The sequence below is a fragment of the Mariniphaga anaerophila genome, from assembly GCF_900129025.1.
GTDB lineage: Bacteria > Bacteroidota > Bacteroidia > Bacteroidales > Prolixibacteraceae > Mariniphaga > Mariniphaga anaerophila.
In genome coordinates this window covers 1-115,343 of sequence record NZ_FQUM01000001.1, presented here as the reverse complement: position 1 = coordinate 115,343, position 115,343 = coordinate 1, and the positions used below count along the sequence as shown (strand labels likewise).

72 protein-coding genes, 1 tRNA gene, 1 other RNA gene and 1 riboswitch (1 of these 75 running past the window's edge) are annotated in these 115,343 nt (G+C 41.4%); of the genes, 33 read left to right on the top strand and 41 right to left on the bottom strand.

The window, feature by feature from the left end; translation table 11 throughout:
* The 3 genes in view from BUB08_RS00380 to BUB08_RS00370 are tightly spaced (each overlapping or abutting the next) and all read right to left on the bottom strand, a layout consistent with a single transcriptional unit that may run on beyond the window.
* Positions 1-814, bottom strand: partial view of a DUF5074 domain-containing protein gene (locus tag BUB08_RS00380; protein WP_083570480.1) — the 5' portion only. Its footprint begins 227 nt before the window's first position; 814 of the gene's 1,041 nt are visible here — the first part of the coding sequence; it begins with the start codon at positions 812-814; its stop codon lies beyond the left edge, outside the window.
* The gene (locus tag BUB08_RS00375; protein WP_083570478.1) at positions 811-2,775 is read right to left on the bottom strand and encodes a TonB-dependent receptor plug domain-containing protein; all 1,965 of its coding nucleotides are present in this window, start codon (positions 2,773-2,775) and stop codon (positions 811-813) included. Before BUB08_RS00375 ends, BUB08_RS00380 begins: the two co-directional genes overlap by 4 nt.
* The gene (locus tag BUB08_RS00370; protein ID WP_072997917.1) at positions 2,772-5,114 is read right to left on the bottom strand and encodes a T9SS type A sorting domain-containing protein; all 2,343 of its coding nucleotides are present in this window, start codon (positions 5,112-5,114) and stop codon (positions 2,772-2,774) included. Before BUB08_RS00370 ends, BUB08_RS00375 begins: the two co-directional genes overlap by 4 nt.
* A 72-nt stretch (positions 5,115-5,186) precedes the next feature.
* Positions 5,187-5,365: riboswitch (cobalamin riboswitch) on the bottom strand.
* Between the two features lie 85 nt (positions 5,366-5,450).
* On the opposite strand from BUB08_RS00370, the gene BUB08_RS00365 reads away from it, so the two are divergent.
* Positions 5,451-7,778, top strand: coding sequence for a TonB-dependent receptor (locus BUB08_RS00365; protein ID WP_083570548.1), 2,328 nt, complete (start codon positions 5,451-5,453; stop codon positions 7,776-7,778).
* A 92-nt stretch (positions 7,779-7,870) separates the two neighbouring features.
* Here the strand turns inward: BUB08_RS00365 and lgt are convergent, their stop codons facing one another.
* Together lgt and secA are read right to left on the bottom strand one after the other, a co-directional pair.
* Positions 7,871-8,686 carry a prolipoprotein diacylglyceryl transferase gene (gene lgt, locus BUB08_RS00360; protein WP_175549893.1) on the bottom strand — a complete coding sequence of 272 codons (816 nt, stop codon included), beginning with the start codon at positions 8,684-8,686 and terminating at the stop codon, positions 7,871-7,873.
* A 70-nt stretch (positions 8,687-8,756) separates the two neighbouring features.
* Positions 8,757-12,074, bottom strand: a complete 3,318-nt coding sequence (gene secA / locus BUB08_RS00355) for a preprotein translocase subunit SecA (RefSeq protein WP_072997913.1) — start codon at positions 12,072-12,074, stop codon at positions 8,757-8,759.
* 533 nt (positions 12,075-12,607) lie between these two features.
* On the opposite strand from secA, the gene BUB08_RS00350 reads away from it, so the two are divergent.
* From BUB08_RS00350 to BUB08_RS00340, 3 genes are all read left to right on the top strand, one after another.
* Entirely contained in the window at positions 12,608-16,492 is a 3,885-nt protein-coding gene (locus BUB08_RS00350; RefSeq protein WP_072997911.1) for a T9SS type A sorting domain-containing protein, read from the top strand.
* A gap of 66 nt (positions 16,493-16,558) precedes the next feature.
* A complete protein-coding gene (locus tag BUB08_RS00345) occupies positions 16,559-18,547 on the top strand; it encodes a cellulase family glycosylhydrolase (protein ID WP_072997909.1) in 1,989 nt (662 codons plus the stop codon).
* Between the two features lie 10 nt (positions 18,548-18,557).
* Entirely contained in the window at positions 18,558-19,523 is a 966-nt protein-coding gene (locus tag BUB08_RS00340; RefSeq protein ID WP_072997907.1) for a glycoside hydrolase family 5 protein, read from the top strand.
* 328 nt (positions 19,524-19,851) lie between these two features.
* Here the strand turns inward: BUB08_RS00340 and BUB08_RS00335 are convergent, their stop codons facing one another.
* The 10 genes from BUB08_RS00335 to BUB08_RS00290 all read right to left on the bottom strand — a co-directional run bounded on the left by BUB08_RS00335 (position 19,852) and on the right by BUB08_RS00290 (position 39,991).
* Positions 19,852-20,991 (bottom strand): DUF4972 domain-containing protein, encoded by a 1,140-nt coding sequence (locus tag BUB08_RS00335; protein WP_072997904.1) that lies wholly within the window; start codon positions 20,989-20,991, stop codon positions 19,852-19,854.
* A 207-nt stretch (positions 20,992-21,198) separates the two neighbouring features.
* A complete protein-coding gene (locus BUB08_RS00330; protein WP_072997901.1) occupies positions 21,199-24,075 on the bottom strand; it encodes a glycoside hydrolase family 2 protein in 2,877 nt (958 codons plus the stop codon).
* 9 nt (positions 24,076-24,084) lie between these two features.
* Positions 24,085-26,364, bottom strand: a complete 2,280-nt coding sequence (locus BUB08_RS00325) for a GH92 family glycosyl hydrolase (protein ID WP_072997899.1) — start codon at positions 26,362-26,364, stop codon at positions 24,085-24,087.
* A 4-nt stretch (positions 26,365-26,368) separates the two neighbouring features.
* On the bottom strand, positions 26,369-27,727 hold the full coding sequence (locus tag BUB08_RS00320; RefSeq protein ID WP_139249560.1) for a hypothetical protein: 1,359 nt from the start codon (positions 27,725-27,727) through the stop codon (positions 26,369-26,371).
* Positions 27,728-27,762: 35 nt separating this feature from the next.
* On the bottom strand, positions 27,763-28,956 hold the full coding sequence (locus tag BUB08_RS00315) for a glycoside hydrolase family 99 protein (RefSeq protein ID WP_072997895.1): 1,194 nt from the start codon (positions 28,954-28,956) through the stop codon (positions 27,763-27,765).
* Positions 28,957-28,983: 27 nt separating this feature from the next.
* The gene (locus tag BUB08_RS00310) at positions 28,984-31,257 is read right to left on the bottom strand and encodes a GH92 family glycosyl hydrolase (RefSeq protein ID WP_072997893.1); all 2,274 of its coding nucleotides are present in this window, start codon (positions 31,255-31,257) and stop codon (positions 28,984-28,986) included.
* Positions 31,258-31,322: 65 nt separating this feature from the next.
* The gene (locus BUB08_RS00305) at positions 31,323-32,039 is read right to left on the bottom strand and encodes a DUF3823 domain-containing protein (protein ID WP_217651520.1); all 717 of its coding nucleotides are present in this window, start codon (positions 32,037-32,039) and stop codon (positions 31,323-31,325) included.
* A gap of 103 nt (positions 32,040-32,142) precedes the next feature.
* Positions 32,143-34,077: a RagB/SusD family nutrient uptake outer membrane protein gene (locus BUB08_RS00300; RefSeq protein WP_072997892.1), complete on the bottom strand. Its 1,935-nt coding sequence runs from the start codon at positions 34,075-34,077 to the stop codon at positions 32,143-32,145.
* A 13-nt stretch (positions 34,078-34,090) separates the two neighbouring features.
* Complete coding sequence (locus BUB08_RS00295; RefSeq protein WP_175549891.1) at positions 34,091-37,264, bottom strand: SusC/RagA family TonB-linked outer membrane protein; 3,174 nt, start codon at positions 37,262-37,264, stop codon at positions 34,091-34,093.
* A 189-nt stretch (positions 37,265-37,453) separates the two neighbouring features.
* Positions 37,454-39,991, bottom strand: a complete 2,538-nt coding sequence (locus BUB08_RS00290; protein WP_072997890.1) for a Kelch repeat-containing protein — start codon at positions 39,989-39,991, stop codon at positions 37,454-37,456.
* An 828-nt stretch (positions 39,992-40,819) separates the two neighbouring features.
* Here BUB08_RS00290 and BUB08_RS00280 point away from each other — a divergent pair.
* Positions 40,820-42,436 (top strand): glycosyl hydrolase, encoded by a 1,617-nt coding sequence (locus tag BUB08_RS00280; RefSeq protein ID WP_072997887.1) that lies wholly within the window; start codon positions 40,820-40,822, stop codon positions 42,434-42,436.
* A gap of 40 nt (positions 42,437-42,476) precedes the next feature.
* Here BUB08_RS00280 and rnpB read toward each other — a convergent pair.
* An RNA gene (gene rnpB, locus BUB08_RS00275) (RNase P RNA component class A) lies at positions 42,477-42,877 on the bottom strand.
* Positions 42,878-42,971: 94 nt separating this feature from the next.
* The gene (locus BUB08_RS00270; protein ID WP_072997883.1) at positions 42,972-44,012 is read right to left on the bottom strand and encodes a Smr/MutS family protein; all 1,041 of its coding nucleotides are present in this window, start codon (positions 44,010-44,012) and stop codon (positions 42,972-42,974) included.
* Positions 44,013-44,095: 83 nt separating this feature from the next.
* Between BUB08_RS00270 and BUB08_RS00265 the strand changes: the two genes are divergently transcribed.
* Positions 44,096-45,304, top strand: a complete 1,209-nt coding sequence (locus BUB08_RS00265; RefSeq protein ID WP_217651519.1) for an S-adenosylmethionine:tRNA ribosyltransferase-isomerase — start codon at positions 44,096-44,098, stop codon at positions 45,302-45,304.
* A gap of 11 nt (positions 45,305-45,315) precedes the next feature.
* Here BUB08_RS00265 and BUB08_RS00260 read toward each other — a convergent pair whose 3' ends face one another.
* Positions 45,316-47,193: a LytS/YhcK type 5TM receptor domain-containing protein gene (locus tag BUB08_RS00260; RefSeq protein WP_072997878.1), complete on the bottom strand. Its 1,878-nt coding sequence runs from the start codon at positions 47,191-47,193 to the stop codon at positions 45,316-45,318.
* A gap of 176 nt (positions 47,194-47,369) precedes the next feature.
* On the opposite strand from BUB08_RS00260, the gene BUB08_RS00255 reads away from it, so the two are divergent.
* Positions 47,370-48,824, top strand: coding sequence for an aminoacyl-histidine dipeptidase (locus BUB08_RS00255; protein WP_072997875.1), 1,455 nt, complete (start codon positions 47,370-47,372; stop codon positions 48,822-48,824).
* A 117-nt stretch (positions 48,825-48,941) separates the two neighbouring features.
* Complete coding sequence (locus BUB08_RS00250; protein WP_072997873.1) at positions 48,942-50,984, top strand: alpha/beta hydrolase family protein; 2,043 nt, start codon at positions 48,942-48,944, stop codon at positions 50,982-50,984.
* Position 50,985: 1 nt separating this feature from the next.
* Here the strand turns inward: BUB08_RS00250 and BUB08_RS00245 are convergent, their stop codons facing one another.
* The gene (locus BUB08_RS00245; RefSeq protein ID WP_072997871.1) at positions 50,986-51,738 is read right to left on the bottom strand and encodes a patatin-like phospholipase family protein; all 753 of its coding nucleotides are present in this window, start codon (positions 51,736-51,738) and stop codon (positions 50,986-50,988) included.
* Between the two features lie 310 nt (positions 51,739-52,048).
* On the opposite strand from BUB08_RS00245, the gene BUB08_RS00240 reads away from it, so the two are divergent.
* Both BUB08_RS00240 and pbpC read left to right on the top strand, forming a co-directional pair.
* The gene (locus tag BUB08_RS00240; protein WP_083570477.1) at positions 52,049-57,589 is read left to right on the top strand and encodes an alpha-2-macroglobulin family protein; all 5,541 of its coding nucleotides are present in this window, start codon (positions 52,049-52,051) and stop codon (positions 57,587-57,589) included.
* 96 nt (positions 57,590-57,685) lie between these two features.
* Positions 57,686-60,010 carry a penicillin-binding protein 1C gene (pbpC, locus tag BUB08_RS00235; protein WP_072998818.1) on the top strand — a complete coding sequence of 775 codons (2,325 nt, stop codon included), beginning with the start codon at positions 57,686-57,688 and terminating at the stop codon, positions 60,008-60,010.
* 28 nt (positions 60,011-60,038) lie between these two features.
* On the opposite strand, the gene BUB08_RS00230 is transcribed toward pbpC, so the two are convergent.
* On the bottom strand, positions 60,039-61,511 hold the full coding sequence (locus BUB08_RS00230) for an aminotransferase class V-fold PLP-dependent enzyme (RefSeq protein WP_072997867.1): 1,473 nt from the start codon (positions 61,509-61,511) through the stop codon (positions 60,039-60,041).
* A 220-nt stretch (positions 61,512-61,731) separates the two neighbouring features.
* Here BUB08_RS00230 and htpG point away from each other — a divergent pair, with 220 nt between their 5' ends.
* Positions 61,732-63,786: a molecular chaperone HtpG gene (htpG, locus tag BUB08_RS00225; RefSeq protein ID WP_072998817.1), complete on the top strand. Its 2,055-nt coding sequence runs from the start codon at positions 61,732-61,734 to the stop codon at positions 63,784-63,786.
* An 86-nt stretch (positions 63,787-63,872) separates the two neighbouring features.
* On the opposite strand, the gene BUB08_RS00220 is transcribed toward htpG, so the two are convergent.
* The 5 genes from BUB08_RS00220 to rfbA form a co-directional block, all read right to left on the bottom strand.
* Positions 63,873-64,631, bottom strand: coding sequence for a 3-keto-disaccharide hydrolase (locus BUB08_RS00220; protein ID WP_072997865.1), 759 nt, complete (start codon positions 64,629-64,631; stop codon positions 63,873-63,875).
* Positions 64,632-64,719: 88 nt separating this feature from the next.
* Entirely contained in the window at positions 64,720-66,465 is a 1,746-nt protein-coding gene (locus tag BUB08_RS00215) for a phospho-sugar mutase (RefSeq protein ID WP_072997863.1), read from the bottom strand.
* Positions 66,466-66,478: 13 nt separating this feature from the next.
* Positions 66,479-67,342, bottom strand: coding sequence for a dTDP-4-dehydrorhamnose reductase (gene rfbD / locus BUB08_RS00210; RefSeq protein ID WP_072997861.1), 864 nt, complete (start codon positions 67,340-67,342; stop codon positions 66,479-66,481).
* Positions 67,342-67,902 carry a dTDP-4-dehydrorhamnose 3,5-epimerase gene (gene rfbC, locus BUB08_RS00205; RefSeq protein WP_072997859.1) on the bottom strand — a complete coding sequence of 187 codons (561 nt, stop codon included), beginning with the start codon at positions 67,900-67,902 and terminating at the stop codon, positions 67,342-67,344. Before rfbC ends, rfbD begins: the two co-directional genes overlap by 1 nt.
* A gap of 6 nt (positions 67,903-67,908) precedes the next feature.
* Positions 67,909-68,790 carry a glucose-1-phosphate thymidylyltransferase RfbA gene (gene rfbA / locus BUB08_RS00200; RefSeq protein WP_072997857.1) on the bottom strand — a complete coding sequence of 294 codons (882 nt, stop codon included), beginning with the start codon at positions 68,788-68,790 and terminating at the stop codon, positions 67,909-67,911.
* A gap of 235 nt (positions 68,791-69,025) precedes the next feature.
* Between rfbA and rpsA the strand changes: the two genes are divergently transcribed.
* The 3 genes from rpsA to BUB08_RS00185 are packed head-to-tail and all read left to right on the top strand — an operon-like array spanning position 69,026 to position 72,322.
* Complete coding sequence (gene rpsA / locus BUB08_RS00195) at positions 69,026-70,993, top strand: 30S ribosomal protein S1 (RefSeq protein ID WP_072997855.1); 1,968 nt, start codon at positions 69,026-69,028, stop codon at positions 70,991-70,993.
* A gap of 45 nt (positions 70,994-71,038) precedes the next feature.
* Entirely contained in the window at positions 71,039-71,392 is a 354-nt protein-coding gene (locus BUB08_RS00190) for an STAS domain-containing protein (RefSeq protein WP_072997853.1), read from the top strand.
* A 6-nt stretch (positions 71,393-71,398) separates the two neighbouring features.
* Positions 71,399-72,322, top strand: a complete 924-nt coding sequence (locus BUB08_RS00185; protein WP_072997852.1) for a ribonuclease Z — start codon at positions 71,399-71,401, stop codon at positions 72,320-72,322.
* Here BUB08_RS00185 and BUB08_RS00180 read toward each other — a convergent pair whose 3' ends face one another.
* Positions 72,323-73,777, bottom strand: a complete 1,455-nt coding sequence (locus tag BUB08_RS00180; RefSeq protein WP_245820149.1) for an ATP-dependent DNA helicase — start codon at positions 73,775-73,777, stop codon at positions 72,323-72,325. It abuts the gene before it with no gap.
* A 68-nt stretch (positions 73,778-73,845) separates the two neighbouring features.
* Between BUB08_RS00180 and BUB08_RS00175 the strand changes: the two genes are divergently transcribed.
* From BUB08_RS00175 to rsmD, 3 genes are read left to right on the top strand one after another with little or no spacing between them, the layout of a single operon-like run.
* Positions 73,846-74,478 carry a hypothetical protein gene (locus BUB08_RS00175; RefSeq protein WP_072997848.1) on the top strand — a complete coding sequence of 211 codons (633 nt, stop codon included), beginning with the start codon at positions 73,846-73,848 and terminating at the stop codon, positions 74,476-74,478.
* Between the two features lie 5 nt (positions 74,479-74,483).
* Positions 74,484-75,308: a DUF3822 family protein gene (locus BUB08_RS00170; RefSeq protein ID WP_072997846.1), complete on the top strand. Its 825-nt coding sequence runs from the start codon at positions 74,484-74,486 to the stop codon at positions 75,306-75,308.
* 2 nt (positions 75,309-75,310) lie between these two features.
* Positions 75,311-75,844: a 16S rRNA (guanine(966)-N(2))-methyltransferase RsmD gene (gene rsmD / locus BUB08_RS00165; RefSeq protein ID WP_072997844.1), complete on the top strand. Its 534-nt coding sequence runs from the start codon at positions 75,311-75,313 to the stop codon at positions 75,842-75,844.
* A gap of 52 nt (positions 75,845-75,896) precedes the next feature.
* Here the strand turns inward: rsmD and BUB08_RS00160 are convergent, their stop codons facing one another.
* Complete coding sequence (locus tag BUB08_RS00160; RefSeq protein WP_072998815.1) at positions 75,897-76,499, bottom strand: redoxin domain-containing protein; 603 nt, start codon at positions 76,497-76,499, stop codon at positions 75,897-75,899.
* A gap of 124 nt (positions 76,500-76,623) precedes the next feature.
* Between BUB08_RS00160 and pdxH the strand changes: the two genes are divergently transcribed.
* Positions 76,624-77,262: a pyridoxamine 5'-phosphate oxidase gene (pdxH, locus tag BUB08_RS00155; protein WP_072997842.1), complete on the top strand. Its 639-nt coding sequence runs from the start codon at positions 76,624-76,626 to the stop codon at positions 77,260-77,262.
* A gap of 12 nt (positions 77,263-77,274) precedes the next feature.
* Here pdxH and BUB08_RS19960 read toward each other — a convergent pair whose 3' ends face one another.
* Both BUB08_RS19960 and BUB08_RS19955 read right to left on the bottom strand, forming a co-directional pair.
* On the bottom strand, positions 77,275-77,643 hold the full coding sequence (locus BUB08_RS19960; protein WP_083570473.1) for a hypothetical protein: 369 nt from the start codon (positions 77,641-77,643) through the stop codon (positions 77,275-77,277).
* Between the two features lie 236 nt (positions 77,644-77,879).
* Positions 77,880-78,983: a DNA polymerase III subunit gamma/tau gene (locus tag BUB08_RS19955; protein WP_083570471.1), complete on the bottom strand. Its 1,104-nt coding sequence runs from the start codon at positions 78,981-78,983 to the stop codon at positions 77,880-77,882.
* Positions 78,984-79,125: 142 nt separating this feature from the next.
* Between BUB08_RS19955 and BUB08_RS00145 the strand changes: the two genes are divergently transcribed.
* Positions 79,126-79,680: a glutathione peroxidase gene (locus BUB08_RS00145; RefSeq protein ID WP_139249559.1), complete on the top strand. Its 555-nt coding sequence runs from the start codon at positions 79,126-79,128 to the stop codon at positions 79,678-79,680.
* Positions 79,681-79,700: 20 nt separating this feature from the next.
* Here BUB08_RS00145 and BUB08_RS00140 read toward each other — a convergent pair whose 3' ends face one another.
* Positions 79,701-81,002 (bottom strand): cryptochrome/photolyase family protein, encoded by a 1,302-nt coding sequence (locus tag BUB08_RS00140; RefSeq protein ID WP_072997839.1) that lies wholly within the window; start codon positions 81,000-81,002, stop codon positions 79,701-79,703.
* A 144-nt stretch (positions 81,003-81,146) separates the two neighbouring features.
* On the opposite strand from BUB08_RS00140, the gene BUB08_RS00135 reads away from it, so the two are divergent.
* From BUB08_RS00135 to yajC, 5 genes are all read left to right on the top strand, one after another.
* Positions 81,147-82,172: a threonine aldolase family protein gene (locus tag BUB08_RS00135; RefSeq protein ID WP_072997837.1), complete on the top strand. Its 1,026-nt coding sequence runs from the start codon at positions 81,147-81,149 to the stop codon at positions 82,170-82,172.
* A gap of 67 nt (positions 82,173-82,239) precedes the next feature.
* On the top strand, positions 82,240-82,875 hold the full coding sequence (locus BUB08_RS20550; RefSeq protein ID WP_072997835.1) for a CatB-related O-acetyltransferase: 636 nt from the start codon (positions 82,240-82,242) through the stop codon (positions 82,873-82,875).
* Positions 82,872-83,612 carry a rhomboid family intramembrane serine protease gene (locus tag BUB08_RS00125; RefSeq protein WP_175549889.1) on the top strand — a complete coding sequence of 247 codons (741 nt, stop codon included), beginning with the start codon at positions 82,872-82,874 and terminating at the stop codon, positions 83,610-83,612. The genes BUB08_RS20550 and BUB08_RS00125 overlap by 4 nt, the downstream gene beginning before the upstream one ends.
* A 102-nt stretch (positions 83,613-83,714) precedes the next feature.
* Positions 83,715-84,665 carry a transcription antitermination factor NusB gene (nusB, locus tag BUB08_RS00120; RefSeq protein WP_072997834.1) on the top strand — a complete coding sequence of 317 codons (951 nt, stop codon included), beginning with the start codon at positions 83,715-83,717 and terminating at the stop codon, positions 84,663-84,665.
* A 95-nt stretch (positions 84,666-84,760) separates the two neighbouring features.
* Entirely contained in the window at positions 84,761-85,078 is a 318-nt protein-coding gene (gene yajC, locus BUB08_RS00115; protein WP_072997832.1) for a preprotein translocase subunit YajC, read from the top strand.
* Positions 85,079-85,183: 105 nt separating this feature from the next.
* Here yajC and ychF read toward each other — a convergent pair whose 3' ends face one another.
* Positions 85,184-86,284 carry a redox-regulated ATPase YchF gene (gene ychF, locus BUB08_RS00110; protein ID WP_072997830.1) on the bottom strand — a complete coding sequence of 367 codons (1,101 nt, stop codon included), beginning with the start codon at positions 86,282-86,284 and terminating at the stop codon, positions 85,184-85,186.
* A 171-nt stretch (positions 86,285-86,455) separates the two neighbouring features.
* Between ychF and BUB08_RS00105 the strand changes: the two genes are divergently transcribed.
* From BUB08_RS00105 to BUB08_RS00090, 4 genes are read left to right on the top strand one after another with little or no spacing between them, the layout of a single operon-like run.
* Complete coding sequence (locus BUB08_RS00105) at positions 86,456-87,202, top strand: NUDIX hydrolase (RefSeq protein ID WP_072997828.1); 747 nt, start codon at positions 86,456-86,458, stop codon at positions 87,200-87,202.
* A gap of 49 nt (positions 87,203-87,251) precedes the next feature.
* Entirely contained in the window at positions 87,252-87,800 is a 549-nt protein-coding gene (locus tag BUB08_RS00100; protein WP_072997826.1) for an RNA polymerase sigma factor, read from the top strand.
* A 38-nt stretch (positions 87,801-87,838) separates the two neighbouring features.
* Positions 87,839-88,330, top strand: coding sequence for a hypothetical protein (locus tag BUB08_RS00095; protein ID WP_072997825.1), 492 nt, complete (start codon positions 87,839-87,841; stop codon positions 88,328-88,330).
* A gap of 6 nt (positions 88,331-88,336) precedes the next feature.
* Positions 88,337-88,807 carry a hypothetical protein gene (locus tag BUB08_RS00090; RefSeq protein ID WP_072997823.1) on the top strand — a complete coding sequence of 157 codons (471 nt, stop codon included), beginning with the start codon at positions 88,337-88,339 and terminating at the stop codon, positions 88,805-88,807.
* Positions 88,808-88,869: 62 nt separating this feature from the next.
* Here BUB08_RS00090 and BUB08_RS00085 read toward each other — a convergent pair whose 3' ends face one another.
* The 6 genes from BUB08_RS00085 to BUB08_RS00060 all read right to left on the bottom strand — a co-directional run bounded on the left by BUB08_RS00085 (position 88,870) and on the right by BUB08_RS00060 (position 95,127).
* A complete protein-coding gene (locus BUB08_RS00085; protein WP_072997821.1) occupies positions 88,870-89,160 on the bottom strand; it encodes a magnetosome magnetite crystal formation protein family in 291 nt (96 codons plus the stop codon).
* A gap of 222 nt (positions 89,161-89,382) precedes the next feature.
* On the bottom strand, positions 89,383-90,609 hold the full coding sequence (locus tag BUB08_RS00080; RefSeq protein WP_072997819.1) for a bifunctional 3,4-dihydroxy-2-butanone-4-phosphate synthase/GTP cyclohydrolase II: 1,227 nt from the start codon (positions 90,607-90,609) through the stop codon (positions 89,383-89,385).
* A 144-nt stretch (positions 90,610-90,753) separates the two neighbouring features.
* A complete protein-coding gene (locus tag BUB08_RS00075; protein ID WP_072997817.1) occupies positions 90,754-91,941 on the bottom strand; it encodes a glycosyltransferase family 2 protein in 1,188 nt (395 codons plus the stop codon).
* Positions 91,938-93,140 carry a glycosyltransferase family 4 protein gene (locus tag BUB08_RS00070; protein ID WP_072997815.1) on the bottom strand — a complete coding sequence of 401 codons (1,203 nt, stop codon included), beginning with the start codon at positions 93,138-93,140 and terminating at the stop codon, positions 91,938-91,940. The genes BUB08_RS00075 and BUB08_RS00070 overlap by 4 nt, the downstream gene beginning before the upstream one ends.
* Positions 93,137-94,618, bottom strand: a complete 1,482-nt coding sequence (locus BUB08_RS00065; protein WP_072997813.1) for an LptF/LptG family permease — start codon at positions 94,616-94,618, stop codon at positions 93,137-93,139. The genes BUB08_RS00070 and BUB08_RS00065 overlap by 4 nt, the downstream gene beginning before the upstream one ends.
* Positions 94,619-94,758: 140 nt before the next feature.
* The gene (locus BUB08_RS00060; protein WP_072997811.1) at positions 94,759-95,127 is read right to left on the bottom strand and encodes an START-like domain-containing protein; all 369 of its coding nucleotides are present in this window, start codon (positions 95,125-95,127) and stop codon (positions 94,759-94,761) included.
* 213 nt (positions 95,128-95,340) lie between these two features.
* On the opposite strand from BUB08_RS00060, the gene BUB08_RS00055 reads away from it, so the two are divergent.
* A tRNA-Met gene (locus BUB08_RS00055) sits at positions 95,341-95,414 on the top strand.
* Positions 95,415-95,701: 287 nt separating this feature from the next.
* On the opposite strand, the gene BUB08_RS00050 is transcribed toward BUB08_RS00055, so the two are convergent.
* Genes BUB08_RS00050 through BUB08_RS00040 form a run of 3 tightly spaced genes read right to left on the bottom strand, consistent with a single transcriptional unit; the run spans position 95,702 to position 101,412 of the window.
* On the bottom strand, positions 95,702-98,557 hold the full coding sequence (locus tag BUB08_RS00050) for a glycoside hydrolase family 3 C-terminal domain-containing protein (RefSeq protein ID WP_217651518.1): 2,856 nt from the start codon (positions 98,555-98,557) through the stop codon (positions 95,702-95,704).
* Positions 98,558-98,599: 42 nt separating this feature from the next.
* Entirely contained in the window at positions 98,600-100,198 is a 1,599-nt protein-coding gene (locus tag BUB08_RS00045; RefSeq protein WP_072997807.1) for a beta-N-acetylhexosaminidase, read from the bottom strand.
* On the bottom strand, positions 100,198-101,412 hold the full coding sequence (locus BUB08_RS00040; RefSeq protein ID WP_072997805.1) for a glycoside hydrolase family 88 protein: 1,215 nt from the start codon (positions 101,410-101,412) through the stop codon (positions 100,198-100,200). The genes BUB08_RS00045 and BUB08_RS00040 overlap by 1 nt, the downstream gene beginning before the upstream one ends.
* A 590-nt stretch (positions 101,413-102,002) precedes the next feature.
* Here BUB08_RS00040 and BUB08_RS00030 point away from each other — a divergent pair.
* The 4 genes from BUB08_RS00030 (at position 102,003) to BUB08_RS00015 (ending at position 111,524) form a co-directional block, all read left to right on the top strand.
* Positions 102,003-105,146, top strand: a complete 3,144-nt coding sequence (locus BUB08_RS00030) for a SusC/RagA family TonB-linked outer membrane protein (protein WP_072997801.1) — start codon at positions 102,003-102,005, stop codon at positions 105,144-105,146.
* A 30-nt stretch (positions 105,147-105,176) separates the two neighbouring features.
* A complete protein-coding gene (locus BUB08_RS00025) occupies positions 105,177-106,802 on the top strand; it encodes a RagB/SusD family nutrient uptake outer membrane protein (RefSeq protein ID WP_072997798.1) in 1,626 nt (541 codons plus the stop codon).
* 175 nt (positions 106,803-106,977) lie between these two features.
* A complete protein-coding gene (locus BUB08_RS00020; RefSeq protein ID WP_072997795.1) occupies positions 106,978-109,902 on the top strand; it encodes a chondroitinase family polysaccharide lyase in 2,925 nt (974 codons plus the stop codon).
* A gap of 83 nt (positions 109,903-109,985) precedes the next feature.
* Entirely contained in the window at positions 109,986-111,524 is a 1,539-nt protein-coding gene (locus tag BUB08_RS00015) for a sulfatase family protein (protein ID WP_072997793.1), read from the top strand.
* A 73-nt stretch (positions 111,525-111,597) separates the two neighbouring features.
* Here the strand turns inward: BUB08_RS00015 and BUB08_RS00010 are convergent, their stop codons facing one another.
* A complete protein-coding gene (locus tag BUB08_RS00010) occupies positions 111,598-114,513 on the bottom strand; it encodes a two-component regulator propeller domain-containing protein (RefSeq protein WP_072997790.1) in 2,916 nt (971 codons plus the stop codon).
* Positions 114,514-115,343 lie beyond the last annotated feature (830 nt).

Genomic DNA, 115,343 nt, shown 5'->3' with positions numbered 1-115,343 from the left:
CTCCGTTGTTTAAGAAGAACACCGTGTCGCGGGCAGCATTCATTTCCAGGATCGAAGAAAAAATTCCTTCGCTGAAGCGATAAATTTGTTCCATTGTTCGTGTTTCCGGGTCAATTCGAACAAGTGCAGACGGCTGCTCATCTACAATTGAATTCTCGTAATTTCCGCCACACAGTGCCCATATTTTCCCGTTTTTATCCACTTTCAAATCTTTGGGTTGAGCCGGAACTTTTATTGCATCCGCCAGTTCATCTCGCTCTGTGTCAATTACCAGAATGTGCTCCCCGTTTACCCAATGAGATACGTACACAAACTTTCCGACCTGAACCATTTGCTCCGAGGTGTGTCCGTTCAATTCTACACGACCTGTTATCTCAAAGGTTTTGGGATTGAAAATGGTTATATGGTCAGCATACAAGTCAGAAATATATGCTTTCTCGTCAGAAACAAAATGGATGTAACGTGGCGAGGTGAGACCGGTGATAATTCCCTTAAACTCCACAGTTTTTGCATCAACCACCACCACTTTCCCCGAATTATTTACAACAATAAACAACAAATTTCCACGGCGCACAACAGACTGCACAACATCGCCCAGTGGTGCATTGTTTCGGGCGTAAAACAACTGGTTGGTCACCTTTTTTGTGCCGGGATGATAAAACGAAAGTGAGCCGTTTCCATACATAAAATTTCCTTCGCAGGCAATAAAAATCCCATTTTCGGCATCAAGATCGAAATAAACTGTTTCCACCGGTTCGTCTGAGCACGACCAGGCGAAAAGGAGTAAAAATGCTATTTTCAGCAAATGCTTCATGGCTTTCTGTATTTTAATGCAACCGAAAAAGTATAAAAACGCCCCGGCATTGGCCGCCACAAAATGCTTTGGTACGTTTGGTCAAACAGGTTATCCACAGTAAATTTCAGGTTGGCAGAAAAATCGTCCAACTCCAGTTGCTTATTCAGCGAAAGCTTACTGAGCCAATACGGATTTAATACCTGCTCAAAATCAGACTCCTGATTGTTTGATTTTGTATAACGTTTTCCAATACCATTTAAATCGTATTTAACAGTAATTTTCTGCCAGGTAGCACTGGCGTAAAATCCTCCTTTGTGTTTGGGAATATAAATAAGCTGTTTTCCCCGCGATTGGTCTGCCGACCTTGCGGCATCAATATTTGAGGTTGCTGTAAACGAATAATTTCCTCCCGAATTAAACTGAATTTTGTTCCAGTTAAGCGAAGCCGTAAATTGGTATTCAACTCCCCGCGACAAAACATCTTTTACATTGTTTGCTTCCCAATAATAGGCTCCGTTGGCTGCAGGCTGCCAGGTAATCCAGTTTTCTATTTTTGATACAAAACCGGTTAACTCGTTTTTCAAACTCCAAATACCCACGAGAAAATCACCTGCTAAAGAAACATCTCCCGTGTAGCCGTCTTCGGGCAAAAGATCGGGGTTTCCGCCGGGTAGCCAATACAAATCGTTGAGCGTGGGTTTGTGATAATTGCGGGCCACATTGGAACGCATAACAACCGGAAAACGCCTGAAAAGTTGCCATTCAATCCCCAAAGAAGGGATTAACGGAACAACCTTTTTATCGTAATTTTCCGAGCGGACTAACACAAAGCCTGCTACCCTGTCCGATGGTTTAAAATGCATATTCAGCATTAAACTGGTCTCCAGACGATCCTTTTTATATCCGTTTCCCGTTTTCTTATCCACGGCCTCCACCTGGTGATAGTTGGCATCAATAGTAAACGTAGCGTAATTCTTTTCATCAAACTTTCGAAACACGCGCAGATGGTTCATAAAACTGAACTCTTTACTTCGGGAGTCTTCGTTCACAAACTGAAAAGCGGGAGTTGCCCGGTAGTAATCCAGCCAGGTGGCATTCACCCCCGAAAAGAAATGGTAGTTTAATCCATCGGAATATTTCTTCCAGTCGTACTGTGCCCTGAACTGCTCGTCCTTTTGGTCTTCATCCCGTTCGCTTCCCTGGTAAGACATGAGCTGGGGAAGGTTGCGGTCGCTTTTTTGAAACCACAACCGAACACTGGAAAACTGATTATCGAGATGTCGCAGATAAAATTCCTGAAGAATGCCGGCTTTCCAATACCCTGCATTTTTTAACGTGTCTGATTTATGCGGAAGAATGCCGGAATTGTAAAACGGGTAGTTGTTTTCGGAGCCATCGTAGAAAATTCGGGTGGACGATTGTAGCCGGAATCCGCCCAGTTGCAATCGAAAAAAGCCTTTGCGCGACTGAAACGAACCGGTTTCCATCAATCCTTCAAGCCCAAAATCGGAACTCCAGTCAGGCGTATTTTCCAGGTGAACACTGCCCCCCAACGCACCGCTTCCTTTGGTCATGGAACTGCCTCCGTGCAACAGGTAAATTTCATCAGTAAAAAATACCGGAAGCAACGACAAATCAGCAAACCCGCGCATGGGCGAATTCAGATTCATTCCGTTCCACAAAACCTGGGTGTGAGTAGCCGCTGTGCCACGAAAACTTGCCGTGGCTGCCGAGCCTCGTCCGTACGATTTAATAAACACAGGCGAGTATTCGGAAATCAATTCGGAAAGGTCGATGGTTAACGAAGAAACGCGCTGCAGCGAGTCGGGGCGTGTAATTTTCAGCCCGGCCTCTTCAACTTTCCTTTTGGCTAACACCTGCACTTCTTTTATTCGAACCGTATCTGAAATACTCTGCCCATTTGAAGAAACAAAAAGCATTACAAAAGCGAAAAGGACAAATAGTTTTAACCGATTCATCGCTTAATGATTTTGTGCGTTTCTGTTTTGTTCTCATGAACGATAACCAAAAGATATATTCCCTGCGGCAGCAACGATGTGTCGAACCAAACCGGGCCGGAATGAGCAGACTTCTCAGCGACGAGCTGTCCACTTGGCGAAAAAAGTTTCAATTTTCCATCCCCGGAAAAACCTTCAATTACCAGCTCTTTTTTAACCGGATTGGGATACACCCGATATTTTCGGTTTGCTATAAAATTACTTTCAGTGGTTATCTTTTTCGAAATCAGAACAGCATTATTATCTGAATAAACAACTAACGGAGGTTCTGCCTCCAATACAAAAGCAGCTTCACCCTGTTCGTTGGTGTAAAGCGTTTTTTCTGCTGTTATCTCGGCATTTGCAACCGGAGCAAATTCAGATGCTGTTATTTCTCCGTTTACGTATTGGCACGCTGCCTGCTCCAGCAAAACGGTGATCACGTCGCCAATTTTCGCCGAATCGTTATTGCTTGTTAAACAGGAATAAATCCACGAATTAGAAATATCCGAAACGTGGTACAAGTCCACCGTGTCGCCATCAGAGATTTCATGTTGGTGAAAATTGTTCAGATATTGCTTGCCGTTTAAGCGAGCCACCCACGCGCGTGCGTAAGCCGACGGCTCCAGTTTTCCACCCCATCCGTTGGAAAACAGTCCGTCATTTTCTAACGAAAACAGATAAAGCTTACCATCCGCTGCGTCATCGTCTTTAAAAACAAAAGGTACATTTGCCTTTTGCAAACCAGCAATTATGGCATTAAAAAGTACGGGGCGCTCAATTCCCGAATAATCTGACTGCCGGTTTTCAATCATGCTATTCAAGTCTGCAGCCCCAACCTCTATCCACTGACGAGGCAACACATTTTCAGTTTCCGTTTTCAGTGTAAAATAAACCCGCATTTTATCTTCCGGAGAGTGCACTTTTACCGTAAGATCTTCTTTCACGGAAAAACCTTCAACCGAGCACGAAACAATGGTTTCTCCCGGGGACGATGCCGCAAAATAAGCCTTCCCGTTTTTGGTAAAAATATTTCCAACAGTATTATCCGAAAGAACAAAATTGACCGGAACATCTAGTTTTCCCTGTTCATTATCGATAACCCGGGCATTCAGAATTAACGTATCGCCGGGATAAACTGACGAAAAATCAGTCAACAACTGAATTGCTTCCGGCCTGACGACTTTCAAAGTTAAAGTATCCGTTTCGTCGTTTGCAGCAACAACAATTTCAGTATTCCCCAAACTTTCTGCGATGATTCGGCCATCAGCAGTTGCCTGTATAATTTCTTCGTTTTGCGACTGAAAAGAAAACGCAGCATCAGTTTTCCTTCCTTTTTCAAAATAAGCAGTTTCCAGTTTAAAAGAGTTGTTCAACAGCATTTTTGCAGGATGCGGAAAAACGACAAGCAGATTTTCCTTTCCCGAAACTCCCGGCTGCGGCAAAACAGCTTCCACCCACGACACGTCGGTTGAAACTTCGCCCAAACGCCCGGCGTTGGCCAAGTTTGCCGAAACAATTTTCACAAAATGAATAGCATCCAGATGAACGTAATTCCCCTGTTTGTCAACTGCCCACGAAATATCCACCGGGTCTCCCCCCGCTCCTTCTATTTCTTTGGTGTACGGATTATCGGGCACAAATAACTCTGCCCCTTGTTTTTGCGGCCGGTTGTCAGCGTAACCAAAAGCCGGCGCCAACACTTTTATCTCCTGCACGTTAGATGAATCTATTTCGGTTGCAAGTAACGTTCCGCCAAAAACCACTTCTGCCTGCGGATATTCCGGAAAAATGTCAGTTGTCGGATAGTAATCCTGTGTGTTGTAACTAATGGCCAAAATCCGCCCCGTATTATCCAGATTGTCTTTCCACAAAATGTCCCGGCCATCTGTTCTGGAATAAGTAACTTCGTAATTGTTGATTGTCTGAGAATGAAAATAGCTGCTGCCTGCTATTTCGTACCAGGTATCATCTGGCAATCCGTTTTTATTTGTGTCGTGCATCACCCATACAACACCGGGCTCAGAGGAGCCGGGAAATGCATTTCCGAAAACCGTAAAATCAATTCCGTAAGGATTGTCAGAATGATTGAGGCACGGTTCTTCGAAAGCCAAAATAACATAGCCGCCAAAACTGCCAAGCGACACCAGACTTTTAAAATTTTCAGCCATTTTTTGCGCTGCTGCCGGCGTTCCCACATATTGCTGATTAATGTGCTGCCCGGGCGCAGGTTTATACTCCAACAGGCTGAATCCGGATTGTTGCGAAAACACTATATTTGCCGCAAATACGAAAACATATAATATGAAAATTCTCTTCATTCCCCTTAGTTTAAAATTTATACACGGGGAAATAAAATACCAGGTACTTAAACCATCGCTTTTATTCCCGAAAGCATTTCATTGAAAACGGCAGGTTTTCTGGCTTGCCCGATTGGCGACGGCCTTCCCGCTCCCCTATTTCCGGGAGCAGTGACTTCAGTTGTCGCTTACATAAAGGCTCACAGCTGCGGGTACAGCTCCGGTTTTTCACCGGATTCCCATTTTGTTAAACCATTTTCGCTACAAAAGTAATAATCACAAAACAATTTCCTATTTAGAACGTTTCTAAATAATCTTTAAAACTCAATACTGTTAAATATTTTAATGATGAAAAAAATGAGACTTAGTATAATTACTACAATTATTCTTTCCTTTTTAAGTGCGCTGGTTGTGCACGCCCAAAATACAGATGCTGTAATTATCGGGCACGTAGTTTCGAGGGGAGAACATCTGCCATTTGTAAATGTTTACCTCGAAGGCACAAAACACGGGACTACAACCGATGTTACCGGCCACTACATGATGGTTGACCTGCCCGAGGGAGAATACACGTTAGTGGCAAAAATGATTGGCTACAAAACAGAAAAGCGACCGGTTGTGCTGGAAGCCGGCGAAACCATGGAAGTAAAATTTGAACTGGAAGAAGAAGTACTTCGCGTTGGCGAAGTTGTGGTTACCGGCACCAAAACATTTAAACGACAAACAGAGAGTGCTGTAATTGTTAATGTTCTGGATGCAAAAACCATAAAAAACGTGGCTGCACAAACTGTATCACAAACGCTGAATTTTCAGCCGGGTTTGCGAATGGAAGTAGATTGCCAGACCTGCAACTATTCACAGCTCAGAATGAACGGGCTGGGTGGAGCCTACAGTCAGATACTTATAAACAGCCGGGCGGTTTTTAGTCCGCTAACCGGCCTTTACGGACTGGAGCAGCTGCCGTCGGAAATGGTAGAGCGCATTGAAGTTGTTCGGGGTGGAGCTTCAGCATTGTATGGCTCCAGCGCCATCGGCGGAACGGTAAATATCATTACAAAAATGCCCGGACGAAATTCCTACGAAATAACGTCGAATAACTCAGTGCTTGGAAACGGTGCTGCCGATTACAACGTGAACGGTACGCTTACCGCCCTCTCGCAAAAAAGGAATGCAGGGGTGGCACTTTACACATCGTACAGACAGCGTGATTCATACGACCACAACGGCGACAATTACTCTGAATTGCCAACGCTGAACAATAATTCGTTCGGGATGAATTCGTTTTTCAAACTGGACGAAAAACAGCAGTTGCAGGTAAATTTCTCGAGCATGCACGAATACCGTTACGGCGGAGAAATTCAGGATGGACCGGCTTACATGGCCCAACAATCGGAAGAGCGAACTCACAATGTATTGATGGGTGGCGTTGATTACGAACTTACAAGCGACAACAACAGAACATCGCTGGTTTTGTATACCGCGGGGCAGCACACAAAAAGAAAACACTACACCGGTTTAACTCCGGATACAGAATCGGATTTGCAGAAACATAATGCCAATCCACCTTACGGAAATTCAAAAAATTACACCATCCAGTTTGGCGCTCAATTAAATCATGTGGTTCCTGAATTTATAAAAGGAAGAAATACACTGACATTTGGAACCGAATATGTTATCGACGACGTATTTGACGAAATTGAAGCATACCAATATATGCTTGACCAGAACTCAAAAAACTTTGGCGCATTTTTTCAAAGTGACTGGGAAATAACCAGAAAAACAAATTTACTGGCCGGAGTAAGAGCCGACAAACACAATTTTGTTGACGATCTGATACTCAACCCCCGGGTTTCTCTACTTTTCAAACCCGACATAAATACGCAATTGAGGCTTTCCTGGTCAACCGGATTCAGAGCACCTCAGGCTTTTGATGCTGATATGCACATTGCTTTTGCCGGCGGAGGAATTCAGACAATCAGTCTTGCCGACGATTTAAAAGAGGAACGGTCACAAAGCATGAGCGCTTCCATAAACTGGGACAAACCCACGGAAAAACATATTTTCGGATTTACGCTGGAAGGTTTTTACACCCGTTTAAAAGACGCTTTTATTCTGGAAGAAATAGGAACGGATGATTCGGGAAACTCATTAATGGAAAAGCGGAACGGTGGAATGAGCAACGTTTACGGGACAACACTGGAGGCACGCGCTAACTACAACAGAACGTTTCAGATAGAAGGCGGCTTTACGTTACAGAAGAGCCTCTACGATCAGCCAGTGGCCTGGTCAGACCAAATTGAAGGAACAAAAAAATACCTTCGGACACCGCAAGCATACGGCTATTACACGTTAACTTTTACTCCTATGGACCGGTTAAGTGCATCGCTGTCCGGAATTTACACCGGTTCAATGCTAATTCCCCATTACGGAGTTCCTGAGGATGCAGGCACACCGGAGCAGGATCTGCTGTTCGAATCGCCAGATTTCATGGAAATGAATCTCAAACTGGGATACACGTTCAAAGTAAACCGCCTCGATTCTTCCATTGAATTGTACGGAGGAGTGAGCAATTTATTGGACAGTTATCAGAATGATTTTGACTCGGGCAAGAACCGCGACAGCAACTACATTTATGGCCCGGCGCAACCGCGGTCTTATTTTTTCGGAATAAGAATTTTCAATTAACAGAATACAAAAAATGCGCTAACCGATTGAACTCGCTTAGCGCATCTTTTTGAAGCGACTGCATTGCGGTCGCTTATTTTTTTGAAGATTTTCTACTTATTCTTATAAACCTTTTCGGGCAATTTTACAGCTCTGACAATTAGAAAAATTCCAGCCAGAACAAAAGGAATACTCAGCCACTGCCCCATGTTTAAACTCATTGTGGCCTCAAATGCTTCCTGGTCTTCTTTTATAAATTCGATGAAAAACCGAGCTGTAAAAATGAACACGAAAAACATTCCGGTTAACAAACCTTCTTTGTTTTTTGCACGGGTACGCCAGTACATTAACATCAAAACTCCAAAAGAAATCAGATAAGCCAGCGACTCATAAATTTGAGTAGGGTGTTTAGGAACGGTTTCGCCGTTGCGTTCAAAAATAACTCCCCACGGAAGACTCGTTTCAACACCGTAGATTTCAGAGTTCATCAGGTTACCCAGACGTATAAACGCGGCAACAAGAGCTGTTGGAACAACAATGCGGTCGATAGTCCACAAAACACTTCTTTTGGTAATCAGTTTCGAATGAATCAGAAGTGCTATTATAATTCCGAGCGCACCGCCATGACTTGCCAAACCACCATGCCACACCTTTAATATTTCTCCGGGGTGTTGCGAATAGTATTCCCATCCGTAAAAGAAAACGTGCCCCAAACGGGCGCCAATAATTGTGGCGATTATAATGTAAAAGAAAAGAGAATCGATCCATTTTTGAGATACATTTTCGGATTTCAACATTTTCTCGCCAATATAGTAACCGATTAAAAAACCGGAGGCAAAAAGCAAACCATACCAGCGCACCGAAAACGGGCCTAAATTAAACAACTCAGGGTTGGCATTCCAATGGATAAAATTCAGCAAATGTATCATATTCTAATTCTTCAGTTTTGTTTTTAATGGCCGGAAATACAACTAAATATAACCGGTTAACAAAGTTGTTTTATGCTCCTTTTCCGTGGCACTGTTTATATTTTTTACCACTTCCGCACGGACAGGGATCATTTCTGCCCACCCGTTTTTCAACCCGCACAGGTTGCGGTTTAGAACGTTCTCCGGTTTGTGAATTGGCTCCTTCCATAGGATTATCCACACCCGGCATATCCGATTTTTGTGTTTTGTAACGGCTCATATCAGTACGTTTCCGTTCTTCTGCCTGACGCACCTGGTCGGGGCTCTGAATCGGAATGTGACCTTTCATCAAGGTACTCACAACATCTTTATTCACTTTGCTCACCATTATTTTGAACAGGTTGAATGATTCAAATTTATAGATAAGCAGTGGGTCTTTTTGTTCGTAAGTAGCATTCTGAACCGACTGTTTCAAATCGTCCATTTCGCGCAGTTGCTCTTTCCATGATTCGTCGATGGTATTCAGCACCACTTGCTTCTGATACGATTTTACAAGTTCCTTCCCCTTGTTATTATAAGCTTTTTCCAGGTTACAAACTATCTGGAATACCCGTTTCCCATCGGAAATCGGAACCACAATATTTTTATAAACCTGCGATTTGGTTTCGTATACATTTTTAATAACCGGGAATGCCTGTTTTGAAATAGATTCTACCTTCCGGTTATATCCTTCTATCATTTTTTGATAGATACGTTCAGTAATATCGTTTACGTTTAACTGCTTAAATTCGTCTTGTGACACAGGCGATTCAATAGAAAGCAAACGAAGGAGTTCCATGTTAAAGTCTTCGAACTGATCAGACCCGTAATATTCGTTTGCCAATTCTTCAACCGAATCGTACATCATATTCAGCAAGTCCACATCAAGTCGCTCGCCAAACAGAGCGTGTTTACGTTTTTTGTAAATCACTTCCCTTTGAGAGTTCATCACATCATCGTATTCCAGCAATCGTTTACGAATACCGAAGTTGTTTTCCTCCACTTTTCGTTGCGCTCTTTCAATGGATTTGGAAATCATGGAGTGCTGAATAACTTCGCCCTCTTTCAGTCCAAGTCGGTCCATAACACCAGAAATACGGTCGGAACCAAATAAACGCATCAAATCGTCTTCGAGTGAAACATAGAACTGCGAAGACCCCGGGTCTCCCTGACGACCGGCACGGCCTCGCAACTGGCGGTCAACGCGTCGGGAGTCATGTCGTTCTGTACCGATAATTGCCAATCCTCCTGCCTTTTTCACTTCAGGAGAAAGCTTAATATCGGTTCCACGACCGGCCATGTTTGTAGCAATTGTTACTGCGCCTGACCGACCGGCTTCTGCAACAATTTCAGCCTCGCGGGCATGCATTTTTGCATTAAGTACGTTATGTTTTATCCCCCTTATTTTAAGCATCCGGCTTAGCAGTTCCGAAATTTCAACAGAAGTGGTACCCACCAGCACCGGTCGTCCGGCATTGTGTAATACAACAATTTCGTCGATAACCGAATTGTATTTTTCTCTTTTTGTTTTATAAACAAGGTCTTCCCTATCGTCGCGGATAATTGGGCGATTGGTAGGAATAACCACTACTTCCAATTTATAAATATCCCAGAATTCTCCTGCTTCTGTTTCGGCAGTACCTGTCATCCCCGCCAGCTTGTGGTACATTCTGAAATAATTCTGAAGGGTAATTGTTGCAAATGTTTGTGTTGCGGCTTCTACTTTCACCCTTTCTTTTGCTTCAATGGCCTGGTGCAGCCCGTCGGAATACCGCCGCCCTTCCATAATACGGCCGGTTTGCTCATCCACAATTTTCACCTTGTTGTCGATTACAACATATTCCACATCTTTTTCAAACATGGTATATGCTTTCAACAACTGGTTAATGGTGTGAACGCGTTCAGATTTCACGGCATAATCCTGAAGCAATTTGTCTTTCTTCTCCTGAATCGCATCTGGTTGCAGAGTGGAATTTTCCAATTCTGCCATTTCCGCACCCATATCGGGCATTACAAAAAAGCTTTCGTCTGAAATATCTGCAGAAATTAAATCGATTCCTTTATCTGTCAGCTCAACCGAATTGAGTTTTTCTTCGATGATAAAATAAAGAGGATCGGTAACAATATGCATATTCTTATTGTTATCCTGCATATAATAGTTCTCTGTTTTTGTAAGAAGGGCTTTCATCCCTTCTTCACTCAGGAACTTAATTATCGATTTATTTTTAGGAAGCCCCTTGTGTGCACGCAGCAACAACAAACCGCCTTCCTTCTTTTCTTCGTCTGTGGCGTTTTCTTTAGTGAGCAGCCTTTTGGCGTCAATAAAAATGCGGTTTACGAGATCGCGCTGGGCTTTGTAGAGTTTTTCCACGTAGCCTTTCAACTGTTCAAATTGCTGGTTTTCACCTTTTGGCACCGGCCCTGAAATGATCAACGGAGTACGTGCGTCATCAATCAACACCGAGTCCACTTCGTCCACAATTGCATAATGATGTTTCCGCTGAACCAGGTCTTCCGGATTTATCGACATGTTGTCGCGCAAATAATCAAAGCCAAACTCGTTGTTGGTTCCGTAGGTAATATCAGCGTTATATGCTTTACGGCGGGCTTCGGAGTTAGGCTGGTGTTTATCGATACAATCTACGGTCAATCCGTGAAACTCAAAAATAGGCCCCATCCATTCGGCATCACGTTTCGACAGGTAGTCGTTAACTGTTACCACGTGAACACCGCGTCCGGCAAGGGCATTCAGAAATACCGGCAAGGTAGCAACAAGTGTTTTTCCTTCACCGGTAGCCATTTCAGCAATTTTCCCCTGGTGCAAAACCACGCCGCCAATTAGCTGCACATCGTAGTGTACCATGTCCCAGGTTATTTCACTTCCACCGGCAATCCACTTGTTTTTCCAAAGCGCCTTTTCGTCCTGGATAGTTATGCTGGAGCGGGTTGATGCCAGATCTTTGTCATAATCGCGGGCAGTAACATCAACTATTTCATTTTCGAAAAATCTCCGTGCTGTTTCTTTCACAATGGAAAAAGCAGCAGGAAGAATTTCATTCAGCACCACCTCTATTTTTTCATCGATTACCTCTTCCAGCTTATCGATTTGCTTATAAATATTCTCGCTTTCCTGAATTTCAGCGTCCTCAGCTTTTTCTTTTAGCTCGCTAATTTGGCGCTCTTCTTCTTTTATTCTATCGTGAATAATCTGTCGCAACTTATCTGTTTCTTCGCGAAGTCCATCGTTAGAAACCGATACTATCCGGCTATATTCCTTTTTTATCTCATCTACAATCGGAGATATTTCTTTTATATCCCGATCCGATTTATTTCCGAGTATTTTCCCGAGTATTTTAGTTACAAAAGCCATTTTTCTTCAATTATTTTAAAATCTGTGCAAATTTAGTCAATTGCTTAGGGTAAAAAAACGATTGTAAACATTTCAATAATATTTATCTATAAAAAATTGTTGCAAGCAAATCAGAGTACAAATTGCTTGTCCGGTCAAATTCATTCTATTTTAAACATTTGATTGATACAAGCGGGATTTTTTAATAACATATTTTCGACAAAAACAATACAAGTAATAAAATACAAATTCATATTGTACTTAAAACAGAGTTAATTAAGATCAAAAATATTTAATCCAGCTAAATTACTCTTCAAAAATAATACGAATCAGTATTATAAACAAAAAGCCTTTAAATACTACATCTCTATTTGTAAACAAAAAAGGCAATAATTAACGGGTTATGGTATAAATTACATTTACGTAAGATTTATTACAAGCATGCAAGATTTATTGCATTATTATCAACTGACAATTAATCAGTTATAGTAAATAAATTTTGATATTTGTTTATAAGACAAGTAACAGAAATTTAACATTTAAATTTAAGTACTATGAAACTAAAACTTCTACTTCTCTCTTTTCTATTAACCGGTATTCTGAATGCACAGGAAGACACCATCCGTACATTAATTATTACGGAAACCCGTGTGGACAGGAACGACCAGTCTTATGTCGAAATTACCAACGTTGGTACCGAAGACATAAATATGAGCCAATTTGAATTTGGCCGTATTGGAGCCTGGACACAACCCTACGAAGCTGAATCAGGATCATTCTTGAGGTTGCCTGACCGTGTTCTGGCTCCGGGTGAGACTTTTTTAATTGCATCAGTAAAAGAATTTACTGAAGAAATGTATCCTCTGCAACCTGATTTTTTCAGAAGAAGAGATACCAAAAAAGAATGGTGGACTCTCGCAGATATCCAGATGCATATGCCCGAAGAGAGAACATCATTGGCTCCTGCAGGAATCACAGACAGCGTTTCTACAAATTACGCAGTTATGGAAACCTGGGGCAGCCGCGAAGCCTGGTACATTGAGCAGCATTTTGCAAATGGTGATTCAGCAATTGTAGATCAGGTTGGTGGATTGTTTGCAGCAGATGACGGAACTCAGGAAGACAGCCCGACAATAGACGTTGCCGGAGTTACCAACGCCTGGGGAACCCATATTCTGGTTCGTAAAGCAAGTGTAAAACAAGGAACTACAGACTTTAATTCGGCACGCGGTATCGACATTGAAGACTCAGAGTGGATTCCTCTTCCCATACAATCTGTAGGTACCGATAGTTTTGATCCCTGGAGAGCTCTTTTCTGGACTGTCGGATTTCATGGCGATGTCACTTTGGATGAAAGCACCCTGGTGTCTGATGCGCTTACTGTTGACTGGGCGAATAAAACAATTACCGCTGCATGGGGAACACGAAATAACGACGACTTTATGTTTGAGTTTGAAAAAGTTCCCGGGCTGGCATGGAAATACGATCTAGCAGAAGCCGCTGAAGACTCCGCGTATAACTCAGCCAGAACTGGTGACAAGCTTACCATTTATGCATGCGGAAACACATTGCAAACAACTGTTTTCGACATAATAGTAGAAGCTCCTACAACCAGTGCAAACATTGTCATTCCTAAGTTCTCACGCGACTGGGACACCGAAGGAAATTTTTATACGAATGCTATTAACTCCGGCATTGATGAAGTTTTTGAAGTAACGGTTGATGTTCCGGAAATGGATACAATCACCAACGGATTATTTGGAATTCAATTTGCTACCCGGACAGACACGCTGTTTAAATATTTGGAAAAAGCACCAAATGCCCAATGGGAAATTATTTGGGTTGACGGAATTGAACGGCCGGATGTTAAAAATGGCGATATTCTGAAAGTAACTGCAGAAAACGGTGCGATTAAAGAATATTTCATTAAAACAGACATATACCGTGCAGACCACAACGCAAACCTTGCAGCCATCACCTGGCCCGATATTCCGGAATGGATGAAAGGGTTGTTTGGATGGACGGGAGATACTATTCCGGGATTTGATCCTAACGTATTAAATTACACGGTTGAGGTTCCTGCAGAAACAAGTGGAATTCCATCTCTGATAGCAAAAGCACAAGAGCTCAACACAACCGTCGAAGTTCAGGGAGCAAGTAGTCTTTCCGGTTCCGATGCACAAAAGACAGTAAAATACACTGTTACTGCAGAAGATGATACAACCGTTAACGTATACAACGTTAAGCTTGAAAAAGAGATTTCGCCTGACGATATTCAGCCTTTTGAAACAGAACCTTTCTTTTCGGAAGTAATTTTCAATGAACAGTGGAGCAATGGATTTATTGAAATTTGCAACCCCGGAAATCAGGTTCTCGACCTGAGTGATTACATGATGGTTGGCACCTATTCTGATCAGGCTGGAGCAATTACGCAATATTCAGGAGAAGACGACTGGGCAGTAAGATACCGTAAATACATTCCGGGATACAAATGGGTTGATGAATCTACCTGGGCTGCTAAACCGGGAACTTTAGTAGAAGACTTTAACGTAAGCCCGAGGGTTGAAGCAGGCGATGTGTTTGTAATGGGACACATTAACGGAACCGGACAAAGCGGTTATCCGTGGAATGCCAGCAGACAGTGTGACATTATTTTCAACACCGCATACAACCCGTGGGGTGAAGCTTTCGATGAATGGGCCAGTGCAGCAAACGAATGGAATGCAGCAAACTACTACATTTTTAAAATCTTGAACGATTCTATCAAACGAGGATTAAAACCGGCCGACGATCCCAATGATTTTGAACTGATTGATGTATTTGGACAAGGCGACGAAACACAATGGGTAGTTGGTGGCGTTTCTGTTGAGCAAATTACAAGCTATGTAAGAAAGCCCGAGTACTGGCAAGGAAAAACAGGATTTGGAGAGTCGTTTGGCACGAACGAAGACGATGCTGAGTGGACATGGACAAACCGGGCATACTGGGGAGCAAGAGGCTATGGCTGGCCAGATGATATTTTGATGGTTACCAGCGACCTCGGGAAACACTTCTTCTATCCGGTTACCACCTTCCAATCTACCATTTCATCAGTAGTTTACAAAGTTAGCGATGGCTACAAAACAGAATCGCTGAGAGGCGTAGTTGCAGGTACCACTGTTGCAGAATTCCTCGGCAACATCATTAAAAAGAATGAAGAACAAAACTTAACAGTTAAGGCAACTGCCGATGGCTCTCAGTTAGCCGACGGAGATATGCTTAGTTTAAGCGACACACTTGTTGTTGTTTCAGCCGATGGCACAAATACGACTAAATACGTTTTAAATGTTTCAGAAGAAGGCCTGAGTTCTGATGCATTACTTACGTCGACATTATACACTGTTATGGTTGAAACTCAGCCTGCCATCGACGGTTCTGAGGGTGGCGAAGGATATGTAACAGGTTTTGATTACGGAACCCAGTTGCGTACTATTCTTAATAATGTTACAGTACCCGATGGCGCGTTATTAAGCGTTGTTGATGGCGATGGCGCCTATGTTTCATTAAAACGTTTGAATTATGACACATCTTATGTAAACGTAACGGTAAATACCAATACTTATCTGAATGTGGTTGCCGAAAACGGGATTACTGAAATTGTATACCAGTTGCGCCCGACATCTTCCGAAAACGATGCATTCATACTTTCAGACATTTACATGGTATCTCAATCAGAAAATCTGGTGCGGTACGTGCCTCGCGAAACAAATGTTTACACATTATTATCGAACGTTGTTCCTTCCCTTAACGCCACTATAAAAGTTATAGACAAACTGGGGAACGAAAGAATGGAAGGAGCTGTTTACGAAGACGATAAGATTGTTGTTACTTCACCGAGCGGAACAACAACCAGGGTTTACCACCTTGCCATGCTACGCACAGAATTGGTGCCTGCGCCGGTGTACCTGGCATATGTACTGTCAAATGTGTACAGCGTTAACCAGATTAGTTACGCCATTTCCGGAATACCGGGAGGAGTTGCGTTAAGCGAATTCTATTCGCGCATCACTCCCAGCTGGGGTGCTACTGCGGTTGTTGTGGATGCAAATGGAGACGAAAAGACATCCGGAAACCTGAACGCCGGAGACATGCTTAAAGTTACATCTGCCGACGGAAAAATTGAAGTGATTTACCAACTGGGAATGACTTCGGCCTTCGATGTAGCCGCAAAGCAAATCGAAATTTATCCGAACCCAACAGCCGGCAAACTGAATGTAAGCGGCGTTGATAAAGGAGACCGAATTCAGGTTTACAGCAGCACCGGAGCAATTGTTGAGGACATAAAAGTCAGCAGGAATCTCGAAGTTTTGTCTCTCGACAGGCAACCTGCGGGCATGTACGTAATAGTTATTAGTAGCGAAAAAGAATTAATTGGCCGTTTCAAAGCCATTAAAAAATAGATACTACTGATGAAATTAAATAGGAGCCTGTTAAAGCAGGCTCTTATTTTTTAAACTGATTGGAATATGTATTCAAAGCCTCTCTTTGCGCTCGTTTTTCTTTTTTTCCTTGTTGGGATGAATCATGTAATGAATGCACAAATTACTCCTGACGAAGCCATTGGGCAAATGAAAAAAGGAATTAACCTCGGCAACACGCACGAACCGCCAACTGAAGCCGGATGGAACAATCCCATGGCGCAGGAATACTATTTCGATTTATACAAAAACGCCGGTTTTCAATGCGTAAGAATTCCGGTTCGGTGGGACAACTACACTGCTAAAACGCCTCCTTATAAAATTGACGATTACTGGCTAAACCGGATTGAACAAGTTGCAACCTGGGGATTAGCGAGGGATTTATTTATTGTTATTAATGCACACCACGAACAGTGGATTAAAGAGAATTACAGCGAAGAAAACAAAGCAAGGTTCGACAGCATCTGGTCTCAAATTGCCACGCGTTTTAAAAATAAACCAGATAAATTAATATTCGAAATTATTAATGAACCGCATGGTTTAACCAAAGCACAAAATGATGATTTGCATGCGCGCGTTCTGGCTGTCATTCGTAAAACAAACCCAACACGCCTGGTCATTTTTCAGGGGCACAGTTGGGGCGGTTCTGACGAGTTGATTGCCGCTGCCATTCCCGACGACGATTACCTTATCGGCTCATTTCATTCATATGATCCGTATTTGTTCGGGCTCGAAGGCGAAGGAACATGGGGTTCCGCTGCCGATTACAATGAATTGGACAAAAAATTCGAAGCCGTTGCCGATTGGTCTGACGCAAACAACGTCCCGGTTTTTCTGGGAGAATTTGGCGCCATAAAAAGCGGAGACCACAACTCCAGAATGCGCCATTACCGCGCTTACGTGGAGTTGTCGCAGAAATACGGTTTTACGCCCGTGGCCTGGGACGATGGTGGCGATTTCAGAATAATGGAAAGGGAACAGAGAGACTGGAACGAAATAAAAGACATTTTGATATCCACATCTGCCAAATCGCCCAAGCCGTTTGCCACGGTTTATCGGGATTCCATCATTCAGGTAAGCTGGAGCACCAACACGTCTGACCACGACAGCGTTATTGTGCAGCAAAAAAGAGGTACCGACAGGCATTTCTCTGTCATCGCCACGCTGCCGCCCAATGCCAGGTCTTTTAATGTAGTAAAACCACCTATCAACAAATATTACGATTTTCGCATTATTGCTGATTATACTGACACTGCCGGGCTCTATTCTCAGCCCGTAAGGGTGTTTTTTCCGGAGTGGACAAAACCGGAGAGAACACCGTTTAACAATACATTGAGCATAATTCCGGGAATTATTGAAGCCGAAGATTTTGACAAAGGAGGAGAAGGATTCACATATCATGATACTAACGAAATTAACCTTGCCGGCGCATATCGGCCCGATGAAGGCGTGGACATTTACGACCGACAGGGCAATGGATTTCATGTTGGAAACGCTTTGCCGGGAGAATGGCTTGAATACTCGGTAAATGTTTTGGCAGAGGGTTGGTACAATGTTACTGCACACATTTCCACCTATTACGGAGGAGGTCAGTTTCAAATTGAAGTGGACACGGTATCTTCCGGGCCTGTTCGTGTAAAAGCCAGCAACAGTCCGCTGAATACGTTACCCAACAGCACCAAAATGTATTTATATCCGGGAAATCAAATCATGCGTTTTACCGTGCTCGAAAGTCCGCTTTTTAACATCGATAAGTTTGAGTTCGAACTGCTGACAAACACCTCAAATTTGCAAAACAATCGGGATTATGGGTTTGTTGTTTTTCAAAACTCGGCAAGAGAGCTGGTAATCAAACAAACTTCATCAGTAAAATCAGAACAATTAGAAATTTTTAATCAATGCGGTTCACTAACGCACAAAATACCAAATCCTGAATCAATGGAAAACATACCCCGCCCCCAACTATCTCCCGGATTACACATTGTCCGGGGTTTTTCGGAAAGAGGATATTGCGTTCATAAAATAGTAATCAGATAAATTTTTAGCCATGAAAAAAATCTTATTAGCACTTCTATTGATCACCCTCACCTCAGCGGCAACAAGCCTAAAAGCACAACCTGTAAAGGAGAACGGACATCTCGCTGTTGACGGGAAACACCTGGTTAACACCCGGGGCGAACCGTTGATGTTGGCCGGGGTTAGTTACGGATGGCACAACTGGTGGCCGCGTTTTTACAATGAACAGACTGTTGAATGGCTGGCAAAAGACTGGGGATGCAATGTGGTTCGTGCAGCAATGGGAATTGGTCCGCACAGAAGCTATCTGGATCAACCGGAATGGTCTAAAGAAAAAATTGAAGCCGTAATAAAAGGCGCAATTAAAAACGATATTTATGTAATTATTGACTGGCACGCCCACGGGATTTTTCAGGAAGCTGCGGAGACATTTTTTGCCGAAATGGCGCAGAAATACGGCAAATACCCGCATATTATTTACGAAATTTTTAACGAGCCGGTACACGATTCCTGGGAAAAAGTAAAGGACTATTCCATTGCAGTAATCAGAGCAATTCGCGAACACGACCCCGACAATGTCATTCTTGTTGGCAACCCACACTGGGACCAGGATATCCACTTGGTGGCCGATTCGCCAATTGAAGGATTTGAAAACCTGATGTACACGGTACACTTTTATGCCGATACCCACAAACAGGATTTACGCGACCGCTGCCAATATGCCATCGCCAAAAACATTCCTGTTTTCATTTCCGAGTCGGCCGGGATGTCGGCAAACGGAGACGGCCCAATTAATTACGAGGAGTGGCACAAATGGATTGATTTTATGAAAGAAAATAAAATAAGCTGGGTGAGCTGGTCCATTGCCGACAAAGACGAATCCTGCTCCATGTTGAAACCATCGGCCAGCGATTTTGGCAAGTGGAAAGCAGACGACATGAAAGAGTCGGGTATAAAAACTAGAGAACTGCTCCGAAAATTTGCCGGGCTGGATTAAATTTTTCAACTCCGAATGGAAACTTAACCAGGACAAGCCAGAACAAAAAATCCACCGTCAAACCTAAAAATATCGCCATTCTTCCGGCGTCAAAAACTTGATCCATATATCACGGCCAAATTTGTAACAATAATTACAATATACGCATTGAAGGAAGCCACATAAAACAGACAATGGGCAAAAAAAATGGACGATGTCCAATCCTGAATTGGGGCATCATTACCGAAAGACTCAATGTATTTTTAATCGAACTTAGATCATTAAACAAAAAAATACCGGGGAAGCCCCCCGGTATTTTTCATTTACATAATTTATGAGATAGTGCTTGTTATTTTTTTATCACTTCCCAAGTATGGGTCCCGATAATTGTGGCTTCATGACGCCCTGTAATATCCTCAATTGTTGTTTCCTCTCCGGCTGGTTTTGTGGTAAAATCCCATCCACATACCAAATCATCTTCTGTTCCTAAAACTTCGGCTTCTTCTTTAGCAAGACTCAATATTTCTTCTTGAGTTTTTATCCCTTTCCAAATATGAAAATGCTTAATGTAACCATTCGTTCTTCTACCTGTTTCTACGTGTCCATCGGCTTTAGTTTGAGCAAATGCAACCATTGGTGCCACATCTCCAGAATATGGTTTGTAAGGGTTTGGACCTTCGTATGGCAATGTAACCGAAGCTGCAAGTATTCCATTTTTGTATAATTTCGCAACAACTAATTTGTTATCAATCTTTTCATTGTCGAAACCTTTATCATTATATACTGCAGCATAATGAATCCATTTATCTAGGCTACCATCATTAAATTCGAATCCGCCTTCCGATAATCCATAATAATAATCAGTACAGTAAGTCATTCGCATTTTTTCGCCATAAGTATTTACAGACCACCCGGTTCTTTGCAAGTTTGCTTCATCTTCGATAAATGTAGATATTACAGGCCCAAAATCAGTATAATCATTGAGTTTAAGAAATAACTCTACGGTAAAAGCCTGATCTCCTATTTCACCAAAATTTGTATAATCAGAACTGCTTCCAAAATCGATATAACCGCCATCGGAGAGTCCTCCTACATATAATTCATAACTTTTTTCGGACTCTTCCAGATTTACGGTTTCCTTAAATTGTACCACGATATTATCTGCCTCGGCAAGCAGTTGATCCACTTTTCTTTGTGATGGCTTTGTTTCCACACCATCTTCTATTCTTCGAGCAGCATCATCGAGCATGGTTATTGCTTCGTTAAGCAGTTCTTTACTCTCCTCGGGATACATCCCAATCTCATCTCCATATTCGGCATCATTTCGCAGAGAGATCAACTCTTCAGCTTTATCTTTTAATTGACTAATATAGCCTAATATTTCAGCTCCGCTATCATCATCCTTTGAGCATGAAAACAACAAAGACCCTAAAAATAAACCCAGCATAATGCTGATACTCAACCTAGAGAATGTAATCGTTTTATTCATAATTAATATATTTAAGTAAATATTTATGTTTCTATTCTCGATAAACTTTAAATGAAATAGGAATCATTTCCATCGATGCATCGATTTTTTTCCCCCAACTCCATTTACAATAAAAGTCTAATAATTAATTTCGTTCATTCACTATAATTTCCCCTAAGGCAATTAGTGTCCGTAAATGATAAAAAAACTTTTAAAATCACCCAATTTCTATTCTACACCAAACAACTTCCTATCAACGTTATACCCCTCTACACTTAAATCTAGGGCACCCATTACATTCGTTTTATCTACTTCAAATGTTACTTCTTTTTTCTCGTCAGGCATCATGAAAAAATATCCATCGTTAAAATAAACAGGCAACACACGTTTTCCACTATTTCTGTCTCGTAAGTCTAAACTTATTGAAGCAGCTATACTTTTACTAGCGTTATGCAACAGAACGGTTCCGCGCAGTTTTCCGTTTTCTTCTACTATGTTTTTAACAAAAGTTTTTATTGTTACTTTTGGTAATTGACTCAATCCTTTCAAATTGAAATTTTTATCGGTTAGCCAATAAGTATTATCATCTACTACTTTATTTCTCCTATCTTTCAATGTCAGCTTCACAAAGTGAAGGCCTGTCTTCTCATTGCTTTTCGTCAGTTCGGTAATGGGAGTCAAATTGTTTGGAGCAATATCCTTTATCTTAATATCTTCGTCACTCAACTTTGTCCCATCCAAATTGTATATCGAAACATTAAGTATTAGATTCTTATAGGAATGCAGACTTGTATTTATCACATCTATTTGATGTTTGTCTAAACTCATCTGTACATGCAAAAATGTGCAAGCTTTTTGTGCTCCGTAATATGCCCCTGATGTTTCTCCATTAGAGCTATAGGTTTGCCAAACCATACTCGGCCATGCAGGATGGCTCATCCAAAGCAAAATACCAGAAGCATCGTTCCACATTTTACTGTTCCATGCCTCGAATATAGCACGATGACTTTCATAGTTTATGATTTGAGCTTTCTTCGTGAACTCTTGCAGATTATCGGAATCTCCCATTTTTTTGTCAATTCCTTCTTTATACAGAATGGCAAATTTGCTATCACCTACAGGTGTCATATGCCAATCGTGATAATACCACACATCACCAATAGGCCATGTATCTTCTATCGCCATAAACTCTTTCACTGTTTCGGCAGTTGGCAAAGATGGAGTTCCTACTTCTGATCTGAAGCCACCTGCCAGGGAATAATAAAAAGCAGGATCAAACTGATAGTGCCAGGGGCCACTATTGGCTGAATTTAACTCTCTAGAATTTCCGATATAATGACGAGTAATATCTTCGGCTGCAAGAAATTTTGCAATCTGGCTTTCCAGCAAATCAGATGCAAACCCCTCATTTCGGGGACACCAAAGAGCGATAGATGGATGATTTCGGAATCGCCGAACAGTTTCAGTTACATTATCCATGAATAATTTGTAATCCAACACATCGAGATTAAAATTCTCTGTGGACAACCAAAAATCATTAAAAACCAGCAATCCATATTCATCGCATAAATCGTAAAACAATTCTTCAGTACTTTCCCCGGTCCAGTTTCGTACCATGGTATAATTCTGATTCTTGTGCAATTTAAAGTATGGTTCTAAACGCTCTCTGGACACTCTTTTCATGGCATCGTCCATTCCCCAGTTGCCACCTTTGCAGTATATGCGCTGCCCATTAACTTTTACAATTATATAAGCATCCATTGCAGGATCAGATATTTCCGTTATTCCTTGTGTGGTAAGGGATTTTTCCAAATAAGGAACATACATCCCAGACGTAATCTTTTTCCTTTTGGTATTATCAAAAACTACTCGCTGATCAGCTAATGCTTTAATTGGATTATAATCTAATCGAATGTTATCTTTCTCTTCATTATAAGCCATCAGCTCGTATTCCAGCTCTCGCACCCCAAATCGGATATTCTTTACATCGAGCGTATCTTTGTTTGCAAGCAAACTCAGTTTCATATTGTAAAGATTTTGCGCTCCATATCCATTCGGCCACCATAATTTTGGATTTTTAACGAACAACTCCATGCACTGTTGTTTTGTAATTTTCAACTCCTTTATTTCGTTAGCAGAGAGTGAAAAGTTGTAGTTAGCATCAATATCGTTAATGTTAATATGTAGCGAAAGGTTCCTATCAACAGACAGATTATTTTTAACCTTTGTATTAATTGTCAAATTAACAGAACCAGTATCCGGCAGTGGCAAATCAGTGATAATCTGAGGATCGATAATTTCAACTCCTCCTCCAAATTTTATGTGTACATCTTGCCAAATTCCTATATTTCTATCACGAATACCGGGGATCCAATCCCATCCCTCAGACGAAATAAATGTAGGACCATCAAGACAAAGCGCACCACCATTGGCACCTTGTCCATCTATCGAGTTTTCTTCGTGGGGTATTCCGGGATTATTTGGGGGGAATATTTTCACCGCCAAAATATTCTTCTTGTTTAGATTAACATATGGAGTAATATCGAACTGGCCTCTTGAGAATGCCCCGGCGATAGTTCCGAGCAGTTTACTATTGAGCCATATTTCGGCCTTGTAATTAATCCCATTAAAAAGCAGTTTAATTCTATCTCCTTTTTTATTTTCTTCTAGTTCGAATACGTTTCTGTACCACCAAGCCATTCTGCAAAGCGAATCGGGAATAGCCAGATTATTGAGGCCCCAATACGGATCGGGATATACGCCTTGTTCAACAAGAGTTGTCAACACAGTTCCAGGGACAGTTGCATTATACCAGGTTTCAGTATTTAGGTTTAATGAAAAAACAGACTCATCAGAAGCTGTCACCTTATATGCTTCTATCATCTCCCAGCCTTGAGCTAACGAATAATCCCAGTCTGTTATCCTATCTAATCTTCCTTTAATATTCTTCTTCGGTTTGGGCAAATATGTTTGATACGAATAGCTTGATTTCGGCAATTCGTTTTCATCTTGTTTCTGCCTTAATCCAAAGTTAAGAGATTGAGCACTGGCACTCATCATAAACAAGGTCTGTAGAAATAGTATCACTACTAATCTTAGTTTCATTCTTGTATTTTATTTTAATTCAGTAGAAAAAGAGTAAGGGAAGTCAGAAGCCTTTACTCCTCTATCGGGATTAGGTTTGGCTGCCATTTCAAATTCAATCCTAGCTCCGTTCATTAAAATTTCGTGAGTTAAAAAATTTTTAGAATAGAGCTCATCGTCAACAAACAGCTGATTAATATATACATTTGAACTACTATTGTTTGGAGCTGAAATAGTAACTTTTTTCCCATTTTCAAGGTTCAATGTTACTTTCTGAAACAATGGAGAAGCAATCACATATTGATTAGAAGCAGGACAAACGGGATAAAAACCTAACGATGAAAAAACATACCACGCCGAGGTTTGACCATTATCCTCATCGCCACAATACCCATCAGGTGCTGCGGAATATAACCGGGACATTACCTCTCGTGCCCAGTATTGTGACTTCCACGGTTGAGCGGAATAGTTGTATAGATATACCATATGCTGTATTGGTTGATTGCCGTGAGCATATTGTCCCATATTCATCATTCGCATTTCTAAAATCTCATGAATTACCTGCCCATAATAACTTTCATCATATATAGGAGGCATTACAAAGACTGAATCGAGCATTTGATTAAAATAATTTGCACCTCCCATCAAATCTATCAGCCCTTGAGGGTCGTGGAACACCGACCAGGTATAGTGCCAACTATTCCCTTCAGTAAAAGCATCTCCCCATTTAAATGGATTAAATGGTTTCTGGAAACTACCATCTTTATTCTTCCCTCTCATTAGATTATGTTCTTCATCGAAAAGATTTTTATAGTTCATAGCTCTTTTCGCAAATATTCCTATTTCTTTCTCGGACTTACCTAAAGCTTGTCCCAACCTATATATTGCCCAATCGGCATAAGCATATTCCAACGTTCGGGCTGCATTTTCATTAATTCCAACATCGCACGGAACATAACCTAACTCGTTATAATAATCGCACCCTAAGCGTCCTGTCGATTTCACTTCAGGATGCTCAGCATTGGCTCCATGCACTACAGCTTGCCACAGAGTATTAATGTCATATCCCCGCAAGCCCTTTAAATATGCATCAGCCACTACCGATGCAGAATTGTTCCCGATCATACTTTCCCGATGCCCTGGGCTTGCCCATTCAGGTAGGAATCCACTCTCTTGGTATGTATTGACTAAACCGGCCTGTATCTTTTCATTTTCGGAAGGAAAAAGTAAATTCAAAAGAGGAAATAGACTGCGAAATGTATCCCAAAAACCTGTATCTGTGTACATATATCCGGGTAATACCTTCCCATTATAGGGACTGTAATGAACAATATTTCCATCTTTATCTATTTCATGCAATGCACGGGGAAAAAGAACCGAACGGTAAAAACAAGAATAAAATGTACGTAGATTATCAATATTATTATCTTCAACTTCTATTCTTCCCAGTACTTCATTCCATCGATCTTTCCCCTGCTGTTTAATGTCCTCAAAATTATGATTAGACAACTCGCTGAGATTCTGCTCTGCTTGCTCGTGGCTAATAAAAGACGATGCGATACGAGCATGCACTTCCTCTCCCTTTTTTGTAGAAAAACCAATGATTGCTCCTGCATGGTTATCCTTTATCTCTAACTCATTTTCTTCAATCTTTCCATTGCAAACAGAGGCATTGTACGCGAACGGTTTATCGAAAACGACAACAAAATAATTTTTGAAGTTTTCTGGTACTCCTCCATGGTTTTTAGTTGTGTATCCTATGATCTTATTTTCTTCAGGAACTATTTTGATATAGGATCCATTATCAAAAGCATCTACAATAACATAAGAGTTCTCCTGTTCAGGAAATGTAAAACGGAATATAGCAGCACGTTCAGTTGGACTTAATTCTACTTTCACGTCAAAGTCAGCAAGATATACGGAATAGTAATATGGTTTGGCTACTTCTGTTTTATGCGAAAAATAACTTGCTCGCTGCTCTTCCTCAAATACCGGCTTACTTGTTACAGGCATTATTACAAATTGCCCATAATCGTTAATCCAGGGGCTAGGCTGATGTGTTTGCTTAAATCCATTGATCTTGTCGGCAGCATAAGAATACACCCAGCCATCTCCCATTTTTGCAGTTTGCGGAGTCCAAAAGTTCATTCCCCAAGGCAAAGCTGTTGCGGGATAAGTATTTCCCGTTGACAGTGAAAATTTTGAATGAGAACCAACCAAAGTAGAAACATAATCTACAGGAGTTGTTTCAGAATACACATTTGATATAAAGCAAAGCATCAATATTAATAAGCGTATCTTCCTGACCATCAATCTATTTATTTATCTTCATATAAAATGGAACACACCAATTCTGCATTGGATATATTTTACCATATATTGCCACACCACCTTTTTTATCCAATGGAGTATAGCGTTCTTTAACTAGTGCAGATCTGTCATCGTAGTATGAATAATAAGATTTCCAAGGATCACTATCTCTAAGATTACCAGCTCCATATCGTTTATATCCGGCATAAATAACTTCTATCGCTCCTGTTAAATTTTGGCTACAGGTAATTACCACTTTATTGCCCTCAATCTTTGTATCAGTAATTGCGATATCAGTATCATTTTCTATTATTTGAAAACCATTATCTTTCCTATAATCGCTTGTCCAGGTATCGAAAATAAGTGGAGGAGTAGGGACAAAAAATTGCACCGTTACTTTATTCCCTTGCACATCAAACTTAGTAGGATAAATAGGGCTAGATATTTTATTAAAGATTAACTTGGAGCAAAGAGTTTTACCAATATATTCGCCATACCATCTGTAGCCGTTTGTACTAAGGTGACCACCTCCGTAGTCGGATGTAAGATAAGTTGGGTTAAGAAGAATAACATCTTCATTTTCTTCGGCAAACTCCAGCTGAGCCATATTAATGCTCATTTCTTTGTTTCGGACATAAATCCCTGCCACTTGATAAATGAAAAACAATGGTTTCTCTGTTTGCCCATATGCCTCCATAATATCGCTTTGCATATTATTTTTTAGCTTTAACAAGAGCCGCTTGTATTCATCTTTATTCGTGGTAGCATCTGTTCCTTCTGTCATTCCCAAGCCTTTGTTAGCTGGAGGATAATTAAATTCTCCCTGCATATATACTATTGCAGGGCATGATATTTCCTTATCTAACTCATCAGCTCTGGCCTTACCTTGTTTCAACGATTCGACAAATGTGGATTGATATAAGTTATCCTCATCAGGAAATTCTTTTGATAGTTGTTCTATAGACATTCCTCCTTCACCACCTGCCGACGCAATAAAAAGCTGATTTTCATTCACCTCGTTACGATAATAATGGCTAAAAGTATTTACTGCACTAACAATTGGTTGCTCACCTCCTGACTGCCATGCTGTAGCCACAAGAGGATTCAGAGTTGTAATATCTCTAGAATATCGTACATTCGGATTTGTTCCCAACATGTAGTTTCCTTCAAGAGCTCGTTTCGTTATCGCTTGGGGCGATTGCCACCCCAGGGACAAAGATTGTCCGTAAAATATGATATGTTTAAAATTACTTTCTTTTGTAACGGATGATGATATATCTTTTTCATCTGAAGATGAACAAGAATACAGTGCACTAACAAGCAATATAATTGTATAGAGTAATTTATAAGTCTGTTTCTTCATGTTTTTCATCTTTTATATTCTCAATATCGATTTTCCTATTTTTTAGACTCTTGGTACTTCAAAATATATTCAGCAGTTTTCTTCAAATAATAATCAGGAGCAAGCCCCTCGTAATCGTTATACGTATATCCAGGGATAGACATCGGAATTGCAGGCTCTATCTGTGTCCCTTCGTGCCACTCGTTAAATGAGGTTATCCCGATAAATGGTGAAGCACAATCTATCGCAGCCTGATAAGCTTCCTCATATTGGACTCCTGCTCTTCGTGGAGTTTGAATAGCACCATTCCAAGGACGTATGCGTAAATCGGCATATCCAGGGGAAGCACATGGGATAAAAGCCAGTTTCTTTTGATTTGCCCATTTTTGGATTCTTTCCCAATTTTTAGGATTTGCGCCATCGCAATATGCAGGAGCTCCAAAATAGGTAAACACCCCATCAAAATCGTATGATGCTATACGCTCAGGTTCTGTATTCAAATCATATATCAATCCAATAAAATAAGCATCTATATCTGTTCCTCTGATAGTTTTAGAGCCATCTTCAGAAAGAATGCTTTGCCAGTCATTTTTGTTAAAATCCAGAGCATTATATACAAATACCAACGGCTTACCATCTACGCTGTAATATGCTTTATGATTTCTATACTTTTGTACAAATTTTTCTAAATCATCTCTTACCGATGCCACACTTCTTCCATCATAAGGTTCTATATGCATACACACTTTCATCCCCACTTTTGCTGCTTCATCCATAATCATGTCTACACTTTTCATTACAAATTTATCGGTTGCCCACCATGTAAGTGCAATAACCCCTATATGAGCATCAGACATCATTTTCATATGTTTTGCAACGATCTCCCTGTCGGTGCTACTATATGTCCTAAGTTCAGGGAAAAAATCAGCACCAATATTGTTTCCATCCCCAGGAATAAGAACGGGAGATGTTTCTTCTGAATTCTCTGGATTTGGAGCTATATAATGTGCCCAATGAATATATCCCCCATCGTGCTCTGGATTTCCATACCAGTTGTAATAGAAACAGATTGTATTATAATCTAACTCTGGGTTTGACATATTATCAGGGATATAATCTGGCTGCTCCTTAGGAATGGGAGGAGTAACAGGTCCCGTTGTTCCAGAATCATCGTCTCCGTTACTACAAGCTCCCAACGTAACGATGGACCATATAAATAAGAGACAAGGTATTGAATGTATTTTTTTCATGACATTGTATTTTTGTTAATTCTTGAATTAATTAATTGCAGGCATATTGAGAGAAGGAGGAATGGATTCGGCCCCAGATGCCCAGTTTTTGTTGGGATATGCACCCATCGAAAATTCTAGAACTCCTCCATTTATTAAGTCTTGATGACTAATCCATGATTTATTCCATTCTTTTCCATTAAGTTTTAGAGATTGAATGTATTTATTTTCAGGGGCATAATTATTACATTTTATTTCAAATCTCTTGCCTCCGGCAAGCTCAATACTAACCGATTCAAAAGCAGGGCTACCTATTACATACATTGGTAATCCTGGAGTTACAGGATAAAATCCCATCATTGAAAATACAACAAAAGCTGACAAACCGCCTCCATCTTCATCGCCAGGTACCCCCATCAAATCGTTTCGGAACCATTGTTTCAACAGCGTTCTTATTCTTTTTTGAGTTTTCCACGGTTGACCGGCATAATTGTATAGATATGGAATATGCAGACAGGGTTCGTTTGCCATTGAAAACTGTCCGACGTTTCCTGTATGATCAGGAAGAAGAGAATAGAATTCAGGTTTACTTTTCCCTAAGTTTGTATTAAACATTTCATCCATATTGTGTATGAAGTTCTGGGTTCCCCCCATTAAGTTGATGAGGTCTGCAAAGTTATGCTGAACATCCCATCTGTATATCCAAGCATTATTTTCGCCATAATAATCCCTTGCCCCAGGCCCACTGTCGAATTTGTAGTCGAATGGATGAATAAAATCTCCTTGTAAATCTCGCGGATGAAAGAAAGATGTTTCTTTATTAAAAACATTTCGATAGTTATATGACCGTTCTAGAAACGCTTTACTTTCGTCTTCTTTGTTCAAAGCACGAGCAATTCCAGACAAACACCAGCTATCATAACAATCGCCCAACATCACTGATATAGCTTGCCTTCTTTCGAATGCATCTACTTCTTTAACATACTCTTTTTGCCCTTTAGCCAGCCCGGGATAGAACCCCTTTTCATGGTAAAATACATCCAATACTGTCAAAGGCAATTTTTTCCAAGGAAGAAGCGTTTTTTCGGTCAAAGCTCCTTTGCAAGCCCTATATGCTGCAGCTAGATCGAAATTATTCAGACCCTTTTCCCAAGCATCGAAAATAACAGCAACTGCATGATTTCCATTCATTCTGTGACTGTCGCCGGTTACTTCAGGAAATGTTGGCATCCATCCTTGCGGCGATTGTTGTGCCATGCGAACATATGATACTATCATATCCTGTTCAATATCCGAATTCAATATTGTACGCAATGGATGAGTTGCTCTGTATGTATCCCAAACCCAATCGTCGGTATAAAACGGAGTTCCCTGGTCTTCATGAACCTTCTGATCAAAAGCGCTGTAATATTTCCCGTCTTCAGAAATATTTATCATCCTTTCGTAAGTACGGTAGAGCGAAGTATAAAATACAACTTTATCGTCGTTATCAGCACCTGTTACTTGAATTTTACTAAGTTCATCATTCCATATCTTTCGCCCTTTAGCCTTTACTGCAGTAATATTATAATCTGGTATTTCTCGATACAAATTATTCTTTGCCTGTTCTGTACTAATAAAAGAAACTCCATAACGAATATTAATCTTCCTATTTTCGTTAAAATTGCAAACAATAGCCGCATCTGTGCCTTTCGCCAGATTTTCATTTTCATCTAATTTTTTGTCAGATAAAACTCCCACTTCTTGAGCCTCTTGCTCTGTTTCCAGATAAATATATATTTTGGTAGGACCATTGTCAATTATCTGATAACCAGACACAGTGTTGCTCTCTGCTTTCAGTTGTCCATTTTTTGTCCTCAGCACAAGATAGTTTTGATTCTTTCCGCTATACTCTAATGAATAAATGCCAGACTGATGACTCAATGCATAGTCCACCTTTACCTCCATATCATCCAGATATACAGAATAGCTATATGGAGTAATGACTTCCTGATCGTAAGAATAGAGAGAAACAGGTTCTAATTTATCCATGTTGGTTATTGGACTTAAACTAAATGCCGAACTTCCTCGATGACTGGTAACAACAAGAGGTAAGCCCCTCAACCTGTCGGAAGTAAAATCATCTCGCTCGGGATAAACCCGTAACATGCTATTAGGCATATGCACTGTAGGATAGGTAGGCACAAGCAGATGACTTATATTTCCCATATAGGGATTAACATAATCTACAGGTTCTTTTTGCTTATCTTGCACACTGCAAGAAACAAAAGAGCCTATTATAAAAATATTTATTGTTAGATATAATATGGTTTTAAGCTGCATTTCTTTAAATAAATTTACTTCTGAATTTTAGGCGAAAGCATTGAACTTTCACCCCCAATCTTTTCTTATAATGTTATAGCCTTAACTGCTGAGTAATTATATTTTGATGTTCCTCCCCGACTATTTGCATAAACCCTAAAGAAATAGGTATTTCCTTTTTTCATTTTGTCAGAATAAGCAGATAAGTCCAGCTCTATTTCAAAATTTTCTCCTCCAAGATCTATTTGGCGATCTATTTCTTTATTTATTTTAGCTACTTCGGAAATAGAATGAGACACATGAGCATCAGTATGAACTACTAATCCATAAGATCGTACATCTTCTATTGTAGTCTGCTCTAAAGTAAACCGTGCTACAATTTTATTGTCCTCCTGTTCGATAGAAGCATTCAATATTCTGATGTATGGTTGAGCATTGAATACGTAAAAATTATCTCCATTTTTGATGTTGAAATCAAAAATGGTGTCCAATGGAACAAAATTTCCATCATCTAGAATTATTTTATATGTTCCCGAGAACATTAGATTGTTTCGAAAAGAACCATCCTCCTTAAAACTCATTGATTGTACTTGAGGATTTGCCCATCCTCCTTCTATGTATTTTATTTGAGAGCCATGATATGCCTCTTGTTCTATAAGTTCTCCTGTATCAATATCTCTTATTTCGCCAAAAAAACTAGCATTCGGACCATCAAAATTATCTTTGTCACAAGCCATAAAGAATATGGAAAGACATAGAGTTAAAGCGATTAAATATTTTTTCATTTCTTTATTATTTTTCATAATGTATTTTACATTTTCCGACCAATAATCGGAAACGAATATGCTTACATAGCAAACCCGAATTGGTATCTCGGAGCAAGCCCCGAGATATTTATTTTGCTAATTATGGATTCTGTATCAGGCCATTACTTCCTATTCCAGGAATACTTTTATAGTAAAGGTATTTACTGTATGTTTTTGGCCATTCGTTAATCGGGTTAATTCGCACAAAAATATACTTTGGAGTGCTTTCTCTTAAATCTAAGAATGGAGCTATTCCTTTGCGAACTTTATTATCAAATTGTTCATGAAATACTCTCCATCTCACCAAATCCCATCGACGGATATTTTCAAATGCGAGTTCCACAAAGCGTTCTTTTCGAACGTTTTCTACTGACAATTCGATATCATCAGTATGAGCTGCCCGATGACGAACATCATTCAATGCTTGTTTTCCTTGTGCAAGCACATTTCCTGTTGCACTACTCATTTCAACAGCAGCCTCAGCATAATTCAAAAGAACTTCGGCATATCTGAATTCTATCCAATCATTTGAACTCTTTCCCCAAGCTCCTTCAACTTCATCTTTTTCCTGAAGAAATTTTTTGAACAAAAATCCACTTTTTGTATATCGACCCCAGTCTTGATAAAATCCTGAGAAATCGGTAGTGTTTTCTGCTCCTAAGGAATAATAAGTAATCCCATTTTTCACAAAAGACTCGGGACTTGCATATACACAACTGCCATCGGGTTTTATATACCCTGCCTGAATAATAATTTCTTCCCCTTTCCAGCTTGTACTTGGAGCAATTACTGTTCCCCAGAATCGGGCATCTAAATTTTCAAAGATAGCATTCGGGCTATCGTATTTGTAGTAATCCACGCCAGAATTAAACCCCTGATAATCAAACTCATTTCCATCCATACGGGTTTTAAGAGTATTATTACCTCTGGCTCCGCTATTGGTATAAGTTTCATAGGTTTCAACAAGCTCGAGTGTTGGGTTTACTTTACCTAGATATTGCCACGAACCCGGAGGTGTTTGACGAGGATTAAACCAAATATCGTAATTATGAGTTAAACTACTTCCTTCCATAAAGCTTTTTACAAAAATAGGTTCTTGAGGTTGAGACAAGGCTATGTCCGGATTTTCAAACATATCTTGATAATTCTTTGCAGCCTCTTCTGCTGATTCTGGATCTGGTTTATACAAACCATATATTCCCGATTGCATTAATTCGAAAGAAGCATCAATACATTGCTGAAAATAATTATCAGCTTCAGACTCGCTCATACCTATCAATTCTTTTTCTACAGCTTCGCCAACCAGTGTCAGGTATGGTGCATGTGTATATTTGGCAATAGAACCGGCATATAGTGCAGCTCTCGATTTAAGGGCCAATGCAATACCTTTACTTGCACGCTTTGTATCGGTTAAGAATTCCAGATTGCCGATAGCCTGGTCACACTCTTTCAGAATAAAATCCCATGTTGCTTTTTCTGTACTTCTAGGAACTTTTAGCTCTTCAGGAGCGTTCGAGTACTGAGGAAATTCAATTATAGAAAGGCCACCAAACCGCTTAGCTAAAGCGAAATAGGTATAGGCCCTTAAAAAATGTGCTTCTCCCAGCATTTTAGTTTTTTCAACATCTTTTATATCGAGATCTGGAATAACCACAAACAAAGTATTAATATCTCTCACCAGTTTGTAACCATCTTCCCAATAATTAGCTGCCTCATCAGGACTCCAATCATTAAATTCAGCATGAACAGCTTCATCGCACATATGAGCGGGGATGAACCCTCCATTGTTCGCATCTGCATTACCCAATCCACCTATTCCAAGATTGAATAAATGACCTCCCTTGTTTATGTTAATATTATAGTCTTCTATGGGCAAACGGCTATATAAATTTGCCATGTACATTTCCACTCCTTTCGGATCGGAAAACAGGAGTTCTGAAGGCACTTTATCTCTTGGTTCTAAATCAAGAAAATCGGCGCAACTTGTAGTTAGCAATAATGCTAATAACACTATAATATATTGTAATTTTTTCATAACTGTAGTATTCTTAAAATGTAAGGTTCAAACCAAAAGTATAAGCTTGAGTTAACGGATAATCTAACCCTGCACTATAACTTCCTGCTATCTTTTCGGGGTCAAAAGGTTTCACAAAAGAGTCACAAAAAGTTAATAGATTATTGGCATTGAAGTAAATTCGAAGTCTATCAATTCCTTGCTCCTTTAATTTTTTGGGGTTGAAAGTATATCCAAGCTCAACGCTCTTGAGTCTTATGTACGAAGCATTTTTGCGCCATAAATCCGAATTTCGTGTATAAAACATCCCCATATCTTGTTCCAATCGCGCTGCTGGATATTTTCCTGGAATCCACGCACTGTTCAAGTCATATAAATCTTCACGATGCCAGCGATCATAAAAGTAGGCAGGAGTGTTTCCTCCTTTAAATCCAAGCATGGTAGCATATAACTCTTCGAACTGAACCGTATATTGAGCTGCTCCTTGCCATAACATATAAAAATCGAAGTTCTTCCAACTAGCTTCCATGTTTATTCCATAATGAATCTTTGGAATTTCATTCCAAAATATTGGCATCATATCTCTGCCATCGACTATACCATCTCCATTTACATCCATAAATTTATAGTCTCCCGGAAGTTCTTTTGAATTTCCTAATTCTCCATTTTGGATGGGGGCATTATATATTTCTTCCATACCCTGAAATTGTCCCTCTGTCTGATATCCCCAAATCCAGTCTCCGTATCTGTTCGAATTCTGATTTTTCCATCGATCATAACTCGAAGTATATGTTCCTTCTTCGACATATCGATTTTGCGTACGAGCAATATTAATATTTCCGGAAACCCTATAATAAAAGTCTTGTACCGTGTTGCTGTGTGTCAAAGTAACTTCAACTCCTCTTGTCCGGTTACTATTCAAATTTTCTTCTGTTAAATCAGCCCCATATGTATTGGGAAGAGACACATTGCGTTTGGCAAGTTCTCCTTTTCTATCTCTCTGGTAAAAATCTAACTCGGTTGCTATTATCCCATTGAAAATAGAAAAGTCTAATCCTATATTGTATAAATCTGCTTTAATCCAAGTTAAATTCGGATTGATTATCTGACGTGCTGAAGCTCCATTGGTATATACTCCGTCTTTAAAAATATACCCTCCTTCTTTTAATCTATGTCCTGCAATGTACTGAAATGCCTCTCCTGCATCATGTCCCGAACGCCCGGCTGATGCTCTTATTTTTAAATTATCTACAAAATCAAAATTATTTTTGATGAAATTCTCTTCGGAAGCTCTCCAAGCAAAAGATGCTGTTGGAAACAACGCCCATCTGTCTTCTGGTTTATAACGGTATGAGCCATCGTACCTATAAGCAACTTCAGCCAAATATTTTTGTTTGTATGCGTAATTTACACGACCGATATAAGAAATAAAACGTTGTTCTTCTGACGATCCCGACATCCATTGGTCTGCTAGGTCGCCATAGTCTATTTCATCGATCGTAAGAAAACTACTTTTGCGATCAACATTCAACCAATCTCTTTTATTTTGCCTTCCCTCGAACACGAAAGTAGCTTTCACCTGATGGTCCTCAGAAAAAGTATGGTCATAAGTTGCTTGTGCCATATAATTGAGTCTGTCGGCATTAATGTGTCCTCGCTGAATTAAAGATGGGGTATGGTATGATACCGGCGAATATTCATTTTTAAGGATATTATACGTATATGCATTGTAAGCCCTTCGAACACCTTTATCTACTTGATTATCGAAATCGTAGGCAAGTTGTCCTTTCACCGACAGTCCTTCCAAATATGGTACATTGTAAACCAAAGAAAATACAGATTGTATATTTTTATTAGTTAATTCTCTACTCCCTGCAATATCTCTATCGGCTAAAGCAGCGGGGTTAAATTCACCTTTTGTTATGCCCAAATATTCAGGGTTATCGTTGGCATAGACCGTTTCTGTAGGCAAACTAAGGCGTGTTTGTTTATATATCTCGAAGAAAGAATCGTGAGGACTTATTGTTTTGTCGTATCTACCTGCCAAATTTACATTAGCTGTTAAATTACTCAATATTTTAATGCTGATATTGGACCGAAATGTGTATTTATCATAACACATCTGTTTGTTTTTCAGAAAACTATTATCCCCCGCATAACCAACACTAACAAAATAATTAACTCTGTCTGCTCCTCCTTCGATTGACAAGGCATGCTGTTGCTGAAAAGATGATTTATTAAAAATTGCATCTTGCCAATCCGTACTTTCATAGCCTGAAGCTCCCGACATCCATTTCTCAATTTCTTCTTTCGAATCGTGCAAAACACCACTTGTGTTCATTGATGCATCATTCATCAATTCCACATATTCTGCAGCAGTAGTCATTCTTGGTGTTTTCGTTGGAGCAGAAACACTGAGATACGAATTAAGAGAAACACGCGGTTTCCCTAATCCTCCTTTTTTAGTGGTCACCAAAATGGCTCCATTGTCAGAGTTCATTCCATAAATAGCAGCAGTAGCATCTTTTAAAAACGATATACTTTCTATATCGTCAGGATTAAGACGCTGAAAAGCATCGCCATCAGAACTTGCTATTCCATCAATAATAAACAAAGGTGCTCCGGAAAATCCTCGAAGTGTAATTTCAGAAGCAAATTTACCTGGCTCTCCAGTCTCTTGTCGTATTCTCAATCCAGCTACTTTCCCCTGTATCGTTTGTGCAATACTAGGAGCCTTAGTAGATATAATACTTTCAGCACTAAGATTAGATATCGCTCCACTCAAACTTTCCTTTTTTTGAGCCCCATATCCAACAACCACTACTTCGTCAAACTCTTTAATATCTTCTTCTAATATTACATTAAGCGGTTTCTGATCTTTTACTTCTACCGTTTTTGATGTATATCCCAAAAAAGAAAAATTCAATTTAGCTCCTTTAGTAACAGACAACTCATAATATCCATTTACATCAGATACTACACCTTCTGCTTTGCCAACAACCGATACAGCAGCTCCGATAATGGCTTCTCCTTTCACATCCGTAATTTTGCCTCCTACTTTCAAAAGGACATCACTCTGAGCATACATAGGTATTGATATACTGGAGTAAAATGTAATAAGTAATGCAAAAAGGAATCGAGAAGAGATTCTACCTGACACGACTCTTGCCCACAGCAAGAATTCAGATTTCCTCCGTTTTTTTTTCATGATCAAATTTTAATTTGAAATTATTTTCTGATTCTTTTCTGAGAAAAATTATTCTTCCCAAAATTTTGACACAAGTATAGAGCGTAGAGCTTAATAGATGTTTAGCGGGATATTAACATGACATAACACACTCTTTCGCATACAACATAATACATTTATATACAACAAAATATGCGACTATAAAATATTTTATTTTTTTATAATGCTCTCAAACTTTATTGAGGGTTCTGCATTCATTATAGCTGTATAGCTATTACAAAAAGTATCAAAACATTTCTTAGCCTGAAGCTTTTTCCCACTATAATATAAAGAATAACACATCAGCTCGGTAGCTTTTTCGTCAAGATCGTCTAACTGATACATCACATTCGAAATGGAAAACAGTAAATTTAAATCTGCTCTAATCTTTCTATTTTCTGACAAACAATAAAAATAATCCATCATTCTGTCTATGTATATGGATTTATATTCATCAAGCCATTCATCGTCCATATCAGGCAGTAATTTTCCCCAGTTTCCTAATTCGATGAGCATAGACATTTCTTCGTCATCTATTAAATTTCCTTCTTTATTCTTTTCCAACAAATCGAAGGCTAGTTTAAAATCGCAACGAATACTTTCTCCAATCTTCATACTCCAATAACTCCCGGTATTAAGCAATTGAATATCTCCAATTTTGTCCAGCCCTCCTCTCAACTTATAAATATTCACGCTACGATTATTCGTAGCACTCCTTTTTTCCATATCGGGCCAAAATATATTATCTAGTTGTGATGAAGTAACTCCCTTTCCATTCTTAATTGTATTAAGCAATATATAAAGAAAAACACTTTGTTGCATCGGTGTAAACATTCCCGTAATATCCTTATTATCAATGCCAAGTATTTGAAATCCCCCCAGCAATTTTATTTGTATTTGCAGCTTTTTCTTAGACGATATACTTTTTTCTCTATCCAAAGACACGAGATTCGAAGTTCCTGTCTTCTTTCCTCTATTCAGCAAGAATACGATTAGAGCAAGCAGTGCTGCAATTCCAAATACAACAAAAATATGTGATGTCTGGATTACTGGTTCCTCTTGTATCACATCAGACATCAATAGAGGCGGATAACTTAGCGAATAAATTGCAATTTGCGAACACAACATATCAGGGGTAGATATTTTCTGAGACGAGGTTATTGCATATAATTTTTTCTTTTGCTTATCCAAATACAGATCTATATATGACTCGGTATCATGAAAGATATATGGGATTGAATCTGCAACCAATTTGGGATTAGGGACATCAATTCCCATTCGACAAATTTGTGCATAAGTATGATTTCTGCCACTATTATATGCCAAAGTGTAGAAACAATTCTGCTCGTTATCTACAACCATCGAATTACTGTAGAGTTGATGTTCTTTACCATCTCCTATATCCCATAATTTTTTTACTGTTCCGCTATCAATATTAATACTGTATAAATCATTATAATTCACAGGAAACTCCTCTTGCCGCCCAGTAGCACTGCCATATCCTCCGAATATTAAAATTTTACCATTGCCAAGATAAGCTGCGCTGGCAAGATAACGCGGAGCAATAGACCCGGAAAGATCTATAGCCTGCCAACTACCTCCATCTAAGCTTCTCTGATAAAGATTGGCCGAATATTTATATTCTTCATATCCCCCAAATAACACTAATTTGTTCCTATCCTTTGCAATAATCCTATTATGATGCAAAATAGCCTTGTCATCGTCACGATTATTGTTGTCCCATTCCCTATTTTTTGCATCGTAATATATCAACTTATCGTGCCCTATATTATAAGAGAGCAGGCTATTAGTCAAAGGATTAAATATCAAATTATTAAGAGAACTTTGATACGGCACTCCTTCCAAAACATAGGTTGAATCTAAAATTCCAGTTCTACAATAATAAGTGTATATCTTTTCATCTCTCGTTACAAATATTCTTTGGGTTTCTTCGTCAAATGTAATTTGTGGATTGTTTGTACTGATCTGAAAAGTTTGCTCCAACTTCCACTCAACATGCTGATCTGAAAGCCAAATTCCATTCTTCACTTTTGCCCCGGCATAAACAACCTCATCAAACACCCTATTATAAGCATGCTTTTTCATTGTCCAGTTTCGAATAACCTTATTCCTTTCATCACGTATTTTTACATCTCGAACTGACATTGTAGCAATATCTGTGGTGAAAAAAGACTGATGGTTATTACCTCCAAAAAATACTTTTACATCATCTAATGAAGGGATAGGAGCAGATACTTTATGCCTTATCTGATTAAATAAACAATCCAATTCTGAATTTTCATGACTCAGTTTTATGGATATATTACTCCATTCATTAAGTGGGACATCAGTTATCGACTTTAATATTTGATGATGTTTTACAACCACAGACAAATAAGGCTTATTTTCCCAGATATTTGAAATCAAATCTACATTTACAGAATCATTCACGATGATACGAACAATGTATCCATAGTTTCTAAATTCCTTCCTAAGCTTAATATCAAAACTCAATTCACATTGATTATCAAATCGGAGTCCATCATCCGGGGTAAGATCCAGTTCTGTTCTTTTCTCTTTGCTTACTGCATGCGACGAAAAATATAATCCAGACTCGATCTTAACATTAACATCTTTTTTGTTGGAACCTTTTATCGATAACGAGCATATAATAAATAGAAATAAGATATATAGTATATTTCTTTGCATCTCAAAAACACATGAAAATTCGACTTTCAGCAGATTAATAAACAGTAGATACTACCTATTTCTCTAACAAATATCAGACGGCCAAAAGTAAATAATATTGCGCATATAAAGGGGAAAGGATCAATTCATATTCTTAACAATCTTGATCTATATAAATAAAATCAGTTCATATTTCTGATGGAGTGGATGCCCAATTATAGTTTCGGCATAATTTTCAACACACCATATATCACCCCGAATTGAGATGATGATTTACTTCTCAAAGTTATTGCTTTGTCTTTAAGTCTGATCGACTCTTCCTTTTCCAGCGATGAGAAAGACGCAAAAATTTTGTCAAAATAACCTAACATTTTTTTAATGTACGCTTATCTGCCCGTGCAAGTATTTTCTCAACTATCCGTACGTGTAAATAAAAAATAAACCCGAGTGGACCAACCATGGTAAGGTGGTTGTTTTGTCTTAGTTTTCTTCCTTTTTAGATGATCTTCCCGCTAAGGAACACATTGTCCTTTATTGCCCCGACTTTTCTGTTTTGGACAGAACAGAACCCAAAAGAAAAAACACGTAACTTTACTAAATGAAAGGATTAACTGAGAGACAAAAGAATGAGACAGACTGTTTAGGTTCTTACGACAGGTTAATACTCATCGGGACTATTTCAGAAGTTTCAGATAGCCAGGTGATGACAAAATACACGTATCAAAATGGTCTCATGATTTTCGAATTTCCACACACACAGTCAATTATGAAAACATCGCCGCTTTTTCGGGTAAAAAACTTGCTCCCATATATTAAAAGAAAGTTGACAACATTTAAATAAACCTGACTATGAAAATTTTCACTTTAATTCTATCTGCAATTTTAAGCGCAATCCTAATTTCGGCACAACGGTTCGAAGCAGAAAATGCAACCCTGGCAGATGGCGCAAAAAAAGTGGCAAGCAGTGCCGCTTCGGGCGGATATTACGTCGCCCAGCAGGAGGGCAACCTGACTTTCTCCATCAATTTGGAAGAGGAATCATATTACGACATATTCGTTCACGCCGCTTCTCCCAGTGGTTTTAAAGCGAATACATTTTCAATAAACGGGCAAAGCATCAACTTTTCTTTCGAACAAAACAGCCAGTTCTCCTCGCTTAAAGTAATCAGCGGTCTAAAATTAGCAGCCGGTAATCACACTGCGCGGATTACGAAATCGTGGGGATGGATAAACATCGATTATATTGAATTGGAGTCCATTAATGCATCAGAACGGTTCAATATTAATAAAACGCTCGTCACTCCCGAACCTACTGAAAACGCAGCAAGACTATATCAGTTTTTATACGATAATTACGGCAAAAAAATTATTTCGGGCGCGATGACATTGAGCAGCATGGACGAAATAAACTGGTTGAAAACCAATACAGGCAAAGAACCAGCGCTGTTGGGTATTGACTTTATGCACTGTGGACGGGGGTACTCGTGGCACAATGATGAAGAGCCGATTACTGACGCAAAAAATTACTACAACAGAAACGGAATTCCGGCATTTTGCTGGCACTGGCGCGATCCGCTTCGCAACACAGAAGCATTTTATTCCAAGGATACCGATTTTGATGTATCTAAAATTGCAGATCAGAGTTCGCCCGAGTACCAGGCTTTGCTCTCCGATATCGACTACATTTCGGGGTTGCTAAAAAAACTACAAAACGACGGAGTATCTGTTTTGTGGAGGCCTCTGCACGAAGCTTCGGGCGGTTGGTTTTGGTGGGGAGCCAAAGGGCCGGAGCCATGCAAAATGCTTTACCGGCTGATGTACGACAGAATGGTAAATCATCATGGACTAAAAAATCTGATTTGGGTGTGGACCAGCCAGCAAAACGACTACGACTGGTACCCGGGAGAAGATGTGGTGGATATAATAGGGCGAGATATTTACAAAGATGGCGACCACAGTTCGCAAATACTGGAGTTTAACAAATTGAACGACGATTACGGCAAAACAAAAATGATTGCACTCAGCGAATGTGGTTCATTTCCGGATGCAGATAACCTGGTGGCCGATGAAGCTGCGTGGTCCTATTTTATGCCTTGGTATGGCGATTTTGTTCGCGACAGCAAATACAATTCACTTGAATTCTGGAACAAAACATTTGCACATGATTATGTTATTACCCTCGACGAAATGCCGGATTTAAAAACGTATGAAACCGCAAGCGCCAAAATTGAATTAAACAACCACCGGAAAAAAATTAGAGCATACCCCACAATTGTAAACAATAAGTTAAATATTAAAAGTAACGAACAGATGTCGTTTGCATCTGTCTTTTCAGCGTCGGGAAGTTTGTTGCTCAGCACGGCACTTCAGACGAAAAATGCCGTAATTCACTTTTCCAATTTTTCTCCCGGTATATATTTCATCAAAATTGATGATCAGAAACCGCTAAAGATTATCAAAAAATAGAATTCTACGGAGCTGGAATACTCCCAATAAGAAAAAAGAAAAAAATGGCAGGCTTGTAAGCCGGGTTCTGTAATCCCGGGTAACCCGGGATTCTTTATCATTTATCTGGCCCCGACATCACTGTCGGGATCTCTGCAGCCTACCCCTCCTGACATCCGGTGTGCATCCGGAACGAAACGGGCAGCTTCGCTGCGCTGCAACAGCCGCGCAATCAGGATATATTTGGCTTTGCAACCCGTGAGGCGTACGGCTGGCTATGTTGCCACAACCACCGGTGGGCTTTTACCCCACCTTTTCACCCGTTCCTCCAAAGAGGTGGTTATTTTCTGTTACGCTACCATCCTTTTTCAAAGATCTTCCCGTTAGGAAGCACGGTGCCCTGCGTTGCCCGGACTTTCCTCTCCTTGCATTAAAGCAAAGAGCGATAAAGCAGCCTGCCGGTGCAAAAGTAATAGATTTTGATTATTGTGAGCATCAACTGTGGAAGCAGGTTGTAAAAATCCCGCCGAAAGTTGATTTTATGCAAATTACTCTGCTACTTTCTTCTCAAAATTACCATTGTTGCACCGTATCCGTATTCCTGAAACGAAGCATCCTGAAAACTATATTTCGAAAATTTCGACTTCAAAAGCTTTGCAACTTCCTGTTTCAATACTCCCTGCCCTACTCCGTGAATAAAAACAATCCGTTTTACCCGCGATTCAATTGCCAGATGCATTTCACGTTCTACCTTTTCCATTTGAATATCCAGAATTTCCCGGTTACTCAATCCCGTAGTATTGTCAATTAACTGGCTGATATGCAAATCCACTTCTACAATTTCTGCTTGCTTTTTATGTGCAACAACCGGCGAAGGGTCTTTCTTCTCTTTTGCCTTAATCACTTTTCGCAGATCGTCGTTTGTCAGCTTATCAATTTCTGTGTCCAGAATATTCTCAGAAATCTGATAAACAAGGGCATTTTCAGAAAAGAAAGAGTTTGCGCGGAAACTTTTTTCTTTGTAAAATTTCACCGGATTAACCCTGAATTTCTTTGTAATCGGGGCATTGGCATCCTTTTCGCCATCACGAAAATAGATCAGTTGAAAACTATATTCCGGCAACTCCGAAAAATCGGCCTGTCCAATCGCCTCAAGTTCTTCTTTGGAGTTGGGCTCAATCGTCCCGTGCGAAACAGTTTGGTAACTCCCTTCGTTCACATGGGCGTACCTGAACAGCACGGTAAAATTACTGTCGTTTACCAAATGCAATTCTATATCTCCGGCCAACGGATTTTTTGAATCTTCAGGCACAAAGCAGAAATAAAAATCAGGAGACTCTTTCCCTTTAACTATTTTACCTTTCGGAGCTTTCTGCTGAACGGGTTCTTCTTTTGGCGTTTCTTCAACAGGTTGTGTAACAGAAACTCCGCCTCTATTCAACTCCGGAGCATCAACATTTAGCAGTTGCGAAACAGGATACGGAACTTCAAAACCGTCTTCATTTTCAACTTTCACCATATTTTTTCCAAGGAAACCGGTAACGATTCCCCCTCCCACATCATTCAGAAATTTAACTCTGTCGCCAACTTTTATCATAGAAATAAATTTTTTGCAAAAGTACTATTTTTTATGCGTCGAAATTTTGAATTAATTTTGCAGCCAATTTAAAGATCAAAATTTTGTCAGATTTCAAAAACATAAAAATTAGCGATTTCAGCTACGAACTTCCCGACGACCGAATTGCTAAATATCCGTTAAAAGAACGAGACAGTTCAAAACTTCTGATTTGGAAGAACGGGAACATTAAAAAAGAACAGTTTCGAAACATTGCAGAATACGTTCCTGAGAATTCGATGCTGGTGTTTAACAATACCCGCGTAATCCATGCCCGGCTATTTTTCAGAAAAGAGACCGGTGCCAAAATCGAAATTTTCTGCCTTGAGCCCGTTGACCCTGCAGACCATCAACTGGCTTTTCAACAAACAAAGCAGGTAGTCTGGAAATGCATGTTGGGCAACGCAAAAAAATGGAAAGAAGGTGAATTGTGCCGTGAAACTGAACTGAATGCGGAAACCGTTAGTTTAAAGGCCAAGAAACTAAAACAGGAAGGAAATTCCTTTTTTATTGAATTTTCGTGGAACGGGAATTTTACATTTTCCGAAATAATAGAAAATTCTGGAGTTTTACCCATTCCGCCCTATTTACACCGCGAAACGGAACCGGCCGACGAAGAAACCTACCAAACCGTTTACGCCAAATCCAACGGATCGGTAGCTGCGCCAACAGCCGGACTTCATTTTACTGAGCAGGTTATAAACCGGCTGGCCGACAAAAACATTGCGCTACGGGAAATTACGTTGCACGTGGGAGCAGGAACCTTCCAACCCGTTAAATCGGAAACAATTGCCGGGCACAACATGCACAGCGAAAAAGTTATTATTCCGAAACGGTTTATCGAAGAACTCCTCAACAACCACAGAGAAATAATTGCCGTTGGTACCACTTCGGTAAGATCGCTTGAAAGCATTTACTGGGTTGGAGTGCAGTTGGATCCAGGCAGCAATTGCCAAAATATTGAAGTTGGCCAATGGGAACCGTATGAACAAACCACAAATATCACCGTTCAGAAGTCGCTTTCAAATATTCTCGGTTACCTGGAGAACAACAACCTGAATTCGTTGCAGTTTTCTACCCAGATTATTATTGTTCCGGGTTATCAATTTAAACTGATACAGGGCATGGTTACCAATTTTCATCAGCCACAAAGTACATTGTTGCTGTTGATTGGTGCTTTTCTGGGAAATGACTGGAAAAAAGTATATGATTTTGCACTGAAAAACGACTTCCGGTTTTTAAGTTACGGAGACAGCAATTTGTATTTGAAATAGCTCTATTGCAGCTACAACGAAGAAGTTTTTGCAACAACAATTTTTTCGATGAGCAGCTGCCGGTTAATTGGTTTGGTTATATAGTCGTCAAACAAAAACTTTATCCTTTCCACTTCGTCCGACAGCGCGTAGGCGGTTTGTGCAATCACAGGCAGTTTCGGGTTAATTTTCCGGATTCTTTCCAATGCTTCAAAACCGTCCATCTCTGGCATTTTAATGTCCATCAGAACAATATCAATAAGACTGTTGTTTTTACAGATTTCAACAGCCTCAGTGCCATTATTCGCCCTAATCAGGCTGTAGTTGTATTTCGATAATACCTGCTCAATGTAATACCAGTTGATGTCTTCGTCTTCTGCCACCAGTACCAGTTTCTTTCCTTTGGATGCCAGGCCGGCCTTTGCTGTCGCCGTTTTCTCAGCGCTGCTTTCGTTACTCTTCTTCGCCGGATCTAATGGAAAAGCCACTCTAAACTCAGCACCTTTTCCCTTTTCTGATTCTACAGAAATGGTTCCGCCCATCATTTCGGTATATGCTTTTGTAATGGGCAGCCCAAGCCCCGAACCAGACTGCGCCCTTAAATGGCCCATATCCAACTGTCTGAAACGCTCAAATATTACCTGGTGGTTTTCGGGCGCAATGCCAATCCCGGTATCTTTCACAAAAAATGAAATTTGTGATGGACTAGAAATCTCATAACCGAATGATATCTCTCCCTGCTCTGTGTATTTTAGCGCATTGTTTATCAAATTCACAATTACCTGCCTGATTTTTACTTCGTCGAGCAATATGTTGCCCTTCAGCGGAGTTTTTGGTTTTTTCAATTTAAAACTCAAATTCTCGCGTGCATCAGCCGTTATTACAAACGAATGATAGATATCTTCCAGCAAACGCGCAACGTCAATCTCTGTCTTTTTTATGTCAACCTGGCCGGCCTCAATATGCGAAAACTCTACAATATCATTAATAATTGACAAAAGGTAATCGCCGCTGTCGTGAATAATTCGAATGTACTTTTTTCGTGTTTTACTGTCAGTTTCTTCTATCTTCAGCAAATCGGCAAATCCCATAATTGCATTCATGGGTGTGCGAATTTCGTGTGACAGGTTGGCCAAAAAAGCGGACTTCAGCAAATCGCTTTCTTCTGCTTTTTCTTTGGCTTTTGTAAGTTCAATATTCTGAGCTTTATATTCTTTGTTTAACTGCGCATATTTATCAAGCTGAAAATTCAACTGCCTCTGTTTTTCCATTAGCTCGTTACTCAGCCGGTGTTCTTTTTTAAAAAGCTCTTCTTTTTCAACCCTGATATTATAATTCCGTTTTTGCGCAGCCAGCAACATCCCCAGCAACATGGTTCCGGGAGCATAAATCAGAAATACCGGCAGAATAATTGCTCTCAATGCCTGTTCTTCTCTTTCGTAGGGCAAAAAAACAATAGTGCCCAGCATCACAATGTGAACAACCAGTCCGAGCAACAAAAATTCAACAGGCCTGTTTATGCGTTTCCAGTTTTTCCGGAGTTCTCCCCACGCAATTCCAATTAAACCAGAAGAAACAATTACTGCAATCCCCATCGCCATGCCGGTTCCGCCTATTAAATACCGAATTACAGACGATAAAACAATTGCAATTAATGTAGGAACCGGGCCTAAAAAAACTCCTGCAACGGCCAGCATAACAGAACGTGTGTCAAACACCAGTCCGACGGCCATTTCCCACGGAGTAAACATAAGAATAGTGGCAATTACGCTCAAAACAATTCCCGATACAATTTGAGATACAACTCCCCCGGGCTTATCATTTTTAAGCCAGAAATTTTTATAAAGCAAAGCAAATGTAAGGAGGATAGCTATATTTTGAACAAGGCCTACAATGATTGATTCATCCATAATTATTGGGTTGTCATCAAAGCAAAATTAAATTAAAACACTTTCTTATTTCTACTGCAAATTATTCCAAATCATTTCTAAACTCAAAATGACTTTTCACTACAAATTACAAAAAGTCTCGATTTATTTCCATTTGTTTTTGCCATATTTACGTATCTCTTATAAAAACAAAAGACATGAAAGCATTGCAACATCTTAAACCACAACCTATTTTCAACTACTTCGAAGAAATATGTCAGGTTCCTCGTCCTTCAAAAAAGGAAGAGAAAATCAGAAAGTTTTTACTCGATTTTGCAAAAAAAAATAACCTCGCTGCCAAAACAGACGAGATCGGGAACGTACTAATTTCCAAACCCGCTGCTCCCGGACGCGAAAACAGTCCGCTTGTAATTATGCAAACACATATGGATATGGTTTGTGAAAAGAACAACGACAAAGTATTTGACTTTGATAATGACCCGATTGAACCAATGGTTGTAGACGGGTGGGTGAAAGCCAACGGAACAACCCTTGGTGCTGATTGCGGAATTGGCGTAGCAGCCCAATTGGCAATTCTTACTTCGAAAGACGTAAAACACGGCCCTATTGAATGCCTCATTACAGTAGACGAAGAAACCGGCCTAACCGGAGCATTCGCGCTGAAACCCGGATTTTTGTCGGGGTCTGTGCTGCTGAACCTCGACTCGGAAGACGAAGGGGAAATTTTTATCGGTTGCGCAGGCGGGTTGGATACCGTGGTTACGTTTAATTACGAAAAAGAGCCTGTTCCCCAAAATGTTTCAGCCTTTAAAGTTGTAGTATCAGGATTACAGGGCGGCCACTCTGGCGACGACATTAACAAAAACCGTGGTAACGCCGTTAAAATCCTCAATCGTTTTGTATGGAAAGCATCACGTGACTTTTCGTTAGGGCTGGTAAAATTTGAAGGTGGAAACCTTAGAAATGCCATTGCCAGGGAAGCACATGCTGAAGTTGTGGTGCCGGCAACCGAAAAATCCCGTTTTCTGGAATCCTTTAAACAGTTTACAGCACAGGTTAAATTCGAATTCGAAAAGAATGAACCCAACCTGCAAACCAGTATCGAAGAAACTGAATTGCCCGCGCAGGTAATTGATGCAAAAACACAAAAGAACCTTTTAAATGCGCTTTATGCTTGTCCTCACGGCGTACTCGAAATGAGCACCCGAATGGAAGGAATGGTTGAAACATCAACCAACCTGGCGTCAGTGAAATTTCCGGAAGGCGATACAATTCTGATTACAACAAGTCAGAGAAGTGAAATTGAAAGCAGAAGATATTATGCCGCAGAAATGGTACGTTCTGTTTTTGAACTTGCCGGAGCCGAAGTTACTCATACCGACGGGTACCCGGGCTGGACACCAAATCCCGACTCAAAAATTCTGGACACTACGGTAGCTTCATACGAAAAGCTTTTCGGAGTAAAACCGATTGTCCGGTCAATTCACGCCGGGCTGGAATGCGGATTGTTCCTCGAAAAATATCCTCACCTCGACATGGTATCGTTTGGGCCGACAATTAAAGGAGCCCACTCACCAAACGAAAGTTTGAATATTGAAACCACCGAAAAATTCTGGAAACATCTGGTGGATGTTCTGGAAAACATCAACTAAAAATATAAAAGTTACCCCGGGGCTTTTCCCGGGATAACTTTTTAAAGTTTGCTTTGCAAACTGCTTTTGCACCCGGAACGAAACCGGAAAATTAAACCACATAACGATTAAACCAAAATGAAACGAAATCTGCTATTCCTGTTCTCTTTTTTAGTTGCAATCAACCAACCTCTTTTTTCTCAGGACGCATCAAAATCTGCTTTTTTTGCCAACCGCGGCGGCGACAAACTATGGCTTACATACCAGAATAACTACCAGGCATTGTACCGGATAATTTCCAATGAAGCTTGTTCCCAACTGGACGAACGGGAGCAAAAAATTTCAACATTAAATTCCGCCGAACAATGGAAAAAACACCAAGACGAGGCAAAAGCTGTTTTGTGCAATTCTTTAAAAAAGTTTGAAAAAACTCCGCTCAATGCCCGCACAACAGGTATTCTCGAACGCGAAAATTTTATTGTGGAGAAAGTACTGTTTGAATCACATCCGGGATTTTACGTAACAGCAGCTCTTTTTATTCCGAAGGAAAGGCAAAATCCGGCGCCGGCAGTAATTTACGCCTGCGGACATTCCGACCTTGGATTCAGAAGCGAAACCTACCAGCACATTATTCTCAACCTGGTTGAAAAAGGGTTTATTGTACTTGCATTCGATCCGATGGGACAAGGCGAGCGCTTGCAATACCCCGATACAGAAAACGGAAAATCAAAAGTTGGCGGGCCAACCCGCGAACATTCGTTTGCCGGTGTGCAAACTTTACTAACCGGTTCGTCGCTCACCGATTATTTCATCTGGGACGGAATAAGGGTGCTCGATTACCTGGAAACACGTCCGGAAGTTGACATGGCCCGCATCGGGATAAACGGCCGTTCGGGCGGTGGAACGCAAACCGCACAAATTTCAGCTTGCGACGACCGTATTTACGCAGCCGCTCCGGAATGCTACATCACCAACTTCAGACGATTATTGCAGTCCATTGGACCGCAAGATGCCGAACAGAATCCGTATAACGGAATTGTAAAGGGGTTTGATCATCCTGATTACTTGCACATCAGAGCTCCAAAACCGACACTAATAATTACAACAACGCACGATTTTTTCAGCATTCAGGGCGCTCGCGAAACGTTTAAAGAAGTACAAAAATCATATTCCGCTCTCGGAAAACCGGATAACATTAAGATGGTGGAAGATTTAGGAGTGCATGAATCGACAAAAAGCAACAGAGAAGCGCTTTACGCTTTTTTTCAGAAACACCTTAATTTGCCCGGCGACCCTGCCGACATAGAAACTACGCCGTTTACGCCCGAAGAACTGTGGGTGACACCAACAGGACAGGTAGGAAATTCATACGATTGCAAATCGGTTTTCGATCTCAACCAAAAATACTTTTCAGAAGAAAAATTATCAATGAAAAAGTTGCCGGGAAAAGTGAAACAGGTTGCCGGAATCGACTTTGACAGAAACATCACTGCTGCAGTTTATACCGGCAGGTTCGATTACAAAGCGTTTAACGTAGAAAAGTACTTTCTGGAAAACGACAAGAAAGACTACGCTCTTCCCCTATTCGTTATTAAAAATGCAGATGGCAACTCAAAAAATGTTGTGGTTTGGGTTCATCCCGAAGGCAAAGAAAAGTTGCTGGAAGAGCCGCTTTTAGCAGAATTGATTAAGTCCGGAATAACAGTTGTTTCTGCTGACCTGCCCGGAATTGGGGAGTTAAGCGATCCGGAATTCTCCGGAGATGGAATAATTCAGGGCATCCCGTTCAATTACACTTTCGGAGCCAACCTTGTCGGGAAAAGCATTCCGGGAATACAGGCCGAAGCGATTGATTTGTTGTGGCAATTTACAGATACGAGTTTTGCTGAAGCAGAAAAAACTGCTGTTGTACAGGGCACTGCGGCATCCGCTTTTTTGCATTTTGCAGTTTTAAAAAAGTCGTTTCCTAAAGTGGCGTTCCTCGAATTTCCCAAGCCTGCAATCAACCTGATAAAAACCGAACTGTACAATCCGGCTGAGGCTTTTGCAATAGCGCCGGGAAGCCTGCCCTTTTACGATTTGCCCGACCTGAAAAGCTACCTTCCCAAATCAGGAGTAAAAATAGCTTTGGAAACCCCGACAATTGGAGTAGAAAAATTGATTGATTTTATTTCAGAATAAACTAAAAAAGCAAAGCAGCGTTTTTCAACGAATTGTACCCCAGTTCGTACAACTCGTTGGCGTGGCTCAAGCTGAGAATGTCGTAAGAATCTATTCCTTCGGGTTCAATGTAAACCGATGAGTATTTTTTCACCTCGTTCATGTTCGCATTCACGCTCATATAAAAAGTGCGCGTTGCAATCTGTATCAGGTTTTTGAACTTTTTGCGGGGGTTTAACGGGCTGATGTTAACCGCCACAATGTGTTCACAATCGTTTTTAATGGGCTCTACAGGAATGTTATCTACCAGTCCGCCGTCCACATACAGTTGCCCGTCAATTTTCACAGGCGAAAACAGTACCGGAATAGAAGACGAAGCCAACACAATTTTATCCAGCGGGCCGCTATTTCTGTATTCAACTTTTCCCAGGTTAAGGTTCGAAACAGAAACAAAAAAATCGACCGGCAAATCTTCAATATTTTCATATGGAATCTCCTGCTGAATCACCTCTTTTAATCCGTTCAGCTTCAACATTCCATCAACAGGAAGATGCAAATTGGTGTACTTAAAAAACCAGCCTTTGTTAAAAATTGCCATTATCTCTTCCGGCGTTTTTCCGCTTGCAATAAAAGTTCCGACAATGGCTCCGGCACTCGCTCCCGAAATCACATCGGGCCGAATCCCTTTTTCGAACAACGCCGCAATTACCCCCAAATGAGCAAAGCCCCGCGTACCACCACCACTTAGCACCAAACCTGTTTTATATTTTTTCATCTGCTTCGTTCTCTATTCTGAATGTTGCGGTAAAATTAGAAATCTGACATCAGAATTTATCAATAATAAAATGTGTATCTGGCAATTTAATCTTTTTTTGTTTTTCGATATCAATACAAATATAGTATGAAAAAGTTCGGATAATCCTGACAATTCCCAAGCATTATTTTATCTGCGCTTTCCTCCAACTCATTCGTAAAATCAGACAAAAAACATAAATTAGAACTATATTTGTTTTATGTAGTTCCACCTTTCCAAAAAGTGAATGTTTATTGAAGTTGTTATTCTTTAACCCGAAAAATCCATCATCGTGAAAAATAAAATATCACTATTATTGTTTTTAGCCCTTTTCGTTTTTATCGAATGTAAAACCGACCAGAAACCGGTTGCAACAGATCCGGCTTTTGGTAAATATGTTCAGGCGTACACCAGCGGAACAATATCTATCGAATCGGTTATTACAGTGCACTTGGCACAACCGGTAAAAACACCGGACATCAACACAAAAAAGCTATTTAGTTTTTCGCCCGAAATAAAAGGCGAAGCTGCGTTGATCGGGAATCAGGTTGTTGAATTCAGGCCTTCGTCTCCGTTAAAACAAGGGATTATTTACACCGCAGAACTCAGACTGGGTGATTTAATTAACGTTGAAAATGGGTTCGAAAAAATGACGTTCCAGTTTTCAACCATCGAACAGTCGTTTTCAGTTTCTTTTGAAGGATTGAAAAACTACGAAAAAGGCCCGTTCAACAAAATGCAGTATTCGGGCTACCTGTTAACCGCCGATGTTACAGACAACAACAACATTGAAGAAATACTGCAAGCCAGTTATAATGGAAGCAGCATTCCTGTTCAGTGGACACACGCCCCCGAACAGCGGAAGCATTTTTTTACCATCGACAGTTTACAACGGAATTCGGAAAAGAGCAGCGAACTATTTATTAAATGGAACGGAAAGCCGGCAAATGTGGATAAGAAAGGAGAAAAAAACGTAAAAGTTCCGGCGCTAAATGTTTTTGAAATACTGGAAGCAGCCGTGCTCAGAGAACCCGAGCAGCATCTTGAAATACGGTTTTCCGACCCACTGTTAAAATCTCAGGATTTAACCGGATTAGTAGCTCTGGCAAACGGCACCAGCCTGCGATTAACCATCGAAGGAAATACGATTAAGGGATGGCCGGACAAGCCGCTTTCCGGCGAAATAGACGTAACAATTTCCGAAGGCATCGAAAATATCAATTACTTCAAATTAAAAAAAGCCGAAACATTTCGGGTACAGTTTAGCAGTCCGGAGCCAGCAGTAAGGCTCATCGGCAAGGGAGTAATTGTGCCCCAAAACGGCACGCTTGAAATGCCTTTTGAGGCAGTAGCGCTTAATGCTGTTGAAATAAGAGTAGTGCGCATTTTTAAAGACAATGTGCTGGCGTTCTTCCAGGACAACCGTTTCGACGATGATTCGCAGCTAAACAAAACCGGCAGACTGGTTTATTCCGGCAAAGTAAAACTCACCCCAAAAGAGCCGGGAGCACTACAAAAATGGAATACCTACAAAATTAACCTGGCTGATTTTTTCACCATCGAGCAGGGCGCTATTTATAATGTACAGTTCCGGTTTCATCAGGAAAACGCATTGTATCCTTGCGGACAGAATATCAATTCCGAAGAAGAGGAACTGGAAGAAACCACGCTGAATAAGCAGGAACCTTATCAAACCGAATGGGATTTTCCCAACTGGTATTCGGGACATTATTACCCGGACGGCTACAAATGGCAGGAACGGAATAATCCGTGCGACATTTCGTATTACAATTCCAGCCGTTTTGTTTCCCGCAACATTTTTGCTTCGGAGCTGGGAATTATCGCCAAAGAAGGCCGCAACCATGAATTTACCTTTGCATTAACCAATTTGCTAACCACCCTCCCCGAACAAAACGTTGAGCTGAAATTGTTCAGTTACCAAAATCGGCTGATTCAGACACTGACCACCGACAATCAGGGTTTCGCAAAAGCAAAGCTCAACAAAAAACCCTTCTTTTTACTTGCTCAAAAGGGAAATCAGTTTGGCTACCTGCGACTGGACGACGGTAGCGCTCTGTCCACAAGCAATTTTAATGTTTCGGGCGAAGAAATTACTGACGGATTAAAAGGTTTCATTTACGGTGAACGCGGAGTTTGGAGACCCGGCGACACACTTTTCCTGAATGCAATTATCGAAAAGGAAAATGCTGGCCTTCCCGAAAACTACCCGGTTATTTTTCAGCTGATAAACCCGGCCGGACAGGTAATTGAAAAAATGGTGCTCACCAAAAACGAAAACGGATTTTACCCACTCACAGTAAAAACGCCAAACGATGCACCTACCGGAAACTGGCAGGCACAGGTTACCGTCGGAAATGCGGTCTTTTCCAAACGGATAAAAATTGAGACCATAAAACCCAACCGGCTGAAAATCGATTTAAACCTGCCTAAAACGCCGTTGAATTCAGAAAACCGAAGCTTGCCACTCGAAGCAGCGTGGTTGCACGGTTCTCCGGCACGTTCATTAAAAATAAAAGTGGATGTGCTGTTTGTAAAAGATAAAACCGAATTCAGCGGTTTCGAACAATACTCTTTTACCGACCCGGCATCGTCGTTTGCGCCCAACGAGCAAACCATTTTTGAAGGCATCCTCAACGAAAACGGTAAAACAACGGTTCCCCTCAATTTTCAGTCGCTCGAAAATGCCCCCGGAATGGTTAAGGCCTGGTTCACCTCGCGGGTTTTCGAGCAGGGAGGTGATTTCAGCACCAACGTTAAACAAGCGAAATATGCGCCTTTCTCAACGTTTGTGGGAGTAAAAATGCCGGCATCGGACGATAACTGGTACAAAACCGATACCGATTACGCGCCGGAAATTGTGCTTGTGGATGCTACGGGAAAACCGGTTTCAGGCGAAAACCTGGAGGCAAAACTGTACAAAATAGACTGGCGCTGGTGGTGGGAATCAGGCGATGAATACCTGGCTCACTACGTCTCCGGAAGATATTACCGCCCGATTTCAACGTGGAACATTGCCAATGCCGGCCACAAAACCAAATTAAAACTGAATGTCAAATACAAAAATTGGGAAGACAACGGAAGGTATTTGCTTTGGGTGAAAGATGTTACAAGCGGGCATGCCGCCGGTGTAACATTTTACATGTCGAAATGGGGAAGCTGGCGTTCCGATGGTGTGGCCGACGGCGCTACTATGCTGACGCTTCGCACCGACAAAGAAAAATACAATGTAGGCGAAAAAATAGAAATTACCATCCCCTCTTCAAAAGCCGGAAAAGCGCTGGTGAGCCTCGAAAACGGAACCGGTGTTACCGATATTTTCTGGGTGGAAACAGAGGACAAACAAACTACCTTCAGTTTTGACGCCAAATCCGGTATGGCTCCAAATTTTTACGTGCACGTTAGTTTAATACAACCGTACGGACAAACCGAAAACGATGCTCCATTGCGTTTGTACGGGGTAATTCCTGTTTTCGTGGAAAATCCGGAAACAGTGCTCACCCCGGTTCTTCAAACACCTGCAGAAATCAAACCTGAAACAAAATATACACTCCGGGTTTCTGAGGCAAATAACAAACCCATGACCTACACTATTGCTGTAGTTGATGAAGGGTTGCTGGGGCTTACCAATTTTGCGACACCCAGTCCGCACGAAGCATTTTATTCACGCGAAGCGCTGGGTGTAAAAACATGGGATTTGTATAACGATGTAGCCGGAGCTTATGGCGCACGCCTCGAAAAAGCATTTGCTGTTGGAGGCGACGGAGATATGATGAATTCGGCAAAAAAAGAGATAAATCGTTTTAAACCGGTTGTTCAATTTGCCGGGCCGTTCACCCTTAAAAAGGGAGAAACCGGAACCCATGAATTTACAATGCCTTCGTACGTAGGATCAGTAAGGGCAATGGTAATTGCCGGGAATAACGGGGCGTATGGAAAAACAGAGAAAACTGTGCCGGTACGCAAAGGACTAATGCTGCTGGCAACCATGGCAAGGATTTTGGCTCCCAACGAAGAGGTAAGTCTGCCGGTGAATATTTTTGCCATGAAAGATGAAGTCAAAAATGTTTCGGTTCAGGTAAAAACCAATTCGTTGTTAACTGTTTCCGGAGAAAGCAGCAAGCAGGTGAAATTTGAACAGACCGGCGATAAAATGGCCTATTTCAAACTAAAAGTAAAACCTGAAACCGGCGCAGGGAAAATATTTGTGGAAGCAACAAGCGGCAGCGAAAAAGCAACATACGAGGTTGAACTGGAAATACGAAATCCGAACTCTCCCGTTACTATTGGAGAGTCGAAATTGGTGAAACCCGGCGAGAACTGGCAAGCAGAATTACAGATTCCGGGAGAAGTGGCAGAAAGCAAGGCATGGGTTGAAATTTCAGGGTTTCCGTCAATAAATCTTGCAAAACACCTCGACTACCTGACCGGTTATCCGCATGGGTGCGTAGAACAACTCACTTCAGCAGCGTTTCCTCAATTATTCCTTGGTAATTTAATTGAGCTGAATGCCGACAAAAAAATGGAGGTTGAAGACAATATTCGCAGCACGCTTCAAAAATTGCCCGGGTATCAGGTTTCCGGCGGAGGCTTTGGCTACTGGCCGGGAGCTGCAGAAACCGATCTGTGGGCAACCAGTTATGCCGGCCACTTTATGTTGAAAGCCGAAAGCGAAGGATATTCCATTCCTTCAGGCTTAAAAAATCAGTGGCTCAGTTTTCAGCGTTCTGCGGCACGGAACTGGAATCCGCAGGAAAGTTTTGAAAACGGTATTTACCACCGAAACCACGATTTCATTCAGGCATACAGGTTATACACCCTAGCGCTTGCCGGTTCTCCTGATTTGGGCGCGATGAACAGATTGCGTGAGAAAAGCCGGAAGTCGGCTGATGTATCGTGGCGACTGGCAGCCGCCTATGTTTTGGCCGGACAACCCGAAGCAGCGCGCCAACTGGTAAATAACCTGACCACAACGGTTGACGATTACCGGGAGTTGGGCGGAACATTTGGCTCTGCCTTACGCGACAAAGCAATGATACTTGAAACACTGGTGCTGCTGGGTGAGCAGGAAAAAGCGTTGCAGTTGCTACAAACCATTTCTTCGGAAATGAATCAACGCGACTGGCTGAGCACGCAAACAGCTGCCTGGTGCCTGTCGTCGGCAGCCATGTATGCAAAAGAATATGCGTCGGGAAGTTCAGAAACCAAATTTTCGCTGACGGTAAACGGAACAAAAACAGAACTGCGGTCAAATAATCCAATTCTCACCATTCCCGCAACACCAAATACCGACGGGCAAATCAGGTTAGAATATACAAACCGTGGAGAAACAGCAACCAACGTCAGAATTTTAGGCCGGGGAGTTCCCTCGGGAACAGACACAACCGCTGCCTCGAAAAACATATTATTGCAGGTAAAATACCTCGATGCAGGCGGAAATGAAGTCAGCCCCCAGAACCTAAAACAGGGTGTTGATTTTAGAATGGAAGTAACCGTCAAAAATCCGGGAACGTTAAAAGATTATGAGCAATTGGTGTTGAACGCGGTATTCCCTTCAGGATGGGAAATTATGAACAAGCGATTGAATGACATTCCGCAGGAGCAAAATTCTGCATTTGATTACCAGGATATCCGGGACGATCGTGTTTACACTTATTTCAATTTGACTATGAACCAGCAAAAAACATTTGTTTTTTACCTGAACGCAGCCTACACAGGCCAGTTTTACCAGCCACCTGTTAGTTGCGAAGCCATGTACGATGCAGGTATCCGCGCGCAAAAACCGGGACAAATGGTAAAAATCACAAATCAGTAAACAAGCGAAAATTGTTTGTTTGATCAGTATTGAACAGTTACAGTGAAATTGAATTTCAGCGAAAACAAAAAGAGCGTAAAAAAAAGCATCCTTCTTATGGGAGGGATTCTTTTTTTTGCGTTTTTCCTGGCTTTTTACGTTTGGGTTCCGCGGCCGCTTTTTGATGCGCCTTATTCCACCGTGCTCGAAAGCAGCGACGGCCGGTTACTTGGTGCCCGCATTGCAGCCGATCAGCAGTGGCGTTTTCCGGCGGCCGATTCCGTACCTCAAAAATATGAAAAGTGCCTGCTGCAATTCGAAGATAAGTATTTCTATTATCATCCCGGAATAAATCCGGTGGCGCTGGCACGGGCGCTGGCACAAAACATAAAAGCAGGCAGAACCGTCAGCGGAGGCAGCACACTTACCATGCAGGTGTGCAGAATGGCAAGGGGCAACCGCCGGCGTTCCTTAAAAAACAAAATTGTGGAGATGATTTGGGCTTTAAATCTGGAGTTCCGCTTTACAAAAAAGGAGATTCTTAATATGTACGCCTCCCACGCGCCGTTTGGGGGAAATGTTGTGGGAATTGAAGCCGCAGCCTGGCGATGGTACGCGCGGCCTCCGAGCCAGCTCTCGTGGGCAGAATCGGCAACGCTCGCGGTGTTGCCCAATGCTCCATCGTTAATTTACCCCGGACGACTGGATGACCGGCTAAAAGAAAAACGCGATTTTGTTCTGAAGAAGTTACTCACTTCGGAAACAATTGACAGCCTCACCTACCGTCTTTCTGTGGCAGAACCACTTCCAGAAAAAGTAAATGCTCTGCCTTTAAATGCATATCATTTGGTAGAGAAAGCAGCTCATGAAAACAGCGGGCAACGTATTTGCTCTACCATCGATTTTGGGCTACAGCAAGCAGTAACCGAACGCATAAAAAAACACCGCCGGCACATTGAAGCCAACCACATTTACAACATTGCAGTTGTTGTTTCCGAAACGGCAACGCACCAGGTAAAAGCTTATGTAGGAAATTATTTCGACGGGAAAGAAACCACACACAGCAACAACGTAGATATTATTCAGGCTCCCCGAAGCACAGGGAGTATTTTAAAACCGTTTCTTTATTGTAAAATGATTGACGACGGGCAGATTACTCCGCAAATGCTCATCCCGGATATTCCCACTCGTTTTGGCGGATTCACTCCGGCAAATTTCGACAAGGAATTTAACGGTGCAGTTCCGGCAGCAGAAGCACTCGCCCGTTCGTTGAACATTCCGGCAGTTCAAATGCTCAAAGATTACGGAATACCTCCTTTTTATTCGTTCCTAAAAAAAGCAGGAATGACAACATTGACGCATCCTCCCGGGCATTACGGATTGTCGTTGATTTTGGGAGGCGCAGAAGTCAATTTGTGGGATTTGTCCGGAATGTACACGTCGTTGGTTTCAATTCTGAAAAACTACGACGAAAATGACGGGTTCTACTCCGCGCATCCATTCCAACCACTTCAGTGGGAAAAAAGTGAACCACAGGGAAATCAACAAAAGGAGCTGCGAAGTGCCCAGCCTGAAGTTCGTGCTGCTGCAATTTACGAAACGCTGGAAGCATTGCTCCGGGTACGAAGACCTGAATCGGAAGCAGGATGGCAGGCATTTGCCTCTGCACGAAATATTGCCTGGAAAACCGGTACCAGTTTTGGATTCCGGGATGCGTGGGCCGTAGGAATGACCCGCGACTACGTGGTTTCGGTGTGGGTAGGAAACGCTGACGGAGAAGGACGACCAGGACTTACCGGAATAACTGCAGCAGCGCCTTTGTTATTCGACATTTTTGAATTGCTCCCGGCTTCCGCATGGTTTCAAATGCCGGTAGACGAAATGGAGGAGATTGAACTGTGCGCAGCAAGTGGTTATCGTCCCGGCTCCAATTGTGATTCCATAAAAAAGGTATGGCTTCCAACGGGATCGAAAATCAATCTTTGCCCGTTCCATCAACGGATTCATCTGAATAAAAAAGGCACTTACAGAGTAGATGCAACCTGCTACCCGGTTGCAAAAATGACACATAAAAACTGGTTTGTTCTCCCTCCTGCCATGGAGTATTATTTTAAACCGAGGAATCCGGGGTACGCCACTCTCCCACCGCTGCTGCAGGGTTGTAACGATCACCTGGCAACAATGGAATTTGTTTATCCGCGTGAATGGAACAACCTTTTTATCCCCACCGATTTGGATGGCACACCCGGCCAGCTAATTTTTGAATTGGTTCACAGGCAGCAAAAGGCAACAGTTTTTTGGCAAATCGATAACGAGTACATCGGAAAAACCACCGGAATTCATCAAATGGCATTTCATCCGAAACCGGGATGGCACATTCTGAATGTTACTGATTTGCACGGGAACAACCTGGTTCGACGATTTTTCATAGCAGGGAAATAATAACCCACTGCCTGTTTCAAAAATTCGGCTACTTTTCCAGCGAAAACCACTTTTCCATCAGAGCGGCATCATCGGGATCGTTTTTGTGCCAGAAAATGTTTTTGCGGTTATCGTAAATATAATCGAGCTGGTATTGTCCGATGTTTTCAACAATGTCTTTCAACGCAGAAATCATCAAATCAACTTCGGCATCTGTCATTACCGGATGCAGCGACCAACGCACCCAACCCGGTTTTTCGGAAAGGTCGCCGTGGCTGATCTTTTCCGTAATTTCCTGCGATTTTTCGTAGGTCACTTCCAGCAGAAAATGCCCGTATGTTCCAGCACAGGCACAACCACCACGCGTCTGAATTCCATATTTATCATTCAGTATTTGCACCACCAAATTGTAATGAATACCCTCAATGTAAAAAGAAATAACTCCCAGACGATCGCGAACATTGTCGGCCATAATTTTCAACCCGGGAATTTTGTCCATTCCGCTAAATGCCCGTTTTAGCAACTCTTTTTCCCGCCGAGTCATATTTTCAACACCCATTTTATGCTTTAGCTGGAACGAAAGCGCAGCTTTTATCGATTGCAGAAAGCCCGGTGTTCCGCCATCTTCACGCGCCTCAATATCGTCAACATATTTATACTTTCCCCAGGGATTTGTCCAGTCAACTGTTCCGCCGCCGGGATTATCGGGCACCTGGTTTTTATACATGGAAGCGTCGAAAACCAGCACGCCCGGAGAACCGGGTCCGCCCAAAAATTTGTGTGGAGAAAACATCACGGCATCCAGCTTCTCTAGCGGATCATCAGGATGCATGTCTATCTCGTCGTAAGGCGCCGATGCTGCAAAATCGATAAAACAAACGCCGCCGTACTCGTGCATCAAACGAGCCATTTTTTTATACGGTGTGCGCACTCCGGTAACGTTGGAACAAGCGGTAAACGAACCAATTTTAAAGGGCCTGTCTTTATATTTTTCCAGTGCTTTGCGCAAATTTTCAGGTTCAACCAGCAATCCATCGCCCGGCTCAACAATTACAACTTCGGCATTGGTTTCGTACCATGAGGTTTGATTGGAATGGTGCTCCATATGGGTGATAAAAACCACAGGCCGCTCGCGTTCCTTTAAACACTTTGAATAGGTCAGACGTCCGCAGTACTTCAACCCCAGAATACGCTGAAATTTATTGATAACAGCAGTCATTCCAAAACCGGCAGTAATGATAACGTCGTTGGGACCGGCATTCAAATGGCTTTTGATAATTTCGTGTGAACGGTGGTAGGCATGAGTCATTAGCAAACCGGTTTCGCTGGTTTCAGTGTGTGTGTTTCCCACAAAAGGCCCAAACTCGCTGGCTATTTTTTCTTCGATGGGACGGTAAAGACGTCCGCTGGCAATCCAGTCGCCGTAAACGATTTTTTGTGTTCCGTATGCTGATACAAATTTCTGATCTACACCAATGATATTCTCCCTGAACGTAGCGAAGTAGTTTTCCAGATTGCTCATACAAAATATTTTCAAAAATTATCTTATTGCAAATTAAGCGTCTTTTGACGTAGGATAACATTATTTTAATCAGTTTTTCAGTGCATTGCAGCTTAATAAATGACCGAAAGTCACGCGAAAAAGTGTGCTGGGTGTGACAAATCGGCAGAATAACCGACTGGCACAAGGTTTGATTTTTGGGTGCAAAACATTAAAAAAGTATTATTTAAAACGTAAAAATATGCAAACAGGAAAAATTGGCGTAACCAGTGAAAATCTGTTCCCCATCATTAAAAAGTTTCTTTACTCCGATCATGATATTTTCCTCAGGGAAATTGTATCAAATGCAGTAGATGCTTCGCAAAAGCTAAAAACGCTGGCATCAAAAGGAGAATATAACGGAGATGTTACAAACCTGAAAGTTAGGGTAAAATTCGATAAAGACGCTAAAACCATTACAGTTTCGGATAATGGAATTGGAATGACTGCTGAAGAAATCGACAGGTACATTAACCAGATAGCTTTTTCAGGCGCCAACGAATTTCTTGAAAAATATAAAAAAGACGCCAATGCCATTATCGGCCATTTCGGACTTGGGTTTTACAGCTCGTTCATGATTTCTGAAAAGGTGGACATCATAACCAAATCGTATAAAGAGGGTTCACAAGCCGTAAAATGGAGCTGCGACGGAACACCTTCGTACAATATTGAAAACACTGAACGGGATGAAGCCGGGACCGACATTGTAATGCACGTGAACAGCGATTCGGAAGAATTTCTGGACGAACATAAAATCGGCGACATCCTCGAAAAATATTGCAAATTCCTGCCTGTTCCGGTAATCTACGGAAAAAAGAAAGAATGGAAAGACGGAAAACAGGTTGAAACAGACGAAGACAATCAGATTAACGATACGGAACCGGCCTGGACAAAAATGCCGGCTGATCTGAAAGATGAAGACTACCAGAGCTTTTACCACCGGCTTTACCCGATGGCTGAAGAACCGCTGTTTTATATCCATCTGAATGTGGATTATCCGTTCAACTTAACCGGTATTTTGTACTTCCCGAAAATCAAAAACAATTTCGAAGTTCAAAAAAACAAAATCCAGCTGTACAGCAACCAGGTATTTGTAACCGATTCGGTAGAAGGCATCGTTCCTGAATTTCTTACTCTGTTGCACGGGGTAATCGATTCGCCCGACATTCCGCTGAACGTGTCGCGTTCGTACCTGCAAAGTGACTCCAATGTAAAAAAAATCAGCAGCCACATTTCTAAAAAAGTAGCCGACCGGCTGGCCGAATTATTTAAAGACAAACGCGACGAGTTTGAAAAGAAATGGGACGACCTGAAAATTTTCATCGAATACGGAATGCTTACCGATGACAAGTTTTATGATCGCGCCATGAAGTTTTTCCTCTTCAAAAATACAGAAGACAAATATTTCACTTTTGAAGAATATGAAAAACTGATTAAGGACACACAGACCGACAAAGACAAAAAGCTGGTCCATCTGTACGCAACCAACAAAGAAGAACAATACACCTTTATTGAAGCAGCACGCGAAAAAGGATACGATGTGCTGGTTCTTGACGATGTGCTTGCGCCGCACCTCATTAGCCGGTTCGAACAAAAACATCCGGACCACCAGTTTGTGCGGGTAGATTCTGATGTGGTAGAAAACCTGATTAAAAAAGAAGATTCTGCCAAAGAAGAACTTAGCTGGGAACAAAAGCAGGAGCTTTCTCCGGTGTTCCAGGCCGTTTGCCCGGAAAACAACAAGCATACCTTCCTGGTCGATTTTCAGGATTTAGGAGAAACCGGAAGCCCGATGGTTATTACCCAGAGCGAATTTATGCGCCGTATGAAAGAGATGAGTGCAACACAAGGCGGAATGAATTTCTACGGAGAAATGCCCGACAACATGAACCTTGTTGTGAATATTGCACACCCGCTGGTAAAAAAAGTACTGGAAGCCAAAGATAAAAAACTGAGCAAAACGCTCGAACCTCTTGCTGCTGACATTACGGCAAAAAAAGCTGAAGTAAGCGAACTGGAAAAAGCTAAAGAGGGCAAAAAAGAGGAAGAAGTTCCACAAGCCGATAAGGAAAAACTGGACGGGTTGAACAGCGAACTGGCCAAACTGGAAGAGTCGAAACGTGAAAAACTGACTGACTTTGGTAAAAACAACAAACTGGCTAAACAGTTGGTTGACCTTGCTTTGCTGGCCAACGGAATGCTAAAAGGTGCCGATTTGGATAAATTTGTAAAACGAAGCGTTGAGTTGATCAAATAAAAATTGAACGACCTTAATGTTCTATACAAAAAGAGCCTGCTTAATATTTTTAAGCAGGCTCTTTTATTATGGGATGTTGTAATTAACTACAGTTCCCTAATCCAGATATTTCTGAAGCTAACCGGATTTCCATGATCCTGTAACATAATACATCCAGGACCATGTTTTTTAATGCTGTATTCAGGAATGCCGATATATTCAGTCGGGCCGCGCATTTTGGTGTTGTTCTGAACCAAAACGCCGTTGTGCAGCACAGTTACTGTTGGCTGAGTAAAATAAGTTCCGTCTTCGTTAAAACGAGGTGCAGTGTAAATAATGTCGTAAGTCTGCCATTCGCCCGGAGCTTTGCAGGCATTTACAAGCGGAGCCTGTTGTTTGTATATACTTCCGGCCTGGCCGTTACGGTATGTGCGATTATCGAAATTATCGAGCACCTGTACTTCGTAGCGTTCCTGCAGAAAAATGCCGCTGTTGCCGCGTCCCTGGCTTGTGCCAATTACTTCTGAGGGAGAACGCCATTCGATGTGCAATTGAAAATCTTCAAAAACACGTTTGGTTTTAATTATTCCCGTTCCTTTTTCAACAGTTACACAACCGTCTTCTACTTTCCATTCGGGTTTTCCACCGTTACTATTGGTCCATTCGCGGCCAAGGTCAACGCCATCAAACAAAACAATGGCATCCGAAGGAGCATCGAGCGGAGTTGCTCCTGGAGTAACAACTGATACCTCAGGATCCCATATTTCAGTCATTTCCGGTTTCATGGGCATGGGACCTTCAGTTTGGGCAAACACTCCAAAAGCTGTTGAAAACAGCAGTAACGAAAAAATTCCAATCTTTTTCATCTTTCAATTTTTATTTAGTTGATTCAATATATAATGTGGCAATTACGCTTGCCAATTATTTCATTTTCTTCGAAATAAAAAAGCCGGACTAAAGTCCCAGCTCTTTCATTATCAATTCTATTTTAGTTTCGGCTGCATTTTCTGCGGCATCAAATCCGGCGCGTGATTCCAGTTTTTCTTTCACCTCAAAATAGAACTTAATTTTGGGTTCGGTACCTGAAGGCCGAACTGATATTTTTGTTCCGTCCTGAGTAAAAAACTGAAGTACGTTTGACGTTACTTTCTGGTCAATTTTTTTCTCTTCGCCGGTAATCAGATTTTTAGCAACTAGTGTGGAGTAATCTTTTACCCATTCCATTTTTGAACCTCCCAGCTCGGCGGGCGGATTGCTACGGAAATCGCTCATCATTTTCTGAATTTCGTCGGCTCCCTGTTTTCCCGGGCGAACAACCGATTTCAATTTTTCTTTTGAGAAACCGTATTCCAGATAAATATCCTGAAGTAATTCAAACAGCGTTTTTCCCTGGTCAATTGCCCACGCAGCAATTTCGGCCATTAATGCGCACGAAGAAACTGCATCTTTATCGCGGACAAAATCGGCAGGCATAAAACCAAAGCTTTCTTCTCCGCCGCCAATGTATCGTTTTGTTCCTTCGTGGTCGCGAATTACTTCGGCAATAAATTTAAAACCGGTGTAAACATCGTAGTAACCAATATTATTTCTGCGGGCAATTTCAGCAATCAATTCAGTGGAAACAATTGTTTTTACCACAAACTCGTTGCCTTTCATTTTCCCGGCTTCCTTCATTTTTGTAATAATGTAGTAAATGAATACCAGCGCGGTTTGATTCCCGTTCAGAATTACGTACTCTCCTTTATCGTTTTTCACAGCCACTCCCAGCCTGTCGGAGTCAGGGTCGGTTGCCATAACAATGTCGGCATTTACTTCGTAAGCCTTTTTTACCGCCATTTCCATGGCTGCTTTTTCCTCCGGATTAGGAGAAACAACCGTTGGAAAATCACCGCTTACAACATCCTGTTCCGGAATATGAATAATATTTGTGAACCCAAATTTTTGCAATGCTGCCGGAACCAGTTTTACGGCAGTTCCATGAATGGGAGTAAACACAATTTTCATGTCTTTATGCCGCTCAACAACGTCAGGTGAAATGGAAACTGTTTTTACTTTTTCCAGGAATTTTTCATCCATCTCTTTCCCCATTATTTCGATAAGGTTTTCGGGGCCGTCAAATTTGATGTCTTCCACATTTACTTTCGACACCTCTTTAACAATATTCACATCGTGCGGAGCTACTACCTGCGAGCCATCGTCCCAGTATGCTTTGTAGCCGTTATATTCTTTCGGGTTGTGCGAAGCGGTAAGGATAATTCCGCTCTGGCATCCCAATTCCCTGATTGCAAACGAAAGCTCGGGAGTCGGACGCAAATCTTCAAATAGATACGCTTTAATTCCGTTGGCGGCAAAAACCTTTGCGCTGCTTTCGGCAAAAGTCCGGCTGTTGTTCCGGCAGTCGTGCCCAATCGCAACTTTAATCTGCGGTAAATCGGAAAAATTCTTTTTCAGGTAATTTGCGAGCCCCTGGTTGGCAGCTCCAATTGTATATTTGTTTACTCGGTTAGTTCCGGCGCCCATTATTCCACGAAGGCCTCCGGTGCCAAACTCCAAATTTTTATAAAACGAATCAATCAACTCGTTAGAGTCTTCTGCATCGAGCATGCGCCGAACTTCTTTCCGTGTTTCTTCATCGTATGTATCGGAAAGCCATTCCTGCGCTTTCTCTCTTACCTGCTTTAATAATTCATTGTTTTCCATATTGCTTATATTTTTAAAGTTTTTGAATACAAACTTTGAGACTGTCCTTCCAGTATGGAATTTCGAGACCAAAAGTAGATTTTATTTTCGATTTGTTTAACACACTAAAATGAGGCCTTTGGGCTGCCGTTGGAAATTCTTCGGACAACACCGGAAAAACTCCGCAGTTGATTTGAGCCAGTTCGAAAATTGCTTTTGCAAAATCGTACCAGCTTATTACCCCTTCGTTGGAATAATGATAAATTCCAGGAACAAATTTGTCGGGTTGTTTTTGGTAGATATTTGCAATCTGAAGCACTGCCTTTGCCAAATCTCCGGCATAAGTAGGCGTTCCGACCTGGTCAAAAACCACTTTCAAATTATCGCCTTTTTTCCCGAGCCGAAGCATGGTTTTTACAAAGTTGTTTCCGAAAGAAGAATACAGCCACGCTGTGCGAATAACAACAGTTTTGAGATTTTCTTTAAAACTTCGCTCTTCTCCTTCAAGCTTTGTTGTTCCGTAAACTCCAATGGGTTTTACCGAATCATTTTCGGTATAAGGCAGAACAGAATCGCCACCAAACACATAATCGGTAGAAATATGAATAAGCGCAGCATCGACCGTTTTTGCTACTTTTGCCAAAAAGCCCGGAGCAACTGAGTTTATTAGCTCTGCTTTTTCCGCATCGTTCTCGGCCTTGTCTACTGCTGTGTATGCAGCACAGTTAATTACTATTCCGGGACGATTTTTCGTGAAATACTCCTGCACTGCAATTTCATCTGTAATATCAAGCGAATCGGCATCTGTAAAAAGAAATTCCATTTCGGGATAGTTCTCTGCCTCTACCCGCAGTTCATTCCCCAATTGACCGTATGCACCAGTAACAAGAACCTTCATTAATTTTCAAATTTGAAATTCATTTCAGCATCTTTAAATAACGGTGCTTTTAAATCCTTTTCCGACACAATTGCTGTTTCCGTATTCATTTTCCAGTCGATACTGAGTTGCGGATCATTAATATTAATGGAGCGTTCTGCTTCATGCTTATATTCGTTATCAATTTTATACGAAAAAACTGCAGTTTCGCTTAAAACCGAAAAACCGTGGGCAAACCCGCGTGGAATAAACAGTTGTTTTTTGAACTCGTCATCCAGCTCCAGGCTGAACCATTGTCCAAAAGTAGGCGATTCTTTTCGTAAATCTACCACAACATCAAGCACTCGTCCCTGTACTACCCGAACAAGTTTTGCCTGTGCCCAGGGGGCTAGTTGGTAATGCAGTCCGCGCACCACACCTTGCACCGATTTCGATTCATTGTCCTGGCAAAATGTTGTTTTAATGCCAGCTTCTTCATACCGTTCCTGTTGCCAGGATTCAAAAAAATACCCCCTCGAATCTCCAAAAATCTGAGGTTCTATAATTAACAAACCGGGGAAAGATGTTTCTATAACTTTCATAAACGATTAAAAAGATAATATTTGTTTCTCGGCGAGACGCAACAGGTACTCGCCATATTTGTTCTTGCTTAGGGGTTTTGCCAGTTCAATAAGCTGCTCCCGCGAAATAAACCCTTTTTTATAGGCTATCTCTTCGATGCAGGAAACTTTAAGTCCCTGCCGCTGTTCAATGGTAGCAATAAAATTGGACGCCTGCAAAAGGCTTTCATGTGTTCCGGTGTCGAGCCAGGCAAAACCACGCCCCAAAAGTTTCACGTTCAACCTGTTTTCATTCAGGTAAAGCCGGTTAAGATCGGTAATTTCCAGCTCACCACGCGCCGATGGTTTCAGGTTTTTAGCCTTTTCTACAACGTCGTTGGAGTAAAAGTACAGTCCGGTAACCGCATAATTTGATTTCGGGTTCTCCGGTTTTTCTTCGATGGAAATTACTTTTTTATCCGCATCGAACTCAACCACACCGTAACGTTGAGGGTCGTTGACATAGTATCCGAAAACAACTGCGCCATCATTTAACTGAGCCGATTCTTCCAGAATTGACCTGAAGTTGTACCCGTAAAAAATATTGTCGCCCAAAATCAGGCAAACATTGTCATCGCCAATAAACTCTTCACCCAAAATAAATGCCTGGGCCAATCCGTCGGGCGACGGCTGTATTTTATATGAAATATTTAGTCCTAATTGTTCTCCTGAACCAAACAGCTCCTGATACAATTTAATATCAGTGGGTGTTGAGATAATTAAAATCTCACGAATCCCTGCCAGCATCAGAACCGACAACGGATAATATATCATCGGTTTATCGTAAACCGGAATAATCTGCTTCGAAATAGACCTGGTTATAGGATAAAGCCGGGTTCCTGCCCCTCCTGCTAAAATAATACCTTTCATGTTATTTGGTTTAATAATTTTAAATGAGGCTCAAAATTAATAAAATTCAATGTCTCAGCCATTATCAGTTTCAATAAAACAAAACGCCCCTCGCCTAGTCTTAATATTTGTCACAATTTGTTACCAAGAAAGAAATAAAACACTGAAAACCTTTGAAATAAGTGAATTAAGTTATATTTTTGCGCGCGTTTTACAACAATAATAATGTCTAACTTATTAATTTTATTAGAATTACATGACTGAAAAGAAAGATGAAAAAGTAGAGCAGGAAGCTCAAAATTCACCTGAAGCACCCGTTCAGGAAGAAAAAGCTCCCCAAACGGAAGAAGCTCCAAAAGCTGAGGAAACAAAAGCAGAAGTTGCAGAAACTGCTGCCAAACCAACTGAAGCTAAAGCAGAAGAAAAAACAGAAGAAGCTGGTGAATTTGACTGGGACAGTCTTGAATCCGGACAGGATGCATACTCTGAAAAACAGAGGTCTGACCTGGAACAAATGTATGACAATACACTAAACACCGTAACTGAAAAAGAAGTACTTGAAGGTACTGTAATCGCACTCAACAAAAGAGAAGTAGTTGTTGACATAGGTTACAAATCTGATGGTATTGTAAGCTTGAACGAATTCCGTTACAACCCGGAACTTAAAGTAGGTGACAAAGTAGATGTATACATCGAAAGCCTTGAAGACAAAAAAGGCCAGATGATCCTTTCTCACAAAAAAGCACGTGCAACCCGTTCATGGGATCGTGTAAACGAAGCTCTGGAAAAAGACGAAATTATAAAAGGATACATCAAATGCCGTACAAAAGGCGGTATGATTGTAGATGTATTCGGAATCGAAGCATTCCTTCCAGGTTCACAAATCGACGTGAAACCAATCCGCGATTACGATGTATTTGTTGGTAAGAGCATGGAATTCAAAGTGGTCAAAATCAACCACGAATACCGCAACGTTGTAGTTTCGCACAAAGCGTTGATTGAAGCTGAACTGGAACAGCAGAAGAAAGAAATTATTGCAAAACTGGAAAAAGGACAGGTTCTGGAAGGAACAGTCAAAAACATTACATCGTACGGTGTGTTTATGGACCTCGGCGGCGTAGACGGACTTATCCACATTACCGACCTTTCATGGGGCCGCATCAACCACCCGACAGAAATTGTAGAACTCGATCAGAAACTGAACGTAGTTATCCTCGATTTCGACGACGACAAAAAACGAATTGCCCTTGGTTTAAAACAGCTTACTCCGCACCCGTGGGATAAACTGGATGAAACCCTGAAAGTTGGCGATACCGTTAAAGGCAAAGTTGTGGTTATGGCAGACTACGGTGCATTTGTTGAAATCGCACCCGGAGTTGAAGGTTTGATTCACGTTTCAGAAATGTCGTGGAGCCAGCACCTGCGTAGTGCTCAGGACTTCCTGAAAGTTGGCGACGAAGTGGAAGCAGTTATTCTTACACTCGACCGCGAAGACAGGAAAATGTCATTGGGCATGAAACAACTGAAAGAAGACCCATGGGAAAAAATCGAAGAAAACTATGGCGTTGGAACAAAACACAAAGCAATTGTACGCAACTTCACCAACTTTGGTGTATTTGTAGAAATTACTGAAGGTGTTGACGGTTTGATTCACATTTCGGACTTAAGCTGGACGAAAAAAATCAAACACCCGTCAGAATTCACTTCCATTGGCGAAGAAATCGAAGTTGTTGTGCTTGACATCGACGCTGAAAACCGTCGTTTAAGCCTTGGTCACAAACAACTGGAAGAAAACCCATGGGATGTTTTCGAAACTATTTTCACTACCGATTCTATCCACGAAGGAACTGTTGTTGACCTGATGGATAAAGGTGCTGTAGTTGCTCTTCCTTATGGAGTTGAAGGTTTTGCCACACCACGTCATCTTGTAAAAGAAGACGGAACACAGGCAAAACAAGACGAAAAACTGGATTTCAAAGTTATTGAGTTCAACAAATCAGCAAAACGAATTATCGTTTCGCACTCAAGAGTTTTTGAAGATGAAAAACGTGCTGATGACACAACAAAACGTAAATCGCAGACCCGTTCAACTAAAAAAGCGGTAAAAGCGGTTAACGATAACATCGAAAAAACTACACTTGGTGACATTTCTGATTTGGCTGCACTGAAATCGCAGTTGGAAAAGAAAGAACAAAAAGAAAGACAGGAAGATAGCAAAAAATAATTCGGGGTTCGGTTAATTTATTACCCGAAATTCGTAAATTGTAGCATGTCAACCGAAATTCTAAATAAAGAGGGTTTTACCCTTATAAAAGTGAATGCCGAAAGGCTAGATACCAACACAGCACCGGGGTTAAAATCCGAGTTAGTGGTGTTAAGTAGCAATGGGGTGAAAAACATTGTACTCGATTTAAGCCAGTGTAAATACTGCGATTCGTCCGGTTTACGTTCGGTGTTAGTTGGTAACCGTTTATGCGAAGATGCAATAGGAACTTTTGTTCTTTGCGGATTGAATCCCGATGTAGAATACCTACTGAAGATTTCGATGTTGCACACGGTATTACTGATTACAAAAACTGCTGAAGAAGCAGAAGAGCTAATGAAGAAAAAGATGGAAATGTAGGCTGAAATGGCTTTTGAGTTAACCATACTGGGAAGCAGTTCTGCTACACCGACATCTGAAAGATACCCGACCGCCCAGGTGCTGAATGCATCGGGGCGGTTTTTTTTGATCGACTGCGGAGAAGGAACCCAAATACAAATCCGAAGACAAAAAATAGGCTTTGGAAAAATCAATCACATTTTCATTTCCCATTTGCATGGCGATCATTTTTACGGACTGATTGGCCTCATTTCAACATTTAACCTGCTGGGATTAACACGCGACATACACATTTACTCGCCGTCTCAATTAAAAGACATTATTCAGCCCCAGCTCGATTTTCTAAAAGGAGATTTGCGATTCAACGTAATTTTTCATCCGTTGAATTTTAAAAAGCCACAGCTTATTTTCGAAGACAAAAAAATAGAGGTGATTTCATTTCCTTTAAAACACAGCATAAATTGCTGTGGGTTTCTATTCCGGGAGAAACAAAAAGAGGCCAACATAAAAAAGGAATACATCAGGCAGTATCAAATTCCGATTGCACAAATTAAAGACATAAAACAGGGCGCCGATTTTGTTGCAGCAAACGGAGAAGTAATTCTAAATTCGTTGCTGACTACTCCGCCGCCAACACCCCTGTCGTACGCTTTTTGTTCCGACACCGCATTTCATCCTCCCATTGCCGATGTGATTAAAAATGTAGATTTATTGTACCACGAAGCTACTTTTACCGAAGAGTTACGCGAGTGGGCAAATAAAACCTACCATTCTACTGCACTTGATGCTGCAAAAATGGCAAAAATGACCAATGCCGGAGAATTAATTATCGGACATTTTTCGTCTCGTTATAAAGAGGTAGAACCTTTTTTGAACGAAGCCCAAACAGTTTTCTCCAACACATTGGATGCAGTAGACGGAAAAACATACCCCGTTAAACGAAAACAATGATCACTCCCCCGTTTCTTCGAAAAACTTTTTGTTAAAGTTTACCAGAAACAACTTTTCCACCGGCCGTGTAAAGGCGGTGTAAAGCCAACGGTAATAATCGTTGTCCAGCATTTCTTCGGTGAGATACCCATGATCAACAAAAACGGCTTTCCACTGTCCACCCTGCGCTTTGTGGCAGGTTAATGCATAGGCATACTTAACCTGAAGTGCATTAAAATAGGGATTCTCCTTTATCTTTTTCCACCGTTCACGCTTGTTCCTAATTTCCATGTAATCTTCCGAAACTGCATTAAAAAGCTGCCGATTCTGTTCGTAAGAAAACGAAGCCGACTCAATGGAAAGTGTATCCAAAAATATTTTGCAATCAAGTTCTACGTCTTCGTAATCCACAAACCGGAGGCACACATCAGCGTACCGAAAACCGTACAATTCTTCGTAACCATAAATGGAAACTACCTCGGCAATGTCGCCGTTGGCAATAAAATCAAGCTTCGATTCATCATCTATCCAATGGTAGTTGTTTTTAACGATCATCAACAAATCGCCGCGTTCGATTTCATTTTCGCGATAAAGAATCGATCCGCGAATTCCTTTGTTGAACAGATTTGCTCTTTTATTGGAACGGGTAACAATGGTGGTTTCAAAAATTCCGTACTTATCGTAGCACGAAGAAATTTCCTCAATCAAATCACCTCCCGAAATCCGCGAGATATCGTCGAAAGCACTTAAATCAAGTTGAAAGAAACCGGTATTAACCTGTTCTTCTATCAACTGCCTGATTTGGGTTGCACACGACAAAATTCCCGAACCGGCTGCCTGTCGCACTACTTCTGTTAAAACATACTCGTCAACATTAAATCCTTCGCGAATAATCGACACCGTTTCCAGAGCAGGGCTTAGCGTTAATCCGACAGGAGGCAACTGCGCAGTGTCTCCAACCAAAATTAATCTGCAGTTGACACCCGAATAAACATATTCAAGCAAATCGTTTAACAGGCGGCCGCTGCCAAAAACAGAGTTTTCGTTGTTTTCATTGGAAATCATTGATGCTTCGTCTACCACAAACCAGGTGTTTTTATGCAGATTCTTATCCAGCACAAAATGTCCCATCCCGTCGGCCGTTGTTTTCTGCCGGTATATTTTTTTATGAATAGTAAAAGCAGGCATAGCCGTATAACCCGTCATAACTTTTGCTGCTCTTCCGGTAGGCGCCAAAAGAACAATCTTAATTTTTAAACTTTTAAGTGTTTGTGTAAGGGCATTTATCATTGTTGTTTTTCCGGTTCCGGCAAAACCTTTAATCAACACTATTTTGTCCTGTTCATCAGAAGTAATAAATCCGGCCAAACCAGCCATTAATTCAGACTGGCAAGCGGTTGGTGTAAACGATAAATTTTGCTCTAAAAGGGCTTTTACGTGATTTTTCAGCATAGGCGCTAAAATAACAAAGTTCAAAGGAAGGTAATTTGTTTTTTTTTATAATTTTGCAAGCATTCGACAATAATCTTATTAAAACGATAACGATGAGAACCATTATTCAGATTTTACTTGCAATTGTAGCCTTAGGCTTAGTTTATTTCATTTATAGAGGGATTCAGGATCCCATTGAATTTGACAAAGCTAAAGAAGCAAGGTACGAAGCAACCGTGGAAAGATTGAAAGATATCAGGAAGGCCCAGTTGGCTTACAAAAATGTTCACGGCCGTTTCACCGGTAGTTGGGACACACTGATTCATTTCGTAAAATATGATTCTGTAAGAAACATTAGAAAAATCGGTGAATTGACAGATAGTATGATTGAAGCAGGGCTTACCGAAAGGCGGGCAATGCGCGAAGGGCTGATTATCCGTGACACCATTAAAGAAAGTGTGTTGGAATCAGTATTCGGAGGCTCCTACAATGCCGAAGACCTGAAGTATGTACCGGTACCGGACACAGTTGCAGAATTTAAAATGGCTGCCAATGTTATTACAACCGGTTCGGGAATTAAGGTTCCGGTTTTTGAAGCCAAAGCACATAACAATACTGTACTTCGGGGGCTTGACAGGCAGTATATCATCAACCTGAACGAACAGAGCAGGCTGAATGAAAAATACCCCGGACTAAAAGTAGGTTCTCTTACTGAGGCTGTAAATAATGCAGGAAACTGGGAATAATCAGAATGGTTACCCTGATAACAGATCCGTCGTTTGATTATAATCGGACTGAAGAATATAAATTATCCATCCAGGTCAGCCTGGATGGATTTTCTTTTTCTGTTGTACAGGAAAAGGAAGCAAAATTGCTCGCTTTTGAGCACCTTCCCATCACCATTAGTTCAGCTTCTTTTTTAGGGCGACGATTCAGCGAATGGCATGAAAGCCGCGAGTTGCTTCAAAAACAGTACGCAGAGACACAACTGTTTTATTCTTCTGAAAATTTCACGCTGGTTCCTGCAGAGTTTTATGAATATGAAAAGCAGGAACAATTAGCCAAGTGTAATTTTGGAAGCAAAAACGAAATTTCAGTTCGCGACAACTATTTACCCGATGTTGAAGCAAATCTGATTTTTTCGGTTCCTGAATCTTTACTCGAAGCGTTTAACAATCTTTTCCCCGGCTGTTCGGTAAATCATCCTGTTTCACTTTTCAATCAAAAAATTCAGGAAGGTTACCAACAAGAAGACAAAGAAAGACTGCTTGCACTCCTTTTTCATAAAAACACCTTCAGCCTTCTTTTGTACCAGAAAGGGCAACTTACACAAATCAACAGTTTTGCATACAGGCATCCTGACGACGTTGTTTTTTACACGCTTTCGGTGTTCAAAAGCCTACACCTGAGCGCCTCAAAAACGCCACTATTGCTAGCCGGAACTATAAATAAGGAAAATGATGTGGTCAATTCACTTTCTGAATATTTTGCTAAAACCAGCTTTTTAGCATTACCGTTTCAATATAACCGCGACATTTTCGGCAATCTTCTGAACCCGTTCACCCCATTATTTTAGCCATGCGCATTGTAGGAGGAAAATACAAAGGTCGGATTTTTAACCCGGGTAAAAAGTTCTCGGCACGCCCAACCACCGATTTGGCCAAAGAAGCCCTTTTTAACATTCTGGAAAATCGTTACGATTTCTCTTCTATGAAAATACTGGACTTGTTTTCAGGTACCGGTAGCATTGCGTATGAATTTGTCAGCAGGGGCGCATGCGAAGTGACTTTAGTTGAACAAAACTTCAGCCACGTTCGCTTCATAAAAGAGGTTATTGAGGCGTTGAAAATTGAAAATGCACGGGTAGTACGCGAAGATGTTTTTCGTTTTTTAAAACGTTGTCCGGGTCAGTTTGACCTGATATTTGCTGACCCTCCTTTTAGTGCTCCTTTTATAAACGACATTCCCCAAACTGTTTTCAGTTCTGGAGTTTTAGCCCCTGACGGACTTTTTATTCTTGAACACCCCAAAGATTTTGATTTTTCGCATAACGAAAATTTTAGCGAATTACGAAAATACGGCAAGGTGAATTTCAGTTTTTTCAAAGCATAAAAAAACCCTGCCCAAAGGGCAAGGTTCATTCACAAAGGCAAAACACCTGACATTAATCCAACTTCCGCTTAATGCCGCAACCGACCGGCTTTGTTTCGGCTACAGCAACTTTCTCCCCTCTTGCCAGGCTTGTTATTGCGTCTTTCACATAGGCATGCTTTACTTCTTTCGCGCTTTTGTAATTATCGTCAATTGCTCCTTTGTAAACCAACTCCATATTGCCATTAAACAAAAATACATGCGGCGTTGTTTGCCCGCCAAAAGCGTTCGCAATTTGGCTGTCTTCATCAACTGCATAGTGGAAATTGTACCGCTGCTCACTTGCTCTTTTTTTCATCTCTGAAAATGAATCAACACCATCGCGGTTTTGATAATTGGAATTTAGAACAATCATTCCGACATTGTGTTGGTCTGCCCAATTCTTTGCGTCAGAGTAGCGGCTTTCCCATTGTTGCACAAACGGACAGGTGTTACTTGAGAAAATTACTAAAAGGCCGTTCGACTTAGCAACGTCGTTAAGCGACACTTTCTCTCCGGAAACATCTTGCATTTTAACATCGGTTAATGTCGCCTTTCCTCCCAACCCAAGGCTTTTGGAGTAGGCGTTTATATGGAAAAATGCTGCTATCAGTAGGAACAGAACTGTTTTTTTCATCGCTTCAATTTTTAAGTTATCAATAAAATACTCAAAACTCTTAAATAAAACATTTTTCATAAAAAAAATGTTCATAGGTTTGCAATTGCAACATTTTTGATTCAGAACTGATTAGAAAAAAACAATGAAAATCGACTCCATAAGAAATGAATACAGCTTTTCGGGATTGAGAAAGCAAAATACGGACGACAATCCGTTTAATCAATTTGAAAAATGGCTGAAAGAAGCTATCGATTCCAACGAAAAAGAACCTACTGCCATGGCAGTTGCAACCATCGGAACCGATGGATTTCCTCAGTCGCGCATAGTATTACTGAAGTATTTTAACGAAAACGGATTTGTTTTCTTCACCAATTATTTGTCGGGAAAAGGCAGATCTATTGAAAGCTCCCCTGCGGTTGGCCTCCACTTTTTCTGGCCACTGCTCGAACGCCAGGTTAGAATTTCCGGAGTTGCAGAGAAAACAAGCAAAAAGGTCTCAGAAAAGTATTTTCATTCGCGGCCGTTGGAAAGCCAGGTTGGCGCCTGGGCATCTGAACAGAGCAAAGAAATTGAATCCCGGGATTATTTGGAACAACGATTCAGAAAGTTCAGTTCCGAATTTGAAAACGAGGCTCCGTCGCTTCCTCCATTTTGGGGTGGATACAACGTTGTTCCTCAAAAAATTGAGTTTTGGCAGGGCCGCGAAAACCGGCTCCACGACCGAATTCTCTACAAAAAACTATCAAATAATGAATGGGAAAAAATAAGGCTGGCTCCTTGACGAAGAAAAAATCTACTCAAAATCGAGTTTAAACACTTGTTTTAATTTTTCCAGCTCCGGATTCTTTTTCAGCATTTCCATATATTTCTCAGAATCCGAATAGATTATTTTCTCTTTTTCTACTTCTGTGATATTAGTGGCCAGTTGAATTTTCGAGTTTTCCAGCTCTCTTCTCAGCCAGGACACAAGTTCCGGTTTTATGGTGTTAATCAGGTCGTCCTGAACTGAATTATCAATGTCAAGAATAAGGTGATAATCGTCGCCAAGTTTCGGAAGATGAGATAGCGTAGATTGAAGATTTGGCCGGTCATTCAGCCTTTCTACAAATTCCTCCCATTTCATTTTCAGCGCTTCGGGCGTAAAATCTTTTATGGCGCCCACCTTGGTATAAATCTCGTGCTGCTCTTTTGCCGATAATTTTTCTTCTCCCAGATTTCCTGCCAGGGCATCTTTTATTGAAGGTCCTTTAGACTTACGCGAGATGCGCCTTACATGCTTTTTAATGACCGGTTCTTGCGATTCCTGGGGTGATTTCTCCGGTGCAGATTTTTCTTTGGAAGATTCAGTTTTCCCGGTAAAAATAGGTTCGAGAAAATCAGAAAGTTCGTCGTCGTCAGCTATTTTTTTTTTAAGGTTAGCTGTGCTATCCGAATCAAAGTCAGCTCAACGAGTAACCGTTTATTCTGGCTCATTTTATACTGCATGTCGCACTCGTTACTGATTCCAAGTGCTTTCAGCAAAAAATCGTTATTGCAAACAGAAGCCTGTCCCTTGTACCGTTCTTTTATGTCACCACCAACTTCGAGCAGTTGAACCGTAACCGGATCTTTGCAAACCAACAGGTTGCGAAAATGGCTGCTGAGTCCGTTTATAAAATGATGTCCGTCGAAACCGTGATTCAGAATATCATCGAAAATCATCAGCGAATCGGGAACTTCATTTTTCAGAAAGTGATCTACTAATCGAAAGTAGTAATCATAATCCAGAACATTCAAATTGGAAATAACGTCCTGATAAGTAATATCTTTTCCCGAGAAACTAACTATCTGGTCGAAAATAGACAAGGCATCGCGCATTGCTCCATCGGCCTTCTGTGCAATAATATTCAGCGCTTCTTTTTCAGCAGTTACACCTTCACTTTTTGCAACATACTCCAAATGACCGGCAATGTCTGAAATATTAATCCTGTTAAAGTCAAAAATCTGGCAACGCGATAAAATTGTTGGAATAATTTTATGTTTCTCTGTGGTTGCCAAAATAAAAATAGCATGCTTTGGCGGTTCTTCCAACGTTTTCAGGAAAGCGTTAAAAGCCTGTGACGAAAGCATATGGACTTCATCGATAATATAAACGCTGTATTTTCCCACCTGCGGAGGAATTCGCACCTGATCGATCAACACCCTGATATCGTCTACCGAATTATTGGAAGCGGCATCGAGTTCATGAATATTAAACGAACGGCTGGAATTAAAAGCAGTACAGGATTCACATTCGTTGCAAGCTTCTATTTCGGGAGAAAGGTTGGAGCAGTTTATTGTTTTGGCAAAAATACGGGCACAGGTTGTTTTGCCAACGCCACGCGGCCCGCAAAACAAATATGCATGAGCCAGCTGGTTATTTTTTATGGCATTTTTCAACGTTGTGGTAATGGCAGATTGTGCCACTACTGTATCAAATGAATCAGGCCTGTATTTTCGTGCAGAAACAATAAAATTTTCCATTTAAACGGTGTTCTTTCTCAAGTGACCAAAGATAAACAATTCTATATTTTTACCGGCAAAACTTATCAACATCGTCGATATTACTTTTTCAAAAGGCTGAACTTTCACTACCTTACAGTCGCAAACTTTTGAAATAAAAACTATGCACCTAAAATATATTGTTTTGGCAGTTCTGCTTGTTTTTGGAGCAGTTCACGCAACCGGTCAAAAAAATTTGTATGACTTCAGCGCACGCACCATTTCCGGAGAAAGGTTCGATTTTTCGACACTAAAAGGGAAAAAGGTTTTAATTGTAAACACGGCAACCGAATGTTCGCTTTCTTATCAGTTTAAAAAGCTGCAAAAACTATACGAGGAATATGGAGGAGATGACTTTGAAATTGTGGCTTTTCCGTGCAACGATTTTGGCAGCCAGGAGCCCGGAACAAATGAGCAGGTAAAAGAATATTGCACAAAAAAATACCAGGTGAGTTTTTTATTGATGGAGAAGATTTCCATCAAAGGAGAAAACATGCATCCCATATACAAATGGCTGACAAGCAAAGAAGAAAACGGAGTTCTGAATGCCAGGGTTAACTGGAACTTTCACAAATTTCTGATAGATAAAAACGGACAGGTGGTCGAGTCTGTTTCTTCTATTACCAGCCCCGGTAACCGAAAAATTGTAGCGTGGTTAAATCAAACAGAGACCCCCTGAAAAAGTAATTCGCCAATCAACTATTTCAGCGCATCCCGAAAAACTTTCAACGCCCTTTCGCGGGCAAACTGATGCTCAACAATTGGCGCAGGATAATTGACTGTACCAATTTCGGGAATCCATTTTTGCACGTACTCACCTTTTGAATCGAACTTTTTCTGCTGGCTCTCCGGATTAAAAATCCGGAAATAAGGAGCAGCATCACATCCAGTTCCGGCAGCCCACTGCCAATTTCCATTGTTTGAAGCCAAATCGTAATCAAGGAGTTTTTCTGCAAAATACGCTTCACCCCAGCGCCAATCAACCAGCAGGTGCTTTGTTAAAAAGCCGGCAGTAATCATCCGCGCCCGGTTGTGCATAAAACCGGTGGTGTTCAGTTCCCGCATCCCGGCATCTACAAACGGATACCCCGTTTCTCCCCTGCTCCACTTTTCAAACTCTTCCTCGTTGTTTCGCCAACGAACAAATTTGTATTTTGGGTTGAAAACTTCATTGGCGGCATGTGGAAAATGCCACAGAATAGTACTAAAAAAATTACGCCAAATAAGCTCACCGCAAAAAGTGTCGGACCACAGCAATGCCTTACGGGTTACTTCTCGAATGCTTACGGTACCGAATCGCAAATGAACGCCCAGTTTTGATGTTCCTGTGAGAGCCGGGAAATCGCGCGTTTTTTCGTAATTCCGAATAATTTCTTCAGAAATATCAGGAGGAGGAATACTGATTAGGCTTTTCTCAAACCCAAGATCGTTCAATTGTGGGAAAAAAAACGACTCGATTTTCAAATAATTCCGAGTCAGGTTTTCAGACGGAAAAACAGGAATTTCTTCTTTTCCCAGAACCTGTTTCCATTTTTTGCTGTATGGAGTAAACACGGTGTACGGGTTGCCGTCGTCCTTCAACACTTCATTTTCTTCGAAAATAACCTGGTCTTTAAATCGCTTAAAAACCACGCCGGAAGTGCTTAAAAGGGTTTCTATTTTTTTATCCCGTTCCTGAGCGTAAGGCTCATAATCTTTATTTGCAAAAACCAATTGAATATCATAATTATCAACCAGCTCACGAAATGCTTCATCGGGCGTTGCATGAAATACCTTGAGGGAACTGCCCAATTTTTCCAGTTCTGTTTTTATCTTCCAAACCTGAGAATGAACAAAAGAAACTCGTGCATCGTTCCGGGAGTTCAGTTTCTCTAAAATCTTCGTATCGAAAATAAAAACAGACAGCACCGGAAAAGGAGATTTCAGCGCTTCAAACAATGCATGATTATCGTGCAAGCGCAAATCTCTGCGAAACCAGAAAACACTAATCTTTTGCTTCATCGCATTCTTGTTGCGTTTTTGAGAGAAACAAAGCGTTTCTTCATTTTTATAAACGTTTGCTTTTTTCTTACTTTACATGTCCTAAAGTTCCTGTAAAATTACGAAGAACCGGACAAACAACAATTATTTTATCTACGCATTACTATGAAAAAAGGATTTGCAAGCGACAATAACTCCGGAGTGCACCCCGCAGTTTTGGAAAAAATAGCACTTGCCAACAAAGGGCACGAAAAAGGGTATGGTGAAGACCAATATACAGCTGCGGCAGTAACCGTTTTCAGGGAAAAATTCGGTCAGGAAACCGAAGTGTTTTTTGTGTTTAACGGAACCGGCGCCAATGTTCTTGGGCTGTCTGCAGTAACGCAGAGTTTTAATTCCATAATTTGTGCAGAAACTGCACACATTGAAGAAGATGAGTGTGGCGCTCCTGAAAAGTTTACAGGATGCAAATTGCTTCCGGTACTCCCTGAATTTGGAAAAATTACTTCGGAAGCGGTTCAGCATCATCTCAAAGGATTTGAATTTGAACACCACTCACAACCGGGAGTCATTTCCATTTCTCAGGCCACTGAAATGGGTACAATTTACCAACCTTCGGAAATTAAGGCGCTGGCCGATTTGGCACATCGCCACAACATGTATTTACATATGGATGGCGCCCGCCTTGCCAATGCAGCGGTTTCGCTGAATATGGACTTTAAGGAATTCACTAAAGATTGTGGCGTTGACGTGCTTTCTTTTGGCGGTACAAAAAACGGGTTAATGCTGGGAGAAGCAGTTCTGTTTTTCAATTCGAAGCTTACCGCCAACGTTAAATACCAGCGCAAACAGAGCATGCAGCTTTATTCGAAAATGCGTTTTGTCGGAGCACAATTTCTGGCCTATTTCGAAAACGATTTGTGGAAAAAAACAGCCACTCACTCCAACAAAATGGCCGGGCTACTGGAAAAAGAGATTCAAAAAATTCCGGAAATAAAAATTACTCATCCGGTTGAATCCAACGGTATTTTCGCCGAAGTTCCAAAAGAAATTATAGAACCACTGCAAAACCGGTTCCCGTTTTATATCTGGAACGAAGAAACATCAGAAGTGAGGTGGATGACCTCATTCGACACAACCGAAAATGAAATTCATGAATTTGTGGCGTTGATAAAAGAGTTTTTGAAATAGGTGTTGAAAATGCTTTGCCATTCTTATATATTACCTTTGTAATAAGAACAACAAAACAGCAACAGAGATGAAACACAAGCCAAATCCGGATGCGATATTTCCCGTGCCCAACATAAAATCAGTAACCTATGTGAAACCAACTGTAAAGTCTAAAAATATTGTAGTTGGCGATTTCACTTACTTTAGCGGCATCGATTTTGAAAAGCACGTAACGCACCACTATGATTTTTATGGCGACAAATTAGTAATAGGAAAGTTTTGTCAGATTGCTGCAGGCGTTGAATTTATTATGAATGGAGCAAACCACCAGATGAATGCAGTCTCAACATTTCCGTTTTACATTTTCGAAGGCTGGGAACAGCCGGTTCCGCCACTCGAAAAAATGCCGGTTAAAGGAGATACCATAATCGGAAACGATGTTTGGATAGGCCAAAACACCACCATTTTACCCGGCGTTCATATTGGCGATGGGGTTATTATCGGGGCAAACAGTGTGGTTGGAAGCGACATTGAACCTTACACAATAGTAGCCGGAAATCCGGCAAAACTAATCCGAAAAAGGTTTGACGATGATTTAATTGCATTGCTGTTAAAAGTAAAATGGTGGGATTTGCCTGTAGAAGAGATCAACCGGCTTATTCCTGTGTTGAGTTGCACCGATTTGGAAGAGACGAAAGAAACATTAACAAAACTGATAAAATGAGGCTATTCAACTACTATCCAAGCAATCCACGCAGGTTGGATCCGGACATGGAGAAGAAAATATTTTTCCACAGCCTGGTGTTTCCGGCAGCTTTTGTCTTTGCATTCTGGATGGTAGAAATTATTGAAGTGACTACCTCGGTTAGCTTTGTAAAACTCGGTGTTTATCCGTTGCATTGGAAAGGGCTACCGGGAATTCTTTTTTCGCCGTTTATTCATTCCGACTTCAACCACCTGATGTCCAACTCCATCCCGTTTTTCTTATTGCTTTTTATGCTAATCTATTATTACCGGCGAATTTCGTATCAGATATTTTTTCTGCTTTACTTTCTATCCGGAATAACAGTGTGGTTTGCCGGGCGCGAAGCCTGGCACATTGGCGCCAGCGGAGTGGTGTATGCCATGGCTGCTTTTCATTTTGTAAGCGGCATTATCCGAAACGATGTAAGGTTGCTTACCTTTTCGGTAGTTGTAGTTTTTCTTTATGGAGGACTTATCTGGGGCGTTTTTCCCATCGACCCGAAAATATCCTGGGAAGGTCATTTATGGGGAGCCATTTCAGGAATTGTACTGGCATTCTATTACCGAAAATACATCATTCGCAGAGACAAATTCGATTGGGAAGACGAAGAGGATGAAGCACAACAACTTGAAGCAGCAAATCAGGAATTGGAAGAAAGCAACTCTTCTGTTTCAACAACAGCAGCACAAGATGGAAACAACAGTAACAATGAATAATAATTAACGTTTGCCAATCTATTCTCCGAAAATTAAAAGAATGCAGCAAGGTTTCTTAAAAAGTACTATTTTTGCGCCCAAAATAAAGAAGTTCATTAAAGCATGATTAGCAGAAGGATTATCCGTACCAAGGTGCTGCAAATGTTGTACGCCTACTACACTTCAGAAGATAAATCGCTTAACAACGCGGAAAAGGAGTTGTTTTTTTGTATTCGGAAAACCTACGATTTGTACCACTATTTGCTTGGGCTGGCAATTAACATTACCGATTATGCCGAGCAACGGATCGAAATCAAAAGGAATAAACACCAACCTACTTACGATGACCTCCATCCCAACACCAAGTTTATCAGTAACCAAATTATTCAGCAACTGCGCGAAAACCGGTTTCTGCATGCGTACCTCGATCAGCAAAAACTGAGTTGGGAAGACCACCCCGAACTGATTAAAGAATTATACCTTTTCCTGATTGAATCGGACTTCTATAAAGAGTACATGGCCGACGAAAACCGTTCGTTCCTTGATGATCGGAAATTCATTGAAAAACTATTCACCAATATCATTTTGGTTGCCGAAGACCTGTACGAAGTACTTGAAGAAATGAGCATCTACTGGAACGATGATGTGGAATTCACCGTTTCAATGATTACCAAAACATTGAAAAAATTCCATCCGCATTCGGGTTCAGACCAAAACCTGCTGCCCATGTTTAAAGACCAGGACGACAGGGATTTTGCAAAAGACCTGCTGCGAAGAGCAATAGTCAATCACGACGAGCTCAGAGAACTTATTAAAGAACACTCGCGCAACTGGGATTTGGATCGTATCGCTTTTATGGACATTCTGATAATGCAGCTTGCAGCCACAGAATTCCTCTATTTCCCTTCCATTCCAACAAAAGTTTCGTTGAACGAATACATTGAATTGTCGAAATTTTACAGTACAGAAAAGAGCAGAAACTTTATTAACGGCATTTTGGATAAAACACTAAAGGATTTAAAAACCTCAGGTAAAATAAATAAAGCAGGCAGGGGATTGGTTGGCGAAGCTTAACAAAAAACTGTTGTAAAAGCAAAAAAACAAAACAATTGTATATTTTTGTCTGGAACAATAGAAACCGTTGCTAATAACATTTAAATTTTTATAAGATGATAGACAATTTGTTGATGATGCAGCCCGAAGGACAGGAAGCAAATCCTTTAATGAGTTTCCTCCCGTTGCTGTTGATTGTGGTCGTTTTTTACTTTTTCATGATTCGCCCACAGATGAAACGCCAAAAAGAAGTACGCAAATTTAGGGAAAGCCTTGCCAAAGGCGATAAAGTAGTTACCACCGGCGGAATTTATGGCCGAATTGTAGAAGTAAAAGAAACTACTATTATTCTTGAAGTTGCGAAAGACATTAATATTAAAGTAGATAAAAACGGTATTATTAAAGATATGAGCGACGCTCCGCAACAGCGTTAATCACGTTTTCATCGCATAAAAAAGGGTTGGCATTTTAAAATTGCCAACCCTTTTTTTGTGAATAAGTTTCGTGCAGAAACCACGAATATTCTGGTTTGTCAGAGTTTAAACATTAAACCTGAAATGCATAATATCACCATCTTTAACTACGTACTCTTTTCCTTCTACAGAAATTTTACCGGCCTCGCGACATGCATGTTCCGAGCCAAGCGATACATAATCTTCGTATTTTATCACTTCCGCACGAATAAATCCTTTCTCAAAGTCTGTGTGGATAATTCCGGCAGTTTTCGGAGCTTTCATTCCTTTAACAAAAGTCCAGGCACGACTCTCGTCAGGCCCTGTGGTAAAAAAAGTTTGCAGGTTGAGCAAACGGTAAGCTGCATGAATCAGTTTATTTACACCGGGCTCTTTCAGGCCAAGCTCTTCCAGGAAAAGCTGTTTTTCTTCGTATTCTTCCAGCTCTGCAATGTCGGCTTCAGTGGCAGCTGCAATTACCAGCAATTCTGCCTCCTCGTCCGCAATAGCTTTTCTAACCGCCTCTACATACTCATTACCCGATTTTGCTGAAGACTCGTCAACATTACAGGCGTACATTACCGGCTTGTTGGTAAGCAGAAAAAACTCTTTTGCAAGCCTGGCGTCTTCTTCGGCAAGTTGCAGTGTACGAGCCGATTTCCCTTGTTCAAGAACATCTTTGTAGCGCAAAGCCAGTTCATACATTTTTTTTGATTTCGGATCAGTTCCGTGCTTTGCCTGTTTTCCCAGCTTGTCAATACGATTATCAATTGTCTCCAAATCCTTCAACTGCAGCTCGGTGTCAATCACTTCTTTGTCGCGCACCGGATCAATAGACCCGTCAACATGGGTAATATTGTCGTTATCAAAACAGCGCAAAACATGAATAATGGCGTCTGTCTCGCGTATATTTCCCAGGAACTGATTTCCCAAACCTTCACCTTTACTGGCACCTTTTACCAAACCTGCAATATCCAGTATTTCAACTGTAGTTGGTACAACTTTTTTAGGGTTATCTATATCTGCCAGTTTGATGAGCCTGTCGTCAGGAACGGTAATCACTCCCATGTTGGGTTCAATGGTGCAAAAAGGAAAATTTGCAGACTGAGCCTTTGCACTCGACAAACAATTAAAAAGTGTTGATTTACCCACATTTGGCAAGCCAACAATTCCGCATTTCAAAGCCATTATTATCGTTTAAAAATTTGCGGTGCAAAGGTAATGGTTTATTGATTCTCCAGCGCTCTTTTTAGTTGAAAACTTAAGCCCTTCTGTTTTCCGGTTTAATCTTCTTTTTTTCTTTTGGTTTGAAGTACAATTTAGAATTCCAATTTGTACATTTGCTGAAACTTAACGCCGATGATATTAAAAAACATTTCTGTTGATTGCGTAATTTTCGGATTCAGAAACGACAAGTTAAATGTACTGCTCTGGCAGGCCGAACCTGAATTACTTGAAAAATTCCTTACTACAAAGGAAGAATACGAACAAATCAAAATTATTTTTGAAAAAAATCCGGCGTTGAGGTCTGATAATTATTGGGGGCTGATTGGGACCCACCTTCCAAGCGAAGAAGATTTGGACGGTTATGCTAAGAAAGTGCTGCAAACCGCAACCGGATTGGATGAAGTTTACCTGAAACAATTTAAAACGTTTGGGGCAATAAACCGGGTTCCCCATCTCAGGGCACTCACAGTTGCATATTACGCGCTTATAAATCCTGATTATCATGATTTAAAGCTTTCTCCAATTGCAAAGGCGGTAAAGTGGTTTGACATTAACAACCTGCCTGATGTAATTTTCGACGTAAAAGAGATAATTGAAAATGCACTAAAAAAGCTTCGGGAAGAAGTTCAGTATCATCCGGCCGGATTTCATTTACTGCCCGAAAAATTTACCCTTACCCAATTGCAAACCATGTACGAGGTTATCCTCGACAAAAAACTGGATACCCGCAACTTCAGAAAAAAAATTCAGAATATGGGATTGCTGATTGATACAAACCAGAAACAAACACACGTTGCGCACCGTGCAGCAAAACTATATTCGTTTGATGTAAACATTTACCGGCACCTTGTGGAAGAAGGACTCAACTTCAGAATATAACCTAATTAAACCTTTTTGAATTCACCGGGTCTTAACGGTAAACAATATTATGGAAACAGATGATCGCAACCTCATTACCGAGCTGAAGCAGGATAACACCAGGGATCTTGCTTTTCACCGTTTGGTAAAGTTATATCAGGAGCGATTATACTGGCACATCCGGAAAATTTTGCTGAGCCATGAAGACACCGACGATGTCCTCCAGAACACCTTTGTTAAGGTGTGGAAAAGCATCGGGAATTTCAGAGAAGAATCGAGCCTGTACACGTGGCTGTACCGCATAGCAACAAATGAGGCTATCACATTTCTGAATTCAAAAAAACGCCGCAGCCTTCTCCCTTTAAACGATGTAAGCGATTACCTTATGGAAAACCTGGCCTCCGATCCTTATTTTGAAGGAGATGCATTGCAAATGAAGTTACAGCAGGCCGTTTTACAACTTCCGGAGAAGCAGCGCCTGGTATTTAACATGAAATATTTTGAAGAGATGAAATATGAAGACATGTCGAAAATACTCGACACATCGGTTGGTGCACTAAAAGCATCGTACCATCACGCAACAAAAAAGGTGGAAGAATATATTAAGAACAACGACTAAATGTTGGATTAAACTTTTTTTCAAACAGGAAGTCAAATATGAAAATTTTGGAAGAGATGTACGAACAAGAAAAAAACGAATCAGAATTATCGAAAATAAAAAAGGAGATGCCTTTTGGTGTTCCCGATAAATATTTCGATGATTTTTCTGCCCGCCTGCATCACAGGTTGGAGGCAGAAAAGCAAAATCTTCCTCAACCCAAAAACCAAATCATTCGATTTTTAAAACCTGCATTGGGACTTACGGCAAGCTTTGCACTCATTTTTATGTTGGTGTATTGGCCGATAAAATCGTTCCTCCCCGATTACCTGGCAAAAATGAATGCTGCCGAATTTATTGAGCCGGAGAGCGATGAACACGAATTTCTTACAGCGGTTGAGATGCTGGACGAAAACTCGTTTTTTGCGCTTTTAGATGAAAGTACAATTGAACATGGAATTTCGGAGAGCAAATTTAACGATGCTGAGTTGCTCAATTACCTCAGCTCAAATGTTACAGATTACGAAATCTACTTACAAACAGAAAATTAGATTATTATGAAAAAGATAATTGCACCAGTTTCTATTTTGATTTTATTATTGGCTTTTGTGTCGCACTCCATTGCGCAGCCGCCCGGAAAAAGTCACGAAGAAAAATGGGATAAATTTCGTGCTGAGAAAATTGCTTTTCTGACGTCAAAGCTGGAGCTATCGCCGGACGAAGCTCAAAGGTTCTGGCCGGTTTACAACCAGCTGGAAAAAGAACGCTGGGAAGCACAAAAGTTCAGAAGGACGATGGAAGAGAAAGTAGCAGAAGCGGAAGAAACCATGTCTGCTCCAAAAATTGAACAACTTACCCGCGAATTTGCAGGCAGCCTTCGGAAAGAAGCTGATTTACTGGTTGATTACAACGAAAAGTTTCTTGAGATTTTACCTCCCGAAAAGGTTTTAAAACTGTATAAAACAGAAAACGAATTCAGGATGTACATGATTAAAAAATTCAGGGATAAGCGAAAAAACGGACAGTAAAACACTGTAAAAAAGATAAAAAAAAGAAAGACAGGTACTGGGCCTGTCTTTCTTTTTTGCTCTTAAATTGATTTAAACCACTCCTGAAAATACTTTCCTACCAAGGGTGTTTCTTTCTTTTCTCCCTGGATTGAACCAATCAGGCTCAAAACCCAAAAAACTATCACCACTATAGAAACAATCCAGCCAATTACAGGAATGAACGACAATACCAATCCTAACAAATATATTCCGAGTAACTGACGGATATAGTAACTGGCAAATTCATCCTTTTCACTGCTGTTTAAAATCAACGCGATAATCCAACCGATAATCGTAATGTGAGCAACAATAGCTTTCGTTTTTCCATCCATAATAATAAAGTTTAAACTTCGGGTTAAAAATATAGAAATAAAGTTTTACCAGGGTAATAAAATTAAGGAATTTAAAAACACTAAGGTTTCTTTCAGAGGCATAAAAATTCCACCATACCCTTTCTTTTAAAAGATTTTTTGTTGTGTGCTAAATTTTTCAAGATTTAAATCGGAAAAGCAGACGAAAAAAACTTTTCTGCCGGCCGATAAAAAGTACCAAACTTAAATGTCGTAATTAAAATTGCGCAGATGATGCCCCATCCGGTCGCGTTTTGTTTTCAGGTATTTCTGATTAAACTTATTAGGTTCTATTTCAATGGGAACAATTTCAGACACTTCAAGTCCAAATCCTTCGAGGCCAACTCTTTTTACCGGGTTATTTGTAAGCAGTTTCATTTTAGAAACTCCCAGACTTCTCAGAATTTGTGCGCCAACACCATAATCACGTTCATCGGCTTTAAATCCTAAATGCAGATTGGCATCAATTGTGTCCAGCCCCTGATCCTGCAACTTGTACGCAGCAATCTTATTAAGCAGCCCGATTCCACGTCCTTCCTGCATCATGTAAACAATTACGCCCTTTCCTGCTTCCTCGATAAGCTTCATCGATTTATGCAACTGATCGCCGCACTCACAACGCATGGAGCCAAAAATATCGCCGGTCATGCACGACGAATGCACCCGAACAAGTATCGGTTCGTTTACGTCCCATTCGCCTTTAATAAGTGCAACATGCTCTGCACCGTTGGATTTTTGTTTGAAAGGGATAATATGAAAATCGCCGTATTGCGTCGGAAGCCCCACTTCTTCTCCCCTTTCAATCAGGCTTTCGCTTTGAAAAAGGAAGGAAATCAGGTCTTTTATAGTAACAATTTTCAGGTTGAATTTTTCAGCAATTTTCACCAGCTGGGGTAACCTTGCCATCGTACCGTCTTCGTTCATTATTTCCACCAAAACGCCCGACGGATACAAACCTGCCAGCCGCGCCAAATCCACAGCAGCTTCTGTGTGGCCGCTTCTGCGAAGTACTCCTCTTTCCTTGGCAATTAAAGGGAAAATATGTCCCGGGCGAGCGAGGTCTTCCGGTTTGGTTTTTTCTTCTACAAGCATTTTAATGGTAGTCGCCCTGTCGCCAGCAGATATTCCGGTAGTAACGTCAGGGTGAATTCCATCTACCGATACCGTAAACTGAGTTTCATTAAAAGAAGTGTTTTGCCCCACCATCAAATCGAGGTTCAATTCTTCGCAGCGTTTTTCTGTTAAAGCCACGCAAATCAATCCCCTGCCCTGAATGGTCATAAAATTGATGATTTCGGGAGTAATAAGTTCAGAGGCAACAATTAAATCACCTTCATTTTCGCGGTCTTCATCATCAACCACAATTACGAGTTCTCCTTTTTTGATTGCAGCAATTGCTTCCGGTATTGTGTTCAGCTTGATATCAGTCATTTTCCCCTTTTCATATTATTGGCAGCAAAAGTATAACAAAATATCGACAAAAAAATTGATTCTTCCCGAGAGTGCTGAATGTTTAAAGAAGTTTTCAATTTGATTGTACCTGAACCATGGACCGAAATCAAATTGGTGGCGAAATTAGGCTGCTCTTTTTGATTTTTCCCAACTGGCTGACTGTTTTCCACGAAAATACCGAAAGATGCCTCTTATTGCAGCATAATTTATTGAAACAAAATAGTAGGGAACAAACATGATTTTGAACCTCAGTTTTTTGTTTTCGAGATACCATCCGATTACAGCCAGTATGTAGCACAAAATCTGGAAGAGAAAAAAGGCGGAGTAAAAGTTCAATTCGAATGCAAAACCGTTTTTTAAAACGATGGCGCCGTTAACAAAAAAAAGCAAAAACAACGAGATCGGGGCAAGTGTCCACCGAAGAACTTTATGCGAAAAATATTGCCAGCTTAATACGCCAAAACGAAACGGATTCAAAAGGCTTTTCAACCGGAAAAAAGTCTGAACTCCTCCGGCAGCAATGCGTACTTTTCGTTTCAACTCTTCTTTTACGTTTAACGAAGCGGTTTCCTCGGCATAGGCATTTGGGGTGTATGCAATCCGGTATCCTTTCTGGGCTATGCGCAACGAAATAATAAAATCGTCGAGAACAGTGTCAGACTCAACTTCCTCAAACAGCTCTCGCCGAATAGCAAAAAGTTCACCCACTGCTCCAACTGCAGAGTTCAGTTCTGCATCCATTTTTTTTACCCACGACTCAAACTTCCAGTACATCCCCTCGCCTGCCGCCGCTGCCACGTCAGCTTCTTTTTCAACAATTCGTTTTTCTCCAGCCACGCATCCGGTGTTCGGGTCGCTAAAGCAGGCCACAATTTCACGAACCGCATATTTATTCAGCCGGGTATTTGTATCAGAGAAGATAACGATTGGCGCTTTCACAAACTGCATTCCCCGGTTCATGGCATGCATTTTTCCACGCCGCGCCGGCTCGTGATAGACTTCCAGTTGTTCGTATTTCCGAAGCAAATCCGGGGTTCCGTCATCCGAGCCATCGGTCACCCACACGTACTGCACTTTTTCTTTCGGATAATCAAGTTCAAAGGAATTTTCGACTTTCTGGCCAACAAAATCTTTTTCGTTATAAGCGGTAACAAAAAGACACACATCAGGCTCGTAACCGGCATCCATACTTTTTTTTGCTGACGAAAACTGTTTTTTCAACGCAGTTAACAGATACAGCACCAAAGGATAACCAAGGTAAGTGTACACTAAGACAAAAAAGAAAATCCAAAAAAGAAAATTCAATGTCATTCAATGTGCATTTTATAAAAGTCGGTGAGCGCACCGGCCAGGGCTAAGTTATCAAATTTTTCCTGGATATATTCAATGGCGTTGCGGCTTATGCTATTAAACAGCTCGTTGTCGATAATCAGCCGTTCCACATCAGCAACAAACTCTTTTTCGTTATCTGCAATTAAAATATTTCTTCCCGATTGAGTGGAAATCCCTTCGGTACCGATAGGCGTTGAAACAATAGGTTTACCAAGCGCCATTCCTTCAATAACTTTAATACGCATTCCACTTCCCGAGAACAAAGGAACCACCATTATCGATTTGGAGTTCATAAATTCGTAAGCATCTTCTACTTCTCCCATGAATACAATATTTGGGGCATCGAAGCGGCGTACCAGCCAGTCAGGCGCTTTCCTCCCGGCAATATAAAACTTCAGGTTAGGAAATTTCTCATGAATTTTTGGCCAGCACTTATCGATAAACCAAATAATGCCCTCCTGATTTGGAGCCCATTCCAGCGAACCAATATGAAAAAGCGAAGGATGTTCCAGGTTTTTAGAATGCGGAATCAGAACAGTCGTTTCAATTCCGGTGGGAGAAACGTGCGCCGGACGTACATTTCCCATTTTATCGAGGATAATTCCGTCGCGTTCTGTTATTGGCACAATCAAATCGTACCGGTTAATAAATCCTTTTTCGAAAACCTTAATTCTTTTTGAAAGTATTTTCAGGTAAAAACGCCGCAGTCCTTTCGAAAGCGCAGCAGTGCGTTCCCATATTTCGTGCTCAATATTGTGCGCACGATAAACAATTTTTGCATTGGAATACTTCCTAATCAGTGGGATATATGGGCAAACATAAAGTCCTTCGAGTTGAATAATGTCAAATTCTTTTTCTTTTAACAGCTTTTTCAGCCCGTTGGCAAAAGGTTTGGAAATAAACCGAACAGCGTTGTATGGCTGAACGGAAAATATCAGATTAAAGGCAGCCGAAAACGGCGAAATCCGCGCTGGTACATCAACGAGTCTGAACTCTGCCCAATCTTTTACCTGCTCGGGAATTTCAGACAAATCTGTGTGGTGCTTCAGAGTATTCATTGCAAAAACAGTCACCTCGTGCCCGAGCAAAGCAAATCCGCGTGTCAGATTCATGCATGCAATTGCTCCGCCGTCATTAGCGGGGTAAGGTACCTTGTTTGTAATTTGCAATATTTTCATTTTCGTTTTTTGAATTTGTTGGTCAGTTTTTCAAGTCCCAATTTTCCGACTAATTTGCTGTAAGTTTCTGCATTTAAAAGTGCAGCATCAGATGCGGCTTTGTATGACAGCCAGATACCTACCGGCAAAAATATAAAGGAAGAAAACCACATCCCGACAAACATGTCCCAAATGTCTTCGCGGGCAGATTTTTCGCCGGTCATGGAAACAATATAATAAGCAATAAATAAAAGAATTGACACCACCACCGGCATTCCCAATCCCCCTTTTCGGATGATTGCCCCCAGGGGTGCCCCAATAAAAAAGAAAATGAGCACCGCCAAAGAAAGGGTGTATTTTCGATGCCTTTCCATGGTGTATTTATTCAGGTTCTTTTTCCTGTTGTACAACTCATCGTCGTACATATTCAGTGTTTGAATATTATTGCGCGCTTCGGACAATGCCGACTGGGTTATTTCTGCTTTTATCCATTTTTCCTGCCGGTTAAAATACTCGTCGAAATTAAAAATGGAATCGGGTTGAACGTCAACTTCCCTTTTTAACGAATCGTAAGGAGTTGTAAGGTTGTGAATTTTCTTTGTAATTGGCGTATTCAACCTTATTTGAAGCATAAAATTGCGGAGCCTTTCGTAATAATCGGTTCCCAAAGAATCTTCCATAAACCGAAGTTGTTCTGTATTCAACATCCGGGAAGTATTCTTAAAAATACTTTCGTCGTACCGGTTAAATTCAAAATTACGAACCTTCACCCGTATCGTTTGTTCTTCAAAATTATCGCGTCTGAACGGGTATGTTTCCTTTCCCCGGCGTTGGCGCTGATTGGAACCTTCAGAGTAATTTACTCCGTTATAAAGGTTCAGCACCATAAATTTCTTATCTTCTGTAATACTCAGAAACCCGGAATCGGCAACCGTTACACTTTCGTTGGTACGGTTGCGGGTGTGGTCGTATATCAGTAAATCGTAAAGCACATTTGTTTTTTTGTTTTTGCTTCCTACTCGAATGCTGTATCCGTCAATCTCGTTAGTAAAAACACCTTCCTGCAAAACCAGCTCAGGGCGTTGCTGCTTTACGCTCCACAAAAGTGTAGTGAACCTAAGATTGGTATGAGGCAACACGTAATTTGCAAAAACAAAGGCTGTGCATGTTACAATAATTGCTACAACAAGCAACGGTTTCATAATTCTGTATAACGAAATACCGGAGGATTTCATTGCAACCAATTCATAATCTTCGCCAAAAGAACCAAAGGTCATAATAGAAGCCAGCAACATAGCAAGCGGAAAAGCGTAGGGCAACAGTCCGAAAGAGGCATAAAAGAGCATCTCTCCCAAAACTTTCATATCTAACCCCTTTCCCACTAAATCATCAACATATTTCCATAGAAATTGCATCAACAGTACGAATACCACAATAAAAAAGGTCATGAAAAACGGACCTAAAAACGACTTCATAATGTACCAATGCAACTTCTTCATCCAAGTATTTGAATTATTTGAAACTGATGCAAAACTAAATTATTTTAAGATTTACAATGCAAAATAAAAGTTAAGAAGTCTCAAAAGAGAATTCAATTTATTGTTTTATAAAGAAACGAAGGAACAGACTTTTTTAAATATTACGAACCAAGAACCTGTTTTAAGTCTGCAATTTGTGTGTTCCAGAGTTCACGGGTTTCCTGGACTTCATCTTCTTCCGAAAAATCGACAACTAAAAGTGCAACTTCTCCGGTAAGCTCATCCTGCGATATTTTAAACTCAAAAAACGAATCTTCATCCTCAATCCAGTTAAATCTGACGAGGCGATTTTCTTTCCGCAACGTCAATTCAGCAGTTTGTTCTGAACCTTCCCAAATAAAAGTAAAACGTTTCCCATGGACGCGTACATCATCGGCAAACCATTCGGCTAATCCCGATGCCGAACTCAATCGGTTAAACAGCACCTTTGGAGAACAATTGACTATATATTCTAGTTGTACTTTTACCATTGCAGTTATGTTAGTTTGGTGGCAATATAGCTAATATGTTTTTAACAAACAACAGATTAATAAATGCCCGTTAAACTTTGCCATATTTTTTTCTCGAAAATCGATGCAGAAAAGAAATAAATACTATATTTGCACCTCGAAAATTTGAAACAACGATAGCAAAACAACACAGTTTTCACGCGGGATTCAGAGATTCAAACGTTCTTAAAAAATGGCGAGGTAGCTCAGCTGGTTAGAGCGCATGATTCATAATCATGAGGTCGGCGGTTCAAGCCCGCCTCTCGCTACGAAGAGGACCAAACAAAAAGTCTGTCAGACAAACAACTGACAGACTTTTTTATTTTCCGCCGGGCACATACGAAACAAGTCAAATATTCTTTCCGGAAAAGACTATTTTTCACAACGTATTATTACACTTCAATAAAAAAAAAATTGAGGAATATGTCTTAACCTTAACCGGCTATCCTGACAATAGCATTTTCCCATAACGCCGTTCGCGCAAAAAAGCCTGTTGATTCTTCGGTTACTTCTTCAGCAATAAAACACGAACGATTTTACATAACATAAAACCGATTTATTTCCTTTCGCGTAATACTATTTCGGCAATCGATGATTTGCTGTTATTTTGGGTTCCAAACAGAATCAATCTTAAGTCAGAAGCAGGATAGCCGTCAAAAGAGTAGGTTTCGACTTCTGCAGACCCGTTGCTTTTTCCGGAATAAACCGGAATAAATTGCCCGCCACCACCAGACAGTTGTATCTCGAACCGGAAAACATCGTCTGTTCCCTTTGCCCAACGAATACCCATTTCGGTAGGGACAGCCCCTTCTTTCAGTTCAAAATCAATTGAAGCTCCTTTTTGGGTTGCTGTCCACAACGTATTTTCATTGTTATCGAATAAATTAGAGATTTGTGTTTTATTCTCGGATGGATGTACAAACGGGAATTTGTCATCTTTTTTGTTGTGGAAAGTTGAAGCGGACTCACCCTCGTCCAATACCTGCAGTTCTTTCTCCAGTTTTATATCTTCAGATGAAGCGCCAATCATTATTTTAAAGGTTCCCGGCTCCACAATGTATTCCATATTTTCATCAAGGAAAGCCAAATCTTCCGGTTTCAGCGTAAACGTAACCTCTGTTTCTTCACCTGCATTCAGGTGCACACGCTGGAATCCCCTGAGTACTTTCTCGTAAGTAGTAACCGAGCTCACTTCGTCTCTCAGGTACAACTGAACAACTTCATCTCCGGCGCGGTCGCCTGTATTTTTTATTTTGAAAGAAACGGAAAAGCTTTGAGACGGAGTAATTGTTGCCGGGGTTACTTTTATTTCATTGTACAAAAACGTTGTATAACTAAGTCCGTAGCCAAAAGGGAACAAAGCTCCGTTCACTCTGGCACGGCTTCCCGACGGCCCGTTTTGCCCCCATGCATCTATTTGAGCTCCCGGTTTACTCGGAAATTTAAACGGGATTTGCCCGGCGGTTTTAGGCACCGTCACCGTCAGCTTTCCACCAGGATTGTAATCGCCAAACAAAACATCGGCAATCGCTGTTCCTCCTTCTGCTCCGGGGTAAAACGCCTGCAATATGCCAGGCACATATTGCGTCGGCCAGTTAATTGACAACGGACGTCCGCTAATCACAACCAAAACTACGGGCTTTCCCGTTTGCCAGATCGCCCGAATTAAATCATTTTGTTTTCCGGGAAGTTCGAGGCTTGTTCTTGATTTGTTTTCACCGCATGTACGCTGAGAGCCACCTACAACAACCACTGAAACATCAGCATTTCTGGCTGCTTCTACCGCTTTTTCAATACCTGCTTTTTCAGTTTCGGTAAGAGGTACCGGAAATAATTCACTGTCAGGCCACGTTGCATCAACCAATTCGCATCCCTTTTCGTATACAACCTCTGTGTTTTCTCCGGCTTTTTCGCGAATTCCGTCGAGCACAGTAGAAACTTCAACGGCCAATGGTCCGTAATGAGTAAGCGCATAACTTCCGTCGTTGGCATTTGGCCCGATTACGGCTATCTTTTTAACTTTACTTTTGTCTAAAGGAAGAATTTCTCCTTCGTTCTTTAACAAAATAATCGACTCACGAGACGCCTGCAAAGCAACGTTTTGGTGCTCGGTGCTGTTAACCGTTTCATCCGCTTTTTCGATGTCTTTTACATACGGCTCATCAAACAGGCCAATCAAAAACTTAACACGAAGAACGTCTCTGACGCGCTCGTTAATAAGTTCTTCGGAGATGGCTCCATCCTGAATTAATTCCCTTAGCGGTTCCACAAACGATTCAGGAGAACGAAATGTACAACGCACATTCAGCCCGGCTTCAACCGACTGCCGAACAGCCTCTTTATAATTTTCTGCGGTGTGATGTTTACTGTACAAATAAAGCACGGCATCGCTGTCAGAAACCACATAGCCTTTAAAATTGAACCGGTTTCGCAAAACCTCGGTGAGGTAATAGAAACTGCTTTGTATGGGCATTCCGTCGTAATCGTTGTACGAACTCATTACACCGAGCAATCCGGCCTCCCGTATTACGCGCCGAAAAGGGTAAAGATGAATCAATTCAGTTTCGCGAGGGGCAATCTGCGGGTCAACCCGCGAAAGTCCTTCCCGTGCACCTTTGTTGTTACTATATATGGCAAAATGCTTTGCCGTAGATGCCACCTGGTAATTGGTCTGCAATCCTTTTGTCATTTCAATTCCCAACTCGGCAACCAAAAAAGGCGATTCTCCATATACCTCCTCCATCCGGCCCCAACGCTGGTCGCGGGCTACATCCAAAATAGGAGCATAAACATTGGTGTACCCCAGCAGCCTGGCTTCTTTTCCGGTAATATTACCAACCTCGCGAATTAACTCTCTATTCCAGGTTTGCCCCAATGCCAGTTGTGTTGGGAAATTTGTTGCGATATAGTTTTCTACGCCTCTTATTCCTTCGTTTGTGAAATCGGCCGGAATACCAAGCCGTGTTTTCTCAATAAAAAACCGTTGCACTTCATTCAGCGCCTCGGCATGATTTGATGCCGGCCAGCATAACGGGCTTTCCATCGGAGGACGCCCCCACCCTGCAAAACCGTTCAGATGCTCGTCGATGGCACCTATTCCGTCTTTCCACAAGGCATTTTCCCACTCAGGCGTAGGAAGCGAATCTTTTAAAACCCGCCGGTAACCATACAAAGTAACCATTTGGCAGGTTTTTTCTTCCATATTCATTTGCGACAATAAGTCTTCAATCCTATCATCAATCAAAGCTTCCGGGTCTTCATAAATATCCTTCTTCCCGTTTTTATTCAAATCAATCCATCCTTGGTTATAAATTGACGAATCGATATGCTTTTTTTGTTCAACTTTTGCCGTTGAAATAGTTGTGCACGAAAGACAAATTACCAGAAATATATACAGTTCTTTTCTCATCATTTTCTTTTTTTGCCAGCCAGGTACCGAAAGGAAGTTTCTGCGTTATTCAATTGAAGACGGAGGAACCGGCCCTTTAATCTCCGGTGTGGCATTACGATTTTCCGGATTGAAATAGGTAACCCCTTGCTTTTCAAACAGTGAAAAAGAAGGCTTTAGCCGCCAAAGAAATTCCTTGTATTCGGGAGAGTTGTTGCTCCATGCAATTTCGGCAAGAGCAGCAATTCGCGGGTAAGTCATAAAATCAAGCCGCTCGCCGCTATGAATGGTTTCACTCCAGAGGTTGGCCTGCACCCCCACAATTAACGACGGATATAAAGTAAGTGGCTCTTTATAGATTTGATTAAACTCAAGTATCTTCTCTAGCGGAGAAAAATCTCCGTCCCAACGTCGGCCCGATGTGTGCGCTGAATCCTGAACAAAGTCAAAATACAGTGGAATCCGCGGACACATAACTGTTTGGTATCCTTTTTCCAACCCCAGCATCAGCTGGTCTGGTTTGTTGTGCCGCCACCACATAACCCGGCACTGGTCCGGAGCCACTCCCCAAGTCACAATTTCGTCCCAGCCAATCATGGTTTTGTTCAGAGCGGTAATGCTGTCTGTCATTCTTTTTATGAAATAAGACTCTACTTCTTTCAGGTCTTTAAGCTGATTTTTTTTCATCAACGCCTGGACCTGCGGGTCTGTATTCCACTGCTCGTTTCCAAAATGTACTTCGTCGCCTCCAAGGTGAATGTATTTGGAAGGGAAAAGCTGTGTTATTTCTTTAAGAATGTCGGTAAGGTAACCATACGTTTTTTCATTTCCAGGATTAAACGTAAAATGCGGAAATTTTGCCGATCCGCCACCACTATATTCAGGATAAGCTTTATTGGCAGCAGTAGCGTGTCCGGGCATATCTACTTCCGGAATAATTTCAATAAAACGTTCGTTTGCGTACTGAACAATTCCCCTGATTTCGTTCTGAGTATAATACTGCGCAGGAGCATTCGAATCGGAAAAGTTACCAATTCCGCCAACTTCGGTTAGCAACGGGTATTTTTTAATTTCAATCCGCCATCCGTTAACATCGGTAAGGTGCCAGTGAAACACATTCAACTTGTAAAAAGCCATCCAGTCCAACAGTTGCTTAACTTTTTCTTTTCCGAAAAAATGACGCGATTCGTCTAACATCAATCCTCTCCAGCCAAAGCGGGGGTTGTCTGATATTTTTATTTTGGGAATTTCTGCTTTAAAGCCCGTTCTGTTTGCCTCAGTTAGTTGTGCAAGTGTTTGCAGCCCATAAAACATACCTGCATCGGTAGAAGCTTCAAGAAGAGCCTTGCCACGGGTTATTTTCAGTTGATAAGATTCATTGTCCGCCGTATTTTTGTTTTTAACATACCGAAGAACAAGGTTGGCAGATTCGTTCGATTCTTTTTCCCTGAACGGAAAATCAATTCCGCACGCTTTAATCTGCTCTGCAAACTGATTAAAAACTTTTTCTCCATCATTTTCGCAATCTGCCACCCAGGCTTCTGTTTTAAAGCCGGCAGCCTTTTTTAAGTTACTGTTAGCAGGAGATGGAATAACTTGTACTTTTTGTCCGAAGGAACAAAGAACCTGAAACAGAAAAATTACCAAAAGCGTTCTCTTTCTCATTACATATTATTTTTCATATTCATTTTTCGGCACAGGGCTTCAAGAAAATAGTAGTCGGCGTAATTTAAGGGGACATCTATTTCGGCATTATGCGGGATACTGCCTACCGAATGCATCAAAATAAAATAATTATTTGTTCCGGGGTTAGCCCGGTATGCGGGCGAAGATAAGCTTTTCATGATATTATCTGCTTTCGCAATGTAACTTTCTGTGTTGTCTGAATAGCTTGCCAGCTCATACAAAGCCGACGCTATAATTGCCGCGGCAGATGCGTCCCGGGGCTCGTTGGGAATATTTGGAGCATCGAAATCCCAGTACGGAACCAAGTCGTCAGGAAGATTAGGATTATTAAAGATAAAAGCTGCAACATTCTCGGCTTGGGCCAGGTAAGTCGGATTTTGAGTTTCTCGGTAACAAATGGTGTAACCGTACAAAGCCCATGCTTGTCCGCGTGCCCATGCAGAATCATCGGAATATCCCTGAGCTGTATATTTTCCTCTGACACCTCCCGTAACCGGATCGTAGTCTACAACGTGCCACGAGCTGTAATCCTCGCGGAAATGGTTTTTCAGGGTTGCATCGGCATGACTGACAGCAATGTTGTAAAAGGCAGAGTCTCCCGTTAATTCCGTAGCTTTAAATAAAAGCTCAAGATTCATCATATTATCAATAATTACAGGGCACATCCAGCCACGCTCTGCCTGCCATCCCCTATCGGTATTCCACGACTGAATTACTCCTGCCGCCGGACGAAAACGGGTGGAAAGCGATTTTGCAGCTTCTATAAGCACATCCCTGTATTTTTTTTCTCCGGTAAGACGATAAGCATTGCCATAACTACAATTAATCATAAAACCAATATCGTGATGCCAGGTGAGGTATTTCACAGAATCGAGCGACTCGGTGATTTTTATTCCATAGTCTTTCCATCTTTCGTTGCCGGTCATTTCGTACATGTACCACATGGTACCCGGGAAAAAACCGCTCGTCCAGTCTTGCCTTCTCACGTAGCGCGTCGAGCCATCTTTATTAATCGTGCGGGGATTTAATATTTTCCCTGTCTTTTCTATAGCATCCAACTGAAATCCGATTTGCTGCGAAGCATTCGTCAGGTTCTCCGAAATAAAATTTCCGGATTTCTTATCAGTAGTATTACATCCCCAAATAATTCCGGAGAAAATGACAACAAATAAGAATGTGCTTGTTCTATTCATGATAATAATATTTGAGCCGTAAATAAGCTTTGTCCGTTTTTTTATTCTAAAGTAGCGGTTGAAGCATCATCTCAGGAGACGAAAAACGCAGGCCGGGTACTAAATTCAATGTTCGTTGGTATCAAAAATATGGGAATCGATACAATCAACTGATTTAAAATACATTAACAATATACAATCAAAAACAAACGACTATTTTATTGCAGAATAAGACAAAACTAAAATGGTTTTCAAAAGAGTATAAAACACTAACAACAAGGGAGTTGAAAACAAATCAAGCATTTTTAATTATGAATATGCATGCAAAAGCAGATGAAAAATTCCATTTTTACGGCCAGTCCGGGCGTTTTTCACACAAAAACAAGGTGCACAAAGTCCCAATATGTTTTACAAAAGGATTTTCATTTTCAAACATTATTAACACATTTTCAAAATATTACAATTCCCAAATTCGAAAACAGAGGTTCCATATCCGCAATTTTGTTCCGTTTTGCATAATATGGGATTTTGAAGTTATTGCCATTTTATAAGTTTACGTGCAGAAAGTGTAGGCAATCAAAATTTTTTTATCTATTAATAAAAACCAAACTATGGGAAAAATTAAAAATTTACTACTAATTGCTGTTTTCATAGGAACTAGTTTGGGAGCTTTTGCTCAAACAGAAATCAGAGGAACAGTTACTTCAAAAAGCAACGGAGAAACAATTCCGGGTGCCAATGTTGTTGTAAAAGGAACTACGCAGGGAACCATCACAGGAATGGATGGGAGATTCACCATTACGGTAAACGATAAAAACGCAACTTTAGAATGCAGTTTTATCGGATTTAAAAAAGTTGAACTTCCTTTAAACGGAAGAACGGAAGTAAATATCGTTATCGAGCCAGATGTTATCTCACTACAGGAAGTAGTTGCTGTGGGTTACAGCACAGTTTCTAAACGCGACCTTACCGGTTCGGTAGGCCAGGTAAAAGGCGAAGTTCTGGCAAAAAGCCCGGTAACCAACTACGACCAGGCGCTTGCAGGCCGGGTTGCCGGGGTGCAGGTATCGGCTGCCGACGGAACGCCGGGAGAAGGCCTTAATATTGTAATACGCGGGGGAAACTCAATTACCGGCGACAACTCTCCGTTATATGTTGTGGACGGTATCCCCATTGAAGATTTTGATCCGGGGAGCATCAGTTCGCATGACATCGAATCGTTCGACGTACTAAAAGATGCTTCGGCGTCGGCCATTTATGGTTCGCGAGGTGCAAACGGGGTAATTATTATTACCACAAAAAGCGGGAGAAACGACGGAACAACCGAAATCTCACTAAACTCGTCAATCGGTTCGCAATGGATCGACAACCGACTGGATGTTATGTCACCGTACGACTATGTAAAATATTTACAGGAAGTTCAAACATTCAGAGGTGATACCTACCTGGAAAGTTTTAACACCTACTGGGTTGATCCCGAAGAATACAAAAATGCTCAACCCATCAACTGGCAGGATAACATTATGAGGACGGCGTTCATTCAAAATCATAATTTATCGCTTAGCGGTGGTACGAACAAATCATCTATTTATTTATCTGTTGATTACTCAGACCAGGCAGGAACGCTGATAAATACGGGGTACAAAAAGATAAACAACAACCTCAAATTTACGCATCGGATAAACGAAAAAGCCCAGTTGGGCGGATACTTAAATTATTCGTACATATACAGAAACGGGCTTAATGTTTCGGGAAACAACAGGCTAAGTATTATTCGCGATGCCATCACATTCAGGCCGGTGCGCCCGTTGGTTGATGACGGAAAAGAAGGCGGGCTTGACCTCGAAGACCCCAACGACCTTCGTTTTGACCCGGTAAAAACGTTGAGCAACACCGACCGTTATCAGCGGCAGGATGTGGTAAGAGGAAGCCTGTTTCTCAACTACAATATTACCACCGCATTAAAGCTGAAAGTTTCGGGAAACTACCAGGTTAACAATCAGAAAGAGTCTGTCTTCTACAAAAAAGACACCTACCAGGGAACCAAGGGAATTGACGGAGTAAACGGAACGCTTAGCGACCGCCACAATCAAACTTTGTCAACGTCAAATACATTAACGTATAAAAAGAAATTCAACAAAATACACAATCTGACAGCGCTGGTTGGAACCGAGGCTCAGATTTCTTCGGTGGACAACTTCCAGGCAAAAAATAAAAAAATACCAACCGACGCCTTTGGTACCGACAAATTGGAACTGGGTACAGAACCTGAAATTCCAACTTCTTACGCGTCAGAAAACAAATTGGTTTCGTTTTTCGGAAGTGTTAATTACGGATACAAAGACCGTTACCTGCTTACCATGAATTACCGTGCAGACGGTTCGTCCAAATTTGCAAAAGGAAATCGATGGGGCTATTTCCCGTCAGCGGCTTTGGCGTGGAGATTAATAGAAGAGCAATTTATCAGCAACCTTAATATCTTCTCCAACCTTAAGTTGCGCGTTGGTTACGGTGTTACCGGAAATAACCGGATTAACGATTCTGCAGCATTTTCATTAATAAATTACGACGAGTACAGTGGTTATTCGTTCGGAAATGCTTACGCGCTCGGAACCTACTACGCCAGCCTGGCTTCGGCCGATTTGAAATGGGAAACAACTGCACAGTCGAACCTTGGAATCGACCTTGGATTTGCCGACAACCGCGTTGTGGTAACCGCTGACTTTTACCGAAAAAACACCAGCGACCTTTTACTGAATGCCGACATGGCACTTAGCACCGGCTACTCACAGGTACTGCAAAATGTTGGCGAAGTTCGCAACGAGGGGCTGGAACTTTCACTCAACACGGTTAATGTTTCCAATAAATCCTTCAGATGGAATACCTCATTTAACATTTCGTTCAACAAGAATAAAACGATTTCGCTCAACTCCGGACAGGATGCAATTTACACCAACCCCGACTGGTATTTTAAATTCACCGAATACCAATACATTACCAAAGTTGGCGAGCCGGTGGGAATGATTTACGGCCTTAAACGCGACGGTGTTTACCAGTTTGAAGACTTTAATTACGATGAAGAAACCGACACATACACATTAAAGGAAGGCATTCCGGACAACGGAAAAACAGTGGCTCCGGGAAGTGTTAAGTTCAAAGACATTTCGGGACTGGACGGAACTCCCGACGGCACAATCAATGAACTCGACCGCGTGGTAATTGGCAATCCTCATCCAAAACATTTCGGAGGGATAACCAATAACTTCTGGTTCAAAAATTTCGATTTGGAAGTATTCTTCCAGTGGTCGTACGGAAACGACATTCTGAATGCAAACCGTGTTATGTTTGAAAATCCCGGATTAATCGGCCCGGAATATAACATGCTGGCTGCCGCTGCAGACCGCTGGACTCCGGAAAACCCGACAAACGAGGTGCAGGCTTACCAGTATGCAGGTGTCTATGGATTTCCGCAGGACGGAAACCTGATTTCGGATTACTATGTTGAAGATGGTTCTTACCTAAAACTGAAAACAGTAACTTTCGGATATACGTTCAATAAAAGTATTCTGAATAAGCTGGGCATTAAATCGTGCAGGCTTTATGTTGCCGGGCAAAACTTATATACCTGGACAAAATACTCCGGTTACGATCCTGATGTATCTGTTGGAAAATACGGGGCTTTAACTCCCGGATTAGACTACTCTGCATACCCAATGAGTTCAACGTTTATGGGAGGAGTAGAAATTAAATTCTAATTGTTTTAATCATCATAAAACACGAGACAAATGAAAAATAAATTATCGATACTAATAAAAAGCATAACATTAGGCATCTTCCTGGCCGGGGCAGTATCCTGCGAAGACTATCTTTCGGTCGACCCAAAATCGAGCTGGGTGAAAGAGGCATTTTACGAAAACGAAGACGAAGTACAAATGGGGCTTGCCGGCATTTACAATTACCTCGGGCAGGATGCAACATACGGACAGGTAATTTCAGCAATGTTTGAAGCAGGAACCGACGAAGCGCTCTTCAACAGAAACAATAACAACTGGGCAATTGGGTTGTACAACCACACACCCGCCGATGCCAACCTGCGTATAACATGGCTGGCATTGTACCAGGGAATAGAAGCCGCCAACAATTTTATTGCGAAGGTGCCCAACACTTCGGGAATTGATGAAACAACACGCGATTCCTATTTGGGAGAAGCTTATTTTATGAGAGCTTTATACTATTTCGACCTGGTTCGCTGGTGGGGAGAAGTTCCTCTCAGGCTTACACCAACCGCAGGCATCAACGATAATGATTTAGCGGCAGCTTCGTTAGAAGAAATATACCAGCAAATTATTACCGATTTTACGTTTGCAAGCGAACACCTGCCACATGCCAAAGACCAGAGCGAGCCCGGCCATGCCAACAAAATGGCAGCTCACGGAATGCTGGCCCGCGTTTATCTTACAATGGCAGGCTACCCCATGCAAAAAACAGAAATGTATGCCGAAGCCGCTGCACAATGCGACATTGTTATTTCCGACGGATGGCACCAATTGAATCCATCGTACAAACAGGTATTCTTAAATTATATCGAAAACAAATACGACAGAAGTGAGTCGATGTTTGAAGTTGAATTCACCTTGATGCGCGACCAGGGAATACGCGAAGATGGCCGTATCGGGCAAATTAACGGGGCACAGTTCTACTACTACCCTACCCAGACAGAACCGTTTGCTTATGCCATGCTGCAAAATTCAGTAAAACTGAACTCTATTTACGAAGAAGGCGATGAACGCGATGAATGGAATAACGCTCGGTTTATTTGTAACAGCGGAGGAAACATCTCAAAAGTAAGTAACGAGTTAAAAATATGGCCGGGTAAATTCCGCCGGTGGGAACCAATTACCTACGGAAAAATTACTGAAGGAGTAGGCTCTTACAAAGTTCTGGAAGGGGTTGCAACTCCCGACAAAAACTTTACCGGCATCAACTATCCGTTATTGCGTTATGCCGATATTCTGCTAATGAAAGCTGAGTGCGAAAATGAAATTAACGGCCCGGCAAATGCCTATCAATACCTCGACCAGGTGCGAGTAAGAGCAGGGTTGCAGGATGTTGACAAAGGAACCATATCCGGAAAAGAGCAGTTCCGCAAAGAAATTCAGGATGAACGCATGCGCGAGTTGTGTTTCGAAGGTGTTCGCAAACACGATTTAATCCGTTGGAATATTTTGGGTGAGTCGTTAACAGAACTAAACGAAATGATTGATGCGACAAACCGCTCGGATAAAGACAAAGCTCTTTACAAACGGGCCGGTGAAAATTTTGTACCGTCAAAACACACCATCATGCCTTATCCGATACAGGAAACAACCATGAACCAAAAACTGGATCAGCATTCAGAGTGGCTTCAATAAGCTTGTTTTTATTCAATATAAATAGTGAAAGTGGTTGCTGGGTTCAGTGCCACTTTCATTATTAATGCAGTTATTCTACACTAAATTTGCAACATAAAAATCAACAAAACGGAAATAGCATCAATCTCTTTACATGAGCTTTATTTCTAGTATAAAAAATCAGCGAACCTTCAAAATGAAAAAGTTTTTCATCCTCTTTTTTTTATTGTCTGTTTCGGCAACAGCCTTTTCTCAATATCTTGTATTGGAAGAAAATATTCCGCACGGCTGGGAAACAAATGCCCCTGCAGTGCTTTCAATCAGTAACAAACACGGTAAACTGGGCAGCCAGTCGGTTGAATGGAAGTGGAAACCGGGAACCGCAATAACAATAGATAATCCGGAGGGGATGAAACAGGCTCTCCAAAACGAAGAAGGAGGAATGACCCTGTGGATTTACAACGAGACACCGCTGGATGCGCCGCTTCGTTTCGAATTTGGCAACAGCTCAGGCGTTGAATATTGGTTTAACTTCCGACTGAACTATAAAGGCTGGCGGGCCTGCTGGATTCGTTTCGACGAAGATATGAACGGCAATAAAACATCAAAAAACCTGGATTACCTGAAAATATGTGCTCCTGAAAATGCAACAGAAGGCACGGTGTATTTCGACCGGATGAAATTTCAGAAAAGTGTACACCGCCAACGCACGCCCGATGCTCAACTTCCATTTATCAATCCGGAGATAAACGAAAACCACTGGGCTGCGTTGTGGCATTGGTACAGCACTTACAAATATTCGTTGCAAAAAGAGCAAATCAGCAACCAGACAATTGACGAGCTGAAAAAAATAGAGCAACGCCTCACAAAAACAGCAGCCGGAGGAAACTTTTCTTCTACGGCATTAGACCGTGCAAAAGCCGGTTTTCTCGCACTAAAAATCCACCGGGAATCAGGAAATATCACCGGTCCGGCCTTTGTTTATAACGACGAGTACATTAAGGCCAATAACGACCTCAGGATGATCGATGCCGGAGACCTCTTATTAAAACTTGCCAAAGGATGGTATTTTCTTAAAGATGCTGAATGCCGCCAAATGTTTATTGATTTGGCCGACCACTTAAAAGACCAGGGCTGGGCAGTTGGAAGCGGCCTGGGCACAAATCATCATTACGGTTATCAGTTTCGAAAATTCGCCCCGGCTTTTCTTTTGATGAAAGATGCTCTTGCCGATGAAAACAGACAAACAGAGTATGCCAATATTTTGCTCTACTGGTGTGGAGTACCGGAACTAAGAGAAGAGCCGGAACCCGGCACGTTACAAGGAATTATCGACAGTTGGAACACAATGACCATGTCGAGGCTGATGGCCATATCAATGCAAAACGACCTGGAGCAGCGCGATTTGGATTACAGGGCTTTTAAACGATGGATGGAAGCTTCCATCGACTACTCTCCGGGAACCATGGGTGGAATCAAACCAGATGGAACCTGTTTCCACCACGGTGGTTTATACCCCTCGTATTCGGCAGGCGGATTCACGGGAATCGGAGATTACATACGTCTGTTAAAAGACACCAAATATGCGCTCGACCAGGACGCAAATCGAAACCTGAAACAAGCTTTGTCGTCCATGATAAGCTATTGCGCAAACGACGAATGGGGTTTTGGAATTTGCGGGAGGCATCCTTTGGGAGGTAAACTAAGCAACGGGGTTATTAATGTAATTGGCCAACTGGCAACCTGCAGCGATTCTGAAAAAGAAACTGCTTTCGACAAAGAGATGGCATCAGCCTTTTTGCGGTTAAATTCGAGCCAGAACAAACCAGCCGCGCAATTTCAGCAGGCCGGAATTAAAGCAGAATTAGCCCCCGCGGGTTTCTTCGCATACAATTATGGTGCGCTGGGAATTCATCGGCGCGAAAACTGGATGGTCAGCCTGAAAGGATACAGCAAATACGTTTGGGGTTCGGAAATTTACACGGCGAACAACCGGTTTGGCCGATACCAATCTTACGGAACCGTTCAGATTATGAATGCCGGCAACCCGGTAACTCTGGAGTCTAATGGTTTCGAAGAAGACGGATGGGACTGGAACCGCTACCCCGGAGCCACGGTAATTCATCTGCCGCTCGACTTGCTCGAAAGCCCTTACCCGGGAACCCTGATGGAAAAATCGGAAGAGACTTTTGCCGGCGCTCTTTCTTTTGAGAAGATGAACGGAATTTTCGGAGTCAAATTAAAAGAGAAGGATCGCCCCAATTTTACGCCGGATTTTGTAGCCCGGAAGTCCGTTTTTTGTTTCGACAGTCACATTATTTATCTGGGAACCGGAATTTCAAACTCGAACGAGAAATACCCCACAGAAACAGTTTTGTTTCAAACCGCTCTTCATAAGAAAAAGCAAAGCATTACAGGAAATAACAAGTTAAACTTAAAAGGTTTTCCGAAGGAAGTTTTCCTGGATAAGAACAAAGCGAATTGGTTTATCGATATTAACAACAACGGCTATTATCTGCCGGCATCTCAGGATGTAACAATCCGAAAATCGACTCAGCATTCGAAACACAACAGAACGAAGGAAGAGACGGTTGGCGATTTTGCTGCAGCCTGGATAAACCACGGAGTGTCGCCGAGAAATGCCAGCTACGAATACGCCGTATGGATTAATTCGGACACCGAAAGAATGCAGGAGGTTGCAGCAAAAATGAAATCTGATAGCGAACAAATTTACAGTGTGCTGAAAAAAGACAATTCGGCTCATATCGTTGCGGACCACACAACCGGAATTACCGGCATGGTGCTTTTTGAAGCGCATAGTTCTGACGATTCGTTTTTAGTTATGGACAACAGTCTTCCGTGCCTGATTATGTACCGGCAGGAACCGGGAACAGAGGTTCGGTTGAGTCTGGTAAATCCGGATTTAAATTTGCCTGACAATAGTTACACGTCCAACCGTCCGGCTGAAAAAACCGAGGTTTTGATTACGCTAAAAGGAAAATGGTCGTTGCCTGTCCCTTCATCTAAATACAAAATAGAAGGATACGAAAACAACAACACGGTTATCAAATTCATTTGCAGCGACGGGCTCCCCGTTGAACTAACGCTAGAGCAAGAGTGAATGTCTTTCTCTCGTTCACTTCTACGACCGGCATAAACGCCGATACAACAACATGTTTTAATACAACGAACAAAAAAAGAATCATGAATATAGGTAGAAAAATTACACTTGGGATAGGAATTATTTTAACTGCCCTATCCGGCTGTCAGACACCACAGCCCCCCAAAGCCCCGAACCTGCTGTATGTTTTTCCCGACCAGTTCAGGAACCAGGCCATGGCATTTTGGGACACTCCGGAGTTTGAAGGGTCTATCCGAACTAAGGCCGACCCGGTAAAAACGCCTCAACTCGACCTGTTCGCTTCAGATGCCATGGTTTTCACAAACATGGTAAGCAACTGTCCTTTGTGCAGTCCGCACCGTGGTAGTTTAATGACAGGCCTTTTCCCGGGCTCCAGCGGCGTAATGCTGAACTGTAACTCGTCGCGCCCAGTCAGCTCTCTCCGAACCGATGTTACCTGTTTCAGTGATGTTCTTCATGAATCCGGTTACGAAACCGCATACATCGGAAAATGGCACCTCGATTTTCCAACACCCAACGACCCTGCCAATCCCGGAAACTATGTGGATCCGCGGAGGCCGGCATGGGACACCTACACACCCAAAGAACGCCGGCACGGATTTAATTACTGGTATTCATACGGAACCTGGGATGTGCACAAAGACCCGCATTACTACGACACCGACGGGAAGCGCCACGAACCCAAAGAATATTCGCCAAAGCATGAAGCAGACAAAGCAATTGCTTACCTGAAAAACGAAACAGGCGAACGCAATCCGGACAAACCTTTTGCTCTTTTCGTTTCAATGAATCCGCCACACAGTCCGTACAGATCGTTGGCTGATTGCATGGAAGAAGATTACGATTTGTACAAAGACATTCCGGTGGAAAAATTACTGCACAGAGATAATGCAGATACACAAATGCCCAAAGCAAAATCAGCTCCCTACTATTTTGCCAATGTTACCGGAGTTGACCGCGAATTCGGACGAATTGTGCAACAATTAAAAGAAATGGGAGAATACGAAAATACCATTGTCGTCTTCTCTTCCGATCATGGAGAAACAATGTGCAGCCAGGGAATTAAAGACCCTAAAAACAGCATATACACAGAAGCATTCAGTGTTCCTTTTCTCATTCGCTGGCCCGGCATGAATAAACCCGTCACAAATGACCTTATAATGGGCTCGCCGGATATTATGCCAACGCTGCTGGGAATGCTGGGGCTGAAAGATAAAATTCCGCCGGTGCACGGATTTGATTATTCCGATGTTTTAAAAGGAAAAGAAGACGCCCCGGCAGAACAGTCAGCGCTCTACATTCGGAACTACGACGGCGAAAAAGACAGCGTTGGCAATGTAGTGTCGTACTTTCCGGTGGCAAGAGGGATACAGACACACCGGTTCACCCTTGAATTGACCATTGACAAAAACCACCAACTGGTGAGCACCAAGTTTTTTAATGACCAGGAAGATCCTTATCAACTGGAAAACCTGCCGGTTGACAAGAACAATCCTGACGTGCAACAGCTTCTTCAAGAAATGGCCTTCTGGCTTAAACGCAGCGACGACCCCTGGTATAAAGAACAAATTCTGAGCGACTGGATTAAATACGATTTATAAGGGTTGATTACTGAATACTTTCCTTTGTAGTAAGCGCTTAGCGGCTATTGTTGCTAAGCGCTTATTGCAAAGCTTATTCTTTCTCCGGAACCTCTACGTATTTTTCGAAGTACTCGGCAGGAGTTAGCCCCATAAAATTCTTAAATATCCGGTAAAAGCTGGTCTTCGAATTAAAACCGCAATCTTCTGCAATCGACAAAAGGGTGAAATCTTTGTTCTTCGGATCACTCATCATCTCTTTCACGGCTTCTACCCGGTAATAATTTACAAAATCGTTAAAGCCGACATCCAATTGCTCTTTTAGCAACTTACTCAACTGAGCCAGAGAAATTTTAAGGTGAGCAGCCAACTGAATTTTCGTAAGCCTCTTATCCAGAAATAAACGCTCCCGTTCCATCGACTCAATTAACAACTGAAGATCTTTTTTTGTCCGCGGGTCGAGATGCGGATCCAGCTTAAAGCGCGGAAGCGAGTGAGCTGAGTCTGGTTGCTGTTTTTTTCTTCTCCATTCGGGAAGGAACTGCTTCAGTACTTTTCGGAAATAAATTAACAATACGGCAATTACTAAAACCAGAAAAGCATTGCTGATGTATCCGATAAGTTTGCGCAAATCCCGCGTAACCTTTATCGTTACGCTAACCGGCTCTTCCGACCAAATTCCGTCGCAATTGGCAGCTTTTATCCGCAACTCGTAATCACCGGGTTTCAGAGAGGAAAAGCTGAGGCTGTTTTTCTCGCCCGTGGTATAAGTCCAGGCGGCAGTATCGCCTTTTTCCGCAAAATAATACTTGTAGCTGTTCTTGTCCGAATCGACATAAGAAAAAGCAGAAAATTCAATTTCAATATCTTCGTGACTGTCTTTCAGGTTAATTTGTTCTTCAAAAACCATGGAACGTTTCAACGGAATATTGCCACCAACCTTCTGATTGGGGCTAACTGTATGTTTGAAAATACTGAGGTTGGTAAAACGGGGAACCGGAATGTAAGGGTTGCGGGTAAACTCGTTGGGATTAAAAACATTAAATCCATTGTTTCCCCCAAACAAAAGCAGCTCTCCAATCTTTTGTTTCACTTTATATTCAAAAATTTCTCCCTGCAATCCGTCAGAACCGGAATAATTTACAAAGGTTCTGTTTTCCGGTTCGAAATAGCTCAATCCTTTATTGGTGCCCAGCCACAAATGCTTGTTGTCATCTTCGAGAATACTCACCACAATAGGCCCGGGTAACCCGTCCTGAATATTGAAATTATCAAACGTATTTGTTGAATCGTTATAAAAGCACAAGCCATTTTCAGTCCCCAGCCAAATGCCTTTTTCATTTTCGAAAATATCCCAAACCTGGTTACTGGCAAGCCCATTATCTTCTTTATTCCAATGCTCGGTGTGCCCGGTTTCTAAATCATAACGCCCTACACCCGACATTTGAAGGCTGAACCACAGTTTTCCCGAGCTGTCGATATGCATCACTTTTATATTGTTCACCCTCGACGGGTCAATTTGATCCAGGTGCAGATCGAGCTTCTCGATTTTTTTACTGTTCTTGTCGTATCGAAATATGCCCCTGTCCATTTCCGAGAAATAGAGATTTCCATATTTGTCTTCAACTATTTCGTATATCCCTCTGTCGCTAAACTCGTAAATGCCGCCAAAATCAAACAAATCGAACCTGTCTTTCGGCTGATTGTATTTTAAAATTCCTTCCTCGGTTCCAAAATACAACTCCCCTGCCCCCGACAAAAACGATGTTAAAATATGGTTTGCAGCCGAACTGTTCTGTCGGTAATGAAAAAAACGACGCAACCTTCTGTCAAAACGTTCGATGCCTTCGTTTTGTGTTCCCATCCAAATATTTCCCTGTTTATCTGCTACAATAGTGCGAAGCATATTGTTTGCCAACGTGCTTTTGTCGTTGGGAACCGACTGATACAAATCAAAATGATGATTACGGTAACTAAAACTATTGGCGCCGTGCATTGTGCCTACCCAATATGTTCCGGAACGGTCGTGAAAACAACAATTAATAATACTGCTGCTGATTGAATAAAGATCGTGTGGATAGTGCTGGTATTTAACGATTTCTTCTTCCCGGCGTTTGTAATAATCCAGCCCGTTTTTGGTACCAATATACAGGTTTCCCTTGGTGTCTTCCATTATTGAAGTCACATGGTCGTCAGACAAGCCAAACTTTCCGTTGCCTTTTGTGATGCAATAAAATGATTCTTTTTCCCGATCAAAACGAGCCAGTCCGATTGTAGTTCCAAACCACAGAACGCCAAAGCTATCTTCAAAAATGGTTTCAACAAAGTTGCTGCACGGTGTTGACGGGTTATTGGGCTCATGAAGAAAAACCTGTTTACTGTGCTCCTTTAAATTCAGCCTGTTTATTCCATTCCCTGCCGTACCAACCCAAAGATACCCCAGCCTGTCGAAAAACAGTGCATTTACAATTCGTTCTCCCATGGTTATGCTTTTAAACTCATTATGATGGGCAAAATGCGGGTACACCACAAACTGATCTTTTTCTTTATCCAGGTAAAAAATACCGTTTCTTGTTCCTGCCCACAAGCCCCATTCATCACTAAACGTCAAATAGTTAACAAAACGGCTGAGGTCGAGGGGATTTTCTTCGTCAAACAAATAATGCTTGAATTTTTCGGTAAGCTGATTGTAACACAGCACGCCATAAGTAGTTCCAATCCAGAGGTTATGGTCGTCGTCTTCGCACAGGGAAGTTATTCTCAGTTTTGAAATTTGATCAAAATCATCGTCAGGTAGCGGAATGGGAACAATATTATGTCCATCGAAGCGGGCTAATCCCTCTTTTGTTCCAAACCAGATAAAACCTGTATGGCTTTGAAATACCACGTTAACCATGCTCGAAGGCATCCCGTCATCCACAGAATAGCGATGAAATACTATTTCACGGGCAAAAAACTTGGTGCTTGGCAACATAAGAATCAGTAACAGCAAGAATTTTATTTTTTGCATGTGTTGCCTTTTTTATTCTAAACGCTACGGTTATTCATTTCAGATATCAAAAACGTGCATTAAAACCACTGTCAACTTCTTCTGCCTGTTCCCAAAAACAGCCAGAAAATAAGGAACTTATTTCTGACATTATTAGCAAAATGAACAATTGTTTTTAACTCATCCGACACAGGGTGGCTGCGTTCGCTACACCTTCTGTCCTCTTCTTTGCGTTGTTTTCAATACCCCTTTTAACCGTGTTAAAATTGAACCCCAAATATCGGTATTTTAATCAACACCCACAAGAGATGGTATTTGATTCGGGAAATACATTCTGCATTTTTCGGGTAGTTACGCATGGCAGTTTTTTACGCATTGAATGTTGAGTTGGTTGTCTGGAGGACGAAAATCATGTACATGTTTTGTTTGGAGGAAACAAAACCGAAAACAGCAACAACAATAGTGAAGAATTGAATAACCGCTACACTTCCTGTTGTAACATCGGGCGTCCTGTGAGAATATAGAACGCCCTGTTGGTTTTTCTGCCTCTCCCTGTTACATAATTACCTTCCCTGTACTATTTTTTGCTCTTCCTGTTAAACAGGAAAGCGAAAAACTTAACAAGATTCAAGAAAAAATGCAACAGGGCGGCAAAAAATCCAACAGGGACACTAAAAAAGCGGCAGAAACCTGAAAAATCGCAACTGGAAGTCAAAAAAACTTACAGTCTCGTACCATTTTATTTTGCCTAATAATTCATGCCCATCATCCGATGGTTCAGGGTATAATTTCTCATACTTGATATTACGCCAGAACCTCTCAATGAATATATTGTCGATAGCTCGTCCTTT

Coding starts and splice junctions, on each gene's coding strand:
- BUB08_RS00375 (WP_083570478.1), bottom strand. CDS start 2,775: ATGAATCGGTTAAAACTATTTGTCCTTTTCGCTTTTGTAATGCTTTTT.
- BUB08_RS00370 (WP_072997917.1), bottom strand. CDS start 5,114: ATGAAGAGAATTTTCATATTATATGTTTTCGTATTTGCGGCAAATATA.
- BUB08_RS00365 (WP_083570548.1), top strand. CDS start 5,451: ATGAGACTTAGTATAATTACTACAATTATTCTTTCCTTTTTAAGTGCG.
- lgt (WP_175549893.1), bottom strand. CDS start 8,686: ATGATACATTTGCTGAATTTTATCCATTGGAATGCCAACCCTGAGTTG.
- secA (WP_072997913.1), bottom strand. CDS start 12,074: ATGGCTTTTGTAACTAAAATACTCGGGAAAATACTCGGAAATAAATCG.
- BUB08_RS00350 (WP_072997911.1), top strand. CDS start 12,608: ATGAAACTAAAACTTCTACTTCTCTCTTTTCTATTAACCGGTATTCTG.
- BUB08_RS00345 (WP_072997909.1), top strand. CDS start 16,559: ATGTATTCAAAGCCTCTCTTTGCGCTCGTTTTTCTTTTTTTCCTTGTT.
- BUB08_RS00340 (WP_072997907.1), top strand. CDS start 18,558: ATGAAAAAAATCTTATTAGCACTTCTATTGATCACCCTCACCTCAGCG.
- BUB08_RS00335 (WP_072997904.1), bottom strand. CDS start 20,991: ATGAATAAAACGATTACATTCTCTAGGTTGAGTATCAGCATTATGCTG.
- BUB08_RS00330 (WP_072997901.1), bottom strand. CDS start 24,075: ATGAAACTAAGATTAGTAGTGATACTATTTCTACAGACCTTGTTTATG.
- BUB08_RS00325 (WP_072997899.1), bottom strand. CDS start 26,364: ATGGTCAGGAAGATACGCTTATTAATATTGATGCTTTGCTTTATATCA.
- BUB08_RS00320 (WP_139249560.1), bottom strand. CDS start 27,727: ATGAAGAAACAGACTTATAAATTACTCTATACAATTATATTGCTTGTT.
- BUB08_RS00315 (WP_072997895.1), bottom strand. CDS start 28,956: ATGAAAAAAATACATTCAATACCTTGTCTCTTATTTATATGGTCCATC.
- BUB08_RS00310 (WP_072997893.1), bottom strand. CDS start 31,257: ATGCAGCTTAAAACCATATTATATCTAACAATAAATATTTTTATAATA.
- BUB08_RS00305 (WP_217651520.1), bottom strand. CDS start 32,039: ATGAAAAATAATAAAGAAATGAAAAAATATTTAATCGCTTTAACTCTA.
- BUB08_RS00300 (WP_072997892.1), bottom strand. CDS start 34,077: ATGAAAAAATTACAATATATTATAGTGTTATTAGCATTATTGCTAACT.
- BUB08_RS00295 (WP_175549891.1), bottom strand. CDS start 37,264: ATGAAAAAAAAACGGAGGAAATCTGAATTCTTGCTGTGGGCAAGAGTC.
- BUB08_RS00290 (WP_072997890.1), bottom strand. CDS start 39,991: ATGCAAAGAAATATACTATATATCTTATTTCTATTTATTATATGCTCG.
- BUB08_RS00280 (WP_072997887.1), top strand. CDS start 40,820: ATGAAAATTTTCACTTTAATTCTATCTGCAATTTTAAGCGCAATCCTA.
- BUB08_RS00270 (WP_072997883.1), bottom strand. CDS start 44,012: ATGATAAAAGTTGGCGACAGAGTTAAATTTCTGAATGATGTGGGAGGG.
- BUB08_RS00260 (WP_072997878.1), bottom strand. CDS start 47,193: ATGGATGAATCAATCATTGTAGGCCTTGTTCAAAATATAGCTATCCTC.
- BUB08_RS00255 (WP_072997875.1), top strand. CDS start 47,370: ATGAAAGCATTGCAACATCTTAAACCACAACCTATTTTCAACTACTTC.
- BUB08_RS00250 (WP_072997873.1), top strand. CDS start 48,942: ATGAAACGAAATCTGCTATTCCTGTTCTCTTTTTTAGTTGCAATCAAC.
- BUB08_RS00245 (WP_072997871.1), bottom strand. CDS start 51,738: ATGAAAAAATATAAAACAGGTTTGGTGCTAAGTGGTGGTGGTACGCGG.
- pbpC (WP_072998818.1), top strand. CDS start 57,686: ATGGGAGGGATTCTTTTTTTTGCGTTTTTCCTGGCTTTTTACGTTTGG.
- BUB08_RS00230 (WP_072997867.1), bottom strand. CDS start 61,511: ATGAGCAATCTGGAAAACTACTTCGCTACGTTCAGGGAGAATATCATT.
- htpG (WP_072998817.1), top strand. CDS start 61,732: ATGCAAACAGGAAAAATTGGCGTAACCAGTGAAAATCTGTTCCCCATC.
- BUB08_RS00220 (WP_072997865.1), bottom strand. CDS start 64,631: ATGAAAAAGATTGGAATTTTTTCGTTACTGCTGTTTTCAACAGCTTTT.
- BUB08_RS00215 (WP_072997863.1), bottom strand. CDS start 66,465: ATGGAAAACAATGAATTATTAAAGCAGGTAAGAGAGAAAGCGCAGGAA.
- rfbD (WP_072997861.1), bottom strand. CDS start 67,342: ATGAAGGTTCTTGTTACTGGTGCATACGGTCAATTGGGGAATGAACTG.
- rfbC (WP_072997859.1), bottom strand. CDS start 67,902: ATGAAAGTTATAGAAACATCTTTCCCCGGTTTGTTAATTATAGAACCT.
- rfbA (WP_072997857.1), bottom strand. CDS start 68,790: ATGAAAGGTATTATTTTAGCAGGAGGGGCAGGAACCCGGCTTTATCCT.
- rpsA (WP_072997855.1), top strand. CDS start 69,026: ATGACTGAAAAGAAAGATGAAAAAGTAGAGCAGGAAGCTCAAAATTCA.
- BUB08_RS00190 (WP_072997853.1), top strand. CDS start 71,039: ATGTCAACCGAAATTCTAAATAAAGAGGGTTTTACCCTTATAAAAGTG.
- BUB08_RS00185 (WP_072997852.1), top strand. CDS start 71,399: ATGGCTTTTGAGTTAACCATACTGGGAAGCAGTTCTGCTACACCGACA.
- BUB08_RS00175 (WP_072997848.1), top strand. CDS start 73,846: ATGAGAACCATTATTCAGATTTTACTTGCAATTGTAGCCTTAGGCTTA.
- BUB08_RS00170 (WP_072997846.1), top strand. CDS start 74,484: ATGGTTACCCTGATAACAGATCCGTCGTTTGATTATAATCGGACTGAA.
- rsmD (WP_072997844.1), top strand. CDS start 75,311: ATGCGCATTGTAGGAGGAAAATACAAAGGTCGGATTTTTAACCCGGGT.
- BUB08_RS00160 (WP_072998815.1), bottom strand. CDS start 76,499: ATGAAAAAAACAGTTCTGTTCCTACTGATAGCAGCATTTTTCCATATA.
- pdxH (WP_072997842.1), top strand. CDS start 76,624: ATGAAAATCGACTCCATAAGAAATGAATACAGCTTTTCGGGATTGAGA.
- BUB08_RS19955 (WP_083570471.1), bottom strand. CDS start 78,983: ATGGAAAATTTTATTGTTTCTGCACGAAAATACAGGCCTGATTCATTT.
- BUB08_RS00145 (WP_139249559.1), top strand. CDS start 79,126: ATGCACCTAAAATATATTGTTTTGGCAGTTCTGCTTGTTTTTGGAGCA.
- BUB08_RS00140 (WP_072997839.1), bottom strand. CDS start 81,002: ATGAAGCAAAAGATTAGTGTTTTCTGGTTTCGCAGAGATTTGCGCTTG.
- BUB08_RS00135 (WP_072997837.1), top strand. CDS start 81,147: ATGAAAAAAGGATTTGCAAGCGACAATAACTCCGGAGTGCACCCCGCA.
- BUB08_RS20550 (WP_072997835.1), top strand. CDS start 82,240: ATGAAACACAAGCCAAATCCGGATGCGATATTTCCCGTGCCCAACATA.
- BUB08_RS00125 (WP_175549889.1), top strand. CDS start 82,872: ATGAGGCTATTCAACTACTATCCAAGCAATCCACGCAGGTTGGATCCG.
- nusB (WP_072997834.1), top strand. CDS start 83,715: ATGATTAGCAGAAGGATTATCCGTACCAAGGTGCTGCAAATGTTGTAC.
- yajC (WP_072997832.1), top strand. CDS start 84,761: ATGATAGACAATTTGTTGATGATGCAGCCCGAAGGACAGGAAGCAAAT.
- ychF (WP_072997830.1), bottom strand. CDS start 86,284: ATGGCTTTGAAATGCGGAATTGTTGGCTTGCCAAATGTGGGTAAATCA.
- BUB08_RS00105 (WP_072997828.1), top strand. CDS start 86,456: ATGATATTAAAAAACATTTCTGTTGATTGCGTAATTTTCGGATTCAGA.
- BUB08_RS00100 (WP_072997826.1), top strand. CDS start 87,252: ATGGAAACAGATGATCGCAACCTCATTACCGAGCTGAAGCAGGATAAC.
- BUB08_RS00095 (WP_072997825.1), top strand. CDS start 87,839: ATGAAAATTTTGGAAGAGATGTACGAACAAGAAAAAAACGAATCAGAA.
- BUB08_RS00090 (WP_072997823.1), top strand. CDS start 88,337: ATGAAAAAGATAATTGCACCAGTTTCTATTTTGATTTTATTATTGGCT.
- BUB08_RS00085 (WP_072997821.1), bottom strand. CDS start 89,160: ATGGATGGAAAAACGAAAGCTATTGTTGCTCACATTACGATTATCGGT.
- BUB08_RS00080 (WP_072997819.1), bottom strand. CDS start 90,609: ATGACTGATATCAAGCTGAACACAATACCGGAAGCAATTGCTGCAATC.
- BUB08_RS00075 (WP_072997817.1), bottom strand. CDS start 91,941: ATGACATTGAATTTTCTTTTTTGGATTTTCTTTTTTGTCTTAGTGTAC.
- BUB08_RS00070 (WP_072997815.1), bottom strand. CDS start 93,140: ATGAAAATATTGCAAATTACAAACAAGGTACCTTACCCCGCTAATGAC.
- BUB08_RS00065 (WP_072997813.1), bottom strand. CDS start 94,618: ATGAAGAAGTTGCATTGGTACATTATGAAGTCGTTTTTAGGTCCGTTT.
- BUB08_RS00060 (WP_072997811.1), bottom strand. CDS start 95,127: ATGGTAAAAGTACAACTAGAATATATAGTCAATTGTTCTCCAAAGGTG.
- BUB08_RS00050 (WP_217651518.1), bottom strand. CDS start 98,557: ATGATGAGAAAAGAACTGTATATATTTCTGGTAATTTGTCTTTCGTGC.
- BUB08_RS00045 (WP_072997807.1), bottom strand. CDS start 100,198: ATGAGAAAGAGAACGCTTTTGGTAATTTTTCTGTTTCAGGTTCTTTGT.
- BUB08_RS00040 (WP_072997805.1), bottom strand. CDS start 101,412: ATGAATAGAACAAGCACATTCTTATTTGTTGTCATTTTCTCCGGAATT.
- BUB08_RS00030 (WP_072997801.1), top strand. CDS start 102,003: ATGGGAAAAATTAAAAATTTACTACTAATTGCTGTTTTCATAGGAACT.
- BUB08_RS00025 (WP_072997798.1), top strand. CDS start 105,177: ATGAAAAATAAATTATCGATACTAATAAAAAGCATAACATTAGGCATC.
- BUB08_RS00020 (WP_072997795.1), top strand. CDS start 106,978: ATGAAAAAGTTTTTCATCCTCTTTTTTTTATTGTCTGTTTCGGCAACA.
- BUB08_RS00015 (WP_072997793.1), top strand. CDS start 109,986: ATGAATATAGGTAGAAAAATTACACTTGGGATAGGAATTATTTTAACT.
- BUB08_RS00010 (WP_072997790.1), bottom strand. CDS start 114,513: ATGCAAAAAATAAAATTCTTGCTGTTACTGATTCTTATGTTGCCAAGC.